This is a genomic window from Mycobacterium sp. Root135 (assembly GCF_001426545.1).
GTDB lineage: Bacteria > Actinomycetota > Actinomycetes > Mycobacteriales > Mycobacteriaceae > Mycobacterium.
Genome location: NZ_LMEZ01000009.1, coordinates 169,905 through 283,396 on the forward strand (window position 1 = coordinate 169,905; position 113,492 = coordinate 283,396).

At 68.4% G+C, this 113,492-nt stretch carries 107 protein-coding genes, 2 tRNA genes and 2 pseudogenes (2 of these 111 cut by a window edge); 64 read left to right on the plus strand and 47 right to left on the minus strand.

The window, feature by feature from the left end; translation table 11 throughout:
• Nucleotides 1–392, minus strand: the 5' end (the start) of a protein-coding gene (locus ASD37_RS26490) for a dolichyl-phosphate-mannose--protein mannosyltransferase (RefSeq protein ID WP_200960018.1). 1,129 nt of this gene lie to the left of the window's left edge; only the first 392 of its 1,521 coding nucleotides appear in the window; it begins with the start codon at nt 390–392; the stop codon falls past the left edge of the window.
• Between the two features lie 39 nt (nt 393–431).
• Between ASD37_RS26490 and rsmI the strand changes: the two genes are divergently transcribed.
• Nucleotides 432–1,268, plus strand: a complete 837-nt coding sequence (gene rsmI, locus ASD37_RS26495) for a 16S rRNA (cytidine(1402)-2'-O)-methyltransferase (protein ID WP_056558821.1) — start codon at nt 432–434, stop codon at nt 1,266–1,268.
• Here rsmI and ASD37_RS26500 read toward each other — a convergent pair.
• Genes ASD37_RS26500 through metG form a run of 4 tightly spaced genes read right to left on the minus strand, consistent with a single transcriptional unit; the run spans nt 1,224 to nt 6,164 of the window.
• Nucleotides 1,224–2,483 (minus strand): aminodeoxychorismate synthase component I, encoded by a 1,260-nt coding sequence (locus ASD37_RS26500; RefSeq protein WP_056558823.1) that lies wholly within the window; start codon nt 2,481–2,483, stop codon nt 1,224–1,226. The genes rsmI and ASD37_RS26500 overlap by 45 nt on opposite strands.
• Before the next feature lie 24 nt (nt 2,484–2,507).
• Entirely contained in the window at nt 2,508–3,398 is an 891-nt protein-coding gene (locus ASD37_RS26505; RefSeq protein WP_056558825.1) for an RNA polymerase sigma-70 factor, read from the minus strand.
• The gene (locus ASD37_RS26510; protein WP_056558828.1) at nt 3,395–4,567 is read right to left on the minus strand and encodes an NAD(P)/FAD-dependent oxidoreductase; all 1,173 of its coding nucleotides are present in this window, start codon (nt 4,565–4,567) and stop codon (nt 3,395–3,397) included. The genes ASD37_RS26505 and ASD37_RS26510 overlap by 4 nt, the downstream gene beginning before the upstream one ends.
• A 49-nt stretch (nt 4,568–4,616) precedes the next feature.
• Nucleotides 4,617–6,164 (minus strand): methionine--tRNA ligase, encoded by a 1,548-nt coding sequence (gene metG, locus ASD37_RS26515; RefSeq protein ID WP_056558831.1) that lies wholly within the window; start codon nt 6,162–6,164, stop codon nt 4,617–4,619.
• A gap of 14 nt (nt 6,165–6,178) precedes the next feature.
• Between metG and ASD37_RS26520 the strand changes: the two genes are divergently transcribed.
• The 3 genes from ASD37_RS26520 (at nt 6,179) to rsmA (ending at nt 9,148) form a co-directional block, all read left to right on the plus strand.
• Nucleotides 6,179–7,021 (plus strand): TatD family hydrolase, encoded by an 843-nt coding sequence (locus ASD37_RS26520; protein WP_056558834.1) that lies wholly within the window; start codon nt 6,179–6,181, stop codon nt 7,019–7,021.
• Nucleotides 7,022–7,124: 103 nt separating this feature from the next.
• The gene (locus tag ASD37_RS26525; protein WP_056558836.1) at nt 7,125–8,252 is read left to right on the plus strand and encodes a resuscitation-promoting factor; all 1,128 of its coding nucleotides are present in this window, start codon (nt 7,125–7,127) and stop codon (nt 8,250–8,252) included.
• On the plus strand, nt 8,249–9,148 hold the full coding sequence (rsmA, locus tag ASD37_RS26530) for a 16S rRNA (adenine(1518)-N(6)/adenine(1519)-N(6))-dimethyltransferase RsmA (protein WP_056558839.1): 900 nt from the start codon (nt 8,249–8,251) through the stop codon (nt 9,146–9,148). The genes ASD37_RS26525 and rsmA overlap by 4 nt, the downstream gene beginning before the upstream one ends.
• Before the next feature lie 39 nt (nt 9,149–9,187).
• Here rsmA and ASD37_RS26535 read toward each other — a convergent pair whose 3' ends face one another.
• Nucleotides 9,188–10,720 carry an amino acid permease gene (locus ASD37_RS26535; protein ID WP_056558842.1) on the minus strand — a complete coding sequence of 511 codons (1,533 nt, stop codon included), beginning with the start codon at nt 10,718–10,720 and terminating at the stop codon, nt 9,188–9,190.
• An 88-nt stretch (nt 10,721–10,808) separates the two neighbouring features.
• Complete coding sequence (locus tag ASD37_RS26540) at nt 10,809–11,606, minus strand: serine/threonine-protein kinase (protein WP_056558845.1); 798 nt, start codon at nt 11,604–11,606, stop codon at nt 10,809–10,811.
• A 77-nt stretch (nt 11,607–11,683) separates the two neighbouring features.
• On the opposite strand from ASD37_RS26540, the gene ASD37_RS26545 reads away from it, so the two are divergent.
• The gene (locus ASD37_RS26545; protein ID WP_056558848.1) at nt 11,684–12,658 is read left to right on the plus strand and encodes a 4-(cytidine 5'-diphospho)-2-C-methyl-D-erythritol kinase; all 975 of its coding nucleotides are present in this window, start codon (nt 11,684–11,686) and stop codon (nt 12,656–12,658) included.
• A 325-nt stretch (nt 12,659–12,983) separates the two neighbouring features.
• Nucleotides 12,984–14,618 carry a fatty acyl-AMP ligase gene (locus tag ASD37_RS26550; protein WP_056558851.1) on the plus strand — a complete coding sequence of 545 codons (1,635 nt, stop codon included), beginning with the start codon at nt 12,984–12,986 and terminating at the stop codon, nt 14,616–14,618.
• 160 nt (nt 14,619–14,778) lie between these two features.
• On the opposite strand, the gene ASD37_RS26555 is transcribed toward ASD37_RS26550, so the two are convergent.
• Entirely contained in the window at nt 14,779–19,380 is a 4,602-nt protein-coding gene (locus tag ASD37_RS26555; RefSeq protein ID WP_156721123.1) for a VCBS domain-containing protein, read from the minus strand.
• On the opposite strand from ASD37_RS26555, the gene ASD37_RS26560 reads away from it, so the two are divergent.
• The 3 genes from ASD37_RS26560 (at nt 19,379) to ASD37_RS26570 (ending at nt 22,248) form a co-directional block, all read left to right on the plus strand.
• On the plus strand, nt 19,379–20,242 hold the full coding sequence (locus ASD37_RS26560; protein ID WP_156721124.1) for a hypothetical protein: 864 nt from the start codon (nt 19,379–19,381) through the stop codon (nt 20,240–20,242). The genes ASD37_RS26555 and ASD37_RS26560 overlap by 2 nt on opposite strands.
• 189 nt (nt 20,243–20,431) lie before the next feature.
• Nucleotides 20,432–21,403, plus strand: coding sequence for an ATP-binding cassette domain-containing protein (locus ASD37_RS26565; RefSeq protein ID WP_056558860.1), 972 nt, complete (start codon nt 20,432–20,434; stop codon nt 21,401–21,403).
• Nucleotides 21,400–22,248 carry an ABC transporter permease gene (locus ASD37_RS26570; RefSeq protein ID WP_056558862.1) on the plus strand — a complete coding sequence of 283 codons (849 nt, stop codon included), beginning with the start codon at nt 21,400–21,402 and terminating at the stop codon, nt 22,246–22,248. The genes ASD37_RS26565 and ASD37_RS26570 overlap by 4 nt, the downstream gene beginning before the upstream one ends.
• Here the strand turns inward: ASD37_RS26570 and ASD37_RS26575 are convergent.
• Nucleotides 22,245–22,769 (minus strand): DUF6611 family protein, encoded by a 525-nt coding sequence (locus tag ASD37_RS26575; protein ID WP_056558865.1) that lies wholly within the window; start codon nt 22,767–22,769, stop codon nt 22,245–22,247. The two genes, ASD37_RS26570 and ASD37_RS26575, sit on opposite strands and share 4 nt — an antisense overlap.
• 108 nt (nt 22,770–22,877) lie before the next feature.
• Here ASD37_RS26575 and ASD37_RS26580 point away from each other — a divergent pair, with 108 nt between their 5' ends.
• Nucleotides 22,878–23,906 carry an epoxyqueuosine reductase gene (locus ASD37_RS26580; protein ID WP_056558868.1) on the plus strand — a complete coding sequence of 343 codons (1,029 nt, stop codon included), beginning with the start codon at nt 22,878–22,880 and terminating at the stop codon, nt 23,904–23,906.
• Nucleotides 23,907–23,976: 70 nt separating this feature from the next.
• Here the strand turns inward: ASD37_RS26580 and pth are convergent, their stop codons facing one another.
• The 9 genes from pth to ASD37_RS26620 form a co-directional block, all read right to left on the minus strand.
• Complete coding sequence (pth, locus tag ASD37_RS26585) at nt 23,977–24,552, minus strand: aminoacyl-tRNA hydrolase (RefSeq protein ID WP_056558871.1); 576 nt, start codon at nt 24,550–24,552, stop codon at nt 23,977–23,979.
• A 6-nt stretch (nt 24,553–24,558) separates the two neighbouring features.
• Nucleotides 24,559–25,218 (minus strand): 50S ribosomal protein L25/general stress protein Ctc, encoded by a 660-nt coding sequence (locus tag ASD37_RS26590; protein ID WP_056558873.1) that lies wholly within the window; start codon nt 25,216–25,218, stop codon nt 24,559–24,561.
• 146 nt (nt 25,219–25,364) lie between these two features.
• Complete coding sequence (locus ASD37_RS26595) at nt 25,365–26,231, minus strand: oxidoreductase (RefSeq protein ID WP_056558876.1); 867 nt, start codon at nt 26,229–26,231, stop codon at nt 25,365–25,367.
• 30 nt (nt 26,232–26,261) lie between these two features.
• Entirely contained in the window at nt 26,262–26,921 is a 660-nt protein-coding gene (locus tag ASD37_RS26600; RefSeq protein ID WP_056559945.1) for an LpqN/LpqT family lipoprotein, read from the minus strand.
• Nucleotides 26,918–27,592, minus strand: a complete 675-nt coding sequence (locus tag ASD37_RS31200) for an LpqN/LpqT family lipoprotein (protein WP_082570443.1) — start codon at nt 27,590–27,592, stop codon at nt 26,918–26,920. The genes ASD37_RS26600 and ASD37_RS31200 overlap by 4 nt, the downstream gene beginning before the upstream one ends.
• Nucleotides 27,589–27,939, minus strand: coding sequence for an arsenate reductase (glutaredoxin) (arsC, locus tag ASD37_RS26605; protein ID WP_056558879.1), 351 nt, complete (start codon nt 27,937–27,939; stop codon nt 27,589–27,591). The genes ASD37_RS31200 and arsC overlap by 4 nt, the downstream gene beginning before the upstream one ends.
• 1 nt (nt 27,940) lies before the next feature.
• Nucleotides 27,941–28,921, minus strand: a complete 981-nt coding sequence (locus ASD37_RS26610; protein WP_056558882.1) for a ribose-phosphate diphosphokinase — start codon at nt 28,919–28,921, stop codon at nt 27,941–27,943.
• A gap of 93 nt (nt 28,922–29,014) precedes the next feature.
• Nucleotides 29,015–30,475 carry a bifunctional UDP-N-acetylglucosamine diphosphorylase/glucosamine-1-phosphate N-acetyltransferase GlmU gene (gene glmU / locus ASD37_RS26615; RefSeq protein WP_056558884.1) on the minus strand — a complete coding sequence of 487 codons (1,461 nt, stop codon included), beginning with the start codon at nt 30,473–30,475 and terminating at the stop codon, nt 29,015–29,017.
• 81 nt (nt 30,476–30,556) lie between these two features.
• Nucleotides 30,557–30,628 (minus strand) — tRNA-Gln (locus ASD37_RS26620).
• Nucleotides 30,629–30,747: 119 nt separating this feature from the next.
• Here ASD37_RS26620 and ASD37_RS26625 point away from each other — a divergent pair.
• From ASD37_RS26625 to ASD37_RS26635, 3 genes are all read left to right on the plus strand, one after another.
• Nucleotides 30,748–31,344, plus strand: coding sequence for a TetR/AcrR family transcriptional regulator (locus tag ASD37_RS26625; RefSeq protein WP_162253325.1), 597 nt, complete (start codon nt 30,748–30,750; stop codon nt 31,342–31,344).
• A gap of 105 nt (nt 31,345–31,449) precedes the next feature.
• A complete protein-coding gene (mfd, locus tag ASD37_RS26630) occupies nt 31,450–35,082 on the plus strand; it encodes a transcription-repair coupling factor (RefSeq protein ID WP_056558891.1) in 3,633 nt (1,210 codons plus the stop codon).
• Nucleotides 35,083–35,138: 56 nt separating this feature from the next.
• Entirely contained in the window at nt 35,139–36,035 is an 897-nt protein-coding gene (locus ASD37_RS26635; RefSeq protein ID WP_056559947.1) for a nucleoside triphosphate pyrophosphohydrolase, read from the plus strand.
• Between the two features lie 16 nt (nt 36,036–36,051).
• Here ASD37_RS26635 and ASD37_RS26640 read toward each other — a convergent pair whose 3' ends face one another.
• The 4 genes from ASD37_RS26640 to efeU form a co-directional block, all read right to left on the minus strand.
• Nucleotides 36,052–37,479, minus strand: coding sequence for a PE-PPE domain-containing protein (locus ASD37_RS26640; RefSeq protein ID WP_056558896.1), 1,428 nt, complete (start codon nt 37,477–37,479; stop codon nt 36,052–36,054).
• 76 nt (nt 37,480–37,555) lie between these two features.
• Complete coding sequence (gene efeB, locus ASD37_RS26645; RefSeq protein WP_056558899.1) at nt 37,556–38,872, minus strand: iron uptake transporter deferrochelatase/peroxidase subunit; 1,317 nt, start codon at nt 38,870–38,872, stop codon at nt 37,556–37,558.
• Entirely contained in the window at nt 38,853–39,971 is a 1,119-nt protein-coding gene (efeO, locus tag ASD37_RS26650; RefSeq protein ID WP_056558902.1) for an iron uptake system protein EfeO, read from the minus strand. The genes efeB and efeO overlap by 20 nt, the downstream gene beginning before the upstream one ends.
• A gap of 50 nt (nt 39,972–40,021) precedes the next feature.
• A complete protein-coding gene (gene efeU, locus ASD37_RS26655) occupies nt 40,022–40,981 on the minus strand; it encodes an iron uptake transporter permease EfeU (RefSeq protein WP_056558907.1) in 960 nt (319 codons plus the stop codon).
• Nucleotides 40,982–41,155: 174 nt separating this feature from the next.
• On the opposite strand from efeU, the gene ASD37_RS26660 reads away from it, so the two are divergent.
• From ASD37_RS26660 to ASD37_RS26685, 6 genes are all read left to right on the plus strand, one after another.
• Nucleotides 41,156–41,887: a lytic transglycosylase domain-containing protein gene (locus ASD37_RS26660; protein ID WP_056558910.1), complete on the plus strand. Its 732-nt coding sequence runs from the start codon at nt 41,156–41,158 to the stop codon at nt 41,885–41,887.
• A 95-nt stretch (nt 41,888–41,982) separates the two neighbouring features.
• The gene (eno, locus tag ASD37_RS26665; RefSeq protein WP_056559949.1) at nt 41,983–43,272 is read left to right on the plus strand and encodes a phosphopyruvate hydratase; all 1,290 of its coding nucleotides are present in this window, start codon (nt 41,983–41,985) and stop codon (nt 43,270–43,272) included.
• A 22-nt stretch (nt 43,273–43,294) separates the two neighbouring features.
• A complete protein-coding gene (locus ASD37_RS26670; protein ID WP_056558913.1) occupies nt 43,295–44,008 on the plus strand; it encodes a septum formation initiator family protein in 714 nt (237 codons plus the stop codon).
• Nucleotides 44,001–44,492, plus strand: coding sequence for a DUF501 domain-containing protein (locus ASD37_RS26675; RefSeq protein ID WP_056558916.1), 492 nt, complete (start codon nt 44,001–44,003; stop codon nt 44,490–44,492). The genes ASD37_RS26670 and ASD37_RS26675 overlap by 8 nt, the downstream gene beginning before the upstream one ends.
• Nucleotides 44,489–45,472 carry a Ppx/GppA phosphatase family protein gene (locus tag ASD37_RS26680; RefSeq protein ID WP_056559951.1) on the plus strand — a complete coding sequence of 328 codons (984 nt, stop codon included), beginning with the start codon at nt 44,489–44,491 and terminating at the stop codon, nt 45,470–45,472. Before ASD37_RS26675 ends, ASD37_RS26680 begins: the two co-directional genes overlap by 4 nt.
• Before the next feature lie 28 nt (nt 45,473–45,500).
• On the plus strand, nt 45,501–45,785 hold the full coding sequence (locus tag ASD37_RS26685; RefSeq protein ID WP_056558919.1) for a hypothetical protein: 285 nt from the start codon (nt 45,501–45,503) through the stop codon (nt 45,783–45,785).
• Nucleotides 45,786–45,963: 178 nt separating this feature from the next.
• Here ASD37_RS26685 and ASD37_RS26690 read toward each other — a convergent pair whose 3' ends face one another.
• Nucleotides 45,964–47,835: a propionyl-CoA synthetase gene (locus ASD37_RS26690; protein ID WP_056558921.1), complete on the minus strand. Its 1,872-nt coding sequence runs from the start codon at nt 47,833–47,835 to the stop codon at nt 45,964–45,966.
• A 43-nt stretch (nt 47,836–47,878) separates the two neighbouring features.
• Between ASD37_RS26690 and ASD37_RS26695 the strand changes: the two genes are divergently transcribed.
• The 3 genes from ASD37_RS26695 to ASD37_RS26705 all read left to right on the plus strand — a co-directional run bounded on the left by ASD37_RS26695 (nt 47,879) and on the right by ASD37_RS26705 (nt 50,449).
• Nucleotides 47,879–48,751, plus strand: coding sequence for an alpha/beta fold hydrolase (locus ASD37_RS26695; protein WP_056558924.1), 873 nt, complete (start codon nt 47,879–47,881; stop codon nt 48,749–48,751).
• 96 nt (nt 48,752–48,847) lie between these two features.
• Nucleotides 48,848–49,684 carry a bifunctional 2-polyprenyl-6-hydroxyphenol methylase/3-demethylubiquinol 3-O-methyltransferase UbiG gene (locus tag ASD37_RS26700; protein WP_056559953.1) on the plus strand — a complete coding sequence of 279 codons (837 nt, stop codon included), beginning with the start codon at nt 48,848–48,850 and terminating at the stop codon, nt 49,682–49,684.
• 159 nt (nt 49,685–49,843) lie between these two features.
• Nucleotides 49,844–50,449 (plus strand): TetR/AcrR family transcriptional regulator, encoded by a 606-nt coding sequence (locus ASD37_RS26705; RefSeq protein WP_235568561.1) that lies wholly within the window; start codon nt 49,844–49,846, stop codon nt 50,447–50,449.
• A gap of 7 nt (nt 50,450–50,456) precedes the next feature.
• Here ASD37_RS26705 and ASD37_RS26710 read toward each other — a convergent pair whose 3' ends face one another.
• The 6 genes from ASD37_RS26710 to ASD37_RS31710 are packed head-to-tail and all read right to left on the minus strand — an operon-like array spanning nt 50,457 to nt 58,496.
• Nucleotides 50,457–51,137: a response regulator gene (locus ASD37_RS26710; RefSeq protein WP_056558927.1), complete on the minus strand. Its 681-nt coding sequence runs from the start codon at nt 51,135–51,137 to the stop codon at nt 50,457–50,459.
• The gene (locus tag ASD37_RS26715) at nt 51,134–53,659 is read right to left on the minus strand and encodes a sensor histidine kinase KdpD (protein ID WP_056558930.1); all 2,526 of its coding nucleotides are present in this window, start codon (nt 53,657–53,659) and stop codon (nt 51,134–51,136) included. Before ASD37_RS26715 ends, ASD37_RS26710 begins: the two co-directional genes overlap by 4 nt.
• On the minus strand, nt 53,652–54,536 hold the full coding sequence (locus tag ASD37_RS26720) for a potassium-transporting ATPase subunit C (RefSeq protein ID WP_056558933.1): 885 nt from the start codon (nt 54,534–54,536) through the stop codon (nt 53,652–53,654). The genes ASD37_RS26715 and ASD37_RS26720 overlap by 8 nt, the downstream gene beginning before the upstream one ends.
• A gap of 2 nt (nt 54,537–54,538) precedes the next feature.
• The gene (gene kdpB, locus ASD37_RS26725) at nt 54,539–56,734 is read right to left on the minus strand and encodes a potassium-transporting ATPase subunit KdpB (RefSeq protein WP_082570444.1); all 2,196 of its coding nucleotides are present in this window, start codon (nt 56,732–56,734) and stop codon (nt 54,539–54,541) included.
• Between the two features lie 2 nt (nt 56,735–56,736).
• The gene (gene kdpA / locus ASD37_RS26730) at nt 56,737–58,407 is read right to left on the minus strand and encodes a potassium-transporting ATPase subunit KdpA (protein WP_056558935.1); all 1,671 of its coding nucleotides are present in this window, start codon (nt 58,405–58,407) and stop codon (nt 56,737–56,739) included.
• Complete coding sequence (locus ASD37_RS31710; RefSeq protein WP_142555106.1) at nt 58,407–58,496, minus strand: potassium-transporting ATPase subunit F; 90 nt, start codon at nt 58,494–58,496, stop codon at nt 58,407–58,409. The genes kdpA and ASD37_RS31710 overlap by 1 nt, the downstream gene beginning before the upstream one ends.
• A gap of 271 nt (nt 58,497–58,767) precedes the next feature.
• On the opposite strand from ASD37_RS31710, the gene ASD37_RS26740 reads away from it, so the two are divergent.
• On the plus strand, nt 58,768–59,967 hold the full coding sequence (locus tag ASD37_RS26740) for a hypothetical protein (protein WP_056558938.1): 1,200 nt from the start codon (nt 58,768–58,770) through the stop codon (nt 59,965–59,967).
• Nucleotides 59,968–60,003: 36 nt separating this feature from the next.
• Here ASD37_RS26740 and ASD37_RS26745 read toward each other — a convergent pair whose 3' ends face one another.
• Nucleotides 60,004–61,008, minus strand: a complete 1,005-nt coding sequence (locus ASD37_RS26745) for a LacI family DNA-binding transcriptional regulator (protein WP_056558941.1) — start codon at nt 61,006–61,008, stop codon at nt 60,004–60,006.
• Between the two features lie 107 nt (nt 61,009–61,115).
• On the opposite strand from ASD37_RS26745, the gene ASD37_RS26750 reads away from it, so the two are divergent.
• The 13 genes from ASD37_RS26750 (at nt 61,116) to ASD37_RS26805 (ending at nt 72,123) form a co-directional block, all read left to right on the plus strand.
• Nucleotides 61,116–61,325 (plus strand): hypothetical protein, encoded by a 210-nt coding sequence (locus ASD37_RS26750; RefSeq protein ID WP_156721125.1) that lies wholly within the window; start codon nt 61,116–61,118, stop codon nt 61,323–61,325.
• A gap of 1 nt (nt 61,326) precedes the next feature.
• Nucleotides 61,327–62,814, plus strand: coding sequence for a sodium:solute symporter (locus ASD37_RS26755; protein WP_056558948.1), 1,488 nt, complete (start codon nt 61,327–61,329; stop codon nt 62,812–62,814).
• Nucleotides 62,811–63,920, plus strand: a complete 1,110-nt coding sequence (locus ASD37_RS26760; protein WP_056558951.1) for a class II histone deacetylase — start codon at nt 62,811–62,813, stop codon at nt 63,918–63,920. Before ASD37_RS26755 ends, ASD37_RS26760 begins: the two co-directional genes overlap by 4 nt.
• Nucleotides 63,921–64,120: 200 nt before the next feature.
• Nucleotides 64,121–64,825 (plus strand): hypothetical protein, encoded by a 705-nt coding sequence (locus ASD37_RS26765; protein WP_056558953.1) that lies wholly within the window; start codon nt 64,121–64,123, stop codon nt 64,823–64,825.
• Nucleotides 64,822–66,093 (plus strand): MFS transporter, encoded by a 1,272-nt coding sequence (locus ASD37_RS26770; protein WP_056558956.1) that lies wholly within the window; start codon nt 64,822–64,824, stop codon nt 66,091–66,093. The genes ASD37_RS26765 and ASD37_RS26770 overlap by 4 nt, the downstream gene beginning before the upstream one ends.
• A gap of 46 nt (nt 66,094–66,139) precedes the next feature.
• Complete coding sequence (locus ASD37_RS26775) at nt 66,140–67,102, plus strand: D-2-hydroxyacid dehydrogenase family protein (protein ID WP_235568563.1); 963 nt, start codon at nt 66,140–66,142, stop codon at nt 67,100–67,102.
• Between the two features lie 64 nt (nt 67,103–67,166).
• Entirely contained in the window at nt 67,167–67,913 is a 747-nt protein-coding gene (locus ASD37_RS26780) for a hypothetical protein (protein ID WP_156721126.1), read from the plus strand.
• 139 nt (nt 67,914–68,052) lie between these two features.
• On the plus strand, nt 68,053–68,190 hold the full coding sequence (locus ASD37_RS31875) for a hypothetical protein (RefSeq protein ID WP_162253320.1): 138 nt from the start codon (nt 68,053–68,055) through the stop codon (nt 68,188–68,190).
• Between the two features lie 28 nt (nt 68,191–68,218).
• On the plus strand, nt 68,219–68,617 hold the full coding sequence (locus ASD37_RS31880; protein WP_255354951.1) for a PepSY domain-containing protein: 399 nt from the start codon (nt 68,219–68,221) through the stop codon (nt 68,615–68,617).
• Nucleotides 68,618–68,844: 227 nt separating this feature from the next.
• Nucleotides 68,845–68,918, plus strand: a tRNA-Leu gene (locus ASD37_RS26790).
• Nucleotides 68,919–69,087: 169 nt separating this feature from the next.
• Nucleotides 69,088–69,297 (plus strand): helix-turn-helix domain-containing protein, encoded by a 210-nt coding sequence (locus ASD37_RS26795; RefSeq protein ID WP_056558966.1) that lies wholly within the window; start codon nt 69,088–69,090, stop codon nt 69,295–69,297.
• Nucleotides 69,294–70,532, plus strand: a complete 1,239-nt coding sequence (locus ASD37_RS26800; RefSeq protein WP_056558969.1) for a type II toxin-antitoxin system HipA family toxin — start codon at nt 69,294–69,296, stop codon at nt 70,530–70,532. The genes ASD37_RS26795 and ASD37_RS26800 overlap by 4 nt, the downstream gene beginning before the upstream one ends.
• 61 nt (nt 70,533–70,593) lie before the next feature.
• Nucleotides 70,594–72,123 (plus strand): alpha/beta hydrolase, encoded by a 1,530-nt coding sequence (locus tag ASD37_RS26805; RefSeq protein WP_056558972.1) that lies wholly within the window; start codon nt 70,594–70,596, stop codon nt 72,121–72,123.
• A gap of 15 nt (nt 72,124–72,138) precedes the next feature.
• Here the strand turns inward: ASD37_RS26805 and ASD37_RS32790 are convergent.
• Nucleotides 72,139–73,160, minus strand: a pseudogene (locus ASD37_RS32790) (phosphotriesterase).
• Between the two features lie 146 nt (nt 73,161–73,306).
• Here ASD37_RS32790 and ASD37_RS26815 point away from each other — a divergent pair.
• Complete coding sequence (locus ASD37_RS26815; RefSeq protein WP_056558974.1) at nt 73,307–73,552, plus strand: hypothetical protein; 246 nt, start codon at nt 73,307–73,309, stop codon at nt 73,550–73,552.
• A gap of 4 nt (nt 73,553–73,556) precedes the next feature.
• On the opposite strand, the gene ASD37_RS26820 is transcribed toward ASD37_RS26815, so the two are convergent.
• The 5 genes from ASD37_RS26820 to ASD37_RS26840 all read right to left on the minus strand — a co-directional run bounded on the left by ASD37_RS26820 (nt 73,557) and on the right by ASD37_RS26840 (nt 77,783).
• Complete coding sequence (locus tag ASD37_RS26820) at nt 73,557–75,665, minus strand: cation-translocating P-type ATPase (RefSeq protein ID WP_056559962.1); 2,109 nt, start codon at nt 75,663–75,665, stop codon at nt 73,557–73,559.
• 42 nt (nt 75,666–75,707) lie between these two features.
• On the minus strand, nt 75,708–75,992 hold the full coding sequence (locus tag ASD37_RS26825) for a DUF1490 family protein (RefSeq protein ID WP_056558978.1): 285 nt from the start codon (nt 75,990–75,992) through the stop codon (nt 75,708–75,710).
• A 242-nt stretch (nt 75,993–76,234) separates the two neighbouring features.
• Complete coding sequence (locus ASD37_RS26830; protein WP_056558981.1) at nt 76,235–76,576, minus strand: ANTAR domain-containing protein; 342 nt, start codon at nt 76,574–76,576, stop codon at nt 76,235–76,237.
• A 158-nt stretch (nt 76,577–76,734) separates the two neighbouring features.
• A complete protein-coding gene (locus ASD37_RS26835; RefSeq protein WP_156721128.1) occupies nt 76,735–77,211 on the minus strand; it encodes a hypothetical protein in 477 nt (158 codons plus the stop codon).
• Nucleotides 77,208–77,783, minus strand: a complete 576-nt coding sequence (locus ASD37_RS26840; RefSeq protein ID WP_056558985.1) for an RNA polymerase sigma factor — start codon at nt 77,781–77,783, stop codon at nt 77,208–77,210. Before ASD37_RS26840 ends, ASD37_RS26835 begins: the two co-directional genes overlap by 4 nt.
• 272 nt (nt 77,784–78,055) lie before the next feature.
• Here ASD37_RS26840 and ASD37_RS26845 point away from each other — a divergent pair, with 272 nt between their 5' ends.
• The 11 genes from ASD37_RS26845 to ASD37_RS26895 all read left to right on the plus strand — a co-directional run bounded on the left by ASD37_RS26845 (nt 78,056) and on the right by ASD37_RS26895 (nt 82,439).
• Nucleotides 78,056–78,226, plus strand: a complete 171-nt coding sequence (locus tag ASD37_RS26845; RefSeq protein WP_056558988.1) for a CsbD family protein — start codon at nt 78,056–78,058, stop codon at nt 78,224–78,226.
• A gap of 189 nt (nt 78,227–78,415) precedes the next feature.
• Nucleotides 78,416–78,889 carry an Asp23/Gls24 family envelope stress response protein gene (locus ASD37_RS26850; protein WP_056558991.1) on the plus strand — a complete coding sequence of 158 codons (474 nt, stop codon included), beginning with the start codon at nt 78,416–78,418 and terminating at the stop codon, nt 78,887–78,889.
• Between the two features lie 32 nt (nt 78,890–78,921).
• Nucleotides 78,922–79,215 (plus strand): Asp23/Gls24 family envelope stress response protein, encoded by a 294-nt coding sequence (locus ASD37_RS26855; protein WP_056559964.1) that lies wholly within the window; start codon nt 78,922–78,924, stop codon nt 79,213–79,215.
• Nucleotides 79,212–79,451, plus strand: a complete 240-nt coding sequence (locus ASD37_RS26860; RefSeq protein WP_056558995.1) for a hypothetical protein — start codon at nt 79,212–79,214, stop codon at nt 79,449–79,451. Before ASD37_RS26855 ends, ASD37_RS26860 begins: the two co-directional genes overlap by 4 nt.
• Before the next feature lie 53 nt (nt 79,452–79,504).
• Complete coding sequence (locus tag ASD37_RS26865; protein WP_056558997.1) at nt 79,505–79,684, plus strand: hypothetical protein; 180 nt, start codon at nt 79,505–79,507, stop codon at nt 79,682–79,684.
• Complete coding sequence (locus ASD37_RS26870; protein ID WP_082570447.1) at nt 79,677–80,069, plus strand: Asp23/Gls24 family envelope stress response protein; 393 nt, start codon at nt 79,677–79,679, stop codon at nt 80,067–80,069. Before ASD37_RS26865 ends, ASD37_RS26870 begins: the two co-directional genes overlap by 8 nt.
• Nucleotides 80,066–80,632 carry a DUF6286 domain-containing protein gene (locus ASD37_RS26875; RefSeq protein ID WP_056559001.1) on the plus strand — a complete coding sequence of 189 codons (567 nt, stop codon included), beginning with the start codon at nt 80,066–80,068 and terminating at the stop codon, nt 80,630–80,632. Before ASD37_RS26870 ends, ASD37_RS26875 begins: the two co-directional genes overlap by 4 nt.
• Before the next feature lies 1 nt (nt 80,633).
• The gene (locus ASD37_RS26880; protein ID WP_056559004.1) at nt 80,634–81,194 is read left to right on the plus strand and encodes a hypothetical protein; all 561 of its coding nucleotides are present in this window, start codon (nt 80,634–80,636) and stop codon (nt 81,192–81,194) included.
• 33 nt (nt 81,195–81,227) lie between these two features.
• On the plus strand, nt 81,228–81,476 hold the full coding sequence (locus ASD37_RS26885) for a hypothetical protein (RefSeq protein WP_056559006.1): 249 nt from the start codon (nt 81,228–81,230) through the stop codon (nt 81,474–81,476).
• Between the two features lie 31 nt (nt 81,477–81,507).
• The gene (locus ASD37_RS26890; RefSeq protein WP_235568565.1) at nt 81,508–81,948 is read left to right on the plus strand and encodes a PAS domain-containing protein; all 441 of its coding nucleotides are present in this window, start codon (nt 81,508–81,510) and stop codon (nt 81,946–81,948) included.
• Between the two features lie 53 nt (nt 81,949–82,001).
• Nucleotides 82,002–82,439 carry an ATP-binding protein gene (locus tag ASD37_RS26895; RefSeq protein WP_235568566.1) on the plus strand — a complete coding sequence of 146 codons (438 nt, stop codon included), beginning with the start codon at nt 82,002–82,004 and terminating at the stop codon, nt 82,437–82,439.
• Nucleotides 82,440–82,515: 76 nt separating this feature from the next.
• Here the strand turns inward: ASD37_RS26895 and ASD37_RS26900 are convergent, their stop codons facing one another.
• A complete protein-coding gene (locus ASD37_RS26900; protein WP_056559013.1) occupies nt 82,516–82,746 on the minus strand; it encodes a CsbD family protein in 231 nt (76 codons plus the stop codon).
• A gap of 376 nt (nt 82,747–83,122) precedes the next feature.
• On the opposite strand from ASD37_RS26900, the gene ASD37_RS32620 reads away from it, so the two are divergent.
• Nucleotides 83,123–83,476 carry a J domain-containing protein gene (locus tag ASD37_RS32620; RefSeq protein ID WP_056559018.1) on the plus strand — a complete coding sequence of 118 codons (354 nt, stop codon included), beginning with the start codon at nt 83,123–83,125 and terminating at the stop codon, nt 83,474–83,476.
• A complete protein-coding gene (locus tag ASD37_RS26915; protein ID WP_255354948.1) occupies nt 83,473–84,747 on the plus strand; it encodes an ArsB/NhaD family transporter in 1,275 nt (424 codons plus the stop codon). The genes ASD37_RS32620 and ASD37_RS26915 overlap by 4 nt, the downstream gene beginning before the upstream one ends.
• A gap of 45 nt (nt 84,748–84,792) precedes the next feature.
• Here the strand turns inward: ASD37_RS26915 and ASD37_RS26920 are convergent, their stop codons facing one another.
• On the minus strand, nt 84,793–85,425 hold the full coding sequence (locus ASD37_RS26920; RefSeq protein WP_056559021.1) for a hypothetical protein: 633 nt from the start codon (nt 85,423–85,425) through the stop codon (nt 84,793–84,795).
• Between the two features lie 139 nt (nt 85,426–85,564).
• Here ASD37_RS26920 and ASD37_RS26925 point away from each other — a divergent pair, with 139 nt between their 5' ends.
• From ASD37_RS26925 to ASD37_RS26960, 8 genes are all read left to right on the plus strand, one after another.
• Complete coding sequence (locus ASD37_RS26925) at nt 85,565–86,263, plus strand: response regulator transcription factor (RefSeq protein WP_056559023.1); 699 nt, start codon at nt 85,565–85,567, stop codon at nt 86,261–86,263.
• The gene (locus ASD37_RS26930) at nt 86,260–87,720 is read left to right on the plus strand and encodes a cell wall metabolism sensor histidine kinase WalK (RefSeq protein ID WP_056559026.1); all 1,461 of its coding nucleotides are present in this window, start codon (nt 86,260–86,262) and stop codon (nt 87,718–87,720) included. The genes ASD37_RS26925 and ASD37_RS26930 overlap by 4 nt, the downstream gene beginning before the upstream one ends.
• A 101-nt stretch (nt 87,721–87,821) precedes the next feature.
• Complete coding sequence (locus ASD37_RS26935; protein ID WP_056559029.1) at nt 87,822–88,166, plus strand: ANTAR domain-containing protein; 345 nt, start codon at nt 87,822–87,824, stop codon at nt 88,164–88,166.
• 202 nt (nt 88,167–88,368) lie between these two features.
• The gene (locus ASD37_RS26940; protein WP_056559033.1) at nt 88,369–89,505 is read left to right on the plus strand and encodes a polyprenyl synthetase family protein; all 1,137 of its coding nucleotides are present in this window, start codon (nt 88,369–88,371) and stop codon (nt 89,503–89,505) included.
• Entirely contained in the window at nt 89,505–91,013 is a 1,509-nt protein-coding gene (crtI, locus tag ASD37_RS26945; protein ID WP_056559036.1) for a phytoene desaturase family protein, read from the plus strand. Before ASD37_RS26940 ends, crtI begins: the two co-directional genes overlap by 1 nt.
• Nucleotides 91,010–91,957, plus strand: a complete 948-nt coding sequence (locus ASD37_RS26950) for a phytoene/squalene synthase family protein (protein ID WP_056559040.1) — start codon at nt 91,010–91,012, stop codon at nt 91,955–91,957. The genes crtI and ASD37_RS26950 overlap by 4 nt, the downstream gene beginning before the upstream one ends.
• Nucleotides 91,924–93,483 (plus strand): FAD-dependent oxidoreductase, encoded by a 1,560-nt coding sequence (locus ASD37_RS26955; protein WP_056559043.1) that lies wholly within the window; start codon nt 91,924–91,926, stop codon nt 93,481–93,483. Before ASD37_RS26950 ends, ASD37_RS26955 begins: the two co-directional genes overlap by 34 nt.
• Nucleotides 93,480–94,487 carry a DUF5914 domain-containing protein gene (locus tag ASD37_RS26960; RefSeq protein WP_056559046.1) on the plus strand — a complete coding sequence of 336 codons (1,008 nt, stop codon included), beginning with the start codon at nt 93,480–93,482 and terminating at the stop codon, nt 94,485–94,487. The genes ASD37_RS26955 and ASD37_RS26960 overlap by 4 nt, the downstream gene beginning before the upstream one ends.
• Before the next feature lie 76 nt (nt 94,488–94,563).
• Here ASD37_RS26960 and idi read toward each other — a convergent pair whose 3' ends face one another.
• On the minus strand, nt 94,564–95,100 hold the full coding sequence (gene idi, locus ASD37_RS26965) for an isopentenyl-diphosphate Delta-isomerase (protein ID WP_056559970.1): 537 nt from the start codon (nt 95,098–95,100) through the stop codon (nt 94,564–94,566).
• A 73-nt stretch (nt 95,101–95,173) separates the two neighbouring features.
• Nucleotides 95,174–95,680, minus strand: coding sequence for a VOC family protein (locus ASD37_RS26970; RefSeq protein WP_056559049.1), 507 nt, complete (start codon nt 95,678–95,680; stop codon nt 95,174–95,176).
• 97 nt (nt 95,681–95,777) lie between these two features.
• Between ASD37_RS26970 and ASD37_RS26975 the strand changes: the two genes are divergently transcribed.
• Entirely contained in the window at nt 95,778–96,068 is a 291-nt protein-coding gene (locus tag ASD37_RS26975) for a hypothetical protein (RefSeq protein WP_056559052.1), read from the plus strand.
• A gap of 13 nt (nt 96,069–96,081) precedes the next feature.
• On the opposite strand, the gene ASD37_RS26980 is transcribed toward ASD37_RS26975, so the two are convergent.
• Together ASD37_RS26980 and ASD37_RS26985 are read right to left on the minus strand one after the other, a co-directional pair.
• Nucleotides 96,082–97,194 (minus strand): zinc-binding alcohol dehydrogenase family protein, encoded by a 1,113-nt coding sequence (locus ASD37_RS26980; RefSeq protein WP_056559056.1) that lies wholly within the window; start codon nt 97,192–97,194, stop codon nt 96,082–96,084.
• A 140-nt stretch (nt 97,195–97,334) separates the two neighbouring features.
• Nucleotides 97,335–99,401 carry an MMPL family transporter gene (locus ASD37_RS26985; RefSeq protein ID WP_056559059.1) on the minus strand — a complete coding sequence of 689 codons (2,067 nt, stop codon included), beginning with the start codon at nt 99,399–99,401 and terminating at the stop codon, nt 97,335–97,337.
• A 52-nt stretch (nt 99,402–99,453) separates the two neighbouring features.
• Here ASD37_RS26985 and ASD37_RS26990 point away from each other — a divergent pair, with 52 nt between their 5' ends.
• From ASD37_RS26990 to ASD37_RS27010, 5 genes and pseudogenes are all read left to right on the plus strand, one after another.
• Entirely contained in the window at nt 99,454–99,936 is a 483-nt protein-coding gene (locus ASD37_RS26990) for a MarR family winged helix-turn-helix transcriptional regulator (RefSeq protein WP_056559062.1), read from the plus strand.
• Between the two features lie 212 nt (nt 99,937–100,148).
• Nucleotides 100,149–101,859, plus strand: a pseudogene (locus tag ASD37_RS26995) (cytochrome bc complex cytochrome b subunit).
• A gap of 165 nt (nt 101,860–102,024) precedes the next feature.
• Nucleotides 102,025–102,303 carry a DUF732 domain-containing protein gene (locus tag ASD37_RS27000; RefSeq protein WP_056559065.1) on the plus strand — a complete coding sequence of 93 codons (279 nt, stop codon included), beginning with the start codon at nt 102,025–102,027 and terminating at the stop codon, nt 102,301–102,303.
• Between the two features lie 52 nt (nt 102,304–102,355).
• A complete protein-coding gene (locus tag ASD37_RS27005; protein WP_056559069.1) occupies nt 102,356–103,501 on the plus strand; it encodes a zinc-binding dehydrogenase in 1,146 nt (381 codons plus the stop codon).
• Between the two features lie 43 nt (nt 103,502–103,544).
• On the plus strand, nt 103,545–107,099 hold the full coding sequence (locus ASD37_RS27010) for an ABC transporter ATP-binding protein (protein ID WP_200960006.1): 3,555 nt from the start codon (nt 103,545–103,547) through the stop codon (nt 107,097–107,099).
• A gap of 76 nt (nt 107,100–107,175) precedes the next feature.
• Here ASD37_RS27010 and ASD37_RS27015 read toward each other — a convergent pair whose 3' ends face one another.
• From ASD37_RS27015 to ASD37_RS27035, 5 genes are all read right to left on the minus strand, one after another.
• Nucleotides 107,176–108,135 (minus strand): SIS domain-containing protein, encoded by a 960-nt coding sequence (locus ASD37_RS27015; RefSeq protein ID WP_056559072.1) that lies wholly within the window; start codon nt 108,133–108,135, stop codon nt 107,176–107,178.
• Nucleotides 108,132–109,340 (minus strand): glucosamine kinase, encoded by a 1,209-nt coding sequence (locus ASD37_RS27020; protein ID WP_235568568.1) that lies wholly within the window; start codon nt 109,338–109,340, stop codon nt 108,132–108,134. Before ASD37_RS27020 ends, ASD37_RS27015 begins: the two co-directional genes overlap by 4 nt.
• Nucleotides 109,312–110,637, minus strand: coding sequence for a glycosyltransferase (locus ASD37_RS27025; protein WP_235568569.1), 1,326 nt, complete (start codon nt 110,635–110,637; stop codon nt 109,312–109,314). Before ASD37_RS27025 ends, ASD37_RS27020 begins: the two co-directional genes overlap by 29 nt.
• Before the next feature lie 102 nt (nt 110,638–110,739).
• Nucleotides 110,740–111,963, minus strand: coding sequence for a lipase family protein (locus tag ASD37_RS27030; RefSeq protein ID WP_235568570.1), 1,224 nt, complete (start codon nt 111,961–111,963; stop codon nt 110,740–110,742).
• Between the two features lie 4 nt (nt 111,964–111,967).
• Nucleotides 111,968–113,492: the 3' portion of a penicillin-binding transpeptidase domain-containing protein gene (locus tag ASD37_RS27035; protein ID WP_056559075.1), read on the minus strand. Its footprint extends 269 nt past the window's final position; 1,525 of the gene's 1,794 nt are visible here — the last part of the coding sequence; its start codon lies off the right edge, out of view; the stop codon is at nt 111,968–111,970.

The following is a 113,492-nucleotide window of genomic DNA, read 5'->3' on the forward strand; positions in this document are numbered from 1 at the left end:
CGTCGGGTTATGCGGGCCACCAGCACCACCAGGACGACGCCGCACACCGCGCCGGAGAATCGCCAGCCCAGACCGCTGTAGCCGAATAATGCCTCGCCGAGGGACAGCAGTTCCTTGCCGACGGGCGGATGCACGATCAACCCGTAACCAGGGTTGTCCTCGACGCCGTGATTGCCCAACATCTGCCAGGCCTGCGGCGCGTAGTGCTTCTCGTCGAAGATCGGGGTGCCGCCGTCGGTGGGCGAACCGAGGTTGAGGAACCGGGTCAACGCGGCCAGCGCCATGATCACCGACGTCATCGCCCAGCCCTGCATCCGGTCCATCGGGCCGAAGTCGCCGACGGGTGCCAGAGGGCCCGGGCTGATGACCGGCACCGGCTGCTCTGTCTCCATGGGCGGGGCAGTCACGTGAGCGATCGTATTCTGTTCGGTGTGACACCCGGTCGACTGCTACTGGCCGCCACGCCGTTGGGCCAGGCTGGCGACGCTTCCGCACGCCTCATCGAGGCGTTGGGCAGCGCCGACGTCGTCGCCGCCGAGGACACTCGACGCATCCGGACGCTCGCAGCGAGCCTCGACGTCGTCCCCGCCGGCAAGGTCGTCAGCTTCTTCGACCAGAACGAGGCGGCCCGCGTGCCGTGGCTCGTCGAGGAGATCACCGCGGGGGCGACCGTGCTGGTCGTCAGCGACGCGGGCATGCCGCTGATCAGCGATCCGGGGTATCGGTTGGTCGCCGCCTGCGCGGCGGCCGGGCTCGTGGTCAGCTGCCTGCCCGGCCCGTCGGCGGTGACGACCGCGCTTGCGGTGTCGGGCCTGCCGTCGGATCGGTTCTGCTTCGAGGGCTTCGCACCGCGCAAGCAGTCCGCGCGGTTGACGTGGCTGGGCACCCTCGCCGGCGAACGCCGCACGTGCGTGTTCTTCGAGTCACCCCGCCGACTTGCCGAATGCCTCGACGACGCCGTCGACCGGTTGGGTCCCGACCGGCTCGCCGTGGTCTGCCGCGAGCTGACCAAGACACACGAGGAGGTCAAGCGCGGCACGCTGGCCGAGCTCGCGGAATGGGCCGCCGACGGCGTGCTCGGCGAGATCACCGTCGTCCTGGCAGGCGCCGAGCCGCGCGCGGACTTGGACACCCTGGTGGCGGCGGTCAACGAGCTGGTCGAGGAGGGGGCGGGGGTCAAGGACGCGTGCGCCGAGGTGATCGCCGAGAATCCCGGCGCACCGTCACGGCGTCAGCTCTATGACGCGGTGCTGCGCGCTCGCCAGTGACCCGACGATCGGGGCCGCCTTGTGCAGGCACTCCTCCCACTCCCCGTCGGGATTCGAGTCGGCCGTGATGCCGCCGCCGACGCCGAGCACCGCGCCGCCCGTGTCGTTGAACTCGACGGTGCGGATCGCGACGTTGAGTTCGGTTCCCGCCACGGGTGACGCCAAACCGACCGTCCCGCAATAGATTCCGCGCCGATCGGGCTCCCAGGTGTCGAGCAGCTGACGTGCGCGACCCTTCGGCGTGCCCGTCACCGACGCTGGCGGGAACGTCGCGGCCAAGATGGTGGACATCGGGACGTCGGGGTCGACGCGGGCCGCGACCGTCGACACCAGGTGCCACACGCCAGGGGCCGCGCGCACCACCAACAGCTCGGGAACCGACACCGAGCCCGTGACCGCGATGCGGCCGAGATCGTTGCGGACGAGGTCGACGATCATGATGTTCTCGGCGACGTCCTTGACCGAATCCCGAAGGGCGGACGGCGATTCGGTGAGCGGCAGGGTGCCCTTGATCGGGCTCGACGTCACCGTCCCGTCGGCGCGGCTGAGGAACAGCTCGGGGGACAGGGACGCGACCGCCCCCCAGTCGCCGGAGACGAACGCCGCGCGCGCCGGCGCCGTGCGCGCGACGGCCTCGGCGAAGAAGTCGACCGGCGCGCCCGTGACCCTGCCGAGGATCTGCGTGCACACGCACGCTTGGTAGACCTCGCCGGCGGTGATGGCGTCCAGGCAGGCCAGGACGCCCGCTTGGTGCTCGTCGCGGTCGGCGACACCCCACGTGACGTGGCACTGCGACGGGGCCGGGTCAACGGCCAACGCCTCGACCAGCCAGCCGGGAGCGGCTGCGCCGGAAAGGTTTTCGTACCACCAGTCTCCGTCGGCGTCCAGACGCAGGACGTCGTCGGTCCAGCCGCCCGCCGCCTCGGGGATGCGTGGGCGGGCGCCGTTGCGGCCGGCGTCGGGATAGGACAGGTAACCGATCCAGCCGCCGCCGACGGCATCGCCACGCGACGCGACGCCGGCCTGCGCGACGTCGAAGACGCCGGTCGTGGCGACGGGTTGGACCGCGACGCTTGGCGCGACGACCGCCCCGGCGCCGAACCAGTCACCGGTCAGGGCGGCGGGCGGCGGGAGGCCGAGGCGCGTCGTCGCGGCGGCCAGACATCGCAGCACCTCCGGGGCGCTGCGTGACAAGGCGATCCGCTCGATCCGCACCGCAACAGCCTGTCATGGACACCCTTAGCGCGCGATCGCCCTTCGCACCTTCACCCCACCCAGCTTCTCTGGGTTCCGCATCGCATAGAAGTGGGTGATCAGACCGTCGGTGATCTCGACCGAGATCACGCCCTCCAGACCGTCGTCGAGGTACAGCACCAGCGCGGGCGCGCCGTTGTAGAAGGCCGGCTCGACCCGGCCGCCGTCGCCGGCGAAGCGGAGCAGGCCGAGGATGAGGCGGGCGACCTTGTCCGCGCCGGCGACCGGCCTGCGGGCGGCGCTCGCCTTTCCGTCGCTGTCGGCGGTCCAGACGACGTCCGGAGCCAGCATCGCGATGAGCGAGTCGACGTCACCCGTCGAGGCGGCCGCGAAGAACTGGGCGGTGATCTCCAGTGACTGCTTGGGGTTGGCTGGCTCGAACCGTTTGCGCCGGGACTGCACGTGCTCACGGGCGCGATGCGCCATCTGCCGCACCGCCGAGGTGGACTTGCCGAGCGTCTCGGCGATGTCGTCGTGGCCGAAGCCGAACACCTCGCGGAGCACGAACACTGCGCGTTCGTCGGGGCTGAGCGTCTCCAGCACCACCATCATCGCCATGGACACCGACTCGGCGAGCACCACGTCGGTCGACGCGTCGCCTGCGTCGACCAGCAGCGGCTCGGGCAGCCAGGGGCCGACGTACTCCTCGCGGCGTCGCGACTGCGCGCGCAGCGCGTTGAGCGCCTGCCGGGTGACGAGCTGCGCGAGATAGGCCTTCGTGTCGCGGACGCCGGCCAGGTCGACCTCGGCCCACCGCAGATAGCTCTCCTGCAGCACGTCATCGGATTCCGTTGCGCTGCCGAGTATTTCGTAGGCGATGGTGAACAGCAGCGGCCGCAGGCTGGTGAACCTGTCGGCGTGCTCGTCGGCGCTCACCTCACCTCCGCCGCCACCCGCTCGGCGCGCTTGCCGCCCTTGAGCCAGACGTACGAGCCGGGCTTGCGGGCTTCGACGCCGAGCTGCCAGACCGTGCCCTTGCAGACGGCCTCCTTGATGGTCGCCGCGGCCCGCCCGCCGATGAAGAGCGGCATGGGGCGGTCGTCCAGGTGCGCGACCTGGATGACGCCGGCCTTGCGGCCAAGGCTGACGCACTGGCCGGTGAAGGCCTGGTTCACCGCGGCGGGCACGTCGCCCGCGATACGGCTGAGCACGGTGTTGGCGGCCTGCGCGCCCAGCGGGATCGCGGCCTGGCAGCTCATCCGCAACGGCGCGTTCGACGGGGCGACCGCGTCACCGGCGCCCACGATGACGGGGTCGTCGACGCTGGTCAGCGTCTCGTCGGTGAGCAGCCGACCGATCTGGTCGGTGGCGAGACCGCTGCGCTTGGCGAGGTCTGGCACCCCGAAGCCCGCGGTCCAGATGGTGACGGCGCTCGGCAACTCGCGACCGTCGGCCAGCAGGACCGAATCCTCGCGGACCTCGGCCACCTTGGCGGCCGCGCCGTCGACGACGGTCACTCCGAGCTTGCGCAGGCGTTTGGTCACGGCGCGGCGGGTGGACTCGCTGAAGTACGGGCCGAGGACGCCGCCGCACACCAGCGTCACCGACCGACCCTGTTCGCCGAGTTCGGCGGCGACCTCGAGGCCCGTCGGACCCGCTCCGACGACCACCACCGGGGCGCCGGGGTGCACCGTCTCCATTGCCGCGCGCAGTGGTTGTGCGTGCTCCAATTCCGATATGGGATAAGCGAATTCGGCCGCTCCGGGAACCGTTAGGGCCGCCCCCGTGCTGCCGAGGGCGTAGACGAGGTAGTCGTAACCGATGGTGGTACCGGACGCCAGCGTCACCGTCCGGGAGTCCGAGTCGACGAGTTCGGCGGTGTCGACCAGCAGGCGGACGTCGGGGGACAGCACGTCGGCGAACTCCACCACGGCGTCGTCGGACCCGGTGATGAACTGGTGCAACCGGATCCGCTCGACGAACTGGGGTCTCGCGTTGACCAGGGTGACGGCGACGTCAGGGTCTATCAGGAGGTGGTTGGCGGCGATGACGCCGGCGTACCCGCCACCGACGACGACGACCTTCGTGGGCTCGTGTGTGTTCATGCCATCAAGACACCTCCGATCACCGAAGTGTGACATGACGTGACGCAGGTCACTCCACCTGATAGCGAGGGAAGACACCCTCCGGCTTCGGCAGCGCCGTCCCCGGCACCAGTCGTGTGCCGATGGCAGTGAAGTCGCGCTGGTCGGCGGGCTGCCCGAGCAGGTCGAGCAGCTTGGCGGCCGACTCCGGCATCACCGGCTGGATCAGCAGCGCCGCGATTCGCACCACCTCGAGCGTCGTGTAGAGCACGGTGCCGAAGCGCTCCTGGTCGGCCGCGGCGTCGGACTTGCGCAGCACCCACGGCTCCTGGCCGGAGAAGTACCGGTTGGCCGCGCCGAGCATGAGCCAGATCGACTCCAGCGCCAGATGCATCGCGGGCACGTCGAACTGCGCGCGGACCTGGTCGAGCAAGCCGTCGGCGAGGGCCAGCAACTCGCGATCCTCGGCGGTGAACTCACCATGCCTGGGTACCTGCGCGTCGAGGTTCTTGTTCACCATCGACAGCGACCGCTGGGCCAGGTTGCCCAGTTCGTTGGCGAGGTCGGCGTTGATCCGACCGATGATCGAATCCTCGCTGTAGCTGCCGTCCTGACCGAACGGCACCTGACGCAGCAGGAAGTAGCGCACCTGGTCCAGCCCGAAGGCGTCGACCAGCGCGAAGGGGTCGACGACGTTGCCGACCGACTTGCTCATCTTCTCGCCGCTGTTGAGCAGATGGCCGTGGGCGAAAACCCTTCGCGGAAGCTCGATTCCGGCCGACATCAGAAAGGCGGGCCAGTACACCGCGTGGAACCGGATGATGTCCTTGCCGATCATGTGCAGGTCGGCTGGCCAGTACTTTTCGAAGGACTCCGAGTCGGCGTCGGGATAGCCCGCGCCCGTCAGGTAGTTGGTCAACGCGTCGACCCACACGTACATGACGTGGTCGGGGTGGCCGGGAACGGGCACACCCCAGTCGAACGTGGTGCGGGAGATCGACAGGTCGCGAAGACCACCGGAGACGAAGCTGACGACCTCGTTGCGTCGCACGTCCGGCCCGATGAACTCCGGATGCGCCTCATAGTGCGCGAGCAACCTCTCGGTGTAGGCCGACAGTCGGAAGAAGTAGGTCTGCTCCTCGGTCCACGTGACGGTCGTGCCGGTTTCGGTCGAAATCTTGGCGCCGTCGGGGCCGTCCTCCAGCTCGTCATCGGTGAAGAAGCGCTCGTCGCGCACCGAGTACCAACCGGAATAGGAGTCGAGGTAGATGTCGCCGGCGTCGTTCATCGCGTTCCAGATGGCGATGGACGCCTCGACGTGGTCGGCGTCCGTGGTCCTGATGAACCGGTCGAACGAGATGCCCAGCTTCTCCTGCATGGCCTGGAAGGCATCGGAGTTCCTGCGGGCGAGCTCGGCGGTCGGAATGCCCTCGGTCGCCGCTGTCTGCGCCATCTTGAGGCCGTGCTCGTCGGTCCCGGTCAGGAATCTGACGTCGTAGCCGTCGAGACGCTTGAACCGGGCGATTGCGTCGGTCGAGATGTACTCGTAGGCGTGGCCGATGTGCGGCACGCCGTTCGGGTAGGCGATGGCGGTGGTGACGTAGTACGGCTCTCTCATTTGGACTCACCTTATTGTGTGGTGTGAGTTCTAGACGCGAGAGGCCGCCGGCGCCGGAACCGGTAGGCCCCCTGATCGACGCCCACACCCACCTCGACGCGTGCGGAGCCTCCGACGCCGACGACGTGCATGCGATCCTCGACAGGGCCGAGGCCGTGGGTGTGACGGCTGTCGTGACAATCGCCGACGATCTCGATTCGGCCCGCTGGGCCGTCGAGGCGGCGGACTGGGATTCCCGGGTGTACGCCGCGGTGGCCCTGCATCCGACGCGCGCCAACGCGCTGACCGACGCCGCCCGCGCCGAGCTCGAGGCCCTCGCCGCCCATCCCCGCGTCGTCGCGATCGGCGAGACGGGCATGGACCTCTACTGGCCCGGCAAGCTCGACGGCTGTGCCGAACCCGCCGAGCAACGGGAGGCGTTCGCCTGGCACGTCGACCTCGCCAAGCGCACCGGCAAGCCGCTGATGATCCACAACCGCGACGCCGACTCCGCCGTCCTCGACGTGTTAGCCGCGGAGGGTGCCCCGGAGACCGTGATCTTCCACTGCTTCTCCTCTGGACCCGACATGGCACGCACGTGCGTTGACGCCGGATGGCTGCTCAGCCTGTCGGGGACCGTGAGTTTCCGCAACGCCCACGCGCTGCGCGAGGCGGCCACGTTGATCCCGCCGGGGCAGCTTCTGGTCGAGACCGACGCGCCGTTCCTGACGCCGCATCCGTTCCGCGGAGCACCGAATGAGTCGTACTGCCTGCCGTACACCGTTCGGGCATTGGCCGAGGTCGTGGGGCGTCCGGCCGTCGACGTCGCCCGCGAGACAATGGAGAACGCGCGTCGGACCTACGGAATCAGTGGCTGACCGCGAGTTGCCGCCACCAGGGGACTTCGTTACCGTCCTGTGATAGAAGCGGTCGGCTCCGGACTCTCGTAGGCCGCCGACCCGATAGTCGGGAAAGTTACCGTTGAACTGCTTGCACAGACTTCATGAAGCGCGCTCGCCGCATCTGCGGCTCCTCGTCGCGACCTTGCTCGTCGCCCTGACGTTTGCCGGTGGATACGCCGTGTCCACCCACAAGACGGTCACGCTGACCGTGGACGGCAAGTCCACGACCGTCTCGACGATGAAGTCCCACGTGATCGACGTGGTGCAGGAAAACGGGTTCGAGGTCGGAGAACGCGACGACCTGTTTCCCGCGGCAAACGAGCCCGTCGAGCAGTCCGAGACGATCGTCTTGCGGAGGAGTCGTCCGCTGCAGATTTCGTTGGACGGTCGCGACAGTCGAGAGGTCTGGACGACGGCGTCGACCGTCCAAGGGGCGCTCGCTCAGCTGTCGATGACCGACACCGCGCCCGCGGCGGCGTCGCGGGGGAGTCGCGTCCCACTGGAGGGCATGTCGCTGCCGGTGGTGGGGGCGCGCACCGCGCAGATCGACGACGGCGGAGTGGTGCGGACGGTCCGCGTGGCCGCGGCGAACGTGGCGGGTTTCCTGGAGGCTGCGGGAGCCCCCCTGCAACAGAGCGACACCGTCGTTCCGGCGGCGAACTCACCGGTCAGCGACGGCATGCAGATTCACGTCACCAGGGTCCGCGTCACCAGGTCGACCGAGCGGGTGCCCTTGGCGCCCGTCAACGAGGTGGTCCAGGACGTGACCATGAACATGAGCAGGCAGGTCGTCGACGACCCGGGAACGCCCGGCGTTCAGGACGTGACTTTTGCCGTGGCGACGGTCAACGGGGTGGAGACGGGAAGGCTGCCAGTAGCCAATGTCGTCATCGTTCCGGCCGTAAACGGCAAGATTCGCGTCGGCGCCAAGCCCGGCACCGAGGTGCCCGAAGTGACTCAAGGTGAGACGTGGAATGCGCTTTCGCGATGTGAAGCCGGTGGTAATTGGGCTATAAACACCGGTAACGGTTTCTACGGTGGTGTCCAATTCGACCAAAACACATGGGAGCGCAACGGCGGTTTGCGGTATGCTCAGCGGGCTGATCTGGCTTCGAGAGAAGAGCAGATCGCGATTGCTGAGGTAACCCGGGCGCGCCAAGGTTGGGGAGCGTGGCCCACGTGTAGTGGAAGGTTGGGTGTGCGCTGACGATTCGGCTACTCGGGCGGACCGAGATAAGGCACTTGGCAAAGGAACTTGAGTTCCGGCCGCGGAAGGCGTTTGGACAGAACTTCGTCCACGACGCCAACACCGTTCGTCGCATCGTGTCGGCGTCGGGGGTGAACCGTAACGACGTGGTCCTCGAAGTGGGCCCAGGTCTCGGTTCGTTGACCCTTGCGCTCCTCGATCGTGGCTCGAAGGTGACCGCCGTCGAGATCGACCCCGTTCTTGCGCGTCAGCTCCCCAAGACCGTCGCAGACCATTCCCATAGCGAGATCAACAGGCTGGTGGTCCTGAACAAGGACATCCTCGACCTGGTGCCGTCGGACGTGGAGGATCAGCCGACAGCAGTCGTCGCGAACCTGCCCTACAACATCGCGGTGCCCGCACTGCTGCACCTGCTCGCGCAGTTCCCGACCATCCGGACCGTCATGGTGATGGTTCAGCTGGAGGTCGCCGAGCGCCTCGCCGCCGAGCCGGGTGGCAAGGACTACGGCGTACCCAGCGCGAAGGTGCGCTTCTACGGCAACGTCCGTCGCCACGGCACGGTCTCGCCGACGGTGTTCTGGCCGATCCCGCGCGTCTACTCCGGACTGGTCCGCATCGACCGCTATGAGACCTCGCCGTGGCCCGTCGAAGACGAGTTCCGCAACAAGGTCTTCGAGCTCATCGACATCGCGTTCGCGCAGCGTCGGAAGACGTCACGCAACGCGTTCGCAGAGTGGGCCGGTTCGGGTAACGAGTCCGCGGAGCGTCTGCTCTCGGCCAGCATCGACCCGGCTCGCCGCGGTGAGACGCTCGGCATCGCCGACTTCGTTCGACTGCTTCAGCGGTCGGGCCAGGTCGAGTCAGCGCCTCGGCAGCCGAACGTCCGCGTGTACTAAGCGCCTGAGCGCTCAGCACACGCGGACGGTGTCCCGCCGTCAGCCCTTGTCTTCGTCCTTCTTCGTCTTGGCCGCTTCGCGTGCCCTGGCGTCCTTGGCCAGGAACTCGTCCTGCAGTGGGGTCTCCGCGTAGATCGGGTAGTTGCCCGTGATCCCGACGCGTTCCTGTGCGACCGCCAGCACCCGGCCGCGCACGGCGTACCAACCGCCGATGAGCGCGGGCACGATGATCACCAATGCGATTGCGTTCCAGTAGTTCTCGATGCACATCAGCAGGGTGACCGCGGCCAGGAACAGCAGCGTGGCGTAGCTGGTGTACGGCGTGCCGAACAGCCGGAAGCTCGGGCGCTCCAGGATGCCCTTCTGCGACCAGCGGTACAGCTGGATCTGGCAGATGACGATCGTGGCCCACGACGCGATGATGCCAAGCGCCGACAGGTCGAGCGCGATGTTGAAGGCCTCCGCCGGCACCACCAGGTTGAGGAAGACGCCGACGACGGTGAAGCACGCCGTCAGCGCGATACCCGCCCACGGGACGCCCTTCTTGGACATCTTGGCGGTGAACTTCGGTGCGCTGCCGTTCATCGACATCGACCGCAGGATGCGGCCGGTCGAGTACAGCCCGGCGTTGAGACTCGACAACGCCGCCGTCAGGACGACGAAGTTCATGATGTCGCCCGCGGCAGGCACGCCGATGCTGGAGAAGAACGTCACGAACGGGCTGGTGCCCTGCTTGTACGAGGTGTACGGCAGCAGCAGCGCCAGCAGGATCAGCGAGCCGACGTAGAAGATGGCGATGCGGAAGATGACGGAGTTGATGGCGCGCGGCATGATCTTGGCCGGGTTCTCGGTCTCACCCGCTGCCGTGCCGACCAATTCGACTGCGGCGTAGGCGAAGATCACGCCCGAGGTGATGACGACCAGGGCCAGGAGGCCGTTGGGGAGAAGGCCGCCGTTGTCGGTGATCACCGACGGGCCGGTGGTGGCGCCCTCGACCTTGAAGCGGCCCGCCAGGAAGACGATGCCGACGATGAGGAAGGTGACGAGTGCGATGACCTTGATCAGCGCCGCCCAGAACTCCATCTCGCCGAACCACTTGACCGAGATCATGTTGATGGTCAGCACGATCACCAGAGCGATCAGCGCGATCAGCCACTGCGGTATCGCTCCGAAGGTGCCCCAATAGTGCATGTAGAGCGCGATGGCGGTGACGTCGACGATCGACGTGCACGCCCAGTTGAAGAAGTACATCCAGCCGGCGACGTATGCGGCCTTCTCACCGAGGAATTCGCGGGCGTAGGACACGAACGAGCCGGATGATGGGCGATGGAGTACCAGTTCGCCGAGGGCTCGCAGGATGAAGAAGACGAACACGCCGCAGATGGCGTAGACGATGAACAGGCCCGGTCCGGCGCTGGCGAGCCGGCCGCCGGCCCCCATGAACAGGCCAGTGCCGATCGCGCCACCGATGGCGATCATCTGTACCTGTCGGGGTTTGAGCCCCTTCTCGTAGCCCTCTTCTTCATGTGCGAGCGCTGAATTGTCGTATGCGCTCTGAGGTTCGGTGGTCATTGGTCGAAGCTAGCCGCACCTGGGCGCGCGCGTTGCAGAGAGGGGTAAAAATTTTGTTACGGAAAGTACTCATTCCGGTTGGGTGGGTTCACCCAATCGCCCGCGTGATCAGCGAAATGAACTCCGAGCAGGTCTGATACCGAAGGTCGGGCGATTTGGCCATCGCCTTCGCGAGGATCGAGTCGAAGGCCCGCGGCACCCAGTCGAGGTGTCTGGAGTACTTCGGCACCGGGCTGTTCAGGTGTGCGTCGACCAGGGCCATCGACGTGTGGGCGTTGAACGGCGGTGACCCCGTGAGGAGTTCGACGGCCGTGCAGGCCAGGGCGTATTCGTCGGAGGCGGCCGACGGTGGATGTCCGTGCAGCACCTCGGGTGCCGCGTACGGCAACGACGCCTCGACGTGCGTCAACCGGTGTTTTGCGTCCTCGGCGAGTGAGCGGGCGATGCCGAAGTCGGTGAGGATAGCCCCGCCGCCGGAAAATGGCTTGGCGACAAGGATGTTCGACGGCTTGACGTCACAATGCACGACGCCGAGGCCGTGGACGTGGTCAAGGGCGCCCGCGATCTGGGCCAGTGCGGTGAGGCGAAGATCCCTGCCTGGCAGGTTGGTTGCCGTGCCACCGGCGATCAGTTGCATGGAGAGCCAACCGGGGCCGCGCTCGTACATGGTGACGACGTGGGGGTGAGCGGTGCGCCTCGCGAACTCGAATTCGCGTTGCAGCCGTGTCAGGTTGAACGCGTCGCGGTGGTGTTCGTCGAGCACCTTGAGCGCGACGGGTCCGCCCAGGCCGTCGGCGTGGTGCGCCTGGTACACCGTGGCGGTCCCACCGTGACCGATCACGCCGTCGATCACGTAATCCCCGAAGGCGTCCATTGGTGTCAGCATTCTCGCAGAATGCGGCGCAACTGGGGGATCTCGTCACTTCCTTTCTCGTCGCGGCCGGGCTTCGTTACTGTCGGTGCGTGCCCCAGTCCGACGCAGCTGCCGAATGGGTGTCGACGGGGTCGGTGACGGTACGCGTGCCCGGCAAGGTCAACCTGTACCTCGCCGTCGGCGATCTGCGCGAGGACGGCTATCACGAACTGACGACGGTGTTCCATGCCGTGTCCCTCTTCGACGAGATCACGGTGCGCAATGCCGACGTGCTGTCCCTGGAGCTCTCGGGGGAGGGCAGCGACGAGGACGGGGCGTCGCTGCCGCTTGACCACCGCAATCTGGCGTGGCGTGCCGCCGAGTTGATGGCTTCCCACGTCGGACGGGAACCGGACGTGGCCATCGCCATGGAGAAGTCGATCCCCGTCGCGGGTGGGATGGCGGGTGGCAGCGCCGACGCCGCGGCCGTCCTGGTTGCGATGAACGCGCTGTGGGAGTTGGGCGTGCCGCGTCGAGACCTGCACGCGTTGGGTGCCGAACTCGGCAGCGACGTGCCGTTCGCGTTGCACGGCGGGACCGCGCTGGGCACCGGTCGCGGTGAACAGTTGGCAACGGTCTTGTCCCGCAACACCTTTCACTGGGTGTTGGCCTTCGCCGACGGCGGCCTGTCCACCCCGAAGGTGTTCGCCGAGATCGACCGGCTGAGGGCCGACGACACCAAGACCCAACCCGCCAGGCTCGAGGATCCGGAACCGCTGCTTGCCGCGCTGGCCTCGGGCGACCCGTACGAGCTGGCCCCCCTGCTCGGCAACGACCTGCAGCCCGCGGCGCTGAACCTCGACGCCAGGCTGCGCAGGACGCTGCACGCGGGCGTCGACGCGGGGGCGTTGGCGGGAATCGTCTCCGGTTCGGGGCCGACGTGCGCCTTCCTGTGTCCGACGGCCGCGGCCGCGGTCGACGTCGGCGTCCAGCTGGCCGGGGCCGGAGTGTGCCGGACGGTGCGGGCGGCGAGTGGTCCGGTGCACGGTGCCAGAGTGGTTCCGGCGTCCCCGAAGACGGTGTGACCCACGCCTCAATCGAGCCATAAGTTTGTTAGTTACTTAAGAGTCTCTTAAGATGATCGGCGGTGACAACGAGCGGTTTCACGTGCGGCGCGACGACGGCCCCCACCGTAATCTTCGGTGGGCGATCCAGCAGCGGCGACGCCGACCCGGCCCAGCCCGTCGGAGCAAACTTCACCGCACCCATTTCGAGACGTAATCGCACCCCAATCGTGTGCACGTTCCTCGCGGAACGCGCGCGCGAACGGGTGGAACATGGAACAGCGCGCGTTGGCTTCACGCCAAACACTGGGGCCCACGGCGGGCTCCCCAGATCCAGGAGGTTGTCGTGAGCAGGTTTACCGACAAGATGTACCGCAATGCTCGCGAGAGCCTCAGGGGCATGGTCACCGGCGAACCGCACGAGCCGGTGCGGCACACCTGGGGTGAGGTCCACGAACGCGCACGTCGCATCGCCGGCGGGCTGGCTGCGGCCGGCGTCGGCCCCGGGGACGCCGTCGGCGTACTGGCCGGCTACCCCGTCGAGATCGCTCCGACGGCGCAGGCGCTCTGGATGCGCGGCGCCAGCCTCACGATGCTGCACCAGCCGACGCCCCGTACCGACCTCGTCGTGTGGGCGCAGGACACGATGAACGTGATCGGGATGATCGAGGCGAAGGCCGTCATCGTCTCCGACCCGTTCCTCGTTGCCATCCCGGTGCTCGAGGAAAAGGGTGTGAAGGTCCTCGTCGTCGGCGAACTGCTGAAGGCCGAGCCGATCGACCCCGTCGAGACCGACGAGGACGACCTCGCGCTGATGCAGCTGACGTCCGGCTCGACCGGCTCTCCTAAAGCCGTCCAGATCACGCACCGCAACATCCACTCCAACGCCGAGGCGATGTTCATCGGCGCCGAGTACGACGTCACCAAGGACGTCATGGTCAGCTGGCTGCCCTGCTTCCACGACATGGGCATGGTCGGCTTCCTGACGATCCCCATGTACTTCGGGGCCGAGCTGGTCAAGGTCACGCCGATGGACTTCCTGCGCGACACGCTGCTGTGGGCCAAGTTGATCGACAAGTACAAGGGCACCATGACCGCGGCGCCCAACTTCGCCTACGCGCTGTTCGCCAAGCGGCTACGCAACCAGGCCGAGCCGGGCCAGTTCGACCTGTCGACGCTGCGGTTCGCGCTGTCGGGCGCCGAGCCCGTCGAGCCCGCCGACGTCGAGGACCTGCTGGACGCGGGCAAGCCGTTCGGGCTTAGCCCCAAGGCGATCCTGCCGGCGTACGGCATGGCCGAGACGACGCTGGCGGTGTCGTTCTCCGAGTGCGGTGCCGGCCTGGTGGTCGACGAGGTCGACGCCGACCTGCTGGCCGCGCTGCGACGCGCGGTGCCGTCCACCAAGGGCAACACCCGGCGGTTGGCCTCGCTCGGCCCGCTGCTGCGTGACCTCGAGGCCCGGGTCGTCGACGAGCACGGCGAGATCATGCCCGCACGCGGCGTCGGCGTCATCGAGCTTCGCGGCGAGTCCCTGACCCCCGGTTACATCACCATGGGTGGCTTCCTGCCCGCGCAGGACCAGCACGGCTGGTACGACACCGGCGACCTCGGCTACCAGATGGAGAACGGCCACATCGTCGTGTGTGGTCGTGTCAAGGACGTCATCATCATGGCGGGCCGCAACATCTACCCGACCGACATCGAGCGGGCCGCTGGCCGCGTCAAGGGCGTCCGGCCGGGTTGCGCCGTCGCCGTCCGACTCGACGCCGGCCACTCACGCGAGACGTTCGCCGTCGCGGTGGAGTCCAACGCCTGGGAGGACCCGGTCGAGGTGCGTCGCATCGAGCACCAGGTCGCCCACGAGGTCGTCACCGAGGTCGACGTCCGGCCCCGCAACGTCGTGGTCCTCGGCCCCGGCACCATCCCGAAGACGCCGTCGGGCAAGCTGCGCCGCGCCAACTCGGTCTCGCTGGTCACCTAGCTCCACCCTCCCCACCCGCGACACCCTCACCACCCGCGAGCGTGCGTGTCTGAGGGCGACACGCCGCGGGATTTCGGGAGTTTTCGCACGTTCGTCGCGGCGTCAGGAGCGACGAACGTGACGCGCGCCCACCTAGGTCGACGCGCGTCACTGCCGCGGCTCAGACGATGCTGCTACCCGCAGGCACCCGCTTGATGACCGTGATGCTTCCGGTCACGTTGCCATCCGCGTCCGTCGTCGTTGCCGCGGCGTAGATGCGGCCGTCGTTTCCTACCAGGATGTTCCCCGGGTGTTCGACGTCGATCGTCTGGGTGCTGCCGTCCGGGCTGACCACCAGGATCCCGTCGAACGCTGTCGAGACGTAGATCGTCCCGTTCGGCGCAACCGCGACTGCATTCGGGTAGTCGACGTCGACGTCGAGGGTTCCGAGTGGGGTGCCGCTACTCGAGTACCTGAGAATGCTCAAGGTGTCGTCACCGCTCTGCTGGGTGGTGACGACGTACGCCGTCCCGTCCGGACCGATCGACACGCTGACGGTTGGAGTCGGCAAATCGACCGCCCAGGCAGTCGTGCCATTTGCGTTCAGCGCGACCAGCTTTCCCGAGCGAGTGGCCTGCACGGAACTCGTCACGTAGACGCGCCCGTTGCCGTCCAAGGCGATGCCCGTCACCGACGGCAACCCGGTCGCGAACACCGTGGACGTGGTGGGGTCGTCGAGATCGAAGATCCTCACCGCTCCGCCGGCGAAATCCGTGACCAATGCCTTGCCGTCCGACCTCACCACGACACCCGCTGACGGGAATCCGATGTCGGTCGTCGCGTAGCTTCCGTTCGGCTGCAAGACGTTGAGCGTCCCGGTGATCGGGTTCGTCGGATCGACACCCGTGGCGACCAGTCGACCGTCGGCGGTAGTCGCGAGGCCGTAGGGCACGAAGGCGACGCTAGTGGTGCTCGTCTGATATTCGAGGTCGCCGTCGTAGACCGGCTCGACCCACGCTTCCATTTCGATGGACTTGACGCTGGAGCCGTATGAGCCCGTGATGGTGAATGTGGCCGATGTGTCGTCGCCCGAGGTTGCGGCGGCGAGGCGCGCCGCCTCCGTCGGGGTGAAGACCCATTCTCCCGTAACGGAGTTCACCGCCACCGTACCCAGCGTCGGGTCGGCGGGCTTCGTCACCGCGTAGGTGTAGCGGTGACCGGGATCGATCGCCAGCAGCACGCCGTGCACGGCACCGGTCTCATAGTCGACCTCGCCGTACTGGTAGTCGCCCTGCCACGGTTGGACCAGCTCGATCTGATTGGCGGTGTTGGCGAACGCGTCTGTGCCCCAGAGCTTTCCGCCAGCCGCAAACGTCAGCCCAAGCCAGCCCTTGCTCTCGAGGGAGATCGGTGCCGTCACGCTGAGATCGGGGTTGACGATTTTGAGGAAGCCGGCAGACGGGGCGCCCGACGAGTCGATTGCCACGGTCGAGACGTACGCACGACCGGCGGAGTCGACGGCCACGCCGTACGCCGCGGAGCCGAGGTCCACGGTCTTGCGAGACCCGTTCGAGCTGATGATGACCAGGGACCCGGTGGACCCGTTCACAGCGGACGCGGTCGCGTACAGCTTGTTTCCCGGCCCGGTGGCCAGACCGGCGACCACACCGTCGACGGCGTAGGTCTTGGTGACGGCGCCGGTAGCGCCGAGGACGCTGATCGTGCTCTTGCCCGTCGCGAAGTTGGTGCTCGACACGTTGAGCTTGCCTGCGCCGTCGACCGCAATCGCCAGCGCGCCGTTCGGTAACGTCGCGAACAGCGTCGCCGCGCCGGTGGCGGGATCGACGCGCCACACCTGGCCGCCGGTGGTGTTGAGCCCCGTCGTCACGGAAGTGGTCGTGTAGACCGCACCGTCCTTGCCGATGACGACGCCGAAGGTCGGATTGCCGTCGAGATCAACGGTGCCCGTCGAGCCGTCGGGCCGCAGCACGCTGAGACCGCCGTCGCCCGAAATCTGCCCGTAGTGCGACACATAGATGGTGCCGTTCGCAGCGACCGCGATGCCTGCGGGTTGGCCGGCTTGGAGATCACGAATGTCGTTGTAGGAGAGGACCGCACCGGGGTCGACGGGCGCGACGACCTTGATCTCGGTCGTGCCGCCCTTGCCGTCCGACGCCACGATGGAGAAGTTCGCGGTGTCGGGGGCCGAGGTGAAGAACGCGTTGAAACGCGCCTGGCCCGACGGCTTGAAGGCCCACTGGCCCGTCTGGGCGTCGACGACGATCTCGCCGGCCGCCGAGGGCGACTTCAACCCGTAGGTGAGGGTGTCGCCGTCGGGGTCCGTCGCGTGCGCGGTCCCGGTGACGACCGCCTGATCGCCGCCCGGCGCACTGATCGTCGATGTCCCGGTCGTCGGCGCCACGTTGGGCGCGATGTTGACCTTGACCGAGGTGGTCGTGGTGCCGCCGTGGCCGTCGAGGATCGTGATGGTGAAGGTGTCGGTCTTGGTGGCCGCGCTGGCGTTGGCGGCGCCTGCTGCCAAGCGGGCCGCTGCCGTCGGGGTGAAGAGGAACGAGTCGGTGGCACTGTCGTAGCTGATGGTGCCCTTCTTCGTCGTCGCGGGACCGGTCAGGGTGAAGTCGTCGCCGTCGTGGTCGACTGCCGTGATGGTGCCGACGACCGATCCGTTCGAATTCGGTTGTGCGACAGATGCGCTCGCGCCGGTGGGCTTGGCGTTGGCCGGCGCGATCTTGACGGTCACCGTCACGGTGACCGGGGCGCCGTGGCCGTCGGCGACCGTGACGGTGAAGCTGTCGGTCTTGTCGGCGGTGCTCGCACCGGTCGCTGCGGCGGCATGCCTGGCTGCCGCAGTGGGCGTGTAGACGAACTTGCCCTTGGCGTCGACGGTGACCGTGCCGCCCTTGAGGGTGGTGCCGCCGGGGCCCGTGTAGGTCAGGACGTCCTTGTCCTTGTCGGTGCCGACCACGGTTCCGGTGGCGACGCCCGTCGTCGAATTGGGTGTTCCGACAGTGGTCTTCACCGTTGGGGCGACGTTGGCGCCCAGGATGTTCACCGTGATCGTCGTGGTGACGATGCCGCGGCGACCGTCGTCGACGGTGACGGTGAACGTGTCGGTCTTGTCTGCCGTCGTGGCGGTCAAGGCGGACGCGGCATGCCGCGCGGCGGCAGTGGGCGTGTAGGTGAACGACCCCGTATAGGCGTTGAGCACCAGGGTGCCCTTGGCGGGAGCGCCGGTGGTGGTGTACTTCAGCGGGTCGCCGTTGGTGTCGTCGCCGCCGACGGCGCCGGTGACGACGCCGTTGGTCCCCGGCGTGCTGACTGTCGGCGTCACGATCGGGAAGGTGTTGGCCGGGACCAGCGAAATGACCTGCAGGCCTTGGTCGCTGCCGTAGTACAGCTCCATGCCGTCGGGAGACATGGTGATGCCGGGGTAGTAGTCGACGGTGGTCCCGTCGGTGTTCGCCGCGGCGAGTTGGGTGTAGGTGCCGCTGGCGGTCTCGAAGGCGATTACCTGGTTGGTCTCGGTGTCGACGGCGAACAACAGGGTGCCGTCCTTGTTGACGATGAGGCTGCCCACGGTGTCCGAGGCGGTGTCGATGGTGCCGACGACGGTGTCGGTCTTGGTGGCGATCACCAGGATCTGTCCGGCGTCGGCGTCGTTGACGTAGAGCTTGGTCCCGTCTGGGCTCATGGCGAAGTTGGTGTAGTACTCGCCGGTCCTGATGAGCTTCGCGGTCGTGGCGGTCGACGAGAAGGAGTACAGCCCGCTGAGCGGAATCGCATCGGGATCGTCGGTGGCAAGATCGGCGATGACGTAGATCTTCTTGCCGTCCGGCGTCACCGCGACGTCGTAGAACTGATCCTGCGCCCCAGGCAGTTTCACGGTGCCGGTGACCTTGTTCGTGGCGGTGGACACCTTGGTGACCACCGGATTCCACACGTCGGCCTTGGCGTCGTACAGCGCGCCGGTGGCGTAGAGGGTCTTGCCGTCGGGGGACACGGTCACCGTCAGCGGGTAACGGGTCGCGCCGAAGTCGATCTGCGAGGTGGTGGGTTGCAGGGTGGTGGTGTCGATGACGGTGATCAGATTGGTGGTGTCATCCACCACGTAGAGCTTCTTTCCGTCGCGACTGACCGCCGACGAGGTCGGGGCGTTGTCGAAGGCGATGGTGCCCAGCTTGGTGCGGTTGATCGTGTCGATGACGGTGATGGTGTGGTCGTCGGTATTGGTGACGTAGGCACGGGTGTTGGTGACGATCACCCCCGTCGATCCGTTGCCCCCGTCAACCGTGGCGACGTCGGCGATCTGCGTGGGACTGATCGGGACGTTGACGGTGGTGACGACCTTGTTGGCCGCGACGCCGTCGGAGACGGTGAAGGTGAACGCGGCAGTGGTCTTGGTCGAATCCAGTTGCGCCAGAACGCGTTGTGCCGCGGTCGGGGTGTAGGTGAAGGTACCGGCGGTCTTGTTGAACACCAGTTTGCCCTGATTCGGGGGCGCAGTCAGGGTGTAGGTGAGCTTCTTGCCCTCGGGGTCCATGGCGCTGATGTCGCCGGAAATGGTGCCGGTGACGGGATCGGGTGCGCTGTAGTTGACGGGGCTATCGGGAACGGGGTACGTCGGGGGCAGGTTCACCGCGGCCGCGGCCGCGGCGGCTCGTGCGGCCTGGCTGGTGGTCAGCGCGGCTGCGGTGTTCGCGGGCATGTCGCCGGTGAGCAGCGAGCCGAGTTCGCGGCGGGCAGCGGCCAGCATGACCCACATGCCGGGAGACGGCGCAGGGGTACCGGTTCCGCCGGACGCGCCGAACGTGTCGGCCAAGGCAGAGAGGATCCCGTCGGCGACCTTGCTCAGGGTCGGTGGCGCGGAGGCCACGGCTTCGGCCGGACTGGGTGCGACGTGCGCCGGTAATTTCGGCGTGGTGGTCGTGATCGAGGCGACGGACGCGGCGGACGGCGCCGCCGTGGTGGGTGACTCCGTGGCGGGCGTCGCTGCAGAGGATGAGGACGAGGCCGTCGCGGTCTTCGTGCCTGAAGCGCTCGACGTCGACGTGTCCTTCGGTGAGCCTGCCTCGTCCGAATCATGGCTTGCCGCTGGGGTCTTCGACGACTTCTTCTTGGGTTTCGGCGTCTTCTTCGGCGTCGAGGTCGCCGGGGAAGGTGCGCTGGTCGACGGTGAGGTTGACTCCGACCCGGTGCCGGTTGTCGGCGAGCTGCCCGTCGAGGGATCACCCGAGGTCGAGCCGCTCGAGGGTGTCCCCCCGGTTGCGGAACCGGTGTCTGAGGACCCGGCGCTCGACGGGCCCGAGTTCGATGCCGAGTCCGAATTCGAATCCGAACCCGAATTCGAATCCGACGACGAACCCGAATTCGTCGGCTCCGCCCAGACCGGGGCGGAGGCTATCGCCGACCCCACGCCCAGCGCCACGGCCAACGCCCCGACCCGGCCTACGTACTTCGAACAACCCATGACGAATCCCCCCCATAGAACGAAACTTCCCCCCGGAAGTCCGAAGTCCGCCGCTGGACGCAGCCGTCGGCCCTCGCGGGTCGACGGGATGTCAGCGGTCCGATCGTGGAACGGGCCCGCTCATGCGGTCCTAGCAGCAAACGTGGCCAGATCGTAGCAACGGTTGCGCGAATTTGGGGTCGCAAACGAGCGGATTTCTTTCGAGCCCGTAAATTTCCCGCGAATGCCCGCCGGATGCGCCGAACGTGGACTTCCGTCACGCCGGTGTGGGGATTGCCGTAGCGCAAGTCCACGTTCGGCGGAAATGGGATGGTCGGCTGTCGGGGTGCCTCGCTACGGTTGACCCATGAACGCCCCGGCCATCGAGGCAATCGATCTCGTCAAGCGGTTTGGCGCCGCCGACGAGCGGCCCGCCGTCGACGGCGTCAGCTTCGCGGTACCTCAGGGCACCGTTCTCGGCCTGCTGGGACCCAACGGCGCAGGCAAGACCACCACGGTCCGGATGATGACGACGCTGTCGGAACCCACTAGCGGCACCGCGCGTGTCGCCGGTTACGACGTTCGAACCGAACCCGACATGGTGCGCCGCAACATGGGTCTCACGGGGCAGGCTGCCACGGTCGACGAACTGCTGACCGGCCGCGAGAACATCCGGATGATCGGCGGCCTGTACGGAATCGGCCGCCGCGACCTGGCGCGACGAGGCGACCAGCTGCTCGAGCAGTTCTCGATCACCGAGGCCGCCGATAGGCCGGTCAAGACGTACTCCGGCGGCATGCGCCGGCGCATCGATCTCGCGGTCAGCCTGATCGCCTCACCCCCGGTTCTCTTCCTCGACGAGCCGACCACCGGCCTCGACCCACGCAGTCGCGCCGACCTGTGGGAGGTCCTGCGCGGACTGGTCGCCCAGGGCACGACGCTGCTGTTGACCACCCAATACCTGGAGGAGGCGGACCAGTTGGCCGACGACATCGTGGTGGTCGACCGGGGTCGCATCATCGCCGAGGGCACGCCGCTTCAGCTCAAGCAGCAGGCCGGCCGCGCCAGTCTGGTCGTGACGGTGTCGCATGCCGAGGATCTGGAAACCGCGCGTGGCTTGTTGGCCGAGTCCGGCGCCGAGGTGCACGTCGACGTCGGCGCCCGGCAACTCACCGCGAGCGCGGAGGGCATCGCCGACCTGACGAGGGTGGCCGGCTGGCTGCATCGACACGACGTCGACGTCGACGACATCGGGCTGTCCCGGCCCAGCCTTGACGACGTGTTCCTCTCGCTCACCGGCCGGCGCGCCGAGGGCGACGACGAGGAGGTCGGCTCGTGACGGCCGTCGAACCCAGGCCCGCCCTAGACGCGTCGCGCCCCGTGACGCATCCCACCAACATCGTGCAGCAGTCATGGATCATGGTGAAGCGCAACATGATCCACACCAAGCGGATGCCCGAGATGTTGAGCGACGTCACGGTGCAACCCATCATGTTCGTGTTGCTGTTCGCCTTCGTGTTCGGCGCGTCGATCGCCAACACCGGCGGAGCGTCCTACCGCGAATTCCTGCTGCCCGGCATCATGGGTCAGACGATCGTCTTCACGGCCTTCGTCGTCGCGGCCGGCATCACCGCCGACGTCGAGAAGGGCGTGATCGACCGGTTCCGGTCGTTGCCGATCAGACGGTCCTCGGTGCTGATCGGCCGCAGCGTGGCCAGCCTGATCCACTCCTCGATCGGCATCGTCGTCATGACGATCACCGGGCTCTGCATCGGCTGGCGCATCCGCGGCGGCGTCGCCGAGGCGATCCTGGCGTTCGCGCTGATCCTGGTGTTCGGCTTCGGGATGATCTGGTTCGGCATTCTCGTCGGCTCGCTGATGCGGTCCGTCGAAGCGGTCAACGGCGTGATGTTCACCGTGCTGTTCCCGATCACATTCCTGGCGAACACCTTTGCGCCGACCGAACCGATGCCGAAGTGGCTTCGGGTGATCGCCGAGTGGAACCCGGTGTCGTCGTTGGCGCAAGCGATGCGCGAACTCTGGGGCAACGGTCCGCCCGCGCCACCGGAGGCGCAGTTGCCGCTGCACCATCCGGTGCTGTCCACCATCCTGTGGTCCCTCGCGATTACCGCCGTCATCGCGCCCTTCGCGCTGCGTGCCTACGCCCGACGTACCTCGGACTAGACGCGCACGCGCGCCGCGTCGGCCATCCGGTCGTGGATGCGCCACACCAGTAGCTCGTGTTCCACGGGGAGGATCTCGCCGGCGGCGAGCCTGCCGTCTGCCTCGACCAGCGCGTGGGCCAGCCCGTAGAACTCGGCGAACTGGTCCGCGGCCAGCGGGTCGTGGACGCCGGCCCGCCGGACCGCGGTCATGGTGCGGACGTCGCCGCGCGTGGCCGCCGTCATCGCCATGACCACCGCGCCCGCGCCGAGGAAGACGGTCGCGGAGATCCAAAGCGCCGCCACGGATCCGATGGCAGGCACCAAGAGGATTTCCAGGATCAGGAACGTCGCCATGCCCCAGGTCGGCCAGGCCCGCCGGATGCGCAGCAGCATCCTGTCGTCGGCGGAGATCCCTGGCGGGAAGACCACCAGTCGGTAGCGGGTGATGCCGTAGCGGGTGGCGGACACCTCGAGCGAGCCCCAGGTGTGCCCGCCGTCGAGTAGTCGCCGCCAGCGAGGTCTGGTCGTCGTGTCGTCCATGACTTCAGGTCTACGCCCGACGCACGGCTGCGGCGAGAGTCTCTACGCAATCCTGACGGACATCGGTTCGATCCTTACGGAAGCTAGATATTGTGTACTATACCTAGCATGACGGACCGCGTGGCCGGGAGAATTGCCAACCACCCCACCGTGCGAAAGGTGCTCGCCAACAAGGCGGAACCACCCCCCGCGGTGATCGACGCGGACTGGCTTCGCGAGATCTGCCTTTCCGCCGGTGCCGACGACGTCGCGTTCGCCAGCGTCGAGAATCCCGACCTGGCCTCCGAGCGCGAACACGTCGAATCCGCCCTGCCCGGCACCAAGAGCTTCATCTCATTGGTCGTGCGGATGAATCGGGACAACGTCCGCTCACCAGCGCGCAGCGTCGCCAATCAGGAGTTCCACCGCACCGGCGAGATCATCAACGAGGCCGCCCACCGGATCACGCGGGCCCTGCAGGACGCCGGCCACCGCGCGCTGAATCCGTCGGCGACCTTCCCGATGGAGATGGACAATTTTCCCGGCCGCATCTGGGTCGTCGCGCACAAGCCCGTCGCGGTGGCGTCCGGGCTTGGCGTCATGGGCATCCACCGCAACGTGATTCACCCGAAGTTCGGCAACTTCATTTTGCTGGCGACCATCCTGGTCGACGCCCCCGTCACCAGTTACGGTGAGCCGCTTGACTACTCGCCGTGCCTGGAATGCAAGCTCTGCGTCGCGGCGTGCCCCGTGGGGGCGATCGGCAAGGACGGCGAATTCGACTTCGTCGCGTGCTCGGTGCACAACTACCGCGAGTTCATGGGCGGCTTCACCGACTACGTGCAGACCATCGCCGACAGCACTGACGCCGCCGACTTCCGTTCGCGGGTCACCGATTCGGAGAACGCCTCGATGTGGCAGAGCTTGTCGTTCAAGGCGAACTACAAGGCTGCCTATTGCCTCGCGGTGTGCCCGGCGGGCGAGGACGTCATCGAGCCGTACCTGGAGGACCGCAAGGGCTTCATGGATTTGGTGCTCAAACCGCTTCAGGCCAAACGGGAAACGCTGTACGTGCTACCGAACTCGGCGGCCAAGGCCCACGCCGAGAAGCGCTTCCCGCACAAGCCGACCAAGGTGGTCGACAGCGGCATCGGTTGAATGCGACTTCGGCGCGTAAACGTTGGCTGGGCAACCGTTTACGCGCCGAAATCGCGACTGGGAGGCGGGGCTACCAGGCGTGCACGGTGTTCTGTGCCGTCTCCAACCCCAACTCGATCAACAGTTCGGTGGCGTCGGCCGCCTGCTCGCAGATCAAGCCGACCTCCGGGCGCTCGGCGGCGCTGAAGTTCTCCAGCACGAACGTCGCGGGATCCTTGCGGCCCGGCGGCCGACCGACACCAACGCGTACGCGTTGAAAGTCCTTGGTGCCCAGCGCAGAAGCCACCGAACGCAACCCGTTGTGGCCGCCCTCGCCACCACCTAGCTTGAGCCGAATCCGACCGAAGTCGATGTCCAGTTCATCGTGAATGGTGATGACGTCGGCGGGAGACACCGAGTAGAAGTTCGCCAGCGGACCGACCTGGCGCCCGGACTCGTTCATGTACGTACGCGGCTTGGCCAGCACGACCGACCGGCCGCCGAGGCGACCGGTGGTCACCTCGGCCCCGGACTTCTTGTGCACCTTGAACCCCGAACCGATGCGATCGGCCAGGATGTCGGCGACGAGGAAGCCCAGGTTGTGCCGCGTCGTCTCGTACCGCGGTCCGGGGTTGCCAAGGCCGACCACGAGAAGTGGTTCGGCCACCGGAAACTACTCGGACTCGGAGCTGTCGGACTCGTCCTCGCTCGGGGCTGCAGCGGCCGGCGCGTCGGTGGCCTCGCCTGCACCCTCGGACTCGAGATCGGCGGCGGTCGGCGCGGGGATCACGTTGACCACCAAGAGCTCCGGATCCGAGATCAGCGTGACGCCCTCGGGCAGCGGGATCTGCGAGGCGAGGAACTGGGTGCCCGCCGGAATGCCCTCGACCGACAGGATCAGGTTCTCCGGGATGGACATCGCGTCGGACTCGATCTCGATGGTGTTGGACTCCTGGTTGACCAGGGTGTCCGGGCCGGCGTCGCCTTCGACGGTGACGCTGATCTCGACGGTGACGCGCTCGCCGCGGCGGACGATGATCAGGTCGACGTGCTGGATGTTGCGACGGATCGGGTGGATCTCGATGGCCTTGGGCAGCGCGAGCGCTTCCGTGCCGCCGATGTCCAGGGTCAGCACCGCGTTGGTGCCGAAGTTACGCAGCACGGCCGCGAATTCGCGGGCGGGAAGCGTCAGGTGCTGGGGATCGGCGCCATGGCCGTAGAGCACCGCGGGCACCTTGCCGTCACGACGGGCCTGACGCGATGCGCCCTTGCCGGTCTTGGTGCGGACCTCAGCGGTCAGATTGTTCGATGCGTGGGCCGCAGTCTTGGCCATGTGTGTCGCTCCTGTGCCGTTTTCAGTGGTGGCACGGTGAGGGCGACTGGAAGCAGCGTCAGCTGCGAATCGGTTTCTCGTCGATAACGGTGGTCCGAGCGGTCCACCCTCGCCGTGATCGTCGCCAAGGCTAGCGCACCGGACGCTCAGACCGAAAATTTGGTGCCGGTGAGCTGCTCGGAGAGGTCCCAGAGAGCGGCCGCGGTCTTCGCGTTGCGCGCCAGCGGGCTGCGCGCGGACAACCCCGTCGGCCCGGCCATCCCGAACCTCGGGCCGACGAAGGCGTCACCTGGCAGCGGCTGCGACACGGCAAACAGGGTCTGTCGCGCGCCGAAGTCGGCGTCGGTGGCGATCTTGTTGCCCATCGACATGAGCTTGTCGCTCAGCTTTCCGCCGGTGTGGCCCTGCAGGTTGGTGGCCGAGTAGCCGGGGTGGGCCGATACCGCCGTCACCACCGAGCCGGCCGTTTCGAGCCGCCGCTGCAGCTCGCTGGTGAACAGCAGGTTGGCGAGCTTGGACTGGCCGTAGGCCAGCCACGCCGAGTACGGCCGTGCCTTCCAGTTCAGGTCCTTGATGCTGATCTTGCCGATCAGGTGCATCATCGACGACACCGTCACGACGCGGTCGGAGATCTTGGGCAGCAGCAGGTTGGTCAGGGCGAAGTGGCCGAGGTGGTTGGTGCCGATCTGGCTTTCGAAGCCGTCGACGGTCTGTGCGTACGGCACGGCCATGATGCCGGCGTTGTTGACCAGCACGTCGACGACGTCGATGCCGGCGGCGAACTCCCGCACCGAGGACAGGTCCTGCAGGTCGAGCTTGCGGACCTCGACGTCGCCAGGCATGGCGGCGGCGGCGGCCTTGCCCTTGTCCAGGTTGCGCACTGCGACGACGACCTTGGCGCCCACCCGCGCGAGCTCACGGGCGGTGATCTCGCCGAGCCCGCTGTTGGCGCCGGTGACGATCACGGTGCGCCCGGCGAACGAGGGAAGGTCTGCGGCGGTCCAGTCAGTCATGGCGCAACCCTATGCCGGGCTGCGCCGCGGCTACTTCTTGGCGACGGTGAAGCCCTTGATGACGGCCTCGATGTCGGGTCCGTCGGCCTGTGCCTCGTTGGCGAACGCCGTCACGGTGAGCTGGACCAGATACCGCTGGCCGGGAAGGTTGGCGCGCGCGGGAGTGCCCTCGGCGAAGACGATCCGGTTGTAGCTCTGCATCCGCTGGCCGTTGAGGTCGTAGGTGCCCTCGATCATCGACGACGGGAAGCCCCGGAAGTTGTCGGTGGACGCGTTGAGCTGCTTGAAGTTGGCCGACAGCTCGGCGTCGCCGTTGGCGTGCTTGAGCGCTTCGGCGACGTCGAAGTTCCCGTCGAGCTGGAAGACCAGGAGCATCGCGGTCGGGTAGGTGTCGCCCTTGGCGATCGTCCGGGTGCCCGGCGAGAGGTTCACGTTGAAGTACGGCTTCCAACCCGGCGGCTCTGGCACGGTCACGGTTAGGTCGGTCAGCTTGTCGGGTGCGACGGGGGCGCCGGTGATGCCGATGTTCTCGAAGTAGGTCGACAGCGAGATGGGCTTGTCGGTGTCCGGCGCGGTGGTCGTCGTGGAGGTGGTCGTCGTCCAGATCGACTTGTAGTCGGGGGTCGACGGCCCGCACCCGGCCACGAGGAGTGCGATCACGGCTCCGGCGACCCCGGCCACGGCCTTCAGGAGACCGCCACCTTGAAGCCGGCCACGATGCCCTTCAACGGCGGGTTCGCCGCGATCAGCTGGTCGGTTGGCGTGGTCACGGTGAGCTGCGCGAGGTAGCGCTTGCCGGTCGACGGGACGTCGGCGAGGACGATGCGGTTGTAGTGCTGCGTGGAGCCGGTGACGCCCTGGGCCGCGGCCGACGGGAAGCCGTCGTAGTCGTCGAAGGACTCGGTGACGTCGGTGGCGCCCGGCGGCAGCGCGTCGGCGTTGGCGTGGCGGATGGCGTCCTTCGGGTCGAACGGGCCGGTGAGCTCGACGGCCATCAGCGTCACCGACGGCGCGTTGCCCGTCTGGCCGACCGGCTGGATGAACTCGACGCCGGTGGAGAACAGCGGGTCGTTGGTCTGCGCCCAGCCGTCGGGGACGGGCACGGTGATCGTCAGGCCGGGGGCCTGGTCGAGGTGCACGGGGGCGCCGGTGACGTTGATCGAGGCGAGGTAGTCGCGGAATCCCTGCGGCTGTTCGTTCGGCGGCGCGGTGGGCGGCGGTGCCGGCGTCATCGTCGGCGTGTCGCTCGTCGGGGCCGACGTGGAGGACGAGGTCGACGGCGCGGCGTCCTGCGCTGTCGAGGAACAACCGGCCAGAACGAGCGCGGCGGCCACCACGCCGACGCAACGTCGCAGGGTCACAGGATCTCGCGGACGTCGTCGATCGGGCGGGCCAGCCGAGTGCCCTTGGCGGTGACCACGAACGGGCGCTCGAGCAGCACCGGGTGCTGGGCGATGGCGTCGAGCAACTCGTCGTCGGAGGCCTCGGCGAGCCCGAGCTCGGCGTACAGCGCCTCGCGTTTGCGCACGGCCGCCCGCACCGGGATGCCAGCGTCCGTGATCAGCTTGGCCACCTCGGCGCGGGTCGGGGGTGTCTTGAGGTACTGGATCACGGTCGGCTCGATGCCGTTGTCGCGCAGCAGCTCGAGGGTCTTGCGAGACGTCGAGCACTTGGGGTTGTGATAGATGACGCCTTCAACCGAAGCCATCTCAAGCATCCCCGTCGAACAGTCCCGTCACAGAGCCGTTCTCGAATACCGCGCGGATGGTGCTGGCCAGCAGGGGCGCAATCGACAACACGGTCAGCTGCGGGAACATCTTGTCCTCGCCGATGGGCAGCGTGTTGGTGACGACCACTTCGCGCGCACCGCTCTCGGCCAGCCGGTCGCGGGCCGGGTCGGAGAGCACTCCGTGGGTGGCGGCGATGACGACGTCGGCGGCACCGTCCTGCTTGAGCAGCTTGACCGCGCCGGCGATCGTGCCGCCGGTGTCGATCATGTCGTCGGTCAGGATGCAGGTCTTGCCCTTGACGTCGCCGACGACCCGGTTGGACTTCACCTGGTTGGGCACCAGCGGGTCACGCGTCTTGTGGATGAACGCCAGCGGGACGCCGCCGAGCGAGTCGGCCCACTTCTCGGCGACGCGCACTCGGCCGGAGTCGGGGGAGACGACGACCATGTCGTGGCTGGCGTAGTTGTCGCGGATGTAACCGCACAGCAGCGACTGCCCGCGCATGTGGTCGACGGGGCCGTCGAAGAAGCCCTGGATCTGGTCTGTGTGCAGGTCGACCGACACGATCCGGTCGGCGCCAGCCGTCTTGTAGAGGTCCGCGACCAGGCGCGCCGAGATGGGCTCGCGGCCGCGGTGCTTCTTGTCCTGGCGGGCGTAGGGGTAGAACGGCAGGATCGCCGTGATGCGCTTGGCGCTGCCGCGCTTGAGCGCGTCGATCATCAGCAGTTGTTCCATCAGCCACTTGTTCAGTGGTGCGGGGTGGGACTGCAACACGAAGGCGTCGCAGCCGCGCACCGACTCGTCGAAGCGTACGAAGATCTCGCCGTTCGCGAAGTCGCGGGCCGTCTGCGCGGTAACGCTGACGTCCAGCTCCTTGGCGACTTGTTCGGCAAGCTCAGGATGCGCGCGACCTGAGAACAACATCAGGTTCTTGCGATTGTCGGTCCAGTCCGTGGCCACGTCGAAGCTGCCTTTGCCGTCGGGGATCGATACGGGGGCCAATCGTACGTAGCGATTCTGGGGACGCGTGGCCGGGTTGCCAGAATGCCAACGTCAGGTGTCCGGAGAGTCGCTTCGCGAGGCGGCCTTGCGGGCGGCCTCGGCCGCCGCGCTGCCCGGCCGTTTGCGTTCCACCCAGCCCTCGATGTTCCGCTGCGGCCCGGCCGAAACGGCCAGCGCGCCGGGCGGCACGTCCTCCCGAATGACGGTGCCCGCGCCGGTGTACGCACCGTCGCCGATCGTCACCGGAGCGACGAACATGTTGTCCGATCCAGTCTTCGCGTGAGAGCCAATCGTGGTGCGCTGCTTGACTTCTCCGTCGTAATTGACGAAGACGCTCGAGGCTCCGATGTTGGTGTGTTCGCCGATGTCGGCGTCACCGACGTAGGTCAGGTGCGGCACCTTGGTGCCTGCGCCGATGGTGCAATTCTTGGTCTCGACGAAGGTGCCGATCTTGCCTTCGGTGCCGAGCTCGGTGCCTGGGCGCAGGTACGCGAACGGGCCGACGACGGCGTCGTCACCGATCACCGATGACGAGCCGTGGGTGCGGATCACGGTCGCGCCGTCGCCGACGGTGACGCCGGTGAGGGTGGTGTCCGGACCGATCTGACAGCGCGCCCCGATGCGGGTGGTGCCGAGCAGCTGCGTGCCGGGGGCGATGACGGAGTCGACGCCGACGGTGACGTCGACGTCGACCCACGTGGTGGCGGGGTCGACGACGGTCACGCCGCTGCGTTGAAGCGCCGCGACGATGCGGCGGTTGAGCTCGGCGTGCAGCTCGGACAGCTGGACGCGGTCGTTGACCCCGGCGACTAGGGCACTGTCGTCGACGTGGCGCCCGCGGACGCTCTTGTGCTCGCGGCGGAGGATCTCGACGGCGTCGGTGAGGTAGAGCTCGCGTTGGGCGTTGTCCGAGCGCAGCTGGGTCAGCGCCCACCGCAGCGCGTCGGCGTCGAAGGCGTAGACCGCGGCGTTGACCTCCCGGATCGCCCGCTGCGAGGCCGTCGCGTCGGCCTGCTCGACGATGCTCGTCACCTCGCCGTCCTGCGTGCGCAGGATCCGGCCGTAGCCGGTCGGGTCGGCGAGCGTGGTGGTCAGCAGGGTGGCGGCGGTCGACCGGCTGGCGTGGTCGTCGATGAGGCCCGCGAGGGTGTCGGAGTCCAGGAGGGGGACGTCGCTCGCGGTGACCATCACGGTGCCCGAGAAGTCGGCGGGAATCGCGGCGAGCCCGCAGGCGACGGCGTGGCCGGTGCCCAGTTGTTCGTTTTGGACGGCGATCTCGATGGGGCGGCCGAGGTCGTCGGCGAGCCCGTTGACCGCGGGGATGACGTGGTCGCGGCCCTTGCCGACGACGACGACGAGGTGCTGCGGCGAGACCTTGGCGATCGCGTGCAGGGTGTGCGACAACATGCTGCGGCCGGCGAGCGTGTGCAGCATCTTGGGGATGTCGGACTTCATCCTGGTGCCGGCGCCTGCGGCCAGGACGATGACGGCGGTTTCGCCTCGTGTCGCCATGTGGTGGGCTCCTTTGTGCGGTTTTGGCGCGAAGATCCGCGCTTACCGCGGCTGAGCGCGCCGAAATCGCTGGGCTTATTGCTCCGTCGCCAGGACTCGAACCTGAACTATCTGTACCAAAAACAGAGGTGCTGCCAATTACACTACGACGGACTGTCCGGGGTGATCTTAGACTGCCGGCGGGCAGGAGCGTAGCGACCCGGGGAGTGTTTCGGGCCTAGGCTGGCGGCGTGGCAGCGCCGGAGAAGGAAGTGCGCGCGCCTCGCGCGCGCATGACGGGGACCGAACGACGGCAGCAGTTGGTCGAGATCGCCAAGTCGTTGTTCGCCGAGCGCGGGTATGACGCGACGTCCATCGAGGAGATCGCCCAACGGGCCAACGTCTCCAAGCCGGTGGTGTACGAGCACTTCGGCGGCAAGGAGGGTCTCTACGCCGTCGTCGTCGACCGGGAGATGTCCGCCCTGCTCGACGGCATCACCTCGTCGCTGACCAACAACCGCTCCCGGGTGCGGGTCGAGCGGGTGGCCTTGGCCCTGCTGACCTACGTCGAGGAACGCACGGACGGCTTCCGCATCCTGATCCGCGACTCCCCGGCCAGCATCGCGTCCGGCACGTACTCGAGCCTCCTCAACGACGCCGTGAGCCAGGTGGCGTCGATTCTGGCCGGCGACTTCTCCCGCCGCGGGCTCGACCCCGAGCTGGCGCCGCTCTACGCCCAAGCCCTCGTCGGTTCGGTGTCGATGACGGCGCAGTGGTGGCTGGACACCAGGGAGCCGAAGAAGGAAGTCGTCGCCGCGCACCTGGTCAACCTGATGTGGAACGGGTTGACGCACCTCGAAGCCGACCCGGAACTGCACGACCAGCATTAGCGCGAGAGCCTCGAATGGCCAGTTGGCACACGCATTTTCGACGTCACAGTGGGGTAAGTGGCCACTGGGCGTCGATGACGCGATGACGACTAGACTGTGTGCACAATGACTACATCGGGGCACCCCCATGTCCAGACCCCGATGGCGGGCCTGGTGCGTCTCGCGCTGTCCGACCCCGGTCTGGCCGAGCTCACCCGCCGCGCCGGCGACGCCACCGCGGAACTAGCCCTCGTCGGACCCGCCAGCGCGCGGCTCTTCGTCGCCGCGGCGATGGCCGACGCAGGCCCGCTGCTCGTCGTCGCCGCCACCGGCCGGGAGGCCGACGACCTGACCGCCGAACTGCGCGCGGTGCTCGGGGACGCGGTCGCGATGTTCCCGTCCTGGGAGACCCTGCCGCACGAGCGGCTCTCGCCGGGTGTCGAGACGGTCGGCGCCAGGATGATGGTGCTGCGCCGGCTGGCCAGGCCCGAGGACCAACGCCTCGGTGCGCCGCTGCGGGTCGTGGTCACGACGGTGAGGTCGCTGCTGCAGCCGATGGCGCCGGATTTGGCCGACGTCGACCCGGTGACGCTGACGGTCGGCGAGGACGCCGAGTTCGATTCCGTGTTGGAGCAGCTGGTCGAGCTGGCGTACACGCGGGTGGACATGGTCGGCAAGCGCGGCGAGTTCGCCGTCCGCGGCGGCATCCTCGACGTCTTCCCTCCGACGGCCGAGCATCCGGTCCGCGTCGAGTTCTGGGGTGACGAGGTCTCGGAGATGCGGATGTTCTCCGTTGCCGACCAGCGGTCGATTCCCGACATCGCCGTCGACTCGGTGATCGCCCTCCCGTGCCGGGAGCTGATGCTGACCGACGAGGTGCGCAAGCGCGCGGCGGCGCTGTCGCTGGACCAGCCCCACGACGACAACCGCGTCACCGGCACGGTCAGCGACATGTTGGCCAAGCTCGCCGAGGGCATTCCGTCCGACGGCATGGAGGCGCTGCTTCCGGTCCTGCGGCCGACGGAACTGTCGCTGCTGTCCGACCACCTGCCCGCCGGGGCGCCGGTGCTGGTGTGCGACCCCGAGAAGGTCCGCACCCGCGCGGCCGATCTGATCAAGACGGGGCAGGAGTTCCTCGAGGCGTCCTGGTCGGTCGCGGCGATGGGGGCCGACGCGCCGATCGACCTCGAAGCGCTGGGCGGCTCCGGTTTCCGGGAGCTCGCCGACGTCCGGGCCAACGCCGCTGTCGGCGGGCACCCGTGGTGGACGTTGAGTCAGCTGGCCGACGGGTCGGCAACCGAGCTCGACATTCGCTCGGCGCCGTCGGCGCGGGGGCAGCAGAACAACCTCGACGAGATGTTCGCCATGCTGCGGGCCCACGTGACGACCGGTGGCCTGGCCGCCGTCGTGACACCCGGCGCGGGCACCGCGCAGCGCATCGTCGAGCAGTTGGGCGAATCCGACACGCCCGCTTCGATGTTGGCTCCCGGTGACGTGCCGAAGCCGGGCGTGGTCGGGGTGCTCAAGAGCCCGCTGCGCGACGGTGTGGTGCTACCCGGCGCGAACCTCGTCGTCATCACCGAGACCGACCTGACCGGCAACCGGGCCGCCGCCACCGAGGGCAAGCGGCTGGCGGCCAAGCGCCGCAACGTCGTCGACCCGCTCGCGCTGGCCGCGGGCGACCTCGTCGTGCACGACCAGCACGGCATCGGGCGGTTCGTGGAGATGGTGGAGCGCATCATCGGCGGGGCCCGCCGCGAGTACCTGGTGCTGGAGTATGCGTCGGCCAAGCGGGGTGGCGGGTCCGACAAGCTGTTCGTGCCGATGGATTCGCTCGACCAGCTGTCGCGCTACGTCGGCGGGGTGGAGCCGTCGCTGAGCAAGCTCGGCGGCAGCGACTGGGCCAACACGAAGACCAAGGCGCGCAAGGCCGTTCGCGAGATCGCCGGCGAGCTGGTGACGCTGTACGCCAAGCGCCAAGCCGCGCCCGGCTTCGCCTTCGGACCGGACACCCCGTGGCAGTCGGAGATGGAGGACGCGTTCGGGTTCACCGAGACCGTCGACCAGCTGACGGCGATCACCGAGGTCAAGTCCGACATGGAGAAGCCCGTCCCGATGGACCGCGTGATCTGTGGCGACGTCGGCTACGGCAAGACCGAGATCGCGGTGCGCGCGGCGTTCAAGGCGGTGCAGGCGGGCAAGCAGGTGGCGGTGCTGGTGCCCACCACGCTGCTGGCCGACCAGCATCTGCAGACGTTCTCGCAACGCATGGCCGGCTTCCCGGTGACGGTGAAGGGGTTGTCCCGCTTCACCGACAACGCCGAGTCGCGCAAGGTGATCGAGGGCATGAAGGACGGTTCGGTCGACATCGTGATCGGCACCCACCGCTTGCTGCAGACCGGCGTCACGTGGAAGGACCTCGGGCTGGTCGTCGTCGACGAGGAGCAGCGGTTCGGCGTCGAGCACAAGGAACACATCAAGTCGATGCGCACCCACGTCGACGTTCTGACCATGAGCGCCACGCCAATTCCGCGAACGTTGGAGATGAGCCTCGCGGGCATCCGCGAGATGTCGACCATCCTCACCCCGCCCGAGGAGCGGTTCCCCGTCCTGACCTACGTCGGTCCGCACGACGACAAGCAGGTCGGCGCGGCGCTGCGGCGCGAACTGCTCCGCGACGGCCAGGCGTTCTACATTCACAACCGGGTGAAGTCGATCGACTCCGCGGCGGCCAGGGTGCGGGCCCTCGTCCCCGAGGCGCGGGTGGTGGTGGCGCACGGGCAGATGCCCGAGGAACAGCTGGAGCGCACCGTCGAGGGGTTCTGGAATCGGGAGTTCGACATCCTGGTGTGCACCACGATCGTCGAGACGGGCCTTGACATTTCGAACGCCAACACGTTGATCGTCGAGCGCGCCGACACGTTCGGGCTCTCGCAGCTGCATCAGCTTCGCGGGCGGGTGGGGCGCAGCCGCGAGCGCGGGTACGCCTACATGCTGTATCCGCCCGAGGTGCCGCTGACGGAGACCGCCTACGACCGGTTGGCGACCATCGCGCAGAACAACGAGCTCGGTGCGGGCATGGCGGTGGCCATGAAGGACCTCGAAATCCGCGGCGCGGGCAATGTTCTGGGCGCCGAGCAGTCAGGTCACGTGGCTGGCGTCGGCTTCGACCTCTACGTGCGGCTCGTCGGCGAGGCGGTCGAAGCCTATCGGGCCGTGGTCGACGGCAATACCGTTGCCGCCGTTGAGGAACCGAAGGACGTGCGGATCGACCTGCCTGTCGATGCCAATCTGCCGCCGGAGTACATCGGCAGCGACCGGCTGCGCCTGGAGGGGTACCGCCGCTTGGCGGCCGCCCAGGACGAGGCCGCGATCATCGGGGTCGTCGAGGAGCTGGTCGACCGGTACGGGCCGCTGCCCGAGCCCGCCCTGCTGCTGGTGGCGGCCGCCCGGCTTCGCCTGCTGTGCCGCCAGTACGGCGTGACCGAGGTGACGGCGTCCGCGACGACGATCCGCGTTACCCCGCTGACTCTGCTCGACTCTCAGCAGATGCGGCTCAAGCGGATGTATCCGTCGGCGACCTACCGTGCGACGACGTCGACCATCACGATCCCGATTCCGCGCGCCGAGGGTGGCATCGCCGCACCGCGGGTGCGCGACGCCGAGATGCTGCGCGTGGTGGCGGGTCTGCTGCTCGCGTTGGACGGAAGGCCCCAAACCGATTTCGACGTCATCGATCTGGGAGGTGCGGGCTCGTGAGCGCCGATGCGGTCGTGTCGACCGTCGTCCTCGTCGACCCGCGGCGTCCGGCGTCGATGCCCGTCGAGGCGGTCGCGCTGCTCGCCGGGGACGTGCAGTACACCGAGGAGATGCCGGTGCGGGTGCCGTGGTCGCTGCCCGCGGCCCGGCCGGTGTATCTCGGTGAGGACGCCCCCGTGCTGCTGTCGTCCGATCCGAACCACCCGGTGGTCAGGGCCCGACTGGCGGCAGGGGCGACGCTGATCTGCACGCCTGCACCGCCATCCGGTGAGCGCCTCGTCGACGCGGTGGCGATCATGGACACGCTGCGCACGGCGGGTCCGTGGGAGCGCGAGCAGACCCACGAATCGCTGCGCCGCTACCTGCTCGAGGAGACCTACGAGCTGTTCGACGCCGTGCGAAGCGGCGACGCCGACGAGCTGTGCGAAGAGCTCGGTGACGTGTTGTTGCAGGTGCTGTTTCAGGCGCGGATCGCCGAGGACTCCTCGGAGTCGCCGTTCGGCATCGACGACGTCGCCGACGCGCTGGTGCGCAAGCTCGGCAACCGGGTGCCCGCAGTGCTTGCCGGAGAGGCGATTTCGCTGGACGACCAGCTGGCGCAGTGGGAAGAGCGCAAGGCCCTGGAAGTGAAGGTGAAGGCGCGCAATTCCGTCATGGACGACGTGCCCACCGCCCAGCCGGCGTTGGCGTTGGCGCAGAAGGTGATCGAGCGGGTCACCGCGGCCGGTCTGCCCGCCGATCTGATGCCCGAGGGTTTGACGGCGATCGGCGCGACCTACGGCAGCGACCCCGAGAATGCCGTCCGCGCACAGGCGTTGGACTTCGTCGACGTGGTCCGCACGGTGGAGCACAGCATCCTCGCGAGTCGGGGCGGCACCGATCTCGAGGATGCCCAGCTCGGCGCCGTCACCGAGGAGGAGTGGCGCGCGCACTGGCCCGCCGGCGACGGTTAGTTGGCGCCTGGGCTGCTCAGGCGGCGCCTGCCGACGCGTCGTGGTCCGGCGCGCTGGCGTGCGTCGGGCGGGAGTCCGAACCAGCGGGGGTATCGGCGGTCGCCTCCGCCCGGCCCGGTTGAGCGTCGTTCCCCGCAGACTGATCCTGCCCACGGCGTGCCGATGCATCGCCGGGCGACCCCGGCGGTGACGCGTCGGAATGCGACTGGGTTTCGGCGGGCTGCCGCTTGGTGTCTCGCGTGCCGTTGGTGTCCCGGGTGTCTTCGCTGCGATGAGCGGTGTCGGTTGTCGCTTGCACGGCGGGCGGGGTGGCCACCTGTTCGGTGACCAGGTCGCGTTGCGCCGCGGGCAGCTCTGGCGAGCTGGTAGGTACCCGGGCCTCGACCGGTGGCGGCGCTGGACGAGGAGTCCCGCCCCTGACGGCGTTGTTGATCCCCTCTCCGGCCGCGGTGATGAGATCGCCGACCACTTTGACGGGGTTGGCGGCCGGAATCAGGCCGAAGGAGTTCTGCGCCCCGTAGCCGACCGTGCGGTGGTAGCCGAGCTCCACCAGAACCCGCAGCGTCGGTTCTAGGAGATCCGCGACGGGGGTGGTGAACGCGCTGAGTCCCAACGTGTGGCCGGTGTCGCGGATCGCCTGGGCGAGCGGCAGCACCCTGGTAGGAATGGTGACGTAGGTGGTGTTGCCCACGATCTGGCGGTTGTCCGGGTCGTTGATCGCCGCCAGCAGGTCGGACTCGGAGTATCCGTCGCGCGTGGTGGTGTAGGAACCGTGAATGCCGATGCCGATCAACGTGTTCAGCATCGCCAGGGCGTTCAGCGGATAGGTCGGGAAGTCTGACGCGATGTCGTACTGGAAGGAGATGTCCGTGGTCACCGGGCCGCCGGTGTCGGCAGGCGAGGTGGTCGGCAGGTAGTCGACGACCGGGATGGTGATCGGGTAGAACCGTTGCAGGAAGCCACCATTGGGCCGGTTCGGATTGCCGATGAGCACGAATTGCAGGCTGTCGGCGGCGACGGTCGGGTCGGCGGCCAGGATGCGCTTCTCCGCGGTGGCGACGGTGGCGCTTTGCGAATTGCCGAAGACGACCAGGGGTGCGCCGTCGTGGCCAAGGTAGCGGCGGACGTCGGCGTCGAGCATGCCCAGCCCGGTGGCCACCGAATCTCCGAACGTCATTCCGCCGGTGAAGAACGGCGAGAATTCCTCGGGGGTGACGGTCCCGTGCACTTGGCACGTGGCGACCGCGCACGCGGCGGCCTGGTTGAGGTAGAGCCGACTGACGGCGTCGAGGTAGCCGGGCACCTTGTTCGGGTCCGGTTGGCCGGTGCCGCCCATGACGAGTGCGGTCGCCGCGTGCGCGCCGGGCACGCTGGTGACGGCGACCAACACCACGCCGATCGACAACGCCAGCGCCGAACCGAATGACCTCCACAGCCGTGGCATCGTTCCCCGTTCCGCCGCGTCTGCGGTTCGGCGGCGTAGCAGAGCGTACCGGCGTGGCCGCCCACCCCGGTCGGTTTCAGCCGAGCAGCGTGGAACCCCAGTAGGCCGACGTGTCACCCTCGCGCAGCCCGGGCGGGCAGGCGAACAGGGCAGTGCCGGTGTGGGTGATGTACTCGTTGAGCGCGTCGCGTCGCGACAGTTCCATTTGCATGGGCACGAACGACGTTCGGGCGTCGCGCACGAAGGCGATGAAGAACAGGCCGGCGTCGAGATGGCCGAAACCGTCTGTGCCGTCGGTGAAGTTGTACCCACGGCGCAGGATCTCGATGCCGTTGAGGTTCTCCTTCGACGCCAGCCGCACGTGGGCGTCCATGTCGATCAGCGGGGTGCCCTTCGAGCTCTTCGTGTTGAAGTCGAGGGCGGCGAACTCGTCGGCGTACCCGATCGGTGCACCGCTGCCCTTGAGGCGTCCGATGACCCGCTCCTGCTCCATGAGCGTGGTGCGGTCCCAGTTCTCGATGCGCATCCGGATGCGGCGGGTCACCAGGTAGGAACCGCCGGTCATCCACGCCGGGCCGTCGCCCTCGGCGACCCAGACGTTCTTGTCGAGCGCACCGGTGTCCTCGGCCTTGATGTTGGCCGTTCCGTCCTTGAACCCGAACAGGTTTCGTGGCGTGGCCTGATCGCGGGTGGTCGACGACGTGCGGCCGAAGCCCAGCTGCGAGTAGCGCACCGCCGCCGTGCCGAACGCGACGCGGGCCAGGTTGCGGATGGCGTGCACCGCGACCTGCGGGTCGTTCGCGCAGGCCTGGACGCAGATGTCGCCGTGACTCCTGGCCGGGTCCATCGTCTCGTTCGGGAACTTGGGCAGATCGATCAACGCTTCGGGTCGCTTGTCGGCGACGCCGAACCGGTCCTTGCCGTCCTTGGTGAAGAAGGTCGGTCCGAAGCCGACGGTGAGGGTCAGCTGCGATGCCGGAAGGCCAAGCGCCTCACCGGTGTCCGCGGGCGGGGCGTACGGGTTGAGGCCGACGGCACCGTTGCTGACCGCTTCCTCGGCGAGCGTCAGACGCTCCGCCATCGCCGTCCACTCCTTGAGCATCGCCACGACGTCCTCACGGTCGTCGGTGGTGACGTCGAAGGAGCAGAAGTGCATCCGGTCTTGCGCCGCGGTCACGATGCCCGCCTGACGCTCGCCGCGGAACGGCACCGCGCTTTGCAGCTCCTCGGTGGCGGTGCTCGACGCCGACGCGCGGCCGGCCAACGCACCTGCGCCCGCCGCGCCGACGACCGCGGCGGTGACTCCCGCCGCGCCGAACAACCTTCGACGCGACAATGCGCCGGACGTCGAGTCCGGCGCATCGTCTGGGCGGTTACTGGCCTGCGATGACACCCTGTACCTGGCTAACTTCCTTGCTCAAAGCGTCGATCGAGCGGGAGAGCTCCTGGCGCTGCGGTTCGGTCACGGTGTCGTACAACACGAATCCGTCGCCCTGGCGGTACTTCTGCAGCAGCGCTTCGGATTCGGTGAAGCGCTGGTCGACCTTCTTGCCGAGGTCGGGGTTGCGCTCGTCGAGGATCGGTCGCACCGAGGACACCGCGGTCTGCGAGCCCTGCAGGTTGGCCTCGAAGTCCCACAGGTCGGTGTGGCTGAAGATGTCCTCTTCACCGCTGATCTTGCTGGAGGCGATTTCGTCGAGCAAACCCTGTGCGCCGCCGGCGATCTGGGTGGAGTCGACGGTGAAGTCGGGTGCCTTCACGCCGTCGTTGAGCTCCTTGACGTCGGCGACCAGCTGATCGGCCAGTGCGTTGGCGTCGGGCTGGAGGCCGGTGACCCACAGCTGCTTCTCCAGGGCGTGGAAGCCGGTCCACTTCTGGCCGGGCTCCAGGTCCGCCTCGCGAAGGTCGATGCGCGGATCGAGATCGTCGGGGAACGACTCGGCGACGGGCTCGATGCGCTCGTAGTACGTGCGGGCGATGGGGAACTGGGCCTTGGCGGCGTTGACGTCGCCCTTCTTGATCGCGGCGACGAACACGTCGACCGCCGGGATCAGGGCCTCGGTCTGGCTGTTCACGTACCGCTTGTAGTTGTCGGCGGCTTCCTTGAACTTGCCCTCGGTGTCGATCTGGACCGCGTCACCGGTGACGGTGAAGTCGCCACGGAGGCCGTCGCCGATCATGCCCGGCTTGCACGCGGTCTGGTACTTGCCCGGCTCGCTGAGCTGGACGATGAGCTTGCGCTCGAGTCCGGGGGAGATGTTTTCGACCTCGCCCATCACGCGGTCGCCCTCACCGTAGACGTAGAACTCGGTGACCTTGGTCCCGTTGTTGGTGATGACGAAGGTGCTTGGGCCGGTGCTGCTTTCGGTGCCCGACAGCTCGCACGTCGTGTCGGAGGCGTTCACCGTGATCTGCGCGGGCGCGTTGGCGCCGCTGCTGGCCGGAGTCTCGGCTTCCTTGGCCTGGCAACCCACCAGGGAGAGGCCCGTCATCAGGGCGGCCGCTGCGGCAGCGCCCGTCCTCGCAGTTAGAGGAGAGACGTTCACGTGTTGGACCTTTCGGATGCGGTGGGTCGCTCCGACTCAGGAGTGAGATCGGAACTGGTGGAAGGGGAGTCCGGCGTAGGAGTGCCAGCCGGCTTCGCGGGCGCCTTGGTGGGGCGCAGGAAGATGAGGAGGACGACGACGAGGTAGAACGCCCAGCCGAGGAACTGCAGCCAGGTCGGCGTCGGGGTGACGTTGAAGACGCCCTGGATGACCTGGCCGTACCAGGACGACCAGTCGAACCACGAGCTGATGTCGAACGGGCGACTGGTCAGGCCGGGCAGCCAGCCGACGGTCTGCAGCGCGCCGATGCCGTAGGACAGGATGCCCGCGGCGACGACGACGAGGAACGCGCCGGTGTAGGAGAAGAACTTCGCCAGGTTGATCCGCAACGCGCCCAGGTACATCGCGAAGGCGATCGCCACGGCGATGAGGACACCGATGATCAGACCCGTCAGCGGCCACAGCGTCTTGGCTTCTGCGAAGCCGACCATGAACAGTGCCGTCTCGACGCCCTCGCGGCCGACGGCCAGGAACGACAGTGACAGCACGGCGAACGCGCCCGCCTCGAGTGCCTTGGACATCTCGCCACGTAGCTGTCCGGACATGCCCGCGGCGGCCTTCTTCATCCAGAGCACCATCGTGGTGACGATGGCGACCGCGATCAGCGACGCGATACCGGCGATGGCCTCGGCGCCGAGTCCGGAGATGGTGTTCCTGCCGTACTGGATGGCGAGGAACACCGCGATGGTCATGACGATGGCCCCGCCGACGCCCAGCCAGACCCACTTGAGGGCATCGCGGCGGTCGGACTTGACCAGGAACGCCACCAGGATCGTGACGACGATGGCGGCTTCCAAGCCTTCGCGAACACCGATCAGCGCGCTGCCGAAGAGTTGAGAGGTGACGCTGGGGCCCGCGGCCAGCAACGACACCGAGAGGTCTCCGACCGCGGTCATGCACTCGTCCTCGCTGCGAATGGGTTGTCACCCAAGTGTTGGCTAGCCATGGCTAGGTGTGGCTCACCTTAGCAAGCTGATAGCCGGAACGGCACGCCTCGCCAAACGCAGTGAAACGGGGCAGTGCCGGACGCATGGGACGATGGCTGGAGTCCGAATGTTCGAGGGAGTCCGGTGTCGCCAGTGCGTTGGCTGCGGGCCGTCGCGGTTGTCGTCGCCACGGCCCTGCTGATGGCCTCATCGTGTTCGTGGCAGACCGGCATCCCGATCCCCGAGGGCGTCCCGCCTCCGCCGGGTGATCCGGTGCCGCAGGTCGACACGCACGCCAAGGGCCGACCCGCCGATCAGCTGAGCGAATGGGCCTCGGAGCGCTCGGCCGCGCTCGGCATCCCTGCGACGTCGCTGGAGGCCTACGCCTACGCGGCGCGCGTCGCCGAGGTCGAGAACCCGAAGTGCCACCTGGCCTGGACGACGCTCGCGGGCATCGGCATGGTCGAGAGCCATCACGGCACCTATCGCGGTGCGACCGTCGCCCCCGACGGTGACGTCACCCCGCCGATCCGTGGTGTGCGACTCGACGGCTCGCTCGGCAACATGTCGATCCCGGACACCGACGGCGGCGTGCTGGACGGCGATCCCCAGATGGACCGTGCGATGGGTCCCATGCAGTTCATCCCCGCGACGTGGGAGCTCTACGGCGTCGACGCCAACAACGACGGCGTCGTGAGCGCCGACAACGTCGACGACGCGGCGCTGTCGGCGGCGGGATACCTGTGTTGGCGCGGCAAGGACCTCGCCACTCCTCGCGGTTGGATGGACGCGCTGCGGGCCTACAACCTCTCCGACCAGTACGCCAGGACGGTGCGCGACTGGGCCACCGCCTACGCCGAAGGGCATTCCCTGTAGCTCTCCCGGTGTCTGTTTCGGCGTGAGGAAACCGCACGCTCTAGGCTGTGTCCTTGCACGACCAGTCCGCAGCCAGCACCACCGAGGAGACGCCAGTGCCCGTCATCGAGCAGATTGCAGCGCGAGAAATTCTCGACTCCCGGGGCAACCCGACCGTGGAGGTCGAGGTGGCGCTCGACGACGGCTCCGCCGCCCGCGCCGCGGTCCCGTCCGGCGCGTCCACCGGTGAGCACGAGGCCGTCGAACTCCGTGACGGCGGCAGCCGCTACCTCGGCAAGGGCGTAGAAAAAGCAGTAAAGGCAGTCATTGATGAGCTCGGCCCCGCCGTGATCGGTCTCAACGCCGACGACCAGCGGCTGGTCGACCAGGCGCTCCTCGACTGCGACGGAACGCCCGACAAGTCCCGCCTGGGCGCCAACGCGATCCTCGGGGTGTCGTTGGCCGTCGCGAAGGCCGCCGCCGACGCCGCAGGCCTGCCGCTGTTCCGCTACCTCGGTGGCCCGAACGCGCACATCCTGCCGGTGCCGATGATGAACATCGTCAACGGTGGCGCCCACGCTGACACCGGGGTCGACGTCCAGGAGTTCATGGTCGCGCCGATCGGTGCCGCGTCGTTCAAGGAGGCCCTGCGCTGGGGCGCCGAGGTGTACCACTCGCTGAAGTCGGTTCTCAAGAAGCAGGGGCTGGCCACCGGCCTCGGCGACGAGGGCGGTTTCGCACCGGACATCGCGGGCACCGTGGCCGCGCTCGACCTGATCAGCTCGGCCATCGAGGGTGCCGGCTTCAAGCTGGGCTCCGACGTCGCGCTGGCGCTCGACGTCGCCGCGACCGAGTTCTACACCGACGGCACCGGATACGCCTTCGAGAAGCAGAACCGCACCGCCGCGCAGATGACGGAGTTCTACGCGGGACTGCTCGACGCCTACCCGCTGGTGTCGATCGAGGATCCGCTGTCCGAGGACGACTGGGACGGCTGGGTGTCGCTGACCACCGCGATCGGTGACCGCATCCAGATCGTCGGCGACGACCTGTTCGTCACCAACCCGGAGCGTCTGGAGGAGGGCATCGAGAAGGGTGCCGCCAACGCCCTCCTGGTCAAGGTCAACCAGATCGGCACGCTCACCGAGACGCTGGACGCGGTGAACCTTGCGCACAGCAGCGGTTACCGCACCATGATGAGCCACCGCTCCGGCGAGACCGAGGACACCACGATCGCCGACCTGGCCGTGGCGGTCGGCAGCGGGCAGATCAAGACCGGCGCGCCCGCCCGCAGCGAGCGCGTCGCCAAGTACAACCAGCTGCTGCGCATCGAGGAGGAGCTCGGCGACGCCGCCCGCTACGCCGGCGACCTTGCGTTCCCGCGCTTCTCCGTCGAGACCAAGTAGCAGCGGTCGAAGTTCGTCGTTCATGCCCGACCCGAAGCGGCCCGACCCCAAGCGACGCGCTCCCGCGTCGCGACCGGGGAAGGGTGGCGGACGGCCGCGCGGGGCAACCCCGATTCGGCGGGAACCCCGCGCCATCGAGGCGCGGCCGGCTCCCGAGCCGGCCGCCGAGGTCGACGACGGTGACGCGCCGACCGGTGTCATCGAGCCGATCAGGAAGGCCATTGCCGACGCGGCCGAGCAGCAGTCCGAGCAGCGCCTGGGCTCGGCTGCCAGGCGTGCCGCGATCCTCGCGGCGGTGGTGTGCGTGTTGACGCTGACGATCGCGGGGCCGGTGCGCACGTACTTCGCCCAGCGGACCGAGATGAAGCAACTCGTCGACGCGGAGGCCCAATTGCGTTCGCAAATCGCCGATCTCGAGCAGCAGAAGCTCAAGCTCGGGGATCCGGTGTACATCGCGGCCCAAGCCCGCGAACGGCTCGGCTTCGTGATGCCGGGCGACATCCCGTATCAGGTGCAGCTGCCGCCGGGAGCCGCCCCGGTGGAGGCGCCGGGCGTGGATCCGGCGAAGCCGCCGAGCGGGCAGCCGTGGTACACCTCGCTGTGGCACACGATTGCCGATGCGCCGCATGGGGTTTCGCAGATTCCGTCGGCCCCCGACTTGCCCGGCGCCGACCTGCCGGTCCCCGGTGCTCCCGAGGTGCCGCCCGCTCCGATCCCGCCAGGTCCCGGTGGTTGACGCCGAAGATCTGGACGCCGTCGCGCAGCAGTTGGGCCGTGAGCCGCGAGGTGTCCTGGAGATCGCCTACCGCTGCCCGAACGGTCAACCCGCCGTGGTGAAGACGGCGCCGAAACTTCCTGACGGAACGCCCTTTCCGACGTTGTACTACCTGACGCATCCGGCGCTGACCGCGGCGGCCAGTCGGCTGGAGTCCTCCGGGATGATGCGCGAGATGACCGAACGGCTGGCCGACGATCCGGAGTTGGCCGCCGCGTATCTACGCGCGCACGAGTCCTTCCTGGCCGAGCGCGACGCCGTCGAGTCGCTTGGCACGACGTTCTCCGGCGGCGGGATGCCGGACCGGGTGAAGTGTCTGCACGTGGTCATCGCGCACTCGCTGGCCAAGGGGCCCGGCGTCAACCCCTTCGGTGACGAGGCGCTGGCGGTGCTGGCCGCCGAGCCCGCGATGGCCGGAATCCTGGACCGAGAGGTGTGGACGTGAGGGTCGCTGCAATCGACTGCGGTACCAACTCCATTCGCTTGTTGATCGCCGACGTCGTCGACGGGCGTGTCGTCGACGTGCACCGCGAGATGCGCATCGTGCGACTCGGTGAGGGCGTCGACGCGACGGGCGCGTTCGGCGAGCCTGCGCTGCTGCGGACCCGCGCGGCCCTCGTCGACTACGCCGAACTGCTGCGGGAACACTCGGTGGCGACGGTCCGGATGGTCGCCACCTCGGCGACCCGCGACGCGGCCAACCGCGACGAGTTCTTCGCGATGACCGCCGAGGTGCTGGGTTCCGTGGTGCCGGGGGCGGTCGCCGAGGTGATCACCGGCACGGAGGAGGCCGCGCTGTCTTTCCGCGGTGCCGTCGGTGAACTCGGCTCCGCCGCAGCGCCATTCGTGGTCGTCGACCTCGGCGGCGGGTCCACGGAGGTGGTGCTGGGCACTGCCGACGGGGTCGACGCGAGCTATTCGGCCAACATCGGTTGCGTCCGGCTGACGGAGCGGTGCCTGAAGTCCGATCCGCCGACGGCACTGGAGATCGAAGCCGCCCGCACCGTCGTCCGCGACGCTCTCGACGCCGTCTTCGACGTGGTGCCCGTCGAGCAGGCGCGAACCTGGGTCGGGGTGGCGGGCACGATGACCACGCTGTCGGCGCTGGCGATGAACCTGGCGGCCTACGACTCCGACGCGATCCACCTGTCGCGCGTCGGCTTCGACGAGCTGTCCAAGGTGTGCGAGGCGCTGTTGGGCATGACCCGGCGCCAGCGCGCCGCGCTGGGACCCATGCACGAGGGCCGGGTCGACGTGATCGGCGGCGGCGCCATCGTCGTCGAGGAGTTGGCCAGGGCGCTCGGCGGCCGAGCCGGCATCGACGAGTTGGTGGTCAGCGAGCACGACATTCTCGACGGCATCGCGCTGTCCATCGCGGGCGAGCGGAGCGACGGGCGGATGGCAGCGCGTGACGGCACGTTTTGAACTCGAGGGCCCGGGGTAACAACCGTCCGTGACCGATCAGAAGACGAAGTACAGCGACGATCCGAGCGCCGAGATCCTGGCGACTGCCGGGCTGGTCACGATGCTCGGCGCGGTGATGGCCGGTGTGATCGCCGTCGTCACCCTCGGTGGCGGCGACCTTCTGATGGCCGGCGCGCTGGGCATCGTGGCACTGATCAGCTTCGCCGTGAGCCTGGTGCTCTTCTCCTTCGACAGCAAGCGCTCCGAAGGCGCCCCACTGCCGTTCCCGAGCTGGCTACGCGCCGAGCCGGAAACGGCAGCAGAGGTTTCCTAGCGCCGCACGTTGCAGTTGGGCGGGTTTCCGCAGTGATGGCCGCCGTCGCACGCATTGCAATGACAGTTGCATCCGCCGGCTTTGTGCTCTTGAACGCTCATGTGAGTTCACCTCTGTCGACTCGGTCGAACATTCACCTATGACTATTCGAGAATAGGTCGAATCGCGCCGCTGCGGATCAAGACCTGAGGATGGGTGTCAGAGCGTCCAGCACGCTGGCGTCCTCGATGGTCGACGGCACCGGCTCGTCGCGGCCGTCGGCGATGCCACGCATGGTCTTTCGCAGGATCTTTCCCGAGCGGGTCTTCGGAAGGGCCGCCACGACGTCGACCCTCTTCAGGGCCGCGACCGCGCCGATGTTCTCGCGTACCGCGAGGACCAGTTCTTCGAGCAGACCGTCGGCCGACGCACCCGACTTGAGCACGACGAAACCGCGCGGCACTTGGCCCTTGAGCTCGTCGGCCGCCCCGATCACCGCGCACTCGGCGACGGCCGGATGCGTCGCGAGGACGGCTTCGATGGAACCCGTCGACAGTCGGTGCCCCGCGACGTTGATGACGTCGTCGGTGCGACCCATGACGAACAGGTAGCCGTCCGCGTCGAGATAGCCGCCGTCACCCGAGAGGTAGTAGCCGGGGAACGCCGAGAGGTAGGACGCGACGTACCGGTCGTCGTCACCCCAGAGCGTCGGCAACGTGCCGGGCGGAAGCGGGAGCTTGATGCAGATCGAACCCTCCTCGCCCGCTTCGCATTCCGTGCCGTCGGGACGCAGCACGCGCACGTCGTAGCCGGGCATCGGCACCGTCGCCGAGCCGGGCTTGATCGGCAACGCCTCGACGCCCATCGGCGCGGCGGCGATCGACCACCCGGTCTCGGTCTGCCACCAGTGGTCGACGACGGGGATGCCCAGCTTCTCGGCCGCCCAGTGGTAGGTGCTGGGATCCAGCCGTTCGCCGGCCTGGAACAGGTACTGCAGTTTGGAGAGGTCGTGCCCGGCGAGTTGGGCGGCGTCCGGGTCGACCTTCTTGATGGCCCTGATGGCCGTCGGTGCTGAGAACAACGCCTTCACACCGTGTTCGGCGGCCACCCGCCAGAAGGCGCCGGCGTCGGGGGTGCCGACCGGCTTGCCTTCGTACAGCACGGTGGTCGCGCCGAGCAGCAGCGGGCCGTAGACGATGTAGGAGTGGCCGACGACCCAGCCGACGTCGGAGGCGGCCCAGTACACGTCGCCGGGTTCGGTGTCGTAGATGTGCTTCATGGTCCACAGCAGGGCGACTGCGTGGCCGCCGTTGTCGCGGACGATGCCCTTGGGCTTGCCGGTGGTGCCCGAGGTGTAGAGCACGTAGAGCGGGTCGGTCGCGGCGACGGGCACGGGGTCGACGGGTTCCGCGTCGGCGATGGCCTCGGTCCACGACACGTCGCGGCCAGGCGTCAGATGGCAGGGGTGCTGCTCGCGCTGTAGGACGACGCATGCCGGCGTGTCGTGCTCGGCGATGTGCAATGCGCCGTCGACGATCATCTTGTAGTCGACGATGCGGGTGGGCTCGATGCCGCACGACGCCGTGACGAGTACCGCAGGCCGGGCGTCGTCGATGCGGGCGGCGAGTTCGTGGGCTGCGAAGCCGCCGAACACCACCGAGTGCACCGCCCCGAGGCGGGCCGAGGCCAACATCGCGATGACGGCTTCGGGCACCATCGGCATGTAGATGACGACGCGGTCGCCCTTCTCGACGCCGAGGCCGCGCAGCACGCCCGCGAAGCGCGCGGTTTCGTCGAGCAGTTCGCGGTAGGTGTAGGTGCGCTTGGTGCCGGTGAGCGGCGAGTCGTAGATCAGCGCCGCTTGGTCCCCGCGGCCGTCGTCTACGTGGCGGTCAAGCGCGTTGGCGCAGGTGTTGAGCTCCCCGTCCGGAAACCACCGGTAGAACGGGGGATTGGAGTCGTCGAGGATGCGTTGCGGTGCGCGGGTCCACGTGACGGCCTCAGCCGCCTGTGCCCAGAACGCGGACGCGTCTTCGATACTGGCGTCGAACATTTCGCGGTAGCCCGGCATAGTCGGGAGCGTACTGGCTACGGCGGTCCCATAACCTGGACTTATGACTAGTCTTGTGCCGCCGATCGACGGTGTCCGCCGATCCTTCGTCCAGGCGCGCGGGGTGCGCTTCCACGTGACGGAGTCCGGGCCGGAGGACGGCAGGCCGGTGTTGGCGCTGCACGGGTGGCCGCAGCACCACTGGGTGTATCGGGGTCTGCTGGCCGACCCGCCGCCCGGCTTGCGGATCATCGCCCCCGATCTGCCCGGGTACGGCTGGTCGGGGCCCGCGCCGCACCGCTGGGCCAAGGACGACGTCGCCGCCGACGTGCTGGCGCTGATGGATGCCCTTGGGCTGGACCGCGTGTTGCTCGTGGGCCACGACTGGGGTGGCTTCGTCGGGTACCGGATGCTGCTCGCCGCGCCGCAGCGGTTCGACGGCTACCTGGTGATGAACATGGCGCACCCGTGGGTGACCGCGCGCACGCTTGCGCCGCATGCGTGGCGATTGATGATGTACCAACCGCTCATGGCGACCGTCGGAGTGTCGCTGCAGCGACGGACCCCGTTCCTGCGAAAGCTGTTCAACCTCGGGCCCACGGCACACCGCCTGGATCCCGCGGCGGCCAGGGTCTACGCCGACCGCTTCCGCGATCCCGTCGTCGCGCGAACGGCAAGGGATACCTATCGGACGTTCCTCCTGCGTGAAATGCCGGTGGCTGCACGGAATCCCGAGGTGCGACGGTCGACCGTGCCCATCCGCGTGCTGTTTGGCATGGGGGACATCGCGGTGCATCCGGCACTCGCCGCACCCGAGACCGCGAACGCCGACGACTACACCTTCGAGCCCGTCGACGCCGGACACTTCGTGATCGACGAGCGCCCCGACCTGGTGCGGGCGCGCTTGATCGCGCTTGCCGAGGAGACGGCGGGCTAAGCGGTCTCGTCGACCGTGGGTCTTATGGCGGCGGATGGCGCCACATTCCGCCACCAGGCCAACGCTCGGCGCCGAGCGGTCTGTGAGAATCGCGTCATGACCGACGACTGGCGCACCGTCAACCTCGCCAACTGGGAGTCGCGGGTGCCGATGCACACCGGCCCCGGTGGCTACGACCTCGCGAGCTTCGACGACCCCGGTTACCTCTCCGGTGTGGTGAGCTACGACCTTCCGCGGCTCGGGCGACTCGACGGCCTCGACGTCGTGCACCTGCAATGCCACATCGGCACCGACACGGTGTCTCTAGCCCGGCTTGGCGCGAAATCGGTTACCGGCCTCGACTTCTCGCCGTCCGCCGTGGAGGCCGGGCGAGCACTTGCCACCCGCGCAGGCAACGACGTGACGTTCGTCGAGGCCGACGTGGCCAGCGCGGTGGACGCCCTGGGTGCGGAGTGCGCCGACGTCGTCTACACGGGCGTCGGCGCCTTGTGCTGGCTGCCCGACATCCGCGAGTGGGCGAGTGTCGTCGCCGCGCTGCTGCGTCCCGGCGGGCGCCTGTTCGTCAGGGAGGGCCACCCGATCCTGTGGGCGATGAGCGATCCGCGGCCCGACGGCCTGCTCGTCGTGGAGTATCCGTACTTCGAGACGCCGGGGACGCGCTTCGTCTACGAGGACACCTACGCCGGAACCGGGGTCGTCTCGTCACCGGAGTCGATCTCGTTCAACCACGGCCTTGGCGAAATATTCACGGCGCTGCTGGAGGCCGGATTCACCATCACCGGGTTCGAGGAGCACCGCGAATTGGCGTGGAACTTCTTCGACGACGCGATGGTCGAGAGCCCCGACTTCGAGGGTGAATTCGTCTTGGTCGAGGGGGGCGAACGGCTGCCGTTGACCTACACGCTGCAGGCGATCAAGGGCCCTGGTCACTGACCTATTTCAAGGTTCGGGCGGATCCAGTCCCCTCAGCTGGACCCGCCCGTTGCGGCAAATATAAACGGTCCCGTTCATAAATCGCAATCGCAGGAAACTGCCCGTTATGCGCCTACACTCAGGAGGCCCACAGAAACCACGTCCGACGGCAGCCAAGGCATGAGTATCAGCAAACGACTCAGACCCGGTCGGCATCAGTTGAGCCGCGACGAAGTCAGAGCGCACCAGCGCGAGCGAATCTTCGAGGCGCTCGAAGCGGAGATGTCCGTCAAGGGTTACGGCGACACCAGCGTCGCCGACATCGTCAAGACCGCCGGAGTTTCGCGCCAGACCTTCTACGAACTGTTCGATTCCAAGCAGGCCTGCTTCCTTGCGAGCTACGAACGACGGCAGGGGGCCGTGGTCGGTGCGATCTTCGACACACCGCTGACGGATACCCCGTTGGACCGGTTCGCCTCGCTGCTGGGCGCCTACCTCGACGTCATGTCCCGCAAGCCCGAAATTTCGTTGCTGTACCTCAGTGGCATCAACGCAGCGGGACCCGAGGCCGCCGTCCTTCGCCTCAAGAAGCAGGGGGAGTTCGTCGACGGCATTGCGATGGTGTTCGACGCCCGCACCGAGCAGCAGGTGTTCGCCTGCCGGACGTTGGTGGCGGCGATCTCGGCGCTGGTGATCAACGCCCTGGTGGACGACGACCCTCAGGCGCTGCAGAACCTGCACGCGCCGCTGGTTCAGGTCGCCGCACGGTTGATGGACGTCGAATGACCCGCGGTCACTGCGCGAAGCGGTAACCCATGCCGGTTTCGGTGATCAGGTGGCGCGGGTGGGACGGATCGTCCTCCAGCTTGCGGCGCAGTTGAGCGAGATACACCCGCAGGTAATGGGTTTCCTTGGCGTAGGCCGGGCCCCACACCTCCTTGAGCAATTCCTCGCGGCCGACGAGCTTGCCGCGGTTGCGCACCAGCATCTCCAACATGCCCCACTCGGTGGGGGTCAGGTGGACTTCGGCGCCGTGCCTGGTGACCAGCTTCGCCGCGAGATCGACTGTGAAGGAATCGGTTTCGACGACGGGTTGATCTGTCTCCACCGAGGCGGCGGCGCGCCGGACCGCCGCGCGCAGGCGGGCGAGGAACTCGTCCATGCCGAAGGGTTTGGTGACGTAGTCGTCGGCCCCCGCGTCGAGGGCCTCGACCTTGTCGGAGGAGTCGGTGCGGGCCGAGAGGACGATGACGGGTGCGGTCAGCCAGCCCCGCAGTCCCTCGAGGACTTCGATGCCGGAGATGTCGGGCAGCCCGAGGTCGAGGACGACGACGTCCGGCTTGTGCTCGGCGGCGACCTTGAGCGCCTGCGCACCGGTCTCGGCCGTGTGCACCTCGTAACCGCGCACCGACAGGTTGATGCGAAGCGCCCGCAGGATTTGCGGTTCGTCGTCGACCACCAACACTCGAATCATGATGCCGCCAGCTCGATCTCGACGGTCAGGCCGCCGCCGGGGGTGTCGCTGGCGCTGATGCTGCCGCCCATGGCTTCGACGAAACCCTTTGCCACCGAAAGGCCCAACCCGACGCCGGTGGTGTTGTCGTGGTCGCCGAGCCGTTGGAAGGGGGCGAACAGTTCGTCGACTTGAGCGCGCCGGATGCCTGGCCCCTCGTCGACGACGTTGACGAGTACTCGGTCCCCGACCCGGCCCGCGTTGACGCGGACGACGCCGGCGGGCGCGTAGCGCATCGCGTTGTCGACGACGTTGACCAGCACGCGTTCCAGCAGTCCGGCGTCGGCCATCACGGCGGTGTCGCCGACCTCGACCTTGACGCGGTCCAAACCGGCGGTGCCCCTGGGTATTCCGAGGATCGCGCGGTGGACGATCTCGTCGAGGTAGACCCGCTGCAGCTCGGGTCGCACCACGCCGGCGGCCAGGCGCGACGAGTCGAGGAGATTGCCGACTAGTGAGGTGAGCTGGTCGACCGACTCCTCGACGGTGGCGAGCAGTTCCGCGGTGTCCTCGGGGGAGAAGCCGACGTCGTCGGCGCGCAGGCTCGACACCGCAGCCTTGGCTCCTGCCAACGGCGTTCGGAGGTCGTGGCTGACCGCCGAGAGCAGTGACCGGCGCAGTTCGTCGGCCCGCGCGATGGCCTCGGCCTGGCCCGCCTCGTCGATCAGTTCGCGCTGGCGCACCAACCCCGCGGCCTGGGTGGCGACGGCGGTCAACACGCGCCGGTCGCGGGCCGCGAGTTGCCGTCCACTCATCAACATCCAAAACTCGTCGTCGCCGACTTCGATGGCGGTGTCGGCGGAGTCCACGTCGACGCACGGGTCGGCGCCGACGCAGGCGATGATCCGCTGTTCACCGTCGTGCTCACGCAGAATGCTCACCGCGCGTTGGGAATACGTCTCGCGGACACGCTCGAGGAGCGTGTCGAGATTGGCGCCGCGCAGCACCGATCCGGCGAACAGGGCCAGCAGCTCGGCCTCCTGAGACGCGCGGCGGGCCTCCCTGGCCCGCTTGGCCGCGTTGTCCACCAGGGCGGCGACGGCCACCGCGACGAGGATCAGCACCACGACCGTCACGGCGCTGTCGGGTTGGGCGATGGTGAACGTGTACCGCGGCGCGACCAGGAAGTAGTTGAGCAGCATGCCCGACAGCAGCGCTGACACCGTGGCGGGGCCGACACCGCCGAGGAGGGCCACGACGACCACGCCGACGAAGAACAGCACGCTCTCACCGGCGATGCCGAGAAAGCGATCCAGCAGTAGGGCGATCACGGCGCACAGCGCCGACGGGACGACGGCCGCGGCCACCCAGGACGCCACCCGTCGGTTGCGGGGCGCCGCCTCCCACGACGGCCCACTCTTGGCCTGGTCGTGGGTGACCATGTGGACGTCGATCTTCCCGGACCGCTGCACCGTCTCCGCGCCGATGCCCTCGTCGAAGATGCGCGCCCACCGCGAGCGTCGCGAGGTTCCGAGAACCAGTTGGGTGGCGTTCATCTCGCGGGCAAAGTCCAGCAATGCGCCGGAGACGTCGTCGCCGGCGACGGTGTGCAGCGTCGCACCGAGGCTGGCGGCGAGCTCGCGGATCTTGCCCATCTGCGGCGCCGAGACGCCGGACAGTCCGTCGCCGCGCACGACGTGCACGATCATCAGTTCGGCGCTGGACCGCGACGCGATGCGAGAAGCCCTGCGTACCAACGTCTCCGATTCCTCACCGCCGGTGACGGCGACGGCGACGCGTTCGCGGGCCTCCCAGGTGTCGCTGATCTCGTGGTCGGCGCGGTACTTGGCCAGGGCCGCGTCGACCTGATCGGCGAGCCACAGCAGAGCCAGCTCGCGCAGGGCCGTGAGATTACCCTGGCGGAAGTAGTTGCTCAGCGCGGCGTCGATGCGTTCGGGGGCGTAGACGTTTCCGTGGGAGAGCCTGCGCCGCAACGCCTCCGGGGTGATGTCGACGAGCTCGATCTGGTTGGCCCGCCGGACCACCTCGTCGGGAACGGTTTCCTGCTGTTCGATGCCGGTGATCTGTGCGACGACGTCGTTGAGGCTCTCCAGGTGCTGCACGTTGACGGTGGAGACCACCGCGATGCCGGCGTCGAGCAGCTCGCCGACGTCCTGCCACCGCTTGGCGTTCTTCGATCCCGGGGTGTTGGTGTGGGCCAACTCGTCGACCAGCACGACCTCGGGGTGGCGGGCCAGCACCGCCTCGACGTCCAACTCGGCGAACTCGGTGCCGCGATAGGTGATGAGGCGCGGTGGGACCAGTTCGATGCCGTCGAGCAGTTGGGCGGTCCGCTTGCGGCCGTGGGTTTCCACGACCGCGGCGACGACGTCGGTGCCCCGTTCGATTCGGCGGTGCGCCTCGCCGAGCATCGCGAACGTCTTGCCGACCCCCGGCGCCGCGCCCAGGTAGATCCGCAGCTCACCCCGCTTGGGGCGGTGCGTGGACGCGGGCGCTTGGGGACTCACCAGCCCATCATCCACCTACCCGCTGCCCGTCCAGTGCAAGGTTGACGGCCAGGACGTTGACCGACGGCTCGCCCATGAATCCGAGGGCCCGGCCGTCGGTGTGGGCGGCGATGACGGTCCTGACCTGATCGGCGCTGATGCCACGGACTTTGGCGATGCGGTCGACCTGCAGCGCGGCGTACGCGGGGGAGATGTCGGGGTCCAACCCGCTGCCGCTGGCGGTCACGGCGTCGGCGGGCACCTGGGGGCTGGCGGTCGAGGCGCCGTGGATTGGCACCAGCTGGCCGATGGAGTAGTCCTCGTCGGGTTTGGCGCATTCGACGCGGACGCCTTCGTAGGTGGCCAGGAACGGCGCCTTGGTGGTGTCGCATGGTTCGTTGACGCTGACCACCCGGACGGGGTGGGTGACCTGACCGGCCATGGGGCCGGACGTGTCCCGCGGGCCGATGACCGACAGCACGGCGCCGACGCCCTCACCGGTGCAGAACGGACGCGCGCCGTTGGCGCCGTCGAGCTTGGCGACGTCCTGGCTGCGCGTGCACACCAGAGTCAGCAGGCTCGGCTTGTCGGGTCCGTCGACGACGTTCTCCGGGCCGAGGTTGCTGGCGCTGGTGGCCATGGGGTCGTACCCGTCGCCTGCCATCGACGGCCGGCTCTGCAGGTACTGCGGCAGCGGGGTGCCGTCGGCGGAGGTGAAGAGTTGACCGATGAGGCTGCTGCCCACCGGTTTTCCGCCCACCTGGACGATCGAGCCGTCGGCCTTGCCGTCGAGGCCGGGCAGCTGGGCGGCGAGCCAGACCAGGAGGGGATAGGCGCCGCCGACGATCACGGTGAGCACCAGCAGGGCCCGAAGGGCTGCGACGTGCTGACGAATGAGACTGGAGAGCTTCATGTTTAGGACATCCCGGGAATGAGTTGGACTACCAGGTCGATCAGCTTGATGCCGATGAAGGGAGCGATGATGCCGCCGAGGCCGTAGACGTACAGGTTGCGGCTCAGGAGCTTCGAGGCGCTGCTGGGGGTGTAGCGGACGCCCTTGAGCGACAACGGGATCAGCGCGATGATCACGACGGCGTTGAAGATGACCGCCGACAGGATCGCCGACTGCGGGCTGTGCAACCGCATCACGTTGAGCAGGTCGAGGCCGGGGAACAGCGTGACGAACAGCGCCGGGATGATCGCGAAGTACTTGGCGATGTCGTTGGCGATCGAGAACGTGGTCAGGGCGCCACGGGTGATCAGCAGTTGCTTGCCGATCTCGACGATCTCGATGAGCTTGGTCGGGTCGGAGTCGAGGTCGACCATGTTGCCGGCCTCCTTGGCTGCCGACGTGCCGGTGTTCATCGCGACGCCGACGTCGGCCTGCGCCAGGGCGGGGGCGTCGTTGGTGCCGTCGCCGGTCATCGCGACGAGCTTGCCGCCCTCTTGCTCGCGCTTGATCAGCGCCAGCTTGTCCTCGGGGGTGGCCTCGGCGAGGAAGTCGTCAACCCCGGCCTCGTCGGCAATTGCTTTGGCGGTCAAGGGGTTGTCACCGGTGATCATCACCGTGCGGATGCCCATCCGGCGCATCTCCTCGAACCGCTCCCGCATGCCGGGCTTGACGACGTCCTTGAGGTGGATGACGCCGAGCGCACGGGCCACGCCGTCGCGGAGTTCACCGACGACCAGCGGCGTACCGCCCGCCGACGACACCTCGTCGACGATCGCGCCGAGTTCCGGGGGGACGGTGCCGGCGTTGGCGCGGACCCAGTCGGCGACCGACGCGGCCGCACCCTTGCGCAGCTGGTGACCGTCGCCGAGGTCGACGCCGGACATGCGCGTCGCGGCTGTGAACTCGATCCACTGCGCGTCGGTCAATTCGCCTGCGGCGCGGGCCTTCAGCCCGAAGCGCTCCTTCGCGAATACCACGATCGAGCGTCCCTCGGGTGTCTCGTCGGCCAGGCTGGACAGCTGGGCGGCGTCGGCGAACCGCTCGGGCGTGACGCCGTCGAGTTGCAGGAACGCGCCCGCCTGCCGGTTGCCGAGGGTGATGGTGCCGGTCTTGTCGAGCAGCAGCACGTTGACGTCGCCGGCGGCCTCGACCGCGCGGCCCGACATGGCGAGCACGTTGCGCTGCACCAGGCGGTCCATGCCCGCGATGCCGATGGCCGACAGCAGGGCGCCGATGGTGGTCGGGATGAGGCACACCAGCAGGGCGACCATCACGATGCCGCTGATGCCGTCGCCGTTGAGCGCCAACGAATCCGGGACGCCGGGATTGTTGGCCTTGGAGAAGATCGCCAGCGGCTGCAGGGTGGCCACCGCGAAGACGAAGATCAGCGTCAGCGCCGCGAGCAGGATGTTCAGCGCGATCTCGTTGGGCGTCTTCTGCCGGTTCGCGCCCTCGACGAGCGCGATCATCCGGTCGATGAAGCTCTCGCCGGGCTTCTGGGTGATCTTCACGACGATCCGGTCGGACAGCACGGTCGTACCGCCGGTCACGGCGGACCGGTCGCCGCCGGACTCGCGGATCACGGGGGCGGACTCGCCGGTGATCGCGGATTCGTCGACCGAGGCGATGCCCTCCACGACGTCACCGTCGCCCGGGATCACCTGGCCCGCTTCGACCACGACGACGTCGCCCTGGCGCAGCAGCGGGGCCGCGACTTCCTCCTCGGTGCCGGGCACCGACGGGGCCCAGCCGACGAGTCGGCGGGCGACGGTGTCGGCCTTGGCCCGTCGCAGGGAGTCGGCTTGGGCCTTGCCGCGCCCCTCGGCGACGGCCTCGGCGAGGTTGGCGAATATCACCGTCAGCCACAGCCATCCGACGGTCAGCCAGCCGAACCACGACGGTTCGGCGACGGCCAGCACCGTGCTCCAGACCGCGCCGACCTCGACGACGAACATCACCGGGTTGTGCCACAGCGTCCGCGGATCCAGCTTCTTCACCGCGTCGGGGATGGAGTGCAGCAGCATCTTCGGGTCGAGCAGCCCGCCGCCGACGCGCTTGGTGGTCGTGGCGTCGCCGAGCGTGACGTCACCGTGGTTTTCGGCGTCGTGTCCCGCAGTGGCGTCACGTTCGACGCGCGGGGTGGTGTTGGTGGTGGTCATGGTCAGTGAATTCCTTCAGCGAGGGGTCCGAGCGCCAGCATCGGCAGGAAGGTCAGCGCGACGAGGATGAGCGTCACGCCGGCGACCAAGCCGACGAACTGGGGCCGGTGGGTGGGTAGGGTGCCGACGGACTCCGGTGTGCTGCGTTGGGCGGCAAGCGAACCCGCGAGGGCCAGTACCAGGATGATCGGCAGGAAGCGGCCGAACGCCATCGCCAGGCCGAGCGCGACGTTGTACCACTCGGTGTTGACGGAGATGCCTGCGAACGCCGAGCCGTTGTTGTTGGCCGCGGAGGTGAAGGCGTAGAGCACCTCGGACAGGCCGTGCGGCCCGGTGTTGAGCATGCTCGCGCGCTGGCCGGGCATGGCGATCGCGACGGCCGTGCCGGTCAGCACGATCAGCGGGGTCACCAGGAAGTAGGCGGCGGCGAGCTTGATCTCCCGCGGTGTGATCTTCTTGCCGAGGTACTCGGGCGTCCGGCCGACCATCAGGCCCGCTACGAACACCGTGATGACGGCCAGGATCAACATGCCGTACAGGCCGGAACCCGTACCGCCGGGGGCGATTTCGCCGAGCTGCATGTTGAACATCGTCATGAGGCCGCCGAGGCTGGTGTAGGAGTCGTGGAACGAGTCCACGGCGCCGGTCGAGGTCAGCGTCGTCGCGCCGGCGAAGACCGCCGAGTCGGGAACGCCGAAGCGTGTTTCGACGCCCTCCATCGCCGAGCCGATCGCCGTCGGGACGGTGCCGTGAGCCTGGATCTGGAAGAACATCGTCAACGAAACACTGCAGGTGGCAATGAGTCCCATGACCGCGACGATCGCGTACCCCTGCTTGCGGTTGCCGACCATCCGGCCGAACATCCGCGGCATCGAGAACGAGATGACCAGCAGCAGGAAGATCTCCACCCAGTTGGTCCACGCCGTGGGGTTCTCGAACGGGTGCGCCGAGTTGGCGTTGAAGAAGCCGCCGCCGTTGGTGCCGAGCTCCTTGATGGCTTCCTGGCTGGCGACTGGCCCACCCGGAATGGTCTGCTGCGCACCGGCAACGGTGGTGACCACCTGGTCGTGCAGGTGGAAGTTCTGGATGGCGCCGCCGGCGATCAGGACCAGTGCGGCGATCACCGACAGCGGCAACAGGATGCGCAGCGTGCCGCGGACCAGGTCGACCCAGAAGTTGCCGAGGTCACCGGTGCGGGTACGGGCGAACCCGCGCACCAGGGCCACGGCAACGGCCATGCCGACGGCGGCGGAGACGAAGTTCTGCACCGTCAACCCGGCCATCTGGACGAGGTGGCCCTGGGTGCTCTCACCTGAGTAGGCCTGCCAGTTGGTGTTGGTGACGAAGCTGACGGCGGTGTTCCACGCCAATGCCGGGGTCATCTCGGTGGCGGGGTCGTTGAGGTGCAGTGGCAGCTTGCCCTGCACCAGCTGGAAGGCGAACAGGGCCAGGACGCTCACCGCCGAGAACGCCAGGACGCTGCGGGCGTAGGCGCCCCAGCCCTGCTCGGATTCGGGGTCGGCGCCGATGGCGCGGTACAGGAAGCGTTCGACGCGCGAGTGCTTGTCGGAGTCGTACACCCGGAACATGTAGTCGCCAAGCGGTACGTGCACCGCGACGAGCGCCAAGATCAGGGACCCGAGGAACAGGACCCCCGCGATGGTGGACGTCACTAGAACCTCTCTGGGAACAGGAGCGCCGCGGCCATGAAGACCGCGAGAAGGATGGCGAGGACGAGTCCGACGAGGTTGGCGTAGCTCATCGCTCGAACATCCTCTGGACTCCGCCGAGCACCGCGAAGATCGCGATGGTCAGCAGCACGAACACGACAATGGACATGCCGCCGACGCTAGGCTCGCCTACCAGGCAGGACGTGGTCCCTTACGGTTTCTTGACGCCCCGCTGACGCCGTCTTTACGCGTCCTTTGCGGTGCTGTGCCCGCCGTCACCGGAAGATCGGTCGATAGGTCAACCTGAGAGCTTGCTTAGGGCTACTGTCACATTCGTCAATATCGTCGGGGGTTGGAGTAAGCATGGACGTTTCGGTTCGACCGTGGTTCACCACGGGAGTCGCGCTTGTCGGGGCCGGTGCGATCGCACTGACCCCCATCAGTCCGATGGCGCCGGTGCGCCCGGTGGCGGACGTGGCGCAGGTGACCGCCACGGTGTCGCGGGACGTCCAGCTCGCGGCGCTCGACTGGCCATACATCCTGTCGTTGCCGATCATCCGGCAGAACATCCTCAACACCATCGACGACTGGGCGGTCTACCTGGCGGGCTTCGCCAAGGCGGGCGTCGGCCTGACTCAGTCGCTCCTGGCCATCCCCGGGGTGACCATTGAGACGATCCAGGAAGTGTTGGCGCTCAACTTCGTCGGCGCCTTCGACACCGTGGCGACCGCGATCCGTGACTCGGTGATCGCAGTCGGGCAGCCGCTGCTCGACTCGATCATTTGGCGCAGCCAGAAGGCGGCGCTGGTGCAGGCGGCGTTGAGCTCGGCCCTGCCGGTGGCGTACATCAGCGTGATCAACGGGTTCCTGGCGGCCGCGAATGGTGTGACGACGTCGCTGATCGTCGGCACCCAGGACTTCGTCGCCGCCCTGCTGACCTTGAACCTCCCCAACATCGTCAACGCCGCTCTGGACGGGACGAGGAACTTCGTCGCGGCACTCGGCGCCGGTGCCGGAGCCATCGTCGACGGGATCGAAGCCGCGCAGCGCGGCATCGTGGCGGCGCTGGCCACCACGCCGCCGCCACCGCCGGCGTTCGCCGCGTCGGACGTGTCGACGATGAGCACGTTCTCCGCCGACAACACCTTGACGCTGTCGCGGTCCTCACGTGCCGCCGACCCCGAGGTGGCCGACCCGGTGGTGGCCCCGGTCGTCACCCCGGTCGTTCCCGACGTCGAACCGGAGATCGTGGACGAAGCGCCCCCGGTCGACGTCGTGCCCGACAAGACGCCGGCGGCGCCTGCCCCGGATCCGACGCCGGTCAAGGACGTCGACCCGGCGTCCGATCCCGTCACCCCGGACAAGACTCCGCCCGCCACGTCGGTGAAGGACACGGACGTGAAGGACGTCAAGGACGTCAAGGACGCGGTCAAGGCGCCGAAGAAGGTTACGGCCGGTGCCCATTCGCGCGGCAACGCCAAGCACGCCAAGCCGACGACTGATGCCGACGGAGCAGGTGCGGCTGCCAAGCCGGCATCGGCTGGTGACGACGGCGAGTCGTAACCGCTTGTGCCGCATGGTCTTCGGCGGGTGGGTCGCCTAGCTCTTGGTGATCCGCCCGCCGGCCGTGCGGACGCTGACGTTGGTGAACCGGTTCAGGTAGTCGTGCGGCTCACCGGCCAGTACCGACGCGAGTAGGTTGACGGCCTCGCGGCCGAACGTCCACGGGGCCAGTTCGACGGCCGTGATCAGTGGGTTGCCCAGTTCCGTCGTCGGGTCGCTGCTCAACGCGGCCAGCCCGAACGCGGGGCCGACGGGGCGCTCGACCGATTCGAGGATGGCCATGGACCGTCCGGCGAACCCCTGCGGCGCACACACCAGGGCGTCGACGTCCGGCGGTGTCACCGCCGATCGAACGGCGGCGCTCAGCTCCTCGGTGGTGGCACCCAGCGGGCAGTCGAACGCGGACGGCTCGACGTCGTGTGCCGCGCACCAGTCGAGGTAGGTCTGCCGCACGTCGTCGGCCCATGACGAGTAGAACCGCTGATCGGACCCTACGAAGGCGGGCCTGCGAAAACCGCTGTCGCGCAGGTGATCCAGCACGGTGCGGGCGAGGTCTGAGTGCGGCGCCTCGATCACGGCGGCCACCGCGTCGGCGAGGGCTGCGGGCGGCCGCCCGGCGGTCACCATGGGGATGCCGGCCTCGACCAAGCGCTCGAGCATGGGGTCACCGGGCAGGGGGTCGACGGCGATGACGCCGTCGACCTGGAAGTGCCGCGGGCCGACGTCGGCGTCACGCGCGAAGAGGGTCAGGTCGGCGTCGTTCTCGGCGGAGCCGTGCGCGGCGCCGAACGCGAACTCCATGTAGAAGTTGAAGTTTCGCGCGACGGGCGGGATGTAGATGCCGAAGGCGCCGACGCTGCGCCCACGAAGCTGGCGGGCGGCGCGGTTGGTCACGTAGCCGAGTTCGCGAGCGGCGGCGGTCACCCGGGCGGCGGTCGAAGGGGACACCCGGCCACCGCCGTGCAGTGCGTCGGACACCGTCGTCTTGGACAGGCCGACGTGCTGGGCGATCTCCACGATCGTCACCCGCCGCGCCGCCATTCGGCCATCGTAGCCAGCGGGTCATTTTGCGTCCCCCGCTTGACAACGCGCGGGTGTGGCGCGAGTCTCAGTTGTGCCGGAACGTTCCGGCACGAATGGAGACGCCGATGGCCACGCCGGTCCCACGCCCGCCGAAGACCCGAGCCGCGCGCATCGTGCTCGCGATCGCCGTCTTCAACTTCGTCATCCTGCTGTTCCCGCCGCTGACGTGGATCGTCGGCCAGGGCGGGGTCTGGTTCTTCCTGATCACCGGCGTCATCGGGGTGCTGTCGCTGCTGGTCATGTACCGGGTCGACGCCTCCTCAGAGGAGGACTGACGTGAACATCCTCATCGGATACGGCGGCATCGCCGTCTTCCTGATCGTGCTGTTCGTTGTGCTGCAGCGCACCAAGGGCAGCGCCGACTTCAGCGAATATGCCACCGCCGGGCGGTCTTTCGGGCCGGTGTTCTCGGCCATGGCCTTCGTCAACACCTGGCTGCCCGGCACCATCTTCATTGCCTTCGCCGGCTACGCCGCCAGCGCGGGTGCCATCGGCTTCTACTTCGTGGCGTATTCGATCCTCGCCGTCGTGTTCATGTTCCTGCTGGCCAGGCCCGTGCACGAATGGGGCCGCCGGTTCGACCTGCGCACCCAGGCCGACCTGCTGGGTCTGCGCTACGGGTGCACCAAGGTGCGGGTGATCGCCGCCGTCATCGGCACCATCGCGTCGTTCCCGTGGGTCGTGCTCGGAATGCAGTCGCTGACACTGGTTTTCGAATACCTGTCCTTTGGCACGGTGCCCGCGGCGTGGGCCGTGCTGATCGGCATCGGCGTGCTCGTCGTCCGGCAGTGGTGGACCGTGCGTCTCGGCGCCCGTGGCCTGGTCATCAGCGACTTCGTCCAGGGCGTCGTCGCCTACCTCTTCGGCACGGTGCTGATCCTCGGACTGCTCACCTGGCTGCTCACCAACGGGCACGGCTTCGGTGAGGTGGAGCCGGCCTTCTTCACCCTGCCTGGGCCGGGCAGCGTCGACGGTCCGCTCTACCTGTTCTCCCTGATCGCCACCGGGGCGCTCGGCGGTTGGTGCTGGCCGGACATCTTCGTGCGACTGTTCGCCTCCAACAGCACCAAGTCCATCAAGCGGGCCGCGGTGATGGCCACCCCGCTGCTGGTGATCTTCGGGTCGTCACTGTGCTTGCTGGCCATGGCCGCATCCACGCTGCCCGGTGTCGCCGACGCGCCCGACGAGGTGTGGTTCCTGACCGCGTCGGTGGGCGGGCCGCTCGTGCTGACGTTGGCGGGGGTGTGCGTGCTCGCGGCGACGATGGGCAACGTGGGAGCCAACCTGCAGGCCCTCGGCGCCCAGATCGCCAACGACGTCGTGGGCGTGGCCCGCGGCACCCGGGTCGAGGATCCCCGCTGGGGCAAGGTCGCTGTTGGGGTGCTGACGCTGCTGGCGGGTGCCGTCGCGGTCGCGACGACGAACGTGTTGTCCTCGGGCATGGTGGCTTTGGCGCAAGTGTCGTACCAGGGCATCGTGCAGCTGGCGCCGACGGTGTTCCTCGGCATCTTCTGGCGGCGGGGCAACGCCACGTCGGCCTGCGCGGCGATGGTGCTCGGCTTCGCGACCGCCTGCGTGCTGCAGCTGCTGTTCCCCATCGCGATTCCGGTGCTCGGCGGCATGACCTCCGGGGTGGCCGCGCTGGCGGTGAACTTCGCCGTCTACGTGGCGGTGTCCTACCTCAAACCCGCCAGCGAGGACGAAAAGCGGCGCGTCGACGAGCTCTTCGACTCGCTGCACACACCAGAACGGATCACACGATGACGGCATCACGGCGCACGGGCTACGTCTGGCACGAGCGATACGCCTGGCACGACACCGGCACGCACATCGGCGTCTTCCCGGCGGGCGGTTTCAACCAGCCGCACATGACGTTCGAGAGCGCCGAGTCGAAGTCGAGAATGGCTGGGCTGGTCGAGGTTTCGGGCATGATCGACGAACTGGTCCGGGTGAAGCCCCGGATGGCGTCCCGGGACGACTTGCTCCGCGTGCACGACGCTGCCCACGTCGACCGCATCGAACGCGAGAGCGCCGACCGCGGCGGCGACGGGGGAGACGGCTTCACCCCGTTCGGACCGGGGTCCTACGACATCGCCCGACTGGCCGCCGGTGGCACCATGGCCGCCGCCGAAGCGGTGCTCACCGGCGTCGCCGACAACGCCTATGCACTGGTGCGCCCGCCGGGCCACCACGCCCGCCGCGACATGGGGATGGGCTACTGCCTGTTCTCGAACGTCTGTGTCGCAATCGAATACGTGCGCGCAAACTTCGGAGTGCAGCGGGTGGCGATCGTCGACTACGACGTGCACCACGGCAACGGTGCCGAGTCGATCTACGCCGACGACGCCGACGTCCTCACCATCTCGCTGCACCAGGACCGGCTGTTCCCGCAGGACACCGGCAGCGTCACCGAGACCGGCGCGCAGGGCACCAACATCAACGTGCCCCTGCCTGCGGGTTCGGGCAACGGCGCCTACCGCGCGGCGATCGAACGCGTCGCGGTCCCGGCCGTCACCGCCTTCCGGCCCGACATCATCTTCGTCTCCAGCGGTTTCGACCCCAGCCCCGTCGACCCGCTGGGCTGCATGACCGTCACCTCCGGGGGCTTCAAGGACATGGCCGCCGCGCTGGTGGGACTGGCCGAAGACGTGTGCGGCGGGAAGGTCGTGTTCTCGCACGAGGGCGGGTATTCGCCTGTGCACGTGCCGTTTTGCGGGCTGGCGGTGCTCGAGGCGTTGTCCGGGCACGAGACGGGGGTGCCGGATCCGTTCGGGCAGAGCTTCGACGCCTCACCCGCACACGTCCTGCAGCCGTGGCAGGACGCGGTGATCGCGCAGGCGGCGGTGATTGCCGACGCGCTGCGGTTGTAGCGGACGCCTGGCATCGACGTCGCACCGACCGCGGAGTCGTCGAATCGACTAATGCATTGAGGGACAATGCATTCAGGTGATTGCCAGGTTCGGGATCTTCAGTTTGGATTCAGGTTCATCGGTCAACATCACCCGCAGCAATACATCGCCGTGGTGTTTGCCACCCGGTCCACCGGGTCTCTTCTTGAGAGAGAAGCGCAATGACCCTGGTGACACTCGACGTCGTCTTCGTCCTTCCCCGACGGCTACGTCAACTGGCCGTGACGTGCAGCAACCAGCTGGCCGACGCCATGGAGGCGCACGGCGGTGCGTGCTTCCGTCTCGGTGCGGACTTCCCAGGGCAATCCGACGGGCCGTGTGAGCCGCACGTGTCGATCTTCATGATGGCCGTCGAGGATTACGAGGTGCCCCAGGTCGGCGCCGCGCTCGCCGAGGCCGCACGGACGTGCGGACCAGTCACGGCCACCGCCACGCAATACCGGCACAACCACGAGGGCGCCCCCGAGGTGTTCTTCGACCAAACCGACGGGTTCCGGGCGGTGCAGCGGGCCGTGGTCGCCGCCGTGGAACCGCTGCGGCGCGGCCGGCTCCGAGAGCACGGACCGGGCGGGGAGCCGCTGGCGGCAATCGTCGACGACCCGCATCCCGACGACCCGGCCCGGGTGCGTCAACTCCGGCGCTACGGCTTCGACGACGTCTCCGACGACGAGGACGACCGGTTCCGCCCGCACGTCACCCTCACCTGGCCCCGCGACGAATCCAGCCGTACCGACCTTTTCGTCCTGCCGTCGGTCGACGACTTCAGCGGCGAGCTCGGCGACGTGGCCCTTTACGCGATGAGTCCGAACGGAACGTGCACCACCCGCTACGGCTCCTGGACGCTGACCGGGCGGCCACTCCGATGACGACGGACAGCCCCGAGTTGAAGCGGTCCCTGTGGGCGCTGGACGGGGTCAACTTCTTCCTCGCCGACGTGCAAGCAGGCCTCGGGCCGTTCCTCGGCGTGTACCTCATCAACAAGGAAACCTGGAACCCCGCCAACATCGGGCTGATTCTCACCCTCGGCGGGGCCGTCGGGCTGCTGCTCAACGCGCCGGCGGGGGCGCTGATCGACGCCACCCGACACAAGCGCGCCCTGCTGGCCGCCGCGGCCGCCCTCACCTCGTTCGGCACGTTCATCGTCACGCTCAAGCCGACTTTCGCCATCGTCACGGCGGCCCAGTTGATCACCGGGGTCGCCGGTGTCGTGCTGGGCCCGGTGATCGCGGCCATCGCGCTCGGCATGGTCGGGCCCAAGCGTTATGCCGCCCAGACCGGTCGCATGCAGGCGTTCAACCATGCGGGCAACGTGATGGGCTCGGCCGTCGCCGGTCTCGCGGGGTACCTCATCAGCCTGAAGATGGGATTCTGGCTGGCCAGCCTGTTCGGCATCTTCGTCGTGCTGTCCACCTTGTTGATCAAGGGGAAGCTGATCAACGACGACCTCGCCCGAGGGCTGACGCCGAAGGACGACGACGGCGGCGACGACAAGCCCTCGGGACTTCGGATGCTGCTGCGCAACCGCCCGCTGCTGCTGCTGGCGGCCGTCGTCGGACTGTGGCAGTTGGCCAACGGCGCCATGCTGCCCATCACCGGGCAGAAGCTGGCCGTGGGCAACACCGGCGACGGTGCGCTGTACCAGGCCGCGCTGATCATCGTGGCGCAGGTCGTGATGATCCCGATGGCGCTCTTGGTGTCGAAGAGGGGAGACCAGTGGGGCCGAAAACCGTTGATGGTGGCGGCTTTCGTGGTGCTGCCCGTGCGCGGCCTGCTGTTCGTGATGGCGTCCAACCCCGGCGAGGTGATCGCCGTGCAGGCGCTCGACGGCATCGGCGCCGGGCTGCAGGGTGCGCTCTTCGCCATCATGGTGGCCGATCTGACCCGGGGGAGCGGTCGCTTCAACGTGGCGTTCGGCGCCGCGACGATGGTGCAGGGCGTCGGGGGAACCCTCAGCCCGGCGTTGGCCGGCGCAATCGACCAGGCCGCGGGCTACACGACCGCCATGCTCGCGTTGACCGCCATTGCCGTCGTCGCCCTGGTGCTGCTGATCGTCGCCGTTCCCGAGACCCGCTCGCCGGTCGCGGAACCTCCGAAGTCTGCCGACGCCGAGCCGTCGCCCAGCCCGGTCGGGTAGCGGGGTCTCGCTGACGAGGGACGTCGGGCGGGCATATCGTCGCGTGGTGAGCACCCCCGAAACGACGCGGATCCAGATCGCCGTCCTCGACGACTACCAGAACGTCGCGCAGAGCTCGGCCGACTGGACGCCGGTCACCTCGCGAGCGGACGTGACGGCGTTCTCCGACCACGTCGCCGACGGCGACGAGCTGGTGGCGCGACTCGAGCCGTTCGACGTGGTGTTCGTGATGCGTGAACGAACGCCGTTGCCGCGCAACGTCCTCGAGCGCCTGCCCCGGCTGCGGATGATCGCGTCCACGGGTCCTGGCAACGCGTCGATCGACATGGCGGCCGCCGAGGAGCTCGGCATCCACGTCAGCGGCACGGGCGGCAGCGTCTCCTCGACGGTGGAACTCACCTGGGCGCTGATCCTGGCCTCGGCGCGGCACCTGGTTGCTGAAAGCCGGTCGATCGCCGACGGCGGGTGGCAGACCACGGTCGGACTCGAGCTGGACCGAAAGGTGCTCGGGGTGCTCGGCCTCGGGCGGATCGGGACGCGGATCGCCCGCATCGGGGCGGCCTTCGGCATGGACGTCGTGGCGTGGAGCCAGAACCTCACCGCCGAGGCCGCCGCCGAGGCGGGGGCGCGCTATGTGACGCGCGAGGAGTTCTTCGCGACCGCCGACGTGCTGACCGTGCACCTCAAACTGAGCGAACGGTCCCGCGGCCTGATCGGCGCGGCGGAGCTGGCTGCGATGAAACCGACTGCGCTGCTGATTAATACGTCCCGCGGGCCGATCGTCGACGAGGCCGCGTTGGTCGACGCCCTGACGTCCGGCGCCATCGCGGGCGCCGGTCTCGACGTGTTCGACACCGAGCCGCTGCCCGCGGGGCATCCGCTGCGCACGATGGCCAACGTGACCGCCACCCCGCACATCGGTTACGTGGCCGACCGGGCGTACGGGATCTTCTTTCGTGATGGGGTTGCGGCGATTTCGGAGTGGCTCGACGGCAATGGACGCGGGTAGACGGTCGGCGGCCCCCGACGAGTGGAGGCGGCCCAATCGCGACGCGCGCGTCACGGTTGCGATCGTGGCGGTCCTGGGAATCGCCCTCGCGTCCTTGCTGTTCGGTGCGGTGGTGGCAGTGGCGGGAAACCCTGTCGGCCTTCTCTACTCGGCGCTCTTCGCCGTGATCATGTCGCTGGTTGCCGCCCTCGGCGTGGCAATGCGCGATCAGCGGCGAAATCTGGCACGTGCCCTCAGGACGGTGAGCGTGAACGGTTCGTCGGCGACCGAGATCTTGTACTCGCCTCGACAGTTCGCATTGCTGGTCGCCCTGATGACAGCACTCGCGGGCACGTGCGTGATTGGTGCGGTTCACCTCTACTTGAGCCAGGGGATGCCAGTCGCTTCGGCGTTGCTCGCCGTGTTCGGACTCCTTGGCGCGACATTTCCTGTATCCGCACTCGGTGGCCGCATTCGTCGCGGTGCACTGGCATTGTCGGAACATGGAGTGTCGCAACGGGGGTGGAGCTTTGAGTCGTCTTTGAGGTGGACCGACGTCGCAGGGGTGAAGGCCGCGTACAACGGACACCCTGTCATCCTGCTCATCGGGTACACGAACGCCCAGTGGACGCCGCGTTACACGACACTCCTTTGGCGGATTGACCGCCTTCCACCGGTGCCGATGATCGAAGTCGACTGCCGAAAGTTCGACGTCGACTGTTATGCGCTCTTCGACTACCTCGCGTGCTACGCCGAGAATGCCGACCTACGTTCCGAATTGGGGACCTCCGCGGCCGTCACTCGGGCGGAACGGATGGGCACGGCCCCCTGATCCGCCGGCATGCGCCGTGTCCGGCAGTCGGTGTTTGGCGGCCGGGGTGTTTGGCTAGAAACCAAGGGATGGCTACGACACGGAAGTTCGGTACGTCCCTGGTCTGTGCTGCGGCGGCTGGCGCCCTCGCGCTGTCGGGGTGCTCGTCAGGCGGCGGGGGCGAGGCCGCAACGTCGTCGTCTTCTTCTTCTTCTTCATCTTCGGTCGCCGCAACGTCTTCGTCTTCGAGTGCTACGTCCTCGACCGCCGCGGCGACGGGTCCTGGGCCGGACGCTGACCTGGCCACGACGACGTTCCCGGTCGACCTGGACCGCGCCCTCGCGGTGGCGGACGAGACGGTGCCCGATGGCGTCGTCACCAAGATCGAATTGGAGTTCGAGCGCTCTGCGAACGCGTGGGTGTGGAAGGTCGACTCGCAGAAGGGCACCGAGCAGCACGAGATCAAGGTCGACGCGCAGTCCGCCCGAGTGGTCGCCGACGACCGCGACCAGGAGTCGGCGAACCCGGTGGCGGTGGATCCGCGGAAGCTGACGCCGAAGGACGCCGCGGCCAAGGCGATCGCGCTGGTGCCGGGCTCGGTGGCCAAGTGGGCGCTGGAGTTCGACGACGGCGTGCAGCGCTACTCGTTCGACATTCGGACGTCGGGGAACGCCACCCAGGACGTCGACGTCGACGTGGTCTCAGGTGTGGCGACGAAGAGTTAGGCGGCGGTCGCGGCACTGCGAAGGCCGAAGCCGCAATCCGGCGAACCCCCGCTGCCTCACTCGGTGGTCAAGTTCGACGCCAAAAGTTTTGGTGTGCAGTGCCTTCGGGCTTGGTCGTAGGTTTGGGGCATCGCTTGACCGGCATGACACACCTCGGTGTCGTCGGCGCGAGTACTCATGACGTGGGCGGCGTCAGCGTCGGCCTAAAGTACCCTCTGAGCTGCAACGCCCCTATAGCCCAATTGGCAGAGGCAGCGGACTTAAAATCCGCCAAGTGTCGGTTCGAGTCCGACTGGGGGCACCCGGGCGCATTGGTTCGATCCCTTCAAGACCAGCCCATGCCTGAAATATGAAGCATAAGGTCTTGACGCTAAGGTGGACCCGGGCGCATGCTGGCTTAAGCACGATATAGCAAGCATAAGGAGCGACCGGTGGGCCCACGGCGAAGAAAGGCGACAAGCGACGACCCTATGCCTGCAATCGCACGCATAGGGACCGTCTTCGCCGAACGGCGCATCGCTCTGAGGCTCACCCAACAAACCCTCGCCGACCTTGCGGGTGTGTCCCGCTCGAGCGTCCAATCGCTGGAGCGCGGAAGCGGTTCGATCAAGTTCGGCTCGGTCCTCGAGATGGCCGACGTCTTGGGCCTTCGCATCGACGTCAGCGCGGCGGTTGAATGACGAGGCCGCACGGAATCGAGCTTCGCAACATCGGTGAAGCCGACGTCTACGTCGAGGACGAGCTCATGGCTCGCCTGGTGCGCCACCGAGGCGATGACATTCGATTTGACTATGTCGCAGAAGAACATTCGACCGACCGCCATGTGCGTGACCGGTCCGTGTCGTGGTCGCTTTTGCGCTCGCGCGACTATCCTGTGACGTCCACTGGCGGCGCGGTTCCTTCCTACTTCGCGGGCCTGCTCCCGGAGGGCGTCAGGCTCGGCGTGGTGACGTCGTCGATGAAGACCTCAGCCGACGATCACCTCACCCTCCTGCTGGCGATCGGTGCCGACACGATTGGCAACGTCCGAATCTTCCCGGCCGGAGGCGATCCCGTTCAACCGGGACCGATGTTCGACCCCGACCGCGACGACGACTTCCGCGCCGTGTTTGCGGGGCTGGCCAGTTCGGTCGACGCCGACCCGGTTGGCCTACCGGGGGTGCAACCCAAGGTCAGTGCGGGCGTCCTCTCGACGCCGGCGCAGACGCGATCGGGGCCCGCCATCCTGAAGCTCGCACCGGCAAGCCTTCCGCTGCTCGTCGAGAACGAGCACTTCTTCATGACGATGGCCGCCTCGTGCGGGCTGCGGGTCGCCAAGACGTCCCTGCTTCACGACGCCGACGGGCGGAGCGCCCTACTCGTCAACCGCTTCGATCGCGACCGACGAAGGCGCATCGCCCAAGAGGATGCGTGCCAGGTGGCCGACCTCTACCCCGCCTCGAAGTACCGGATAACTACCGAGACCGCCATCACCAGTCTTGCCGAGGCATGCGCCCGCGGCGGTGGGTCCAAGGTGGTGACCGTCGCAGAACTACTCAAAACCGTTGTCTTCTCTTGGCTTATCGGAAACGGTGATCTGCACGGCAAGAACCTGTCGATCTACAACCCGGACGGCATATGGCAACCAACTCCGGCCTATGACTTGCTGTGCACCCAGCCGTACGCAGGTTGGAAGGACCCGATGGCACTCAACCTGTTCGGGCGTGCGAACAGGTTGACCCGCGCGAACTTCGTCGACGCCGGTGAACGCCTTGGTCTGCGACCACGCGCGACCGTCGCGATGATCGACGCCCTCGTCGACGCAGCGAGCGCCTGGCCAGAAAGATGCAATCGAATCGGGTTCGACGACAAGAAGACCCATCTCCTCGAGCAGATGCTGCGAAAGAGGATCAACAGCCTCACGGACGACGAGTAGCCGCCGTCCGATCTGACGCGCCTGACGCAAGTGCTGCAAAAGTAGTGACGTTCGTGTCAATATGTTCGCCATGTCGAGGTGGGGGAACCTTCAGAAGTTCATCGTGTCCGGAGTCGCCTGCGCGGTGGCGCTGGCATTGACCACCGCCACGCCGCTGGCCGGGGCCGTCCCCGATCAAGCGCCAGGGTTGGCGTGGAACACCTGCGGCGACTCGGTCGACACCAGCCGGGTGCCCACCGCCCGCTGCACCACCGTGTCGGTGCCCGTCGACTGGAATGACGTGTCGAATCCGCAAGCGGCGCAGGCGAACCTGGCCGTCATACGGATCCCCGCGACCGGCCAGAAAATCGGAACCATCATCTCCAACCCCGGTGGGCCGGGCATCTCCGCGATCGAGGTCATGACCCGGTTCGCGCCGAAACTGGCGAAGACCGAGATCGGGCGCCGCTTCGACCTGGTGGCCTTCGACCCGCGCGGAGTTGGCCTGTCCACTCCCGAGGTGCGTTGTGCGTCCGATGCCGACCTCGACGCCGACCGCACCGATCCGCAGGTGGACTACAGCCCGGCAGGCGTCGCCCGCATCGAGGAGGCCGACCGCGAGCGCGCCCAGAAGTGCGTCGACCGGATGGGGGTGCCCTTCCTGGCCGGCATGAGCACCGAGAACACCGCGCGCGACATGGATGCGGTGCGCGCCGCCCTGGGAGAGGAGCAGCTCAACTTCTTCGGCTACTCCTACGGGACGCGGCTCGGCACCGCCTACGCCGAACAGTTTCCGGATCGGGTGCGCGCCATGATGGTCGACGGTGTGGTCGACCAGTTCGCCGATCCCGTCGCCGTCTTGGTCGAGCAGGCGGCGGGATTTCAGCAGGCGTTCGACGCCTACGCCGCGGACTGCGCGACCCAGCCGAGCTGTCCGCTTGGCACCGATCCGGCGCAGTTCAACGACCGCTTGCACCAACTGGTCGACCCGCTGGTGGAAAAGCCTGCCCGCACTGCCGACCCACGCGGGCTGAGCTATGAAGACGCCATGAACGGCGTCAACGAGGCGTTGTACAGCTCCGAGGACTGGCCGCGGTTGACCGACGGGCTCACCGCCCTTGCCCGCGGTACCGACGCCGACGATCTGCTCGAGTTCGCCGACGAATACGCGGAGCGCGACGAGGACGGGCATTACACCAACTCCGCGGACGCGTTCATTGCCGTTCATTGCGCCGACGAGGTCTACCCGACTGACCCGGCGGTCTGGGCGGAGAACGACCGCCAAGTGCGAGAAGTCGCCCCCTACGAGAGTTATGGCGAGTTCACGGGGTACGCACCCCGCCCACTGTGCGTGAACTGGCCGGTGCGGCCAAGTGAGCCACACCCGGTGAGCTCGCCGGGACCGGGCAAGGTCGTCGTCGTGTCGACCACCGGTGATCCCGCCACCCCGTATCAGAACGGCGTGGACGTGGCCGCTCAGCTTGGCGCACCCTTGATCACCTTCGTCGGCAATCAGCACACGGTGGCCTTCAGCGGCAACCGCTGCATCGACCAGGCGCTGGAGGCGTTCTTCGTCGATCTCGTCCAGCCGCCGGCAGACCTACACTGCTGAACGTCGAGGACGCCTCTAGGTCACGCTCAAGAGCCGAGCAGGGTTGACGCACAGAAGCGCGTCGAGGTCACCCGAGGTGACACCACGCTCGGCGAGCATCTCGGTGAACGTGGTGCCGAGGTAGGTGTAGCCGCGCTGCCCGAGGGTTTCGGGGTTGAGGGGGACCTGCGCTCCGACGAGGTCGTGGGACAACACGATCTGGTCCCGGTAGCCCTCGGCGATGAGGGTGGCCAGCCAGTCGGCGCGCACCTGGTCGGACCGGAACAGCGCCCGCTTGCTGAATTCGCCGTTGCCGCTGGGGATTCGGTAGGGCTGCCGGGCGTCCCAGAACTGCTTGCCGACGGAGTCGAACCCGATGCAGACCCCGCGGTCCAACACGCGGTGCACGTAGTCCAGTCGGTGTGGTTGTCCATGTGGCCGATCACCACCCGCGACGGGTCCAGTCCCTCGGCGACGACCACGTCGACCTGTTCGAGGGCCATCGTTCCGTGTGTCGTGTGAGTGGCCAGCGCCAGCCCTGTCGCGACGGCGGCGCGGGCCGCGGCACGCAGACCCTTCTCGTCGTGGTCGGTGATCTCGTCCTCGCTGGTGGGTTGCTCCCCGAGGATGCCGGCGCGGATGCCGGTGTCGGCGATCCCGGTGCGCGCGTCGGCGATGAATCGTTCGGTCAGGTCGTCGATGCTGGCGTCGACGACCCACTGCGGGCTGAACTCCCGGCGGTAGGTGGCCGTGCCCGCGACGACGTTCAGCCCGGACTTCTCGGCGATCTGCCGTAGGAGTTGGACGTTCTCGCCGTACGGGTCGCGGCCGGCGTCACCGTAGGGACTCAGGTCGACCACGGTGCCGAACCCGAGCTCCGACAAACCCGACAGTGCCGCGACCGCGGCGTCGACCTGCTGTCGGTGTAGCTCGGCGCGGTCCACCAGTCGACCGCTCTGCCACGGCCCACTGAGCACCATCAGGAGGTGTTCGTGAAAGAGCACCTTTCCCAGCGACGACGGTGCGACCGTTCCGGTCACGGTGCAGACGTCAGGCATGCGACGAATGTAGCGGGTTGCCGTCGCTAGCGGTCGGCGCGATGTTTGGCAAATCGCCTAGTCGCACCGCAGGAGTATGCGAACCGGCCGCCTGTCCCGAGAAATGAGACGGGGAGATCGCCTGTCTGCGCTACTCTCTGGGCCTCATGAAGAAATTGACTGTTACGGCAATACTGTTTGCCGCGAGTTACGCCCTGTGTCCGGTCGCAAACGCCCAGCAGAACGGCGACTGCGACCCCAACTACTCGGGGGCGTGTGTCCCGATCGCCAGCGACGTTGACTGCCAGGGCGGCAGCGGCAACGGCCCGGCCTACGTCGCCGGACCCGTCACCGTGATCGGCGACGACATCTATCGTCTTGACAACGACCACGACGGCACCAGCTGCGAGTAGGGCTCTATTCGTCGTCCAACTGGTAGCGGATCAGCCGGGAGCTGTTCGCCACCACCGCGACCGACGACGCGTTGTGCATGATGGCCGCCAGCACGGGGGACAGAGCGCCGCCCGCACCCACCAGCAGCCCAATGGCGTTGACCGCGATGGACATTGCATAGTTCTGCCGGATCACCGTGACGGCCCTGTTGCCGAGCACGCGCACGTCGAGCAGCCGGGTCAGGTCGTCACTGGCCAGCGCGACGTCGGCGGTTTCGACGGCGACGTCGGTGCCGCCAAGGCCCATCGCGATGCCGATGTCCGCGGCCGCGAGGGCCGGAGCGTCGTTCACCCCGTCGCCGACCATGGCCACCACGTAGCCCTCGGCGCGCAGCGCCTGAACCACTTCGAGCTTGTCCTCGGGGAGGACTTCGGCCCTCCATTCGTCGATGCCCAGCTCCGCGGCGATGGCACGGGCGGTCTCCGGGTGGTCCCCGGTCAGCATGACGATCCGTCGAACCCCGGTGGCCCGCAACGACGTCAGGACCGACAGGGCCTCGGGGCGGACCTCGTCACGCAGGCTGATCAACCCGATCAGCTTGCCGTCCACGGCAAGCAGCAGCGGTGTCTCGGCCGCGTGCTGCAACTTGGTGACCCAGTCCGACGCCTTCTTCGTCACCCGCACCTTTTCCTGGCGCAGCAGCGACGGGCTGCCCAGGAGCAGGGTGCGCCCGTCGGACTTGGTGCGCATGCCCAACCCGACGAGCACCTCGCACTCCTCGTGCGGGGGGATCACGATGTGGCGTTCCTCGGTGGACCGAATCACGGCTTCGGCCAACGGGTGTCGTGAGTGGATCTCGGAGCTGGCGGCGTAGGCGAGCACCTGCTCGGGCTCCCAGGCCTTGTCGAAGGCGACGACGTTGGTGACCACGGGTCGGCCGATGGTGAGGGTGCCGGTCTTGTCGAACACCACGGCGTCGACGCGACCCGCTTCTTCGAGGTGCGAGCCGCCCTTGATGAGGATGCCGCGCCGTGCTCCGTTGCCGATGGCCGCGCTGATCGCGGTGGGGGTGGCCAGGCCGACCGCACACGGGCAGGCCACCAGCAGAACGGTCATCGCTCGCCGCACGTCACCGGTCACGATGAGGCTAAGCGCGGACACCAGGAAGGACGCCGGGACGAAGCGCCGCGAAAAGCTTTCTCCGACAGTCTGAATGGGCGCCCGATCCCGCTGGGCTTCCTCGACGCGCTGAATGATCCGTCCGATGGCGGTTTGGTTGCCGACGGCGCTGGCGCGGACGACGATTCGGCCCCTGACGACTACCGAGCCAGCGTGCACCCGCGTGCCGGTGGCGACGGTGACGGGCAGGGTCTCGCCGGTGATGGCGGACTGGTCGACGACGGCCTCCCCGCCGACGACGTCGCCGTCGACCGGGATGGCGATCTGATCGTGGACGATCACCAGATCGCCGACGATGAGCGAGTCGATCTCCACTTCGACCTCGCTGCCGTCGGGCAATTGCACCCAGGCGGTGTCCTGGTTGCCCTGCAGCAGATTTGCGATGGCGCGGCGGGTCCGTCGCAGCGTCAGATCCTGCAGGTACTCGCCAATGTTCAACAGCCACAACACCGTCAGCGCGACGACGTTCTCCCGCAGGATCAGGCTCGCCACGGTGGCCGCGGAGACCAGCAGGTCGGTGCCCGCGGACTGGCCGCCGCGCAGCGCGCGCAACGCGCCACGCAGGAACGGGTAGCCCGTGATGATGGTCGCGCCGGTGACGACGACCCGGCTCGTCGGCCCCAGCAAGGCGGGACGCCCGAACACGTAGCGGCGAGATCCCAGCAGCAGCAAGGCAATTCCACCCAGAGCCATCCGGGCGACGTCGGCGTTCCCGACGTCGGCCGAGTGCGGTGCGCGGTAGGGCACCAGGGCGGACGGCGCGACGTCGCGCGTGTTCGCGATGGCGTCGAGAATCGCGGCGGCGTCACACCGCTTGGGGGAGTACCACACCACGACCGAGGCGGTCCGTGGATACGCGTGCACGGCACGGACGCCGGGGATCTTCTCGATGTCGTCTTCGAGCGCAACTGCCAGCGCCGGGCTGGATCGGAACCACGGGGCTTGGACCCGCATCCGCCCCGCGGCGTCGGACAGGACTGTCGGCGCCGTCACGGGTTAGTGCGAGTGGCCGTCGGAGGTGTCGTGAATCGCTGGAGGCGGCGCTTCTTCGCCGACGCGTTCGCGTGCCTCGGCGACGACGTCGGCGACCTTCAGTCGGGCGCGCTCGGCGGTTTCCTCTGCCTTGCGGGTGCCGCGCAGGCCCCAGGCCGTCGCAGCCACGGACGCCTGGTGCACGGGCGCCTTCGCGACCGCCTTGCGGGCGAGTTCGTACGCCGCAACGCCGACTGCGCCGGTCACCACCGTCGTCGCCGCCTTCGCGACCAATCCGTGCAATAGCATGTGCCCTCCGAACAAATGGTAATGACAATCGTTAACGAAAACAGATCGTATACCCGGTGGCTGGTTCGGCAAGCCACCCGCTGGCGGCAACGGTACGCGCGACGCTTTGCTGGTCGACGGAGAATCTCAGAACGAGTCGAGGGCGCCCTTGGTGGCTCTGGTCGGAACCACCAAGGGCTTGAGAAAGTCACATCCCGGGATGCGGCTCCTCCGAGAGTGTTGCTACCCAGCTGGCAGCGCGGCTACGCATCCGTCTTTGGTTGACCGACCCGCTGGTGCGCGGTGAGCAGCACCCTGTCGTGGTCCAGGCGATTCTGGAGCGGCTTGCGCTTGCCGAGCTCCGAGATGTCCTTGACCACCTGCTCGGCGAGCAGGCGGAGTTTGACGTTGTGCTGCTGGGACTGCCAGCGCAGAAGGTCGAACGCCGCGTGTTCGTCCAGACCGTAGATGAACATCAGCATGCCCTTGGCCTGCTCGATGGAGGCGCGTTGCTCGGCGATCTCGCGCACCGCGTTGGAAATCCGCGCCTCGTCGTCGGGCTGCGGTATGCCGGGCGGCCCGTGGCCGTCGGTCGCGGTACTCATTGATCCTCCCGTGCGAACAGCTGTTGTTCGTCGCCCCGTCGGGATGCGGATCGTGTTGAACCTGCCATCGCCGAGGTCTGGGGCAACGCCATCCATGTTCCGCCGGGATGCGGGTCGTTTCAAGCGCCGCAGCGCGGCGACGCCTTCCGCGGTGCGTTCTACGCGCCGAGCGGGTCGCCGGTGACGACGTCGGTGACGGTGACGTCGACCGGCCGTTGGCCGACGGGAGCGTCGCCGAGTAGTTCGGCGATGACGTCGAGGGTGGTGCCGCGGATGTGGCTGGCCAGTTCCCTCAGATCAGTGCCGTAGCTGCCGGTGAGTTCGATGTCGACCGAGCGCAGCGTTTTGGTCCGGTCGTCCATGTCGAACGTGATGCGGGTGGGAGCGCAGAGGTAGCGCTGGCGAAGCTCGATGGCGAGGGTGCTGCGCAGCACGTGGTCACTGACGAAGATCTGACCGGGACCGGCCTTGTCGGGCGGTGTCTGGGCAGCCAGCGGATGGCCGCCAGGACGCGCGGTGGTGCGGATCGACGAGATGACGCGTCCCGCGATCGCATCCCACCCAGGTTCTGGCGCCGACCTGAGGAATTCGATCGCACGGAACATCGGGTCTGGTGGCGTAGACGGAGTGCTCATTGCCACCTTTCCAGTCGGGTTCGCAGTGTCGCGGTGGCACGGAAGTGATGCCCGCGCGCCGCGTCGGGACTCATGTCCAGGGCAGTCCCAATCTCGGGGAACGTCATGGATTCTATTTCTCGGAGTACCCATGATGCGCGCTGTCGATACGGAAGTTCGGCCAACGCCGCTTCCAGCGCCGCCAAGAAGGCCGTGTTCGACGCCGCCGTGAACGGATCGGTGCTGCGCTGGGGAGCCGGAATCGCCTCCATGAGCTGGTCGTCGATGGGTTGAGCGCGTTTGACCCGATAGTTGTCGGTGATCTTGTGCGAGCAGATCGAGAAGAGCCACGTCTTCAACGACGACCGACCCTGAAACGTCGCGAGCTGACGCCAAGCGGCGATGAAGGTTGCTTGCACGACGTCGGCGGCGTCGGCTTCGTTGGCCAGCAGCCGCCGCGCGTACCGGTGCAGCGGCGGACCGTAGCGATGCACGACGACCTCGAACGCTTCCCTGTCCCCGAGTACAGCGGCGCGGAGCAGGGCTTCGTCGCCGGCGTCGGCAATTCGCCCGCCACCGCTGGCTGTCGTCACGCACGCTCCCCATACGTCCGCACCCGATCTCCGAGTGGTTCGGGTAGTGCAACCGAACTCTACTGGCAAACGCGTCGACGACTTCTGGCCGGGCGCCGCGTGATGTGATCCGGTTCACGCCGAGGGGACGTTCGGTTTCGGCCTTCCCGTCCGACTCAACTCACGACCTGTTGAAACGGTTTGTCCCCAATGCCATTTGGGGCGACCCTCGCAGGATGACGCCTTCGAGGACCACTCGAAGGCGATGGGTAACACAACGAAGGGAAGCCATCATGGGCATCGTGGACAAGGCCAAGAACGCCGCTGAAGACGCCATCGGCAAGGCCAAGGAGGTCATCGGTGAGGCCACCAACAACGACGACCTGGCCGCCGAAGGCAAGAAGGACCAGGGTGTGTCCGGCGTGAAGAAGGTCGGCGAGAACATCAAGGACACCTTCAAGTAACGAGCACGGCCACGGGGCCGCGTCGCGCCGCAGCAAGGCGGCGGGGCGCGGCCCTTGCCCCCGCCGGACCGCGACGTTGCATGTGAGTCAGTTCACTGAGCTGCGACGTTCGGATCGAGGCCCGGGCCCCGACTACACCACCGAAGCACGAAGATCATCACCAACTTTCGACGAGGAGTTTCGATCACGATGACCAGCACCCAGCCCGTCACCACCGCCACGGCAACCACCGGCAAGGACGTCGCCTCCGTCACCAGTTCGACACTGGTGAGCTCGCAGGGCAAGACCACCATCGCCGACACCGTGGTGTCGAAGATCGCCGGGATCGCCGCCCGCGAGGTCAGCGGCGTCTACGCCCTCGGCGGCGGCGCCTCCCGCGTCGTCGGTGCGCTGCGCGAACGCATCCCCGGCGCCAACGTCAACCACTCCCAGGGCGTCTCGGTCGAGGTCGGGGAGAAGCAGGCGGCCGTCGACCTCGACATCGTCGCCGAGTACGGCGTGTCCATCGCCGACCTGGCCACCGGACTGCGCCGCAACGTCATCACCGCGATCGAGCGGATGACGGGCCTCGAGGTCACCGAAGTCAACGTCACCGTGCACGACATCCACCTCGCCGGCGACGACGACGTCGACTCCGACGACGCGGTCACCCGGGTGCAGTGACCAACACGGACACGGGTGAAGGACACCACTCGATGACGAGCGAGCCCGACCAGGCCGATCTCATCGCCGACGCCGTCACCGCGGTGCCGGGGGTGGTCGGGTTGCACGCCGGCATGTTCGGCGAAGTCGCGACCTACCTCCCCGGCCACCGGGTGGCGGGAATCCGCACCAACCCCGACGGCGTCACAGAGGTCCACGTGACGCTTCGCTACGGCACGCCGGTCCGCGACACTGCGGCACGGGTCCGTGACGCCGCGGCCGCCGTGGTCGGTGGCGTCGTCGACGTGACAGTGGAAGACGTCGTCACCGAAGCCTCCGCATCGTGACCGTGGCGCGGTGGGACCGCTACCCGGATCGGGCCAGCGCCCGCCGCGCCGCAGCTCGCGAGTTTCACCCCGACCGGGGCGGCAGCCCGGGGGAGTTCGCGGCGGCACTCGACGCGATCGACGTCCACTTCCGCCAGCCCCGCCCCCATTCGAGCGTCCGACGCCGGCGGCGTCGCACTTTCAGCGTCAACCCGCTTCGCCTACTGCGCCGTCGGCGCCGCTTCATCGAGCTCTGACGCGCCCCACGACACCACAGAAACGCTGTGCTGCAACATCTTCGGAGGTTCACATGACCACATCCAGTTTGGGCTTGATCGCCGGCCTTCTGCTCGGCATCGCCGCGGCCGCGGGCGGTTTGACCGGCTTCGTCGTCGCTCTGATCCTCGGCGTCGCCGGGTACCTGATCGGCGGCCAGCGCGACGGCGAGTTCGACTTGTCGACACTGTTCCCCGGGCGTCGTCGTGGCTGACGACGCTCACGACGTCGTTCACGACGCGGATGCGGCCGACGATCCCGGCGCCCGCGGTGAGCTCACCGTGCGCGACAAGGTGGCGCAGCGACTCGCCGTGCACGCCGCCCGGCTCACCGACGGGGTGCACCAGCACTCCGCGGGTCTGAACAAGATCACCGGACGTGAACTGCCCCGCGCGACCGTCTCGATCGCCGGTGACCGCGCCCACGTAGAGGTGAGCATCGCCGTCGCGTGGCCCGCGCCCGTGGTCGACGTCGGCGCCGCCGTGCAACGCAACGTCGTGGACGCACTGAGGACGTATGCCGCCCTGACCGTCGACCGCGTCGACGTGGCCGTCGACGCCGTCCTACCCGCCGCCACACCCTCGAGGACCGTGCAATGACCACCACCCAGGACCGCGCCACCGCCGTCGAACCCGCGTCGAGCCGCCCACCCGTGGCCGCACCGGCCGCCGGCTACGTCGGTGCGCTGATCGCCCTGCTGATCCTCGCCGTCGGTGCCGTCGCCCTGCGTGACGCCGCCGTGCACTTCGGCTGGCTGCAGGGAACCGCATGGACCGACACCGCCGTGTCCGGACTCGACGGTCTGACCTACCAGCCCTGGATGCTGCCCGCGGGCATCGTCGCCATCCTGATCGGGCTGTGGTGGGTCTCGACAGCACTTCGGCCGCGGCGACGCACAGCACTCGAGGTCCCGGCCAAGACGAGCGTGTGGATTGCCAAGGCAGATCTGGCCCGATTGGCCAGCGCCGCAGCAGCTTCCGTACCCGGCGTGCTGGACAGCCGCGCGTCGGCAAGCCTGCGCACGGTCAAGGTCACCGCCGACGTCACCGGTAGCGATCCCGCGTTGAAGGCCGCCGTCACCACCGCCGTCGCCGACACGATCGGCGGATTCACCAAGACCACACCGCGCATCAAGGTGCGCACACGCACAGGAGCGAACTGACATGACCCGCCTGGCCGTCACCTTCGACCGGTTCGCCGCCATCGTCGCCGGGCTCGCGCTCGTCGCGTTCGGCGGGGCGCTGGTGGTGTGGAACACCACCTGGGTGCCCAACCTGCCCGACGCGATTGCGCTACCCGGGCTGCGCTCGGCCACCACCACCGGCTGGTGGCCCTTCGCCCTGGCCGGTGCCGGCGTCGTGCTCGTCGTCGTCGCCCTGCGCTGGTTGTTCGCCCACACCCCGGCCGCCAAGGTCAAGGACCTGCCGCTGCGCTCGGACGCCGCCGGGTCGATCACCGTCGACCTCGGCGAGGTCGCCACCGCCGCTGCCGCCGCCCTGGCACAGTCACTCGACGTCCAATCCGCCAGCGGCAAGGCCGTCGTCGACCGAGGAACCCGCACGGTCGACCTCACCGTCACCACCAACGCCTCGCCGCGATCCGACCGGCTCCTCCCGGCGATCGACGCGGTCTGCGCCCAGGTTTCGGGCATGCTGTCCGACCCGTCCGTCGCCACCCGCACCACCATCCACACCGGCACCCGTGAGCGTCGCCGGGTTCGGTGATCCGGTCACCCGTCAACCAGTAAGGACCACACCATGCTTGCCCTCTTGAGTACGCCACTACGGCGTTGGCTGCTGGCCAGCTTGCTGCTGCCCGTCATCGCCACGATTCTGACGAAACTCGGCCGCTACCTGCAGCGCCGCAACGGAGGAAAGCCCACCGCCGTCTCGCGCGTGCTCCTCGGGCTCTCGTCGGTCGCCCGACGCTTCACCAGGAAGCACAGCCCCGACGCCGACCCGGCCGTGACGGATTCGCGGTCGGCCAACGCCAAGCAGCTGTCCTGACGCTACCGAACACGCCATTCGAGGAGGCGACATGTCCGTCGAGACCCCATTGAGTGAAACAGACCAGCAAGCCGTCGACCGGCGGCGGCCACGCTCCCACGACGAGTCGCAAATGGACACGTTGAGGCGACTACCGGCCCTGCGTGTATTGGAGCAACTGCCCGTGCCGGTGGTGGCGGTCACCGAAGAGGGCACCGTTCTGTACTCGAACGAGGCCATGGCCGAGATGCTCGGTCTGACACGCGAGCGGCTGCAGGCCATGAACTTCCGGGACGTCTTCGAGACGCCGCTGCAGTCGAAGAGCGCCGTCGCCGGGTTGCAACGACACGCAAACACGCTGGTCGAACTGTCGCATGCCGACGGACCAGTCATTCGCGCCGTCATGAGTCGGTCCGCTCTGCAGCGCGCCGACGACGACATCGCGCTGGTGACGTTTCACGATCTGACCGAGCAACTGTGGGCGCAAGGCTGACGAGTCTGCGCTCATAGGTTGGGTATTCGCCGATTTCGGGGTATGCCCCTGACATGACCGCGATGTGTGAGCGTGGAGCGACCTCTACTCAGCTGCGTCAAACCCGACCGGCCGACGCCAAGCATGCGTCACGCATGCGATGCGAGCTCGACGCGTGGCTGAAGGACGCAGCGCCCTCCCTACCCGAACACCGCTGTGCCGACGTGCTTCTCGGAGTCAACGAGGCATTGGCCAACTGCGCCGAGCACGCGTACCGCGGTCGAGCCAACGGCGACATCACCATGCATGCCACCTACGACGACGCCGCTCATCGAATCCGCGTGCGGATCAGCGACCACGGCAGGTGGCGGCTGAACTCGGTGGCGCAACGAAACAGGGGGCGTGGAATTGCCCTCATGCATGCCCTTGCCGACCACTGCAGCGTCGACCGTGACGGCGACGGCACCACCGTCCTCCTCGATTACGACGTGGCAGACGATCTCGCGCACTGACCCTTGGGTCGACGTGAAGACGGGCGGGCAGACCCCTGGAGGTTCTGCCCGCCCGTCTGAGCGTAATGAAAAGTGGTTACTCAGCGGCCTTTTGACGCGCCTCGGCGGTCTTCTCTGCGGCGCGAGCAGCTTCGGCTTCGGCTTCCTTCTTCGCCACGTCGCGCTGAGCTTCGGCCTTGTCCTGCTGCGCCCGACCCTCTTCGCGCAAGTCGTCCTGACCGCTGACGATGCCGATGACTTCCTTCGCCTTGCCCTTGACGTCCTCGACGACGCCCTTCACCGCTTCTTCGGGTCCACTGTCACCCATGTGAGCTCCATCCGTTCGCGTTGACGACATTCCGGTTCTCTCCGAAATCGACGAAGTGATACCCAATGTGGTCGACTTTTGAAACCCGGCCTTCTTCAGGTTGGGTTCAGGTTCGCGCCGTAGCGTCTCGCAGCGACCCGGCGGTCGCCGGTCAGCAAAATCGAAGCGCGACGCCCGGGGTGGCCATGGACGTCGCCACGCGTGGGATTCGGAAGGGGCGCATGGTGGACTTCGTTGCTTGGCAGCAGCACTCATCGGACCGTCCGTCGGCGGCTGGGTTGCCCGTGATCGCGCAGAGCCGCCGCTCGGCAATGCGGTGGGTGGCGTCCGACGGCCGTCCCTTGGTGAACCGGACCGGCGAAAGTGACTCGGAGAGATGAACGAACTACCCGCGAAGAAGGCCGCGAAGAAGGCGCCGGCGAAGAAGGCCGTGAAGAAGGCGCCCGCGAAGAAGGCCGTCAAGAAGGCGGCTGCCAAGAAAGCCCCCAAGAAGTCCGCCGCCAAGGGCGCGACCCGGAACACCTCGGCGCCCAAGCGGCCCGCACTGGCGGCGCCGCCCACCGACCCGTTGACCGTGCTCGGCCTGCAGCCGCACTTCACCCTGGCGGAACTGCGTCGCGCGTGGCGCGACCATGCCGCCACGCACCACCCCGACATCGGCGGCGACGCCGCGACGTTCAGTCGGGGCAGGCACGCTTACGAGGCGCTGCGGGAAGGCCTCGGCCGGTGACGGGCAGCTGGCCGGAGATAGCCGCACTGGTCGCTCTGGCGGCGGTGCTCGTGTTCGCGATGGTCCAGCCCCGCGGACTTCCCGAGGCGACGCTGGCCGTGCCGGTCGCCGCGATCCTGGTGGTCTGCGGCGTGGTCACCCCTGCCGCCGCGCTCGAACAGATGGAACTGCTCGGACCGACCGTGGGATTCCTTGCCGCCATCCTGGTTCTCGCGCACCTGGCCGACGAGGAAGGGGTCTTCCGATGGCTGGGCGCGGCACTCGCCAGGGCATCGGGCGACAATTCGCGCCGACTGCTGGGATTGGTCTTCGTCTCGGCGTCGGTCACGACGGCGGTGCTGAGCCTGGACGCGACCGTGGTCTTGCTGACACCGGTGGTGCTGGCGACGGCCCGCCTGGTTCGTGTTCGCGCCCGGCCCCACGTCTACGCCTGTGCCCACCTGTCGAATTCGGCGTCGACCCTGTTGCCGGTGTCGAATCTGACCAACCTGCTGGCATTTTCGGCCTCGGGTCTGACCTTCGTGTCGTTCGCCGCCGTGATGGCGCTGCCCTGGCTGGTCGTCGTCGGCCTGGAGTACGTGGTGTTCCGGCTCTTCTTCCGCAAGGACCTGAGCGCCGAACCCGATCCGGCCGAGCAGGCCGCGGACGACTCGACACCCGACCAGCCGACGCCCGTCTACGCCTTCGTCGTGCTCGGTCTGACGCTGGTCGGTTTCGGCGCGTCGGGGTTCGCCGGCGTCGAGCCGGTGTGGGTGGCGGTGGTGGGCGCGGTCGCGCTGGCCGTGCCTGGCGTCCGCCGCGGCGCGGTGACGGGCACGACGATCGTGCGTGCCGCGTCGCCGCTGTTCTGTCTGTTCGTGTTCGCACTCGGCGTGGTGGTCGTCGGCGTCAGTGCGCACGGGCTGGGTGCGGCTGTCGCCAACGCCCTGCCCACCGCGCCGACGCTGGTCGGTCTGCTGGTGGTGGCCGGCGTCGCGGCGGTGCTGTCGAACGTCGTCAACAACCTGCCCGCCACCTTGTTGATGCTGACCGCGCTGGGCACCGGTGCGCCCCCTGGCCTCGTCATGGCGATGCTCCTCGGCGTCAACATCGGGCCCAACCTGACCTATGTCGGTTCTCTGGCCACCCTGCTGTGGCGGCGGGTGCTCTCGGGTGCCGGAGTGCAACCGCGCCTACGTGACTTCTCTCTGTTGGGCGTGGCGACCGTGCCCATCTGCATCGTCGGGGCGGTCGTGGCCCTGTGGGCGGGCCTGGAGATCGGCCTGGCCTGAGCCACCGTTCCCCGGCAGAGGAGTGTCTGCCGGGGAACGAACCGCTTAGCGGGCAGGTTGCTCGGCAGGCAGCAGGGCCGTCGAGGGAGCGGCCGGGGCGGCCGGAGCCTGAGCCGCACCCCCACCGGGTTGCGGTGCTGGGGCGGATTGCTGGTTGCCCGGGCCCGCGGGACCGGCAGGTCCACCGGGACCGGCAGGTCCACCAGGACCGGCAGGTCCACCAGGACCGCCGGGTGCGCCAGGACCACCGGGAGGCGGCGGCGGAGGCGGGCCACCGAACTGGCCGCCGGGAGCGCCAGGACCACCGGGAGGCGGCGGGGGAGGCGGGCCACCGAACTGGCCGCCGGGTCCACCCGGGGGTGGCGGAGGCGGAGCGCACATCTCACCCTGCGCCGAGTAGTGGCTGGACATCCCGGCCGGTCCGAAGCCCGGCGAGGGTCCGGGTCCGCCGAAGAGCGCGGCGCCGAGCAGGCCGCCCACGATCAGGGCCACCACACCCGTCCCCACGGCGACCCCGACGGGGTGCTGTCGAGCCTTGTCGCCGGTCTCCGACCACCGGCTGGCGGGCTTGTCGGCGGGCGGGGTCGGCTCCACGGGTTGCGCGGGCTCCACCCGCTCCGCGGGCTGCGCGGGCTGGGCGCTCAAGTTGTCGGTGTTTTCGGTGTTGTCGTCGTTCACGTCGTCCTCACTTCGGTTGGCGGTTGCTGGTGACGACGTTGCTGGGTGAAGTTGAAGCGAACCTGAAGAATGCGGGTGCGGAGCGGTTCCTTCAGCTTCGCTTCAGGAATGGCAGCCCGGCACGGGACACAATGAACGCATGACCAGTCGCGCACCGTTGCGTCCAGACCCGCGCGCCAGGGTCCTGGTCGTCGAAGATTCCGAGACGATTCGAGAGATGGTGAGCGAAGCGCTCGACGACGCCGGGTACGTCACCGGCGCGCGGCCCGACGGAACGGGCCTCGAGGACACGCTGCGCGGCTTCCGCCCCGACCTGGTGGTGCTGGACGTGATGATGCCGGGCCGCGACGGCTTCGCGCTGATCAACGTCGTCCGCGACTACGGCGACACCGGCATCGTGCTGCTCACCGCGCGCGACGGCCTCGACGACCGGCTGCGAGGATTGGACGGCGGCGCCGACGACTACGTGGTCAAGCCGTTCGAGTTGGCCGAGTTGGTGTCGCGCGTCGGCTCGGTGCTGCGGCGCCGCGGGCGGTTGCCGTCCGCCGTGCAACTCGGCGACCTGGTGCTCGACGTCGACGCCGGCACGGCCACCCGCGCCGGTCAGCCGTTGGACCTCACCGCGACCGAGCTGCGTCTGTTGGCCTACCTTGCCGATCAGCGCGGACGGCTCGTCAGCAAGGAGCAGATCCTTACCGCGGTCTGGGGATACGACGCCTACGACCCCAACCTCGTGCAGGTCTACATCAGCGCCCTCCGTCGCAAGCTCGAGGCGCACGGGCCGCGAATCCTGCACACCAGCAGGGGAATTGGCTACCAACTGCGACCGACGCCGTGACCGAGACCCCGTCGCTGCGCCGTCGCGTCACGCTGTCGGCGGTAGCCCTGCTGGCCGCCGCGCTCGTCGTGTTCGGGGTGGTGATCGACGTCGCCTTCGGAACGCAGGTCAATCGCGACCTGCACGACCGGCTGGTGGCCACGGCCGCCAGGGCCGACGCGCTGGTGCAGACCGGCGCGTCCCCAGAGCAGACGGCGGCCCAGTTGAACGGCGGCGGCATCCGGGCGCTGCTGGTGACGGCCGACGGTCAGGCGTACGGGGATCCGGCCATCAGCCCCGACACCCAAGCTGGCCCCGGCACGGCGCTGGCGCCGCCAGGACCACCGCCGCCACCGGGCCGCCAGGACGGACCCGGACCGGGCGGCCCGCCGCCTCCTCCGCCGCCGCCCCGCCCTCTGGACGAGACGAACACGGCGGTCGTGCAACCGCTGCCCGACGGGGCTCGGCTGATTCTGGTTGCCGACACGACTCAGGCCACCGCCGCGGTGCGCGATCTTCGCGAGCTGTTGATCGGCGCCGGTGCGATTACCCTTGCAGTCGCCGCGGCGCTGCTGATCGCCGTCGCCCGCGGCGCGTTGCGGCCCCTCGACCGACTCACGGGGTTGGCGAGGGCCATCAGCACCGGCGACCGTGGCCGCCGTCTGCGACCGGACCGCCCGAACACCGAACTCGGCCGTGCCGCAGCAGCTTTCGACGAGATGCTCGACGCGCTGGAAGCTGCCGAACACCAAGCGCAGGAGGCGGCCGAGGTGGCTCGGCGGGCCGAGGCGCAGACGCGGGCGTTCCTTGCCGACGCCGCCCACGAGCTGCGCACCCCGCTCGCCGGAATCCAGGTCGCGGCCGAGCAACTGACCAACACCGCCGACGACGCCTCGCCGGACGCCACGTCACGCACCAAGCGCCGCGTCGCACTGTTGCTGTCGGACGCCCGCCGAGCCGGACGGCTCGTCACCGACATGTTGGACCTGAGCCGCATCGACGCCGGGCTGCCGCTGCGGGTCGCCGAGGTCGACGTAGTCGGGATCGCCGACGCTCAGGTGGAACGCGCCGACATGCTCGCACCGCAGACCACGGTGATGCGTACGGGTCTCGACCGCCTGGTGATCCCCGCCGACCCGCACCGCGTCGGTCAGATCCTGGCCAACCTGCTCGACAACGCACGCCGCTACACGCCGGCGGGTGGGCGGATCACGGTGCACGTCGAGGTGCTCGGTCCCGCCGCCAACCTGGTGGTCAGTGACACGGGCGAAGGTATCGCGCCGGAGGACCGCGAGCGGGTGTTCGACCGCCTGGTGCGGTTGGACGCTGCTCGCGATCGGGATCACGGAGGGGCGGGTCTTGGGTTGTCCATCGCCCGGGCGTTGGCGCGAGCCCACGGCGGCGATCTCGTCTGCGAGCCTCGGGACGGGGGCGCGCAGTTCCGTCTGACGCTGCCGACGATTGCGGCGCGCCCGTAACCAGCACCGACGCCGGGCGGCATTGACCCGGGTGCAGTCTATGGGCACTATTGGACGAAACGTTCAGAAAAGAACTACTCGTTCAATTGGTTGGGGGTGTCATGCAGTCGGAGCGGCAGCGGATGGCCATACCGTGCCAAGACCCGAGTCACACCAAGACCGAGGCCGACGCCGTCTACGAGTTCGGCGTAAACCGCGCGATCATCGAACAGGCCAAGGGCATGCTCATGTTCGTCTACGGGATCGACCCCGACGAGGCGTTCGACCGCCTCCGCGAGCAGTCCCAGCAGAACAACGTGAAGCTGCGACTGATCGCCAAGCAGGTGCTGTCGGATCTGGTGGAGCTGGCCCGCACATCCTCGCCGGCGCGCCGAATGGAACACGATCTGCTGCTGCGAACCGCGCATCAGCGGATTTCCGACGCCGCCGCCCGTCAGCAGGCCTGATCCAGGTTTTCTGCCACCACAAATGCGCAGCTCGGGGCCTCGTCAAAAGAAAATCGCCCCTCGCACCACGCCGGACCCCCGTCGGCTCCGAATGCCTCTGCGTGGGGACTAGCGCAATCAGATCGACGGACCAGAACGCACGGAGTCGGACGACATGCAGAAGCGAGGCGTGAGGCCCGTGCCGAATGGGCAAACTGTGCACATGAGCGGCGACGATCACGACGCGTCGGGACTCGTTCTGTCCCGTCGTCGGCCACTCGGGCACCGAGGCGCTTCCCCCGCCAGGGCCGTCCGCGGCACGGTCGACGTGCGCGGTGACGTGCGGGCGATGCTGGCCGACTTCGTGGCGTCCGAGTGTCTGCCCCAGCTCGACAGCACCGGGATCGACGGCGCGAGCAAGGTGCTGTCGGACTTCCTCGACGGCGGCAAGTACGTCCGCTCGACATTCATGTACCTGGGCTGGCTGTGCGGCGCGGACGAGGACGAATCAGCATTGCGGGCCTCGGCCAGCCTGGAATTGCTTCACGCCTTCGCCCTGCTGCAGGACGACGTGATGGACGAGTCGGCGCTGCGGCGCGGCAGGCCCGCCGCGCACGTGGCGTTGAGCGCATGGCATCGCGGGCGTGGGCTGACCGACTCGTCGGACCGCTTCGGGGAGTCGGCCGCGACCGTCCTCGGCGACCTCTGCCTGGTGTGGGCCGAGAAGATGCTCCGCCAGAGTGGCGTCGACGCCGACGCGCTCGCCAGGGTGTGGCCCCGCTACGACGACATGCGCGTGGAACTGGCGATCGGTCAGCTTGCCGACCTGGTCAACGACTCGCATGCCTTCCCGACGTTCGACGAGGTGCTCGACGTGGCCCGGCGGAAGTCGGGCAACTACACCGTTCGGCGGCCGTTGGAGATGGGAGCGGCGATGGCCGGCTGCCGGACGGAGGTCGTCGACGCCATCGGTGAGTACGGCGCCGCGATCGGCGAGGCGTTCCAGCTGCGCGACGACCTGCTCGGCATCTCCGGCTCGCCGACGGTGACCGGCAAGTCCGTCGGCATCGACCTCGAGGCGCAGAAGGCCACCAGCGTCGTCGTCGCCGCCCATCAGTTGGCCGATCCCGGGATGCGCCGTCAACTCGCCGACCTGATGACCACTCCCACGCTGACCGTCGCCGACGCCGAACGGTGGCGCACGTTGATCATCGCCAGCGGCGCCGCCCAATGGATCGAGGAACTCATCGACGAACGGCTCACTCGGGCGGTGCGTTGTCTGGACGTCGCCGGGATTCCCCAAACAGCGCGCGCCGCAATGGAAGACATGGCCGTGTACTGCACCAAGAGGAGTGCCTGATGCGTACCGTCAAGGGTAAGACCGATCGGGTCGTCGTCGTCGGCGGTGGCCTGTCGGGCCTGTCGGCGGCGCTGTACCTGGCTGGCCGCGGCCGCAACGTCACCGTCGTGGAACGCGAGGACCACCCCGGGGGACGAGTGGGCCGGGCCGACGTGTCCGGCTATCGCCTCGACATGGGGCCGACGGTGCTGACGATGCCCGACATCATCGACGACGCGATGGCCGCGGTGGGGGAGAAGCTCACCGATCGCCTCGAACTGACGTCGGTGCACCCGGCCTACAACGCGGTGTTCGCCGGGGGCGAGACCCTGCAGGTGCACACCGATCCGACGGCGATGTACACCGAGGTCGAACGGTTCGCCGGCCGCAAGGAAGCCGACGCCTACCTGCAGATGCGGCAGTGGCTGACCTCGCTGTACGAGACCGAGTTCGACGGCTTCATCGGCGCCAACTTCGATTCGCCGCTGTCGCTGCTCACCCCGCAACTGGGTCGCCTGTTGGCCATGGGCGGGTTTCGCCGCTGGGAGAGCGTGATTCGCAAGTTCCTCAGCGACGAGCGACTGCTTCGGGTGTTCACCTTCCAAGCCCTCTACGCCGGGGTGCCGCCGCAGAGTGCGTTGGCCGTGTACGCGGTGATCGCCTACATGGACACCGTTGCCGGCGTGTACTTCCCCGTCGGCGGCATGCGGGCGCTGCCCGACGCGATGGCCGCCGCGGCAGCCGATGCCGGCGTCGAATTCATCTACGGGGCAACGGTTTCCGGGATCGAGCGAAGCGGCTCGCGGGCCACTGCCGTGATCACCGACGGCGGGCAGCGGGTTCCCGCGGACGCCGTGGTGCTGACCACCGAGCTTCCCGACACCTACCGACTCCTTGACTACTCGCCGCGTCGCCTGCTGAAGTTGCGGCCCGCACCGTCGGCGGTCGTCGCCCACGTCGGCGTTCCCGCGGTCGACTCGTCGGTCGGCCATCACACCATCTTGTTCGGCGACGCCTGGAAGCAGACGTTCACCGACATCATCACCGACGGCCGGGTCATGGGTGACCCGTCGCTTCTGGTCACGCGACCGACCGCCGGAGATCCGAGTCTGGCTCCACCCGGACGCGACCTGCTCTACGTCCTCGCGCCGACGCCGAATACCGAAGTGGGCAAGGTGGATTGGGATGCCACGTCGTCGGCCTACGTCGAACACATGCTGGGCGCGGTCAGAGAGCGGCTGCCAGCGGTCGGAGACGACATGGAAGTGCTGTCGGTGGTGACACCCGCCGATTGGGGCCGCCAAGGCATGCTGGCCGGCACGCCCTTCGCGCTGGCCCACACCTTCGCGCAGACCGGTCCGTTCCGGCCGGCGAACACCGTGCGCGGCGTCGACAACGTCGTTCTGGCCGGATCGTCGACGGTGCCGGGGGTCGGCGTCCCGACCGCCGTCATGTCCGGCCGGTTGGCCGCCGACCGGATCACCGGAGTGCCGGTGCGGCAGGAGAATCGAGAGGTCGTGGGGCGATGATCAGTTCCGAGCTGGACGCCGCGGGCGTCATGGACCCGTCGCTGCGGGAGGCCTACCGGCAGTGCCGCGAGATCAACGCCCGCGACGGCAAGACCTTCTTCCTGGCGACCCGGCTCTTGGCGCCAGCCCAGCGCCCGGCGGTGCATGCGCTCTACGGGTTCGCCCGGCGCGCCGACGACATCCTCGACGAGTTCGACGACACCCGCGGCGACGAGGTGCGCGCCGAGCAGCTCCAACAGTTCTCCACCCAGCTGTTCAACAGCCTGGTGGAGAACCAGGCCACCGCCGACGACCCCACCCTCACGGCCGTCGTGCACACCGCGCGCCGCTACGACATCGGTTGGCAACTGTTCGACGACTTCCTGGCCTCGATGCGGATGGATCTCACGGTCACCGACTATCCGGATCGGGCCTCGCTCGAGCGGTACATGTACGGGTCCGCCGAAGTGATCGGGCTGCAGATGTTGCCCATCCTGGGGACCGTCGGCTCGAGGGAGGACGCCGCACCGGCGGCCGCCGCGCTCGGAAAGGCGTTCCAGCTGACCAACTTCCTGCGTGACGTCGACGAGGATCTGGACCGCGGACGGGTCTATCTGCCCGCCGACGAACTGGCCGCGCACGGTGTCGACCGCGATGTGCTGACCTGGTGCCAGACCAACCGGCGGATCGACGCTCGGGTGCGTCGGGCGCTGCAGGAACAACACGCCGTCACGCGCCGGGTGTACGCCGCGGCCCGGCCGGGAGTCGACCAGCTGGCGCCGGCGTCACGGCCGTGCGTGGAGACGGCGTTGAAGCTGTACTCCGAAATCCTCGACCAAATCGAGGAGATGGACTTCGAAATCTTCACCCAACGTGCCAGTGTCGGCAAGGGACGGCGCCTCGTCGTCGCCGGGGCGGGTGTCGTCAGGGCATGGGGTGCCCGACTGCGGCACCGAAAGGAGTAGCAGTGGATCGCTTGCGCGAGACCGTACCCGCGGAGCCGGGTTTGCCCGACGCGAGCACGCTGGAGCGGACACCCCGGGTGGTGGTCGTCGGTGCCGGAATTGCCGGACTTGCGGCAGCCGCCGGGTTGAGTGAACGAGGCGTCGAGGTCGACGTCGTGGAGGCCGCCGACTACGTCGGCGGTCGGGTCGGCGGGTGGTCCGACACCCTGTCCGACGGCTCCGCGGTGGCGATGAATCGCGGCTTCCACGCCTTCTTTCGGCAGTACTACAACCTGCGCGCCCTGCTGCGCCGGTCCGATCCGCACCTGTCGGCACTGACCCCCGTCGAGGACTACCCGTTGGTGGACGCCGACGGGCGCCGCGACACGTTCCGCGGGCTGCCGCTCTCACCGCCGTTCAACGCGCTGGCGTTTGCGTTCCGCAGCCCCACGTTTCGGCTACGCGATCTGGTCAGGATCGACGGCAAGGCCGCCGCTCCGCTGGCCACCGCGTCGGTGCCGAAGACCTATCACGATCTCGACGACAGGACTGCGGCGGAGTTCTTGCAGGACATCAACTTTCCGGACGCGGCCCGCCACTTGGCGTTCGAGGTGTTCGCCAGGAGTTTCTTCGTCAAGCCGGAACGGCTCTCGGCGGCGGAGCTGGTGACGATGTTCCACATCTACTTCCTGGGGTCCAGCGAAGGCCTGGTGTTCGACGTCGCCAACGGGAACTTCGACGAGGTGTTGTGGAATCCGCTGCGAAAGTACCTGGAGGGCAGGGGTGTTCGGTTCCACACCGGGACGCCGGTCGAATCCGTGGGACTGGGCGACGGGGTGCGGGTGCGGTGTGCCGGGGACGAGGTGTTCGCCGCCGACGCGGTGGTGTTGGCCACCGACGTCGGCGGACTGCGGCGGATCGTGGCGGCCTCACCCGAGCTCGGTGACGAAGATTGGCGGCGACGGGTCGACGATGTCGGCAACGCGCCGCCGTTCGTGGTGCTGCGACTCTGGCTGGATCGACCGGTGCAGTCGGACCGGGCGGCGTTCCTTGGCACCGGTGGCCGGTCACCACTGGACAACGTCAGCGTGCTGGAGCGATACGAGCGTGAGGCCGCTCAATGGGCCGCGCGCACAGGCGGTTCGGTGGTGGAACTGCACGGCTATTCCGTGACCGGCGACGACGCCGAAGTACGCGACGGTCTGCTGGCCCGCATGCACGAGCTGTATCCGGAAACCGCCGCGGCGACCATCGTGGACGAACGCCTGTTGCGACGCGAAGACTGCCCCAGCTTCGGGCCTGGCGACTTCGCGCGTCGGCCTACGGTCGGGACGCCCGATCCCCGGGTGGTGTTGGCCGGTGACGGCATTCGCATCGATCTGCCCGTCGCCCTGATGGAGCGCGCGGCCACCACCGGGTGGACCGCGGCCAACCAGCTGCTCACCGGTTTCGGACTGGCCGGTCACGTGCTGCACACCGTGCCCAACCGTGGCCGATCGGCATGGCTCAGCCGGTTGGTGGCGCGAACGGAAGGTCAACGGGCATGAGCGCTTTCACCGAGTTTCGGGCCAACGTCGCCAAGAGTTGGCCGTTCACCACGTTGCCTCTATTGGACTGGTCTGCGCAAACGCCGACCTTCGCCGACGCCGATCCACGGATCATCTCCTCGGCGTTGGCCCGCGCGCAGCGCCGCCCGAGCGGGAACTGGTTCCCGTTTGCCGCAAGTTCGGAGATCGCCACCAAGGCAACGGGTTCGGTGGTGGCCGGCGTGCAAATCGTCGCCTGGCGGGGGGCCGAGGGTGAACTGCTGGTGGCCCCGAGGGCGTGCCCCCATCTCGGCGCCGACCTGGCGACCGCGCCCGTGGAATGCGGCACGCTGGTCTGCCCGTGGCACGGTCTGCGGCTCTCGGATCGTCGACACGGGGCCTGGAAGCCGTTCCCCGCGTTCGACGACGGGGTGCTGAGCTGGGTTCGGCTCGACGCCGTCGGCGGTGAAGACCCGACCGACGCCCCCGTCGTCCCCGAGCGGCCGGGCCACCCGCAGATGGCCGCCGTCGCCCGACTCGAGGGAACGTGTGAGCCCAGGGACATCGTCGCCAACCGGCTGGACCCCTGGCACGGCGCCTGGTTCCACCCGTACTCGTTCACTCAGCTCAAGGTGCTCAGTGCGCCCCCGGCCGTCGACGTGCTCCCCGACGCGCAAGACCGCTTCGTCGTCGACGTCACCTTCCGGCTCGGCAAGCTCGGTGTTCCGGTCATCGCCGAGTTCACCGCGCCCGGGCCACGGACCGTCGTCATGCGCATCGTGGAGGGAGAGGGCGTGGGCAGCGTCGTCGAAACCCACGGCACGCCACTGGGTTCCGGACCCGACGGGCGGCCGCGCACCGCGGTGCTGGAGGCCGTCATCGCGCATTCGGACCGCCCCAACTTCGGCAAGGGCCTGGTCGCGCTGCCCGTGATCCGCCCGCTGATGAGGCATGCGGCGGCGCGCCTGTGGCGTGACGATCTGGCGTACGCGGAGCGGCTCTACGCGCAGAGGTCCGAGGGCTGACGCGCCGCCGTCGACTGCACGCATCGTGTACGCATCGCTCGAGAAGGGCCGCAAACAAGCGTGCGGTCGGCGACCTCTAGCGTGACTGCGCCGCGTCCAACAGCGGCACCTGCTCGACGGCCCACGGGCTGATCGCCCACGGCATCTCGACGGCCGCGCGCAACTGGTCCCACGGCACCCACGCCGAGTCCATGATCTCCTCGGGATCGGCGTCCAGCGGGCCGGCGATGCGGGCGCGGTAGACCGGGCACACCTCGTTCTCGACCACACCGCTGGCGTCGACCGCGCGGTAGCGGAAGTCGGGCAGCACGCACTGCAGATCGGTGATCCCGACGCCGAGTTCGGCACCGGCGCGGCGCACCACCGCGTCGTCCATTGGCTCGTCGGGCGCCGGATGACCGCAGAACGAATTGGTCCACACGCCGGGAAAGGCTCGCTTGTCCAGCGCCCGGCGGGTCAACAGCACCCGACCCGCGTCGTCGAAGAGGTAGCACGAGAAGGCGAGATGCAGGGGCGTCGCTCCGTGGTGGACGTCGGCCTTGCGCGCCGTGCCGACACTGCGGCCCGCTTCGTCGAGTAAGACGACCAGCTCGTCGGTCTGGATTGAGTTCATGGACACCACCGCAACATCACTCGTAGGAACCGCTTGGGATTCGTCGCCGCCTCGGGTCTGGACGGGTCCTTCGTCAGAGCACCTGTGTGCCGTACATCTCACCGAGCGGGTCGGCGATCAGTTCGATGCGGGCTCCGTCGGGGTCGCGGAAGTACAGCGACACCCCGCTGTGCTCGGCGACCTCGACACCCGCCGCGGCCAGTTTGCCCTTGAGGTGTTGCCACCGCTCGGGCTCGACGCTGATCGCCACGTGGTGTAGCCCGCCGAGGACCTCCCGGTACGGCTCGGTGTCCAGTCCGGGAAAGTCGAAGAACGCCAACAGGTTCGAGTTGCCGATGTCGAAGAAGAAGTGCGTCGAACCGTGATAGTCGCGGTTCTCGATGAGCTCGGTCAGCGGGAACTCGAGCAGCTCCTGATAGAACCGGATGGTCCGCTCGACGTCACCGCTGATGAGCGCGGTGTGGTGCAACCCGCGGCCCGACGACGCAGGCCGTTCGGCGGTCGGGCGAAGGTACGACGTGGCGAGTTCGCGACGCCGGGTGTCGAATTGCTGCGTCGACTCTTCACTGGTGGCGGTCATCCCTGCATTCTTCCCGAAGTCGCACGCCAGCGGTGGGTGTGTCGGAGAACACGTGCCGCCGAGCGATGGATTCCCCGATCGGCCGCGAATAGCGGTCATGGCACATGACGACTCGAATAACACCCCCGGACCCATCGCCGGCGAAGGTCTCAGGGACGCGGCCCGCTGGCCCGGCTACGGGTTGATCGCGGCAGGTTTGGCGTTGACGGCGCTGAGCCTGGCCGGGTTCGCGGTCGGTCGGAGCTCGTTGGCGGTGATCGGAGCCGTGCTGGCAGCGCTGGCCGTCGTCGCCGGGGTGACCTGGCAGTTCGTCGAGCACCGGCGGTTGGCTGCCCGGCACGGCGCGGGCACCCCGGAGCGGCCGGAGGATGCGGCTCCTCTGAGGTAGCGGCGGCGCCCGGTCACAGGGTGACGACGATCTTCCTGGCGGAGACGCCCTTCCGTTGCGCGTCAAGGCCGGCTTGGACGTGCTCGAGGCCCGCGCCGATGACGAAGGGTTCGGGGGCGGCGCGGTAGCGGCCCTCGGCAAGAGCTCGGGGCAGGAAGTCTTGGTAGAGGAGGGTGCTGACCTCGTCGTCCTTGAGGGAGCCGCCCCAGATCATCTTGCTGCGGATGCCTCGAAGCCGGGACGTGACCTGCGTGGACACCGTAGAGGCCACCAGTCGCAGCATCAGCCTGGGGAGCTGAAGGCTACGACCCGGGGTCAGGCTTGCGAACGAGACCGGCGGGCTGGCGATCGAGACGAATTTGGTGCCGGTGCAACGGTGGAGGATCTCCGCGCAGACGCCAGCCGAGTCGGTGGCGACGGCGAGGGCTCCGGCGACCGTTCTGCCGCGCAGCGCGGTGACGACGTCCTCGATGACGGTGGGGCTGTTGTAGGCGAAGACCTCACCGGCACCCAGCTCGGTGACGTAGTCGAAGTTGCGCGGCGATGCAGTGGTGACGACGTCGTAGCCGGCCGCGACGGCGAGTTGGATGGCGTTGCTGCCGACGCTGGTGGAACCACCCCATACCAACAGGACCTTGCCCGTGGACATCGCCGTCGCAGAGGGGTGTTCGAGGGCGAGTTGATCCTTCTGGAAGAGCCCGCACGCCGCAGTCGACAGAGCCAGCGGCAGCACGGCTGCGTTCTCGTAGGCCAGTGTCGCCGGGATCGGTGCTGCCATGTGGTCCAGGACCACGGTGTACTCCTGGAAGGCGCCCTCGGCCGCGTTGTTGCGTGACTTCTCCGTGCCCACGGCATGCGCGAGGACGCGGTCACCCACCGAGAACCGGGTGACACCGGGACCAACCTCGACGACCTCGCCGGCGAGATCGGAGCCGAGGACGAACGGGTAGGTCATCGAGCGAGCGAAGAGTCCTCCCGCGGCCTGGAGGATCCAGTCATACGGGTTGATCGCCACGGCGTGATTGCGCACGACGATCTGATGATGACCGGGGCTGGGGTAGGGGGCGGACTTGACGTCGAGGGCGGCGCCCTGGGATCCGATCCAGGCGGCGGTGTTGGTGCTCATCACGTCACTCCTGTGGTCTTGTCGCCCCGCCGGTGATGGCATCGCGTGTCATCACCGTAAGTCATGACACTCCATGTCGTCAATGACGACATGGAGTGTCATCGGGTGTTGCGACGGCCGAGACCTGGCGCGCTCCGGATCTACCGGGGTGAGCCTTCCGGATCGACGCGGGCGGGCCACCAGATGCGCGGCCCGACGAGGGTGAACAGGGCGGGGATCATCACCGTGCGCACCAGGAAGGTGTCCAGCAGGATGCCGAGGCCGACGATGATGCCGATCTGGGTAAGCACGATCAGGGGCAGCACGCCGAGGACGGCGAAGACCGCGGCCAGCACGACGCCCGCGCTGGTGATCACCCCGCCGGTGGCCGAGACCGCACGTACGACGCCCTCCCTGGTGCCGTGGTCGTGCGTCTCCTCCCGGGCCCTGGTGATCAGGAAGATCGTGTAGTCCACGCCGAGTGCGACGAGGAACAGGATCGCGAACAGGGGAGTGGTGTTGTCCAGCGCGGGAAAGCCGAGCGCATGCACGCTGAGCCAGCCGCCGAGGCCCAACGCCGCGAGCGCGCTGAGCACCGTCACCGCCACCAGGATCACCGGCGCCAACGCCGCCCGGAGCAGGACGTACAGCACCAGGAGCACCACGACGAGGATGGCGGGGATGACGACGCGCTGGTCGCGCTGGGCGGCGCTGCGGGCGTCGAGCGCCTGGGCGTCGGTGCCGCCGACGACGGCCTGGGAGTCGACGCCGCGGACCGATTCGCGAAGGTGCTCGACGACGTCGAAGGCGGCCGGGGAGGCGGGTGCGGCGTCGACGACGACGGAGAACTGAGTGAGGCCCGTCGCCGACGTGCCGGTGTCACGCGCTGAGACGACGCCGGGTGTGGCGTCGATCGCCCGCCGAAGGTCGTCGACGTGGTCGGTGCGACCGACGACCGACGTGGGTGCCGACAAGCCGCCGGGGAAGTGGGCGGCGAGGGTGTCGTAGGCCGACACCGACTCCGCCTTCACCCGGAACTGCTCGGTCTGCGACAGTCCGATCGGGGTGCCAAGCACTCCGGTGCACAGGACCGCGAGTAGGGCCACGGTGCCGACGGCGACCCGGCCTGCGTGGTTGCTCACCCATGTCGCCACCCGATACCAGGCGGTCGGATCCGCTGCCGTGTCACCAGGGCCCTGACGAGGGATGAACGGCCAGAACAGCTTTGGCCCGAACAGCGCCAGCAACGGTGGCAGGACGGCGAGGACGAACAGCGCGGCGACCACCAGCCCGCAGGCCGCCTGAGCGCCGAGGCTGCGGGTGGACGGCACCACGGCCAGCAGAAGGGTGAGCAGTGCGAGCACCACGGTGGCGTTGCTGGCCAGGATGGCGGGGCCGGCATGCCGCAGCGCGACTCGAAGCGCATCGCGGTGATCGGGTGCCTTGGCGAGCTCTTCGCGGTACCGCGAAATGAGCAGCAGGGCATAGTTGGTGCCCGCGCCGAAAACCAGGACGCTGGTGATCCCGGTGGTGGAGCCGTCGGAGGTCAAGCCGGTCAGTCCGGCCACCACACCGCCGAGCGCGGCGGCCGTCTGGTCGGCGACGGCGACGACGGTGAGTGGCACCAGCCACAGGATGGGCGAACGATAGGTGACGATGAGCAGCAGTGCGACCACCGCGGCGGTGACCGCCAACAGGGTGAAGTTCGCACCGGAGAACGAGTCGGCAATGTCGGCGCCGAAGGCCGGCCCGCCGGTGATGCGAAGCTGGAGTCCTTGCGGGGCAACGTCATTGGCGGCGGCACGCAGGTTCTTCACGGTGTCGGCGAGGTCGAAGCCCGACAGGTCGGCGGCGATCGATACCGGGGCTACGGCGACGACGCCGTCCTGCGAGGTCGACAGCGGTGCGCCGCCCTGCTGGCCTGCGCGGGCCAGCACCCGTTGGTGGGCCTCCTCGGCACTGGCGAGGTCGGCCGGCGCGAGCGCGGCACCGTCGGCGCGCGAGACCACCAGGAGCACCGGCGCCTCGTCGCCCGAGGGGAAGTCCTTGGCGAGAACGGCCGCCCGCGCCGATTCGGCCGACGGCGGCACCGGCACCGGTGACTGCGTCGATCCGGCATTCGCGCCGGCCAATGCCATCAGCAGGCCCGCCGCGACCGTGACCAGCAGGGCGATGATCCACGACCGCCGACCGGAGACGATGGCGGCATATCGGTCCCAGAAACTCATGCGACCACTATATTAAGTAACTTAATCATTAATCAAGTGAAGGACTAGCCGAGTGAGCCGCTCACCTGCCGCCAAGCGGGATGCCGTCGAGGCGTTGATCGTGTCCGACGTGCAGTCGCTGTCGGCCGAGTCCGACGACCTCAGTCGGGTGTTCTGTGCCCGACACGACCTGAATGACAACGACTTTCGGGCGCTGCTGCACGTGATGGTGTCCGAGCGCGACGGCGAGCCGTTGACACAGAGCCAGCTGGGGCAACGCATCGGCGTCTCCGGCGCCGCGATCACCTACCTCGTCGACCGCATGGTGGGGGCCGGCCACCTGACCCGCGAGCCGCATCCGTCGGACCGACGCAAAGTGCTCCTGCGCTATGCCGACCACGGCAACGCGGTCGCGCGCTCGTTCTTCAGCCCGTTGGGCCAGCACACCGCGGCGTCGCTCGAGGAGTTCTCGGCCGCCGAGTTGGCGACGGCCCACCGGGTGCTGACCGCGGTGATCGGGTCGATGCGGGCGTTCAACGCCGAGCTTCGGGAATGACGGCGGGCACGTCACATCCATGACCGATTGATGACGAAGCGGCCGTAAGACTTTGGGACGAGCTATGGGACGCGTCGCGCGCGCACAATGAAGGTCGACCCACGGGAGTGCACATCATGAGTCCCAAGCTCGCTGAATTGGCCGCCCATCAGGGTGATGCGATCGATTCGCGGTATCACCCGTCGGCGGCGGTACGCCGCCAGCTCAACAAGGTGTTCCCGACGCACTGGTCGTTCCTCGGCGCCCATCAGGGTGATGCGATCGATTCGCGGTATCACCCGTCGGCGGCGGTACGCCGCCAGCTCAACAAGGTGTTCCCGACGCACTGGTCGTTCCTGCTTGGAGAGATCGCGCTGTACAGCTTCATCGTGCTGCTGCTCACCGGTGTCTACCTGACCCTGTTCTTCGACCCCTCGATGGCCGAAGTCACCTACCACGGGGTGTACCAGCCGCTCAACGGCATTCAGATGTCGCGGGCGTATGAAACCGCGTTGGACATCTCCTTCGAAGTGCGCGGCGGGCTGTTCGTCCGTCAGGTCCACCACTGGGCCGCACTGCTGTTCGCCGCGTCGATCATGGTCCACCTCGCCCGGGTGTTCTTCACCGGTGCGTTCCGCCGCCCCCGCGAGGCGAACTGGGTGATCGGGTCGCTGCTGCTGATCCTGGCGATGTTCGAGGGCTACTTCGGCTACTCCCTGCCCGACGATCTGCTCTCGGGCACCGGCCTTCGCGCCGCGTTCTCCTCGATCACCCTGGGCATGCCACTGATCGGCACCTGGCTGCACTGGGCGCTCTTCGGTGGAGACTTCCCCGGCAGCATCATCATCCCCCGGCTCTACGCCCTGCACATCCTGCTCATCCCCACTGATCGGCACCTGGCTGCACTGGGCGCTCTTCGGTGGAGACTTCCCCGGCAGCATCATCATCCCCCGGCTCTACGCCCTGCACATCCTGCTCATCCCGGGCATCATCCTGGCGCTGATCGGGGTGCACTTGGCGATGGTGTGGTTCCAGAAGCACACCCAGTTCCCCGGGCCCGGCCGGACCGAACACAACGTCGTCGGCGTCCGCGTCATGCCGGTGTTCGCGGTGAAGTCGGGCGCATTCTTTGCCATGACGGTAGGGGTGTTGGGGTTGATGGGTGGGTTGTTGCAGATCAACCCCATCTGGCAGCTCGGGCCGTACAAGCCGTCGCAGATCTCGGCGGGTTCGCAGCCCGACTTCTACATGATGTGGACCGACGGCCTGGCCCGGATCTGGCCGGCGTGGGAGCTGTATCCGTTCGGGCACACCGTGCCCGCCGCGGTCGCGGTGGCGTTGCTGATGGGCTTGGTCTTCATCCTGTTGACGATCTACCCGTTCCTGGAGAAGCGGTTCTCCAAGGACACCGCGCACCACAACCTGCTGCAGCGGCCGCGAGATGCACCGGTCCGCACCGCGATCGGGGCGATGGCTATCGCGCTGTACATCGTGCTGACGTTCTCGGCGATGAACGACATCATCGCCTTGAAGTTCCACATCTCGCTGAATGCGACGACGTGGATCGGTCGGATCGGGATGGTCGCGTTGCGGTGGGCGATCAGCCTGCAGCGCAGCGACCGCGCCGTGTTGGAGCACGGCATCGAGACCGGCATCCTCAAGCGGCTGCCGCACGGCGCGTACGTCGAGCTGCACCAGCCGCTGGGACCGGTCGACGAGCACGGCCACCCGATTCCGTTGGAGTACCAGGGGGCGCCGCTGCCCAAGCGGATGAACAAGCTGGGCTCCGCCGGCGCACCGGGCACGGGCAACTTCCTGTTCCCCGATCCCGAAGGCGAACAGACCGCCTTGGTCGACGCCGCCCACGCCGCCGAACACCGCGCCGTCACAGCGCTCAAGCAGCGGCAGCACACCAACGGCAACGGCAGCAACGGCCACCACTAAGCACTCGTCACCGAGGTCGGGGCGACGGCAATGACTTGCCGTCGTCTCCCGGCCCGTTGGCGGTCTGTGCCCGCTGCGTCCAGCGAACCTGGGGACCGCTTTCTCCAAAACCGCTCAGCAAAGAATCTGAGTGAACTACGGTGGCGGGGAACAGGAGGTGTCCCCATGAAGACCATGCTCGTGGCCGTGCTCGCGGCAGGCGTCGCGATCGGTGTCGCACCACCCGCCGCTGCCGAGGAGAGCGCCTACTTGAACCAACTCTCGCCGCGGCTCACGTTCCTCAGCAGCGAGCAGTTGCTGACCGAGGGCTACAAGGTGTGCCGGTACGTCAGCGTCGGGCGACCCACCGCCGATGCGATTCCGATGGTTATGGACGACCTCCAGACATCGGTGTCCCCCGCCCTGGACATCATCTCCGCGGCGATCCAACAGTTGGACTGCTGACGCTCGTTCCTAAGGTGGACGGCAGACCCACCACAGGAACGAGGCATCACCCATGACCGAAGACTTGCCCGACACCGCACTGGAATTGCGTTCGTTGGTGACGTCGCAGGGCACGCTCGAACTCTCGCTGCACGACGTTCCCGTGCCCACCCCCGCCGATGACGAGGTGCTGGTCCGCGTGGAAGCCGCGCCGATCAACCCGTCGGACATCGGCCTCCTCGTCGCCTCCGCAGACATGGGTGCTGCGACGGTCGGAGGCACCCCCGAGCGTCCCGTGGTGACCGCACCGATCAGCCCCGAGGCGCTCGACGCGCTGAAGGCACGACTGGACGATTCGTTGCCCGTCGGCAACGAAGGGGCGGGCACCGTCGTCGCCACGGGATCCTCGGCGGGTGCCCGAGCATTGCTCGGCAAGATGGTCGGGCTCGCAGGCGGCGGCATGTACGCGCAGTACCGCGTGGCGAAGGCCGCGGCGTGCCTGGTGCTTCCCGACGGGACGCCGGCACGCGACGGCGCGTCGTCCTTCGTCAACCCGCTGACCGCGCTCGGCATGGTGGAAACCATGGAGCGGGAAGGACATTCGGCCCTGGTCCACACGGCCGCGGCGTCCAACCTCGGTCAGATGCTGGTGAAGATCTGCCTCGAGGACGACATCCCGCTGGTGAACGTCGTCCGCAAGCCCGAACAGGCGGAGCTGCTGAGGTCGATCGGAGCGGTGTACGTGTGCGATTCGTCGTCGCCGACGTTCACCGACGACCTCTTGGACGCGCTGGTGGCGACGTCGGCGACGCTGGCGTTCGACGCCATCGGTGGCGGCACCGTCGCCGGCGACATCCTGAACGGGATGGAGCGAGCCGCCAACGCGACCGGTACCGGGTACTCGCGCTACGGCTCGACCGTGCACAAGCAGGTCTACGTCTACGGTGCCCTCGACACGGGCCCGACGACGCTCACCAGGAAGTTCGGCATGGCGTGGGGTATCGGTGGGTGGCTGCTGACCCCGTTCCTCCAGAACGCGGGCGCCGACACCATCGGACGGTTGCGGTCCCGGGTGGCAGGAGAACTCACCACGACGTTCGCGAGTTCCTACAACCACGAGGTGTCCCTCGCGGGGATGCTCGCACCGGAGGCGTTCAACGCCTATCTCAGGCGCGCGACCGGCGAAAAGTTCCTCATCACACCGCAGGTCGCACCCTAGGTCGGGGGCGGCCGAGGTCTCCTCGGCCGCCAAAATGAGGTGCGTGGCGGCGCTGGCGACGAGTACCGTGCACGACGCGATGACCACCACGACGACACGGCGCAACACCTCACCGTCCGCGCAGGCCGTCGCCAACGCCGACGACTTCGACCGCACCGTCGGGTGGCGGCGGCTGAAGAGCCCGGGCGTCAGCGTCGCCCTCGTCGCGATGATGATCGCGGCGATCCTGCAGTCGCTGGGCACCGTCGTCATCGGCCGACTCGCGACCAACCCCGTCTGGACGACGGTGGGGGTGCTCGCGGCGTGCCTGTTGGGCGCGGCCGTGCTCGACACCCTCGGGCGCACCGTCTGGGCACGCATCGCCGACAGGGCGGAGGGTCGGCTGCGAGCCGACTTGCTCACCGCCGCATTGAGTCAGCCCCTCGAGCGGTTGTCCGAGCAGGCCGTCGGCGAGATCCTCGACCGCGTCGACGACGACACCCACGAGGTCGGATCGCTGGTGCGCTCACAGGTGTGGGACGCCATGCGCACCGTCTTCTCCGCGCTGCCGATGTTGATCGTCGCGGGCCTGACGTGGTGGCCGGCGTGGATCGTCTTTCCCGTCGTCGTCCCCCTGATCACGTTGGCGATCCGGCCGCTGCTGCGCGAACTCGGCACCCGCAAGGTCGTCGAGGAGATCGCCTGGACGGATCACGCCGCGGCGATGGAGGAGGGCATCGCCGCTCGAGATGACTTGCGTACCAGCCTCGGTCAGGCGTTCATCCTGAGACGGTGCGCCGAACTGTCCGCCAACATCCAGCGGTGCTTCCGCGCGGTGGTGGCAATCGAGTCGCGGATCACCCTGCGCGCAGGCGGTCTGCTGCACGCGCTGCTCGGGGGGGTGGTGATCGCGGGTGTCGCCTTGGTCTCCGGCGGTGACCTCGGCGTGGCCCAGCTGATCACGCTGTTCCTGGTCAGCGCGACCCTGGTCGGCGAGATCTCCCAGCTCACCCGCCAGCTGCCCGAGTTGCAGGCGGGGATGGGTGCAGTCATCCGGCTGCGGCAACTGATCGACGCCGAGTCCGAACCCGCTGGCGGAGGAACACTCTCGGCGGACGTCGTCGACGTCGAACTGCGGGATCTCAGCTTCTCCTACGCCGACGGGCCACGGGTTCTCAAGAACGTCGACCTCCGAGTTCGGGCCGGAACGACGTGTGCACTGGTCGGCCGAACCGGTTCTGGCAAGTCGACTCTCGCGTCGCTGGTGTCGCGTGCCGTCGACCCGGAACGGGGATCGCTGTTCCTCGGAGGGGTCGACGTTCTCGACCTCGACCTGCAATGGCTGAGGGCCTCGGTCGGCGTGGTGACCCAGCGCACCGAGATCCTCGCGGGCACGCTCGCCGAGAACATCGCGCTGTTCGCCGACCTGCCGCGGGAACGGGTGCTGGACGCCGTCGCCGAGCTCGAACTGACCGATTGGGTCGACAGCCTCCCCGACGGCGTCGACACGCTCCTCGGTCCGGGTGGGACGACGCTGTCGGCGGGGGAGGAGCAACTCGTCGCCTTCGCGCGACTGCTCGTCCGTGCGGTGCGCGTGGTCGTCCTCGACGAGGCGACCGCGCGCATGGACCCGCTCACCGAGGCGCGGGTCGTTCGCGCCGCCGACCGACTGCTGACCAATCGCACCGGAATCCTTATTGCGCATCGTCTTTCGACCGTCGCGCGAGCAGATCACGTCGTCGTGCTCGACTACGGTCGCATCGTCGACCAGGGTCCGCGGGTCGAGCTCGCCTCCCGGCCGGGGCCCTTTCTGCGGCTGCTGGAGGCCAGTGGTGTTCAGGACGCACCGCCGCCACCCTTGCCGTCGGCCGAGGACGGTGTCGGTGTCGGTGGGGCCCGCCGCCACGGCGCCGAACCGGAGACGCCCGACGTCGACGGCGGGCCGAGCTTGGCCCGCGGAATCTTCAAGATGGTCCGCACCCATCCCAGCTGGGGTCTGCTCGGCGCCTCGCTGTTCGTGCTGTCCGGGCTGGTCGGGGCGACCGGCGCGATCAGTGGCTTCGCATGGGGACACCTCGTCCAAAAGCTGAGCGACGGAACGACTTCGGTGCCCATCACCGTTGCCGTCGTGGCCAGCATCGTGGTGGAGCCGTTGATATTGGCGTTGGCACTTCGGCGATTTCTGCCGTGGTGGTCGGCGTGCTCGTTGCGCATCCGGATGACGGTGCTCGAAGCGCAGACCCGGCAGCACCGGCTGGCGAGGACGCCGCCGGGTGAGGTGGTCTCCCGCGTGCTGGACTCCGACCGGTTCCTGCACTACGCCGACCGGTGGAACGACGTCATCGGCGGTCTGGTCGTCGTGGTCGTCGCGTCGTTCCTCAGCGGCACACCCGTCGCAGGAGCGATCCTGCTCGCGGTGATGGTCGCCGCCGCCGTGACCTCGGTGGTCGGCAGGCCCGTCGCGGGCCGCTCGGCGGCAGCGGCCTCGAAGACCCGCGCCGACTTCGGCCGGTCGCTGGTGTCGGTGCTCGAGTGCGTAAGGACGGTCAAGCTCGCCGCCGCGACGACCGACGTTCGTGCGCATCTGGACCGCGTCGACGGTGGCCGCGTGGGCGCCGCCGTCCGCGAACATCGGGTGCAGTCGATCCTCCTCGGGGTCCCCGTCGTGATGGTGGAACTCGGCGTCGTCGCGGCGTGGATCGTCTACCTGCTTGGCGGCTGGGACCTGGCGGCGGCGCTGCTCGTCTCCGGTGCAGTCGCCGGGTTCGACTACTTCGGCAGCGTGGCAGGGGCGGTCGTCACCGACGCGCCAGGCACGCGGTCGTGGCAGCAGGCGACCAGCCGTCTCGCCGGCGGAGCGGACCTGATGGACATCCCCGCCGGTGTCGACCTCGAAGCCGGAACCGCACCGCTACCGGTGCCAGCGCCCCGAAAGTCGTTGCAGCGTCTCGATCTCGTCGACGTGTCGGCGGTGCACGACGACGGGACCCGCGGCGTCACCGGCGTCGACCTCACCGTCGAGGCGGGCGAGCTGGTGCTGTTGCTGGGGCAGGTCGGATCGGGAAAGTCGAGTCTGCTGTCAGCCCTGTGCGGTCTCGTCGGGCATACCGGCCAGATCCGCTGGAACGGGGTCGACGTCGCCGACGCGCAGACGTTCCTGCGACCCGGGCAGGTCGCGCACGTCGCCCAGGTGCCGATGGTGTTGTCGGGGACGTTCGCCGACAACGTGCGCCTCGACCACGACCGTGACGTGCAGCGGGCCGTCGACGGGGCTCGGCTCGGGTCCGACGTGGCGGAGGCGGGCGGGGTCGACGCCCTCGTCGGTCACCGCGGGGTGCGGCTGTCCGGCGGGCAGGTCCAACGGCTGGCCCTCGCCAGGGCGCTGGCGGTGGAACCGGAACTGCTTCTGGCCGACGACATTTCGAGCGCACTCGACGCCGCCACCGAGGTGGAGCTGTGGACGAGTCTGCGGGCGCGCGGCATCACGGTGCTCGGCGCGACGTCCAAGCGGGCGGCGTTGGCCAGGGCCGACCGCGTCGTCGTGCTGGTCGACGGGGCGGTCGCGGCCACCGGACCGTGGACCGAGCTGGCGCCGCAGTGGAGTCACCTCGCGGCCTGATCCCTTCGCCGAGATCTGCAGCATGGTTGCGATCGCCGACGAATGACAGCCCTCGCGCAGATCTCGGCGGAAGCTCTCAGCCCTGCCACGCCGCGGCGGCGACCAGTTCGGCCACCAGCACCTCGGTGAGCAGGCGGACGTCGTCGTCGGTGTCGCCCGGATAGCGCAGGTGGTACCCGGCCCCAGGGACGTCGCCACCGATGCCGACGACGGTGCTGCCGCGGGCGGTCGTCCACTCGGCCAGCTGGGCCTCCCACGCCGAGCCCGCGAAGACCGCCAGCCGGTAGTCGGTGGTCTTCGTCAGGTACACGTCGACGTGACTCCAGTCCCCGGTCTCGCATCCGACGGCCGCCAGGCGGGGGCCCTCGCGGAGCATGAGGGCCGCCTGCTGGGCCGAACAGAATCGGTGCGCGGGCGCCGCGAAATGGGTGCCCGTCGGGCCGAGCAGGAGCTCGGAAACCTGCGGCCGCCAATCGGATTCGGTGGCCAGGAGGTGGTCGGAAGCCTCGGCCGCCGCGGCCACCGCTGCCGCCAACGCGGCGGTGTCGGTCCCGGCGAGATGGCATTCGAGCGCCAGTAGCAGCGCCAGGGTGTGCTGGTAGCTGCGGCAGGCGACCCCGCCCACCTCGGGCTCGGCTGCCAGCTCGACGACGTCGCGGCAGCGTTCGGTGATCGCCGACCCCGGGGTGTTGGTCAGGGCGATCGTGTGCGCGGCGGCGGGGAGGCGGCCGAGGGCGTCGAGCGTCTCGACCGATCCGCCGCTGGCTGAGGTGGCGACGACGAGAGTGCCTGCGCCCCAATCCGGAAGCAGCTTTGACGACGCCAACTCCGAGGTCACCGTCAGCCCCTTGGCCCGCATCCGCGCGGCGGCCACCCCGCCCGCGTACGCCGAGGAGCCCATGCCGAGCAGCACCACCCGGTCGACGTTCTTCGGCACCACCGCCGCCCACGGGTTGCGCGCCGCCAGCGTGGCGGCGAGGCGGCCGAGCACCTCGGGCTTGCGCCGGAGGTCGGCGGCGAATCCGTCGGGCTTCACGTGGGGGTCCCTTCGTCGAGGAGTGCGGGCAGCGCCGCATCGGGAACGTACATCCAGCGGGGGAGATGACGTGCGGCGTAGACGATCTCACGGAGCACCTGCTGCGCGCGAAACGCGCCAAGCGGAGCCGGGTCGAAGAGGTCCGCGTGCCCGAGCGCGTCGAGCCGGCGGGTGTAGGCGGTCAGGAACGCGGTGCGACCGGCGGCCGACACCGCGGCCAGGGCCGCAGGGTCAAGGGTGGCGTACTTCGCGGCGACGATCGCGGTGTGCGCCAGCGACTGCGTCATCCCGGCGACGTCGAGCGCCGCGGGGATCGGCAGCATCCGCTCCGGCGCGGTCAGCACCGGGTTGCCGTCGAAGTCGGTGACTACGAAACGGCCACGGCTGCAGAGCACTTGGCCGACGTGCAGGTCGCCATGTCCCTCGAGGACCGGCGTCCCCGCCAGCTCGCCGAGACCGCTCAGCAACACCTCGACCTCGCCGCGCCGGGCGACGACGCCGGGGTGACCGAGCCGGACCACGGTGTCGAGGGTGTCCATCGCGTCGGCGCGCCACCGCGCGGCATCGGCGGCCGACGCGACGGTCGCCGTCGTCGACAGCGCCGCGTGGAGTTCGGCGACGACGGTGCCCACGTCGGCAGCTGCGGAGGAGAACCCGCCGGGGTCGCCGTCGCGCACCGCCGCGGTGACCAGGTCGACCGCCCACGTCCAGCCGTCGACGGCATCGGGAAGGTAGTCGTCGACGTAGGCCACCACGGTGTCGGCGCCGGCCGGCGTTCGCCAGGTCAGCACGCCCCACGGCGTCGGCATGCCGTCGAAGCCGGCCGCGCGGAGCACCTCGATCCGCGACGGCGCGGGGTGCGGGCCCTCCTGAAGGTGGGTCGCCCACTTGACCACGGCGACGTCGCCGACGATCACCGACTCGTTGGTCTGGTCGACCCCGACGGACCGCTCACCGGTGGCCGTGCGCGTCGACCAGGACCGCACCGTGAAGTCATCGCGCGCAGTCGGTCCCGCAGCGAGTACGTCGAGCAGGGCCGACGCGGCGCCGTCGCCCGGCTGAGCCCGGCGCCACCGTCCGTCGGCGTCGAGCACCTGCGGGATCGCCGCGAGACCGCTGCCGTCGTCGACCACCGCGAGACGGCGGCCCTCGGAGAGTGGCAATGCGTCCAGGAACTCAGGCACCCGAGTCTCGGTGGCGCGCACCGACCTCCTCGATGACGTCGGCGCCCACCCGTAGCCCGTCGCGGCCGCGGATCGCGGCACCGATCTCGTCGAGCCGGGCGCGCAGGTCGGTGTCGGCCAGCAGGCGGTCGACGGCGTCGGTCAGCTCGGCGTCGGCGAACGAGTAGGTGTCCAGCCGCACCCCGAACCCGAGTTCGTCGACGCGCTGGGCGTTTTCGTACTGATCCCAGAACAGCGGAAGCACGATCAGCGGCTTGCCGAAGTGCAGCGCCTCGGTGGTGGTGTTGTTGCCGCCGTGGGAGATCACCAGGTCGACCTGGGGGATGACCTTGGTCTGCGGCAGCATCTGGGCGCCGACCATGTTGTCGGGCAACGTGATCTGGTCGGCCTGCGGTCCCTTGCTGACGATGAAGCGGTGCCGGGTCGTGCCGAGGACCGCGACCAGCCGACGCATCAGGTCTACGTCGGCCCCGCCGAGGGAGCCGAGGGACAGGTAGATCAGGGCGCTGTCCTCGGGCCGGTCCGCGACCTCGGCGGGCACCTCGTACTCGTCGTCGGTCTCCCGCACACTGGAGTCCATCCGGGTCCAGCTCTCGTCCAGCGGCCGGGCATCGCGGTAGTCGACTTCGGTGGGGTAGACGTACAGGTTGGCGGCGTTGGCGCGTGGCATGAACTCCAGCTCGGGCAGCGGCTCGGCGCCTTGGGCCCGGACCCAGGCGTCGAAGTCCGCCCACATGGCGCGATGGGTCCGGTCGAACTCGGCGCGGTAGGCCTGCCACGTGGACGGGTCGTCACTCGGCAGCCCCGAAAACGGTGGCGGGACATCAGGACCCGGCACCTCCAGCGGACTGCACGACACGATCCGCACGAACGGCGCCCCCGAGGTCACCAGCGCGGGGAAGAGCACGACGTTGTCCTCGACGACCACGTCGGGGCGGTGCGTGGCGATGATCTCGCGCAACCGCGGCTCGCAGTACTTCGCACCGTCGATCAGCGCCTGATAGGTCGGCGCGACGAACGACTCGAGCTGTTCGACCGTCGGCTTGCGGAACTCCGGCGCCGTCTCGGCGATGAAGTCGGTCCAGAACTTGCCGGCGTCGGCGTCACCGTCGGTTGCCGGCTCGGGCTCGGCCAGGTCGACGAGCTCCTCGACGAATCCCAGCGGCGCCAGCTTGCCAGCCCACGAGCTCTCCGCCGCGAAGACGATCGTATGGCCGCGGTCGCGCAGGATGGCCGCCAGGCCGATGCACTGGTTCGTCGGACCGTAGGCCGACTCCGGCCAGAACATGATCGTCAGGGGCGTCAGGGGCATGGCCATACTCGGACGATACTGCCGAACCGGCTCCTCAGCGATCGGGCGTCCTACGTCACCGGCGCGATCCTGCGGGTGGACGGCTCCGCCTGGGTGTCACGCCACGCGTCACGGGCACTGGTTGACCACCGGCTTGCCTGCGAATCTGTCCGCCAGCCAAGTGAATTGACCGGCGATGTCGACGTCACCGTGGCCCTTGCCCGGCTGGAGGTCCCACTGCAGCACGCCCCCGAGTGCGCATTGCTTGGCAATGGCGTCGGTGGTCCAGGTGGCGTCGACGAAGGTGTCGTCGGCGCCGTAGACCACCGACATCGGCGCCGACAACGGGCCATGCGGCAGCGCCCATCCGGCGAGCACGGCGCGAAGACCGTCCGCGGCGGCGTTGGTGCGTGGCGCGAATTCGGCTGGGGTCAGGCGTTTCTTCTGCGCGGCGCGGTAGGTGCTGGTCTCCGGGTTGCACGACAGCAGCGGCACCCAGTAGCTCGCCGCCGCTCCCGAGCGGAAGTCGCCGCGCTCGACGTCGGGGTGCAGCCGGGCCACCGACTCGACGATGGTCAGGAACAACGGCATCTGGTCGGCGCTCAACTGATCGGCCTGGGCCTTGGCCACTATGCCGCTGACGTCCGACGCCGGTGAGTTGGCAACGGCGCCAACCAGATCGAGCTCGGGTGCATAGGACGCGGCCAGTTCGTCGGCGGCCCACGCCGCGCCGCCACCCTGGGAGCCGCCGAACGCCAGCCACCGGTCGGAGATGCCGGTGAAGGCGTGGCGCAGTGCGCGGACGGAGTCGATCACGTTGAGACCGGCGGTCTTCGAGTCCATGTACGGATGCCCACCGTCCTCGCCGAGGCCCTGGTAGTCCGTCATGGCGACGGCGTAGCCGCTCTTCAGATAGTTGAGCACAGGATCGGACAGGCCCCACAGGTCCTTGGTGAGTGACGGCGCGCATTCCTCGTCGAGTCCCGTCGTGCCGTGGGCCAGCGCGACGACCGGCCAGCCGCCCGGTGGGGGTTCACCGTCGGGGACGAAGACCGACCCGGAGACCGTCGTCTGGGCACCGGTGTCGCCGTTGGTCGACCGGTAGACCACCCGTGCCGCCTTGAGGTCGGGACGGCTAGTGGCCTCGAGGAACTTGGGCATCGTCGTCGCGCTGAGCAAGCTGCCGGGATCCGAGCCGCCCACCTGGGCACCCTCGATCGCGACGGGCTCCTCGGCCCGGGTGTCGCCCGCGAGTGAACCCCACGCCGGCAACACGGCGACGATCAGACCGACGACGGCGGCGACGATTACGGCGATCCACAGCGCACGGCGCCGCCTCGGGTCGATGGGCACGACGTCAGCCGGTCACGGCGGGACGAAGGAAGTCCCCGGACACCGCCACGGCGGGGGTGGACGTGTCGCCGCCGACCACCAGCGTTGCGAACGCGATGTCGCCGGCGATGCCCGCGAACCAGCCGTGCGAATGGGTGTTGTCGCCGAATTCGGCGGTCCCGGTCTTGCCGCCGAGCCCGGGAACGTCCTGCAGCGTCGTCGCCGTGCCGTCCGCCACGGTCTGGCGCATCATCTCGCGCAGGTCGTCGACGACGGGACCGGGGATGGGTTGCGACGGTGTGTCGGCAGTCGTGGTCTCGCCGACGACGAGCGTGGGCGTGATGGTCGAGCCGTGCCCGAGGCTGGCCTCGGCGACCGCCAAGCCGAACGGGCTCACCGTGACGGTGCCCTGGCCGATCCCGTTCTCGACCTTCTGTGCGGGGGTGTCGGCGTTGGGCACGTTTCCGGTGATGGTGGTGAGGCCGGGGACGACGAAGTCCACGCCAATGCCGAAGAGCCGCGCCATCTTCGGGAGCGCGTCGGCGGGCAGCTGGTCGGCAAGCGCCGCCATCGTGGTGTTACAGGACTTCGCGAACGCCGTCGACAGCGGGACGGTGCCCAGGTCGAATTCGTCTTCGTTCGGGATGGTGCGGTTCTCGACGGTCACCGTGCCGGGGCAGGCCTCCGGGGTGCCGGGCTCCGCGAGGCCCGCCTGCAGGGCCGCCGCCGTGGTGATGGTCTTGAACGTCGACCCGGGCGGGTAGGCGCCCGAGAACGCGATCGGCCCCTGCGCGCTGGCTGCGGCGTTTTGCGCCGCGGCCAAGATGCCGCCGGTCGACGGCGAGATGGCCACCAGAACGGTGGGCCGCGCCTCCTTGGCCACCGCCTGCTGGGCCAGCAACTGCAATCTGATGTCGAGTGTCGTGCGCAGCGGCGGGGTGTCGCGGGGCGGCGTCGAGGCCAGTTGTTCGGTCGGCTGGCCCTTGTTCGGCCCCTCGGTGGAGACCAGCGTCACCGACCATCCCGCCGAGTCGTCAATTGCCTTCTGCCACAGCTCGTGCAGACCGTCGACCGCCGGTGAGTAGACGTCGCGGTTGGCGGTGAGAAGCGCGCCCTGCTCGACGACGGACACGCCGGGAATCTGGGTGAGTTGGTCGTTCACGGTCGCGAGGTCGTCCTGGCGCAGCTTGACCACAGTCACGACGTCGTCGGTCGTCGCGGAGAACTGGGCGGCGACGGATTCCGCGGTGATGGTGTCGTCGAAGGGGTGCAAGACGTTCGCCAGCGGGGCGGCGGAGTCGAGATGTTGGCGCGTCAGGTTGACCACGCCGATCGTCTGCCACGTCAGCAACGGTTGTCCGTCCCGATCGGTGACCGGGGTGAGGATGTTCTTGTCGTCGCTGTACTGGAACGTCATCCCCGGTTTGAGCTTGGGGTTGAGCACCGTCGTGTCCCAGTGCACCCGCCAGTCGTCACCGGCCTGGGTGGCGGTCGCCGTGGCGGCATAGTCGAAGGCCTTGTCCTTTCCGAACGACCACGAGTAGTTCAAC

What these genes read in the sequence shown, in the direction of transcription:
- ASD37_RS26510 (WP_056558828.1), bottom strand. Translation starts at nt 4,567, where the DNA reads ATGAACACACACGAGCCCACGAAGGTCGTCGTCGTCGGTGGCGGGTAC.
- metG (WP_056558831.1), bottom strand. Translation starts at nt 6,164, where the DNA reads ATGAGAGAGCCGTACTACGTCACCACCGCCATCGCCTACCCGAACGGC.
- ASD37_RS26535 (WP_056558842.1), bottom strand. Translation starts at nt 10,720, where the DNA reads ATGACCACCGAACCTCAGAGCGCATACGACAATTCAGCGCTCGCACAT.
- ASD37_RS26540 (WP_056558845.1), bottom strand. Translation starts at nt 11,606, where the DNA reads ATGCTGACACCAATGGACGCCTTCGGGGATTACGTGATCGACGGCGTG.
- ASD37_RS26560 (WP_156721124.1), top strand. Translation starts at nt 19,379, where the DNA reads ATGCCGGGAGACGGCGCAGGGGTACCGGTTCCGCCGGACGCGCCGAAC.
- ASD37_RS26555 (WP_156721123.1), bottom strand. Translation starts at nt 19,380, where the DNA reads ATGTGGGTCATGCTGGCCGCTGCCCGCCGCGAACTCGGCTCGCTGCTC.
- ASD37_RS26565 (WP_056558860.1), top strand. Translation starts at nt 20,432, where the DNA reads ATGAACGCCCCGGCCATCGAGGCAATCGATCTCGTCAAGCGGTTTGGC.
- ASD37_RS26575 (WP_056558865.1), bottom strand. Translation starts at nt 22,769, where the DNA reads ATGGACGACACGACGACCAGACCTCGCTGGCGGCGACTACTCGACGGC.
- ASD37_RS26580 (WP_056558868.1), top strand. Translation starts at nt 22,878, where the DNA reads ATGACGGACCGCGTGGCCGGGAGAATTGCCAACCACCCCACCGTGCGA.
- ASD37_RS26590 (WP_056558873.1), bottom strand. Translation starts at nt 25,218, where the DNA reads ATGGCCAAGACTGCGGCCCACGCATCGAACAATCTGACCGCTGAGGTC.
- ASD37_RS26595 (WP_056558876.1), bottom strand. Translation starts at nt 26,231, where the DNA reads ATGACTGACTGGACCGCCGCAGACCTTCCCTCGTTCGCCGGGCGCACC.
- arsC (WP_056558879.1), bottom strand. Translation starts at nt 27,939, where the DNA reads ATGGCTTCGGTTGAAGGCGTCATCTATCACAACCCCAAGTGCTCGACG.
- glmU (WP_056558884.1), bottom strand. Translation starts at nt 30,475, where the DNA reads ATGGCGACACGAGGCGAAACCGCCGTCATCGTCCTGGCCGCAGGCGCC.
- ASD37_RS26625 (WP_162253325.1), top strand. Translation starts at nt 30,748, where the DNA reads ATGACGGGGACCGAACGACGGCAGCAGTTGGTCGAGATCGCCAAGTCG.
- mfd (WP_056558891.1), top strand. Translation starts at nt 31,450, where the DNA reads ATGACTACATCGGGGCACCCCCATGTCCAGACCCCGATGGCGGGCCTG.
- ASD37_RS26635 (WP_056559947.1), top strand. Translation starts at nt 35,139, where the DNA reads ATGCCCGTCGAGGCGGTCGCGCTGCTCGCCGGGGACGTGCAGTACACC.
- ASD37_RS26640 (WP_056558896.1), bottom strand. Translation starts at nt 37,479, where the DNA reads ATGCCACGGCTGTGGAGGTCATTCGGTTCGGCGCTGGCGTTGTCGATC.
- efeO (WP_056558902.1), bottom strand. Translation starts at nt 39,971, where the DNA reads ATGACGGGCCTCTCCCTGGTGGGTTGCCAGGCCAAGGAAGCCGAGACT.
- efeU (WP_056558907.1), bottom strand. Translation starts at nt 40,981, where the DNA reads ATGACCGCGGTCGGAGACCTCTCGGTGTCGTTGCTGGCCGCGGGCCCC.
- ASD37_RS26670 (WP_056558913.1), top strand. Translation starts at nt 43,295, where the DNA reads ATGCCCGACCCGAAGCGGCCCGACCCCAAGCGACGCGCTCCCGCGTCG.
- ASD37_RS26690 (WP_056558921.1), bottom strand. Translation starts at nt 47,835, where the DNA reads ATGCCGGGCTACCGCGAAATGTTCGACGCCAGTATCGAAGACGCGTCC.
- ASD37_RS26695 (WP_056558924.1), top strand. Translation starts at nt 47,879, where the DNA reads ATGACTAGTCTTGTGCCGCCGATCGACGGTGTCCGCCGATCCTTCGTC.
- ASD37_RS26700 (WP_056559953.1), top strand. Translation starts at nt 48,848, where the DNA reads ATGACCGACGACTGGCGCACCGTCAACCTCGCCAACTGGGAGTCGCGG.
- ASD37_RS26705 (WP_235568561.1), top strand. Translation starts at nt 49,844, where the DNA reads ATGAGTATCAGCAAACGACTCAGACCCGGTCGGCATCAGTTGAGCCGC.
- ASD37_RS26710 (WP_056558927.1), bottom strand. Translation starts at nt 51,137, where the DNA reads ATGATTCGAGTGTTGGTGGTCGACGACGAACCGCAAATCCTGCGGGCG.
- ASD37_RS26720 (WP_056558933.1), bottom strand. Translation starts at nt 54,536, where the DNA reads ATGAAGCTCTCCAGTCTCATTCGTCAGCACGTCGCAGCCCTTCGGGCC.
- kdpB (WP_082570444.1), bottom strand. Translation starts at nt 56,734, where the DNA reads ATGACCACCACCAACACCACCCCGCGCGTCGAACGTGACGCCACTGCG.
- ASD37_RS31710 (WP_142555106.1), bottom strand. Translation starts at nt 58,496, where the DNA reads ATGAGCTACGCCAACCTCGTCGGACTCGTCCTCGCCATCCTTCTCGCG.
- ASD37_RS26740 (WP_056558938.1), top strand. Translation starts at nt 58,768, where the DNA reads ATGGACGTTTCGGTTCGACCGTGGTTCACCACGGGAGTCGCGCTTGTC.
- ASD37_RS26745 (WP_056558941.1), bottom strand. Translation starts at nt 61,008, where the DNA reads ATGGCGGCGCGGCGGGTGACGATCGTGGAGATCGCCCAGCACGTCGGC.
- ASD37_RS26750 (WP_156721125.1), top strand. Translation starts at nt 61,116, where the DNA reads ATGGCCACGCCGGTCCCACGCCCGCCGAAGACCCGAGCCGCGCGCATC.
- ASD37_RS26760 (WP_056558951.1), top strand. Translation starts at nt 62,811, where the DNA reads ATGACGGCATCACGGCGCACGGGCTACGTCTGGCACGAGCGATACGCC.
- ASD37_RS26765 (WP_056558953.1), top strand. Translation starts at nt 64,121, where the DNA reads ATGACCCTGGTGACACTCGACGTCGTCTTCGTCCTTCCCCGACGGCTA.
- ASD37_RS26770 (WP_056558956.1), top strand. Translation starts at nt 64,822, where the DNA reads ATGACGACGGACAGCCCCGAGTTGAAGCGGTCCCTGTGGGCGCTGGAC.
- ASD37_RS26795 (WP_056558966.1), top strand. Translation starts at nt 69,088, where the DNA reads ATGCCTGCAATCGCACGCATAGGGACCGTCTTCGCCGAACGGCGCATC.
- ASD37_RS26800 (WP_056558969.1), top strand. Translation starts at nt 69,294, where the DNA reads ATGACGAGGCCGCACGGAATCGAGCTTCGCAACATCGGTGAAGCCGAC.
- ASD37_RS26805 (WP_056558972.1), top strand. Translation starts at nt 70,594, where the DNA reads ATGTTCGCCATGTCGAGGTGGGGGAACCTTCAGAAGTTCATCGTGTCC.
- ASD37_RS26815 (WP_056558974.1), top strand. Translation starts at nt 73,307, where the DNA reads ATGAAGAAATTGACTGTTACGGCAATACTGTTTGCCGCGAGTTACGCC.
- ASD37_RS26820 (WP_056559962.1), bottom strand. Translation starts at nt 75,665, where the DNA reads ATGCGGGTCCAAGCCCCGTGGTTCCGATCCAGCCCGGCGCTGGCAGTT.
- ASD37_RS26825 (WP_056558978.1), bottom strand. Translation starts at nt 75,992, where the DNA reads ATGCTATTGCACGGATTGGTCGCGAAGGCGGCGACGACGGTGGTGACC.
- ASD37_RS26830 (WP_056558981.1), bottom strand. Translation starts at nt 76,576, where the DNA reads ATGAGTACCGCGACCGACGGCCACGGGCCGCCCGGCATACCGCAGCCC.
- ASD37_RS26835 (WP_156721128.1), bottom strand. Translation starts at nt 77,211, where the DNA reads ATGAGCACTCCGTCTACGCCACCAGACCCGATGTTCCGTGCGATCGAA.
- ASD37_RS26845 (WP_056558988.1), top strand. Translation starts at nt 78,056, where the DNA reads ATGGGCATCGTGGACAAGGCCAAGAACGCCGCTGAAGACGCCATCGGC.
- ASD37_RS26850 (WP_056558991.1), top strand. Translation starts at nt 78,416, where the DNA reads ATGACCAGCACCCAGCCCGTCACCACCGCCACGGCAACCACCGGCAAG.
- ASD37_RS26855 (WP_056559964.1), top strand. Translation starts at nt 78,922, where the DNA reads ATGACGAGCGAGCCCGACCAGGCCGATCTCATCGCCGACGCCGTCACC.
- ASD37_RS26865 (WP_056558997.1), top strand. Translation starts at nt 79,505, where the DNA reads ATGACCACATCCAGTTTGGGCTTGATCGCCGGCCTTCTGCTCGGCATC.
- ASD37_RS26875 (WP_056559001.1), top strand. Translation starts at nt 80,066, where the DNA reads ATGACCACCACCCAGGACCGCGCCACCGCCGTCGAACCCGCGTCGAGC.
- ASD37_RS26880 (WP_056559004.1), top strand. Translation starts at nt 80,634, where the DNA reads ATGACCCGCCTGGCCGTCACCTTCGACCGGTTCGCCGCCATCGTCGCC.
- ASD37_RS26885 (WP_056559006.1), top strand. Translation starts at nt 81,228, where the DNA reads ATGCTTGCCCTCTTGAGTACGCCACTACGGCGTTGGCTGCTGGCCAGC.
- ASD37_RS26890 (WP_235568565.1), top strand. Translation starts at nt 81,508, where the DNA reads ATGTCCGTCGAGACCCCATTGAGTGAAACAGACCAGCAAGCCGTCGAC.
- ASD37_RS26895 (WP_235568566.1), top strand. Translation starts at nt 82,002, where the DNA reads ATGACCGCGATGTGTGAGCGTGGAGCGACCTCTACTCAGCTGCGTCAA.
- ASD37_RS26900 (WP_056559013.1), bottom strand. Translation starts at nt 82,746, where the DNA reads ATGGGTGACAGTGGACCCGAAGAAGCGGTGAAGGGCGTCGTCGAGGAC.
- ASD37_RS32620 (WP_056559018.1), top strand. Translation starts at nt 83,123, where the DNA reads ATGAACGAACTACCCGCGAAGAAGGCCGCGAAGAAGGCGCCGGCGAAG.
- ASD37_RS26925 (WP_056559023.1), top strand. Translation starts at nt 85,565, where the DNA reads ATGACCAGTCGCGCACCGTTGCGTCCAGACCCGCGCGCCAGGGTCCTG.
- ASD37_RS26935 (WP_056559029.1), top strand. Translation starts at nt 87,822, where the DNA reads ATGCAGTCGGAGCGGCAGCGGATGGCCATACCGTGCCAAGACCCGAGT.
- ASD37_RS26940 (WP_056559033.1), top strand. Translation starts at nt 88,369, where the DNA reads ATGAGCGGCGACGATCACGACGCGTCGGGACTCGTTCTGTCCCGTCGT.
- crtI (WP_056559036.1), top strand. Translation starts at nt 89,505, where the DNA reads ATGCGTACCGTCAAGGGTAAGACCGATCGGGTCGTCGTCGTCGGCGGT.
- ASD37_RS26950 (WP_056559040.1), top strand. Translation starts at nt 91,010, where the DNA reads ATGATCAGTTCCGAGCTGGACGCCGCGGGCGTCATGGACCCGTCGCTG.
- ASD37_RS26955 (WP_056559043.1), top strand. Translation starts at nt 91,924, where the DNA reads ATGGGGTGCCCGACTGCGGCACCGAAAGGAGTAGCAGTGGATCGCTTG.
- ASD37_RS26960 (WP_056559046.1), top strand. Translation starts at nt 93,480, where the DNA reads ATGAGCGCTTTCACCGAGTTTCGGGCCAACGTCGCCAAGAGTTGGCCG.
- idi (WP_056559970.1), bottom strand. Translation starts at nt 95,100, where the DNA reads ATGAACTCAATCCAGACCGACGAGCTGGTCGTCTTACTCGACGAAGCG.
- ASD37_RS26970 (WP_056559049.1), bottom strand. Translation starts at nt 95,680, where the DNA reads ATGACCGCCACCAGTGAAGAGTCGACGCAGCAATTCGACACCCGGCGT.
- ASD37_RS26975 (WP_056559052.1), top strand. Translation starts at nt 95,778, where the DNA reads ATGGCACATGACGACTCGAATAACACCCCCGGACCCATCGCCGGCGAA.
- ASD37_RS26980 (WP_056559056.1), bottom strand. Translation starts at nt 97,194, where the DNA reads ATGAGCACCAACACCGCCGCCTGGATCGGATCCCAGGGCGCCGCCCTC.
- ASD37_RS26985 (WP_056559059.1), bottom strand. Translation starts at nt 99,401, where the DNA reads ATGAGTTTCTGGGACCGATATGCCGCCATCGTCTCCGGTCGGCGGTCG.
- ASD37_RS27000 (WP_056559065.1), top strand. Translation starts at nt 102,025, where the DNA reads ATGAAGACCATGCTCGTGGCCGTGCTCGCGGCAGGCGTCGCGATCGGT.
- ASD37_RS27005 (WP_056559069.1), top strand. Translation starts at nt 102,356, where the DNA reads ATGACCGAAGACTTGCCCGACACCGCACTGGAATTGCGTTCGTTGGTG.
- ASD37_RS27025 (WP_235568569.1), bottom strand. Translation starts at nt 110,637, where the DNA reads ATGGCCATGCCCCTGACGCCCCTGACGATCATGTTCTGGCCGGAGTCG.